The 115,343-nt window shown below is 61.5% G+C and carries 97 protein-coding genes, 1 tRNA gene, 2 pseudogenes and 2 riboswitches (1 of these 102 running past the window's edge); of the genes and pseudogenes, 55 read left to right on the forward strand and 45 right to left on the reverse strand.

The genetic code is table 11. From position 1 onward, the window contains the following. Positions 1–272: 272 nt before the first annotated feature. Together ACFPWW_RS04475 and ACFPWW_RS04480 are read left to right on the forward strand one after the other, a co-directional pair. Positions 273–349, forward strand: a tRNA-Met gene (locus ACFPWW_RS04475). Positions 350–422: 73 nt separating this feature from the next. Further along, complete coding sequence (locus ACFPWW_RS04480) at positions 423–896, forward strand: hypothetical protein (RefSeq protein ID WP_377310648.1); 474 nt, start codon at positions 423–425, stop codon at positions 894–896. 447 nt (positions 897–1,343) lie between these two features. Here the strand turns inward: ACFPWW_RS04480 and ACFPWW_RS04485 are convergent. The 4 genes and pseudogenes from ACFPWW_RS04485 to ACFPWW_RS04500 all read right to left on the reverse strand — a co-directional run. Next, positions 1,344–2,246, reverse strand: a pseudogene (locus ACFPWW_RS04485) (recombinase family protein); the annotation flags it as partial. Between the two features lie 54 nt (positions 2,247–2,300). Next, complete coding sequence (locus ACFPWW_RS04490) at positions 2,301–2,771, reverse strand: recombinase family protein (protein ID WP_377310650.1); 471 nt, start codon at positions 2,769–2,771, stop codon at positions 2,301–2,303. 101 nt (positions 2,772–2,872) lie between these two features. Then, a complete protein-coding gene (locus tag ACFPWW_RS04495; protein ID WP_377310652.1) occupies positions 2,873–3,361 on the reverse strand; it encodes a hypothetical protein in 489 nt (162 codons plus the stop codon). Positions 3,362–3,985: 624 nt separating this feature from the next. Continuing rightward, positions 3,986–4,321: a hypothetical protein gene (locus ACFPWW_RS04500; RefSeq protein ID WP_377310655.1), complete on the reverse strand. Its 336-nt coding sequence runs from the start codon at positions 4,319–4,321 to the stop codon at positions 3,986–3,988. Between the two features lie 851 nt (positions 4,322–5,172). Here ACFPWW_RS04500 and ACFPWW_RS04505 point away from each other — a divergent pair. From ACFPWW_RS04505 to ACFPWW_RS04525, 5 genes are all read left to right on the forward strand, one after another. Next, positions 5,173–6,303 carry a hypothetical protein gene (locus tag ACFPWW_RS04505; RefSeq protein WP_377310657.1) on the forward strand — a complete coding sequence of 377 codons (1,131 nt, stop codon included), beginning with the start codon at positions 5,173–5,175 and terminating at the stop codon, positions 6,301–6,303. A gap of 399 nt (positions 6,304–6,702) precedes the next feature. Next, the gene (locus ACFPWW_RS04510) at positions 6,703–7,704 is read left to right on the forward strand and encodes a hypothetical protein (RefSeq protein WP_377310659.1); all 1,002 of its coding nucleotides are present in this window, start codon (positions 6,703–6,705) and stop codon (positions 7,702–7,704) included. Positions 7,705–7,820: 116 nt separating this feature from the next. Then, positions 7,821–8,348 (forward strand): hypothetical protein, encoded by a 528-nt coding sequence (locus ACFPWW_RS04515; RefSeq protein WP_377310661.1) that lies wholly within the window; start codon positions 7,821–7,823, stop codon positions 8,346–8,348. Beyond that, a complete protein-coding gene (locus ACFPWW_RS04520; RefSeq protein ID WP_377310663.1) occupies positions 8,341–10,305 on the forward strand; it encodes an AAA family ATPase in 1,965 nt (654 codons plus the stop codon). The genes ACFPWW_RS04515 and ACFPWW_RS04520 overlap by 8 nt, the downstream gene beginning before the upstream one ends. After that, positions 10,302–11,075 (forward strand): ATP-dependent Zn protease, encoded by a 774-nt coding sequence (locus ACFPWW_RS04525; protein ID WP_377310665.1) that lies wholly within the window; start codon positions 10,302–10,304, stop codon positions 11,073–11,075. The genes ACFPWW_RS04520 and ACFPWW_RS04525 overlap by 4 nt, the downstream gene beginning before the upstream one ends. Positions 11,076–11,701: 626 nt before the next feature. On the opposite strand, the gene ACFPWW_RS04530 is transcribed toward ACFPWW_RS04525, so the two are convergent. After that, on the reverse strand, positions 11,702–12,346 hold the full coding sequence (locus ACFPWW_RS04530; RefSeq protein WP_377310667.1) for a helix-turn-helix domain-containing protein: 645 nt from the start codon (positions 12,344–12,346) through the stop codon (positions 11,702–11,704). Between the two features lie 157 nt (positions 12,347–12,503). Here ACFPWW_RS04530 and ACFPWW_RS04535 point away from each other — a divergent pair, with 157 nt between their 5' ends. After that, positions 12,504–13,466 carry a hypothetical protein gene (locus ACFPWW_RS04535; protein ID WP_377310669.1) on the forward strand — a complete coding sequence of 321 codons (963 nt, stop codon included), beginning with the start codon at positions 12,504–12,506 and terminating at the stop codon, positions 13,464–13,466. 4 nt (positions 13,467–13,470) lie between these two features. On the opposite strand, the gene ACFPWW_RS04540 is transcribed toward ACFPWW_RS04535, so the two are convergent. The 3 genes from ACFPWW_RS04540 to ACFPWW_RS04550 all read right to left on the reverse strand — a co-directional run bounded on the left by ACFPWW_RS04540 (position 13,471) and on the right by ACFPWW_RS04550 (position 17,206). After that, the gene (locus ACFPWW_RS04540) at positions 13,471–15,234 is read right to left on the reverse strand and encodes a hypothetical protein (RefSeq protein WP_377310671.1); all 1,764 of its coding nucleotides are present in this window, start codon (positions 15,232–15,234) and stop codon (positions 13,471–13,473) included. A 90-nt stretch (positions 15,235–15,324) separates the two neighbouring features. Beyond that, positions 15,325–15,993 carry a response regulator transcription factor gene (locus ACFPWW_RS04545; protein ID WP_377310673.1) on the reverse strand — a complete coding sequence of 223 codons (669 nt, stop codon included), beginning with the start codon at positions 15,991–15,993 and terminating at the stop codon, positions 15,325–15,327. After that, the gene (locus ACFPWW_RS04550) at positions 15,959–17,206 is read right to left on the reverse strand and encodes a sensor histidine kinase (protein WP_377310675.1); all 1,248 of its coding nucleotides are present in this window, start codon (positions 17,204–17,206) and stop codon (positions 15,959–15,961) included. Before ACFPWW_RS04550 ends, ACFPWW_RS04545 begins: the two co-directional genes overlap by 35 nt. 264 nt (positions 17,207–17,470) lie before the next feature. Between ACFPWW_RS04550 and ACFPWW_RS04555 the strand changes: the two genes are divergently transcribed. The 5 genes from ACFPWW_RS04555 (at position 17,471) to arcC (ending at position 21,603) form a co-directional block, all read left to right on the forward strand. Continuing rightward, positions 17,471–17,827, forward strand: a complete 357-nt coding sequence (locus ACFPWW_RS04555; RefSeq protein ID WP_377310677.1) for a hypothetical protein — start codon at positions 17,471–17,473, stop codon at positions 17,825–17,827. Positions 17,828–18,014: 187 nt separating this feature from the next. Next, entirely contained in the window at positions 18,015–18,224 is a 210-nt protein-coding gene (locus ACFPWW_RS04560; protein ID WP_377310679.1) for a hypothetical protein, read from the forward strand. 170 nt (positions 18,225–18,394) lie between these two features. Next, positions 18,395–19,624, forward strand: coding sequence for an arginine deiminase (gene arcA / locus ACFPWW_RS04565; RefSeq protein ID WP_377310681.1), 1,230 nt, complete (start codon positions 18,395–18,397; stop codon positions 19,622–19,624). 37 nt (positions 19,625–19,661) lie between these two features. Then, a complete protein-coding gene (locus ACFPWW_RS04570) occupies positions 19,662–20,666 on the forward strand; it encodes an ornithine carbamoyltransferase (protein WP_377310683.1) in 1,005 nt (334 codons plus the stop codon). A 1-nt stretch (position 20,667) separates the two neighbouring features. After that, positions 20,668–21,603, forward strand: a complete 936-nt coding sequence (arcC, locus tag ACFPWW_RS04575) for a carbamate kinase (protein WP_377310685.1) — start codon at positions 20,668–20,670, stop codon at positions 21,601–21,603. Between the two features lie 15 nt (positions 21,604–21,618). On the opposite strand, the gene ACFPWW_RS04580 is transcribed toward arcC, so the two are convergent. Then, the gene (locus ACFPWW_RS04580) at positions 21,619–22,974 is read right to left on the reverse strand and encodes an amino acid permease (RefSeq protein WP_377311075.1); all 1,356 of its coding nucleotides are present in this window, start codon (positions 22,972–22,974) and stop codon (positions 21,619–21,621) included. 164 nt (positions 22,975–23,138) lie between these two features. On the opposite strand from ACFPWW_RS04580, the gene ACFPWW_RS04585 reads away from it, so the two are divergent. The 6 genes from ACFPWW_RS04585 (at position 23,139) to ACFPWW_RS04610 (ending at position 31,643) form a co-directional block, all read left to right on the forward strand. Next, positions 23,139–24,065, forward strand: a complete 927-nt coding sequence (locus ACFPWW_RS04585) for a cation diffusion facilitator family transporter (protein WP_377311076.1) — start codon at positions 23,139–23,141, stop codon at positions 24,063–24,065. A 162-nt stretch (positions 24,066–24,227) separates the two neighbouring features. Then, positions 24,228–26,489, forward strand: a complete 2,262-nt coding sequence (locus tag ACFPWW_RS04590) for an Orn/Lys/Arg decarboxylase N-terminal domain-containing protein (protein ID WP_377310687.1) — start codon at positions 24,228–24,230, stop codon at positions 26,487–26,489. Further along, entirely contained in the window at positions 26,486–28,849 is a 2,364-nt protein-coding gene (speC, locus tag ACFPWW_RS04595; RefSeq protein WP_377310689.1) for an ornithine decarboxylase, read from the forward strand. The genes ACFPWW_RS04590 and speC overlap by 4 nt, the downstream gene beginning before the upstream one ends. A gap of 18 nt (positions 28,850–28,867) precedes the next feature. Beyond that, entirely contained in the window at positions 28,868–30,226 is a 1,359-nt protein-coding gene (gene potE / locus ACFPWW_RS04600; RefSeq protein ID WP_377310691.1) for a putrescine-ornithine antiporter, read from the forward strand. 119 nt (positions 30,227–30,345) lie between these two features. After that, positions 30,346–31,272: an amino acid ABC transporter substrate-binding protein gene (locus ACFPWW_RS04605; RefSeq protein WP_377310693.1), complete on the forward strand. Its 927-nt coding sequence runs from the start codon at positions 30,346–30,348 to the stop codon at positions 31,270–31,272. A gap of 134 nt (positions 31,273–31,406) precedes the next feature. After that, positions 31,407–31,643 carry a hypothetical protein gene (locus tag ACFPWW_RS04610; RefSeq protein ID WP_377310695.1) on the forward strand — a complete coding sequence of 79 codons (237 nt, stop codon included), beginning with the start codon at positions 31,407–31,409 and terminating at the stop codon, positions 31,641–31,643. 12 nt (positions 31,644–31,655) lie between these two features. Here ACFPWW_RS04610 and ACFPWW_RS04615 read toward each other — a convergent pair whose 3' ends face one another. From ACFPWW_RS04615 to ACFPWW_RS04635, 5 genes are all read right to left on the reverse strand, one after another. After that, positions 31,656–32,774, reverse strand: a complete 1,119-nt coding sequence (locus ACFPWW_RS04615) for an AI-2E family transporter (protein ID WP_377310697.1) — start codon at positions 32,772–32,774, stop codon at positions 31,656–31,658. Between the two features lie 32 nt (positions 32,775–32,806). After that, positions 32,807–33,649, reverse strand: a complete 843-nt coding sequence (ppk2, locus tag ACFPWW_RS04620; RefSeq protein ID WP_377310699.1) for a polyphosphate kinase 2 — start codon at positions 33,647–33,649, stop codon at positions 32,807–32,809. A gap of 20 nt (positions 33,650–33,669) precedes the next feature. Next, positions 33,670–35,388 (reverse strand): SulP family inorganic anion transporter, encoded by a 1,719-nt coding sequence (locus tag ACFPWW_RS04625; RefSeq protein ID WP_377310701.1) that lies wholly within the window; start codon positions 35,386–35,388, stop codon positions 33,670–33,672. Between the two features lie 68 nt (positions 35,389–35,456). Further along, on the reverse strand, positions 35,457–36,614 hold the full coding sequence (locus ACFPWW_RS04630) for an HlyD family secretion protein (RefSeq protein WP_377310703.1): 1,158 nt from the start codon (positions 36,612–36,614) through the stop codon (positions 35,457–35,459). After that, positions 36,614–36,955 carry a DUF3302 domain-containing protein gene (locus ACFPWW_RS04635; protein ID WP_377310705.1) on the reverse strand — a complete coding sequence of 114 codons (342 nt, stop codon included), beginning with the start codon at positions 36,953–36,955 and terminating at the stop codon, positions 36,614–36,616. Before ACFPWW_RS04635 ends, ACFPWW_RS04630 begins: the two co-directional genes overlap by 1 nt. Before the next feature lie 321 nt (positions 36,956–37,276). Here ACFPWW_RS04635 and ACFPWW_RS04640 point away from each other — a divergent pair, with 321 nt between their 5' ends. The 3 genes from ACFPWW_RS04640 to ACFPWW_RS04650 are packed head-to-tail and all read left to right on the forward strand — an operon-like array spanning position 37,277 to position 39,983. Further along, entirely contained in the window at positions 37,277–37,588 is a 312-nt protein-coding gene (locus tag ACFPWW_RS04640) for a hypothetical protein (protein WP_377310707.1), read from the forward strand. A gap of 41 nt (positions 37,589–37,629) precedes the next feature. Continuing rightward, positions 37,630–39,015: a DUF3300 domain-containing protein gene (locus ACFPWW_RS04645; protein ID WP_377310709.1), complete on the forward strand. Its 1,386-nt coding sequence runs from the start codon at positions 37,630–37,632 to the stop codon at positions 39,013–39,015. Positions 39,016–39,044: 29 nt separating this feature from the next. Beyond that, the gene (locus ACFPWW_RS04650) at positions 39,045–39,983 is read left to right on the forward strand and encodes a DUF2950 family protein (RefSeq protein WP_377310711.1); all 939 of its coding nucleotides are present in this window, start codon (positions 39,045–39,047) and stop codon (positions 39,981–39,983) included. 64 nt (positions 39,984–40,047) lie between these two features. Here ACFPWW_RS04650 and ACFPWW_RS04655 read toward each other — a convergent pair whose 3' ends face one another. Further along, positions 40,048–40,515, reverse strand: a complete 468-nt coding sequence (locus tag ACFPWW_RS04655; RefSeq protein ID WP_377310713.1) for a hypothetical protein — start codon at positions 40,513–40,515, stop codon at positions 40,048–40,050. A gap of 254 nt (positions 40,516–40,769) precedes the next feature. On the opposite strand from ACFPWW_RS04655, the gene ACFPWW_RS04660 reads away from it, so the two are divergent. Further along, positions 40,770–42,542, forward strand: coding sequence for a hypothetical protein (locus ACFPWW_RS04660; protein WP_377310715.1), 1,773 nt, complete (start codon positions 40,770–40,772; stop codon positions 42,540–42,542). A gap of 102 nt (positions 42,543–42,644) precedes the next feature. Here ACFPWW_RS04660 and ACFPWW_RS04665 read toward each other — a convergent pair. From ACFPWW_RS04665 to ACFPWW_RS04700, 8 genes and pseudogenes are all read right to left on the reverse strand, one after another. Further along, positions 42,645–43,046, reverse strand: a pseudogene (locus ACFPWW_RS04665) (potassium channel family protein); the annotation flags it as partial. A 617-nt stretch (positions 43,047–43,663) separates the two neighbouring features. Further along, entirely contained in the window at positions 43,664–44,860 is a 1,197-nt protein-coding gene (locus ACFPWW_RS04670) for an MFS transporter (RefSeq protein WP_162758002.1), read from the reverse strand. A 31-nt stretch (positions 44,861–44,891) separates the two neighbouring features. Further along, positions 44,892–45,998: a mandelate racemase/muconate lactonizing enzyme family protein gene (locus ACFPWW_RS04675; RefSeq protein ID WP_112563422.1), complete on the reverse strand. Its 1,107-nt coding sequence runs from the start codon at positions 45,996–45,998 to the stop codon at positions 44,892–44,894. Between the two features lie 25 nt (positions 45,999–46,023). Further along, on the reverse strand, positions 46,024–46,917 hold the full coding sequence (locus ACFPWW_RS04680) for a carbohydrate ABC transporter permease (RefSeq protein ID WP_112563424.1): 894 nt from the start codon (positions 46,915–46,917) through the stop codon (positions 46,024–46,026). Continuing rightward, a complete protein-coding gene (locus tag ACFPWW_RS04685; protein WP_112756259.1) occupies positions 46,914–47,810 on the reverse strand; it encodes a carbohydrate ABC transporter permease in 897 nt (298 codons plus the stop codon). The genes ACFPWW_RS04680 and ACFPWW_RS04685 overlap by 4 nt, the downstream gene beginning before the upstream one ends. Beyond that, entirely contained in the window at positions 47,803–48,858 is a 1,056-nt protein-coding gene (locus ACFPWW_RS04690) for an ABC transporter ATP-binding protein (protein ID WP_377310719.1), read from the reverse strand. The genes ACFPWW_RS04685 and ACFPWW_RS04690 overlap by 8 nt, the downstream gene beginning before the upstream one ends. Further along, a complete protein-coding gene (gene argH / locus ACFPWW_RS04695; RefSeq protein ID WP_377310720.1) occupies positions 48,845–50,422 on the reverse strand; it encodes an argininosuccinate lyase in 1,578 nt (525 codons plus the stop codon). The genes ACFPWW_RS04690 and argH overlap by 14 nt, the downstream gene beginning before the upstream one ends. A gap of 57 nt (positions 50,423–50,479) precedes the next feature. Then, positions 50,480–51,823: an ABC transporter substrate-binding protein gene (locus tag ACFPWW_RS04700; protein ID WP_377310722.1), complete on the reverse strand. Its 1,344-nt coding sequence runs from the start codon at positions 51,821–51,823 to the stop codon at positions 50,480–50,482. A gap of 156 nt (positions 51,824–51,979) precedes the next feature. Here ACFPWW_RS04700 and ACFPWW_RS04705 point away from each other — a divergent pair, with 156 nt between their 5' ends. Continuing rightward, a complete protein-coding gene (locus ACFPWW_RS04705) occupies positions 51,980–52,879 on the forward strand; it encodes a LysR family transcriptional regulator (protein ID WP_162706868.1) in 900 nt (299 codons plus the stop codon). Positions 52,880–53,156: 277 nt separating this feature from the next. Here ACFPWW_RS04705 and ACFPWW_RS04710 read toward each other — a convergent pair whose 3' ends face one another. After that, a complete protein-coding gene (locus ACFPWW_RS04710; RefSeq protein ID WP_377311086.1) occupies positions 53,157–53,393 on the reverse strand; it encodes a hypothetical protein in 237 nt (78 codons plus the stop codon). On the opposite strand from ACFPWW_RS04710, the gene ACFPWW_RS04715 reads away from it, so the two are divergent. The 3 genes from ACFPWW_RS04715 to ACFPWW_RS04725 all read left to right on the forward strand — a co-directional run bounded on the left by ACFPWW_RS04715 (position 53,278) and on the right by ACFPWW_RS04725 (position 55,275). Then, complete coding sequence (locus ACFPWW_RS04715) at positions 53,278–54,015, forward strand: hypothetical protein (protein ID WP_377311077.1); 738 nt, start codon at positions 53,278–53,280, stop codon at positions 54,013–54,015. The two genes, ACFPWW_RS04710 and ACFPWW_RS04715, sit on opposite strands and share 116 nt — an antisense overlap. Positions 54,016–54,160: 145 nt before the next feature. Next, entirely contained in the window at positions 54,161–54,949 is a 789-nt protein-coding gene (locus ACFPWW_RS04720; RefSeq protein WP_377310725.1) for a DUF2092 domain-containing protein, read from the forward strand. Then, on the forward strand, positions 54,946–55,275 hold the full coding sequence (locus ACFPWW_RS04725; RefSeq protein WP_112563439.1) for a hypothetical protein: 330 nt from the start codon (positions 54,946–54,948) through the stop codon (positions 55,273–55,275). Before ACFPWW_RS04720 ends, ACFPWW_RS04725 begins: the two co-directional genes overlap by 4 nt. A gap of 63 nt (positions 55,276–55,338) precedes the next feature. On the opposite strand, the gene ACFPWW_RS04730 is transcribed toward ACFPWW_RS04725, so the two are convergent. From ACFPWW_RS04730 to ACFPWW_RS04765, 8 genes are all read right to left on the reverse strand, one after another. After that, on the reverse strand, positions 55,339–58,506 hold the full coding sequence (locus ACFPWW_RS04730; protein WP_377310727.1) for an efflux RND transporter permease subunit: 3,168 nt from the start codon (positions 58,504–58,506) through the stop codon (positions 55,339–55,341). Positions 58,507–58,548: 42 nt separating this feature from the next. Beyond that, positions 58,549–59,748: an efflux RND transporter periplasmic adaptor subunit gene (locus ACFPWW_RS04735; protein WP_112754863.1), complete on the reverse strand. Its 1,200-nt coding sequence runs from the start codon at positions 59,746–59,748 to the stop codon at positions 58,549–58,551. A 205-nt stretch (positions 59,749–59,953) separates the two neighbouring features. Next, the gene (locus ACFPWW_RS04740; protein ID WP_377310729.1) at positions 59,954–61,087 is read right to left on the reverse strand and encodes a calcium:proton antiporter; all 1,134 of its coding nucleotides are present in this window, start codon (positions 61,085–61,087) and stop codon (positions 59,954–59,956) included. A gap of 183 nt (positions 61,088–61,270) precedes the next feature. Continuing rightward, entirely contained in the window at positions 61,271–61,621 is a 351-nt protein-coding gene (locus ACFPWW_RS04745) for a ribbon-helix-helix domain-containing protein (RefSeq protein WP_112544467.1), read from the reverse strand. A gap of 22 nt (positions 61,622–61,643) precedes the next feature. Further along, entirely contained in the window at positions 61,644–62,240 is a 597-nt protein-coding gene (locus tag ACFPWW_RS04750) for a DJ-1/PfpI family protein (RefSeq protein ID WP_112563447.1), read from the reverse strand. 87 nt (positions 62,241–62,327) lie between these two features. Further along, complete coding sequence (locus ACFPWW_RS04755; protein WP_112563449.1) at positions 62,328–62,723, reverse strand: DUF779 domain-containing protein; 396 nt, start codon at positions 62,721–62,723, stop codon at positions 62,328–62,330. A gap of 73 nt (positions 62,724–62,796) precedes the next feature. Continuing rightward, a complete protein-coding gene (gene adh, locus ACFPWW_RS04760; RefSeq protein ID WP_112563451.1) occupies positions 62,797–64,305 on the reverse strand; it encodes an aldehyde dehydrogenase in 1,509 nt (502 codons plus the stop codon). Between the two features lie 169 nt (positions 64,306–64,474). Beyond that, positions 64,475–65,434, reverse strand: a complete 960-nt coding sequence (locus ACFPWW_RS04765; RefSeq protein WP_112563453.1) for a helix-turn-helix domain-containing protein — start codon at positions 65,432–65,434, stop codon at positions 64,475–64,477. A 434-nt stretch (positions 65,435–65,868) separates the two neighbouring features. Here ACFPWW_RS04765 and msrB point away from each other — a divergent pair, with 434 nt between their 5' ends. Then, positions 65,869–66,357, forward strand: a complete 489-nt coding sequence (msrB, locus tag ACFPWW_RS04770) for a peptide-methionine (R)-S-oxide reductase MsrB (RefSeq protein ID WP_112563455.1) — start codon at positions 65,869–65,871, stop codon at positions 66,355–66,357. 16 nt (positions 66,358–66,373) lie between these two features. After that, the gene (locus ACFPWW_RS04775; protein ID WP_377310733.1) at positions 66,374–68,239 is read left to right on the forward strand and encodes a cytochrome c biogenesis protein DipZ; all 1,866 of its coding nucleotides are present in this window, start codon (positions 66,374–66,376) and stop codon (positions 68,237–68,239) included. On the opposite strand, the gene ACFPWW_RS04780 is transcribed toward ACFPWW_RS04775, so the two are convergent. Further along, complete coding sequence (locus ACFPWW_RS04780; protein WP_377310735.1) at positions 68,226–69,437, reverse strand: TIGR03862 family flavoprotein; 1,212 nt, start codon at positions 69,435–69,437, stop codon at positions 68,226–68,228. The two genes, ACFPWW_RS04775 and ACFPWW_RS04780, sit on opposite strands and share 14 nt — an antisense overlap. A 39-nt stretch (positions 69,438–69,476) precedes the next feature. Then, complete coding sequence (locus ACFPWW_RS04785; RefSeq protein ID WP_112563461.1) at positions 69,477–69,899, reverse strand: MerR family transcriptional regulator; 423 nt, start codon at positions 69,897–69,899, stop codon at positions 69,477–69,479. Positions 69,900–69,970: 71 nt separating this feature from the next. On the opposite strand from ACFPWW_RS04785, the gene ACFPWW_RS04790 reads away from it, so the two are divergent. The 7 genes from ACFPWW_RS04790 (at position 69,971) to ACFPWW_RS04820 (ending at position 80,909) form a co-directional block, all read left to right on the forward strand. Continuing rightward, complete coding sequence (locus tag ACFPWW_RS04790; RefSeq protein ID WP_377310737.1) at positions 69,971–72,286, forward strand: heavy metal translocating P-type ATPase; 2,316 nt, start codon at positions 69,971–69,973, stop codon at positions 72,284–72,286. Between the two features lie 40 nt (positions 72,287–72,326). After that, positions 72,327–72,532, forward strand: a riboswitch (cobalamin riboswitch). Positions 72,533–72,638: 106 nt separating this feature from the next. After that, the gene (metE, locus tag ACFPWW_RS04795) at positions 72,639–74,963 is read left to right on the forward strand and encodes a 5-methyltetrahydropteroyltriglutamate--homocysteine S-methyltransferase (protein WP_377310739.1); all 2,325 of its coding nucleotides are present in this window, start codon (positions 72,639–72,641) and stop codon (positions 74,961–74,963) included. 175 nt (positions 74,964–75,138) lie between these two features. Next, positions 75,139–75,366, forward strand: a riboswitch (cobalamin riboswitch). Between the two features lie 262 nt (positions 75,367–75,628). Beyond that, positions 75,629–75,850 carry a glutaredoxin-like protein NrdH gene (gene nrdH / locus ACFPWW_RS04800; RefSeq protein WP_037103253.1) on the forward strand — a complete coding sequence of 74 codons (222 nt, stop codon included), beginning with the start codon at positions 75,629–75,631 and terminating at the stop codon, positions 75,848–75,850. A 13-nt stretch (positions 75,851–75,863) separates the two neighbouring features. After that, complete coding sequence (gene nrdI, locus ACFPWW_RS04805) at positions 75,864–76,277, forward strand: class Ib ribonucleoside-diphosphate reductase assembly flavoprotein NrdI (RefSeq protein WP_112563465.1); 414 nt, start codon at positions 75,864–75,866, stop codon at positions 76,275–76,277. Next, positions 76,256–78,424 (forward strand): class 1b ribonucleoside-diphosphate reductase subunit alpha, encoded by a 2,169-nt coding sequence (gene nrdE, locus ACFPWW_RS04810; RefSeq protein ID WP_377310741.1) that lies wholly within the window; start codon positions 76,256–76,258, stop codon positions 78,422–78,424. The genes nrdI and nrdE overlap by 22 nt, the downstream gene beginning before the upstream one ends. Positions 78,425–78,606: 182 nt before the next feature. Further along, positions 78,607–79,581 carry a class 1b ribonucleoside-diphosphate reductase subunit beta gene (nrdF, locus tag ACFPWW_RS04815; RefSeq protein ID WP_112756276.1) on the forward strand — a complete coding sequence of 325 codons (975 nt, stop codon included), beginning with the start codon at positions 78,607–78,609 and terminating at the stop codon, positions 79,579–79,581. A gap of 104 nt (positions 79,582–79,685) precedes the next feature. Further along, positions 79,686–80,909 (forward strand): adenylate/guanylate cyclase domain-containing protein, encoded by a 1,224-nt coding sequence (locus ACFPWW_RS04820; RefSeq protein WP_377310744.1) that lies wholly within the window; start codon positions 79,686–79,688, stop codon positions 80,907–80,909. 8 nt (positions 80,910–80,917) lie between these two features. On the opposite strand, the gene ACFPWW_RS04825 is transcribed toward ACFPWW_RS04820, so the two are convergent. Then, positions 80,918–81,970 carry a LacI family transcriptional regulator gene (locus tag ACFPWW_RS04825; RefSeq protein ID WP_112563473.1) on the reverse strand — a complete coding sequence of 351 codons (1,053 nt, stop codon included), beginning with the start codon at positions 81,968–81,970 and terminating at the stop codon, positions 80,918–80,920. Positions 81,971–82,279: 309 nt separating this feature from the next. Here ACFPWW_RS04825 and ACFPWW_RS04830 point away from each other — a divergent pair, with 309 nt between their 5' ends. The 4 genes from ACFPWW_RS04830 (at position 82,280) to ACFPWW_RS04845 (ending at position 86,628) form a co-directional block, all read left to right on the forward strand. Then, the gene (locus ACFPWW_RS04830) at positions 82,280–83,539 is read left to right on the forward strand and encodes an ABC transporter substrate-binding protein (protein ID WP_112563475.1); all 1,260 of its coding nucleotides are present in this window, start codon (positions 82,280–82,282) and stop codon (positions 83,537–83,539) included. Positions 83,540–83,617: 78 nt separating this feature from the next. Then, positions 83,618–84,571 carry a carbohydrate ABC transporter permease gene (locus tag ACFPWW_RS04835; RefSeq protein WP_377310747.1) on the forward strand — a complete coding sequence of 318 codons (954 nt, stop codon included), beginning with the start codon at positions 83,618–83,620 and terminating at the stop codon, positions 84,569–84,571. Beyond that, entirely contained in the window at positions 84,568–85,509 is a 942-nt protein-coding gene (locus tag ACFPWW_RS04840; protein ID WP_112754847.1) for a carbohydrate ABC transporter permease, read from the forward strand. The genes ACFPWW_RS04835 and ACFPWW_RS04840 overlap by 4 nt, the downstream gene beginning before the upstream one ends. Before the next feature lie 3 nt (positions 85,510–85,512). Further along, the gene (locus tag ACFPWW_RS04845) at positions 85,513–86,628 is read left to right on the forward strand and encodes an ABC transporter ATP-binding protein (RefSeq protein WP_112563480.1); all 1,116 of its coding nucleotides are present in this window, start codon (positions 85,513–85,515) and stop codon (positions 86,626–86,628) included. Positions 86,629–86,647: 19 nt separating this feature from the next. Here ACFPWW_RS04845 and ACFPWW_RS04850 read toward each other — a convergent pair whose 3' ends face one another. From ACFPWW_RS04850 to ACFPWW_RS04860, 3 genes are all read right to left on the reverse strand, one after another. Next, positions 86,648–88,891: a glycoside hydrolase family 2 protein gene (locus tag ACFPWW_RS04850; RefSeq protein WP_377310750.1), complete on the reverse strand. Its 2,244-nt coding sequence runs from the start codon at positions 88,889–88,891 to the stop codon at positions 86,648–86,650. 105 nt (positions 88,892–88,996) lie between these two features. Then, positions 88,997–89,995, reverse strand: coding sequence for a LacI family DNA-binding transcriptional regulator (locus ACFPWW_RS04855; protein ID WP_112563484.1), 999 nt, complete (start codon positions 89,993–89,995; stop codon positions 88,997–88,999). Positions 89,996–90,005: 10 nt separating this feature from the next. Next, positions 90,006–91,010 (reverse strand): Gfo/Idh/MocA family protein, encoded by a 1,005-nt coding sequence (locus tag ACFPWW_RS04860; RefSeq protein ID WP_112756284.1) that lies wholly within the window; start codon positions 91,008–91,010, stop codon positions 90,006–90,008. Between the two features lie 202 nt (positions 91,011–91,212). Between ACFPWW_RS04860 and ACFPWW_RS04865 the strand changes: the two genes are divergently transcribed. The 6 genes from ACFPWW_RS04865 to ACFPWW_RS04890 all read left to right on the forward strand — a co-directional run bounded on the left by ACFPWW_RS04865 (position 91,213) and on the right by ACFPWW_RS04890 (position 96,630). Further along, positions 91,213–92,505 carry an ABC transporter substrate-binding protein gene (locus ACFPWW_RS04865; protein WP_377310753.1) on the forward strand — a complete coding sequence of 431 codons (1,293 nt, stop codon included), beginning with the start codon at positions 91,213–91,215 and terminating at the stop codon, positions 92,503–92,505. 106 nt (positions 92,506–92,611) lie between these two features. After that, positions 92,612–93,499 (forward strand): carbohydrate ABC transporter permease, encoded by an 888-nt coding sequence (locus ACFPWW_RS04870; protein ID WP_112703808.1) that lies wholly within the window; start codon positions 92,612–92,614, stop codon positions 93,497–93,499. Between the two features lies 1 nt (position 93,500). After that, positions 93,501–94,412: a carbohydrate ABC transporter permease gene (locus tag ACFPWW_RS04875; protein ID WP_112754838.1), complete on the forward strand. Its 912-nt coding sequence runs from the start codon at positions 93,501–93,503 to the stop codon at positions 94,410–94,412. Between the two features lie 19 nt (positions 94,413–94,431). Next, positions 94,432–95,514, forward strand: a complete 1,083-nt coding sequence (locus ACFPWW_RS04880) for an ABC transporter ATP-binding protein (RefSeq protein ID WP_112563494.1) — start codon at positions 94,432–94,434, stop codon at positions 95,512–95,514. 16 nt (positions 95,515–95,530) lie between these two features. Next, positions 95,531–96,268, forward strand: coding sequence for a ThuA domain-containing protein (locus ACFPWW_RS04885; RefSeq protein ID WP_113497060.1), 738 nt, complete (start codon positions 95,531–95,533; stop codon positions 96,266–96,268). Between the two features lie 83 nt (positions 96,269–96,351). Beyond that, positions 96,352–96,630 (forward strand): MurR/RpiR family transcriptional regulator, encoded by a 279-nt coding sequence (locus ACFPWW_RS04890; protein WP_162763206.1) that lies wholly within the window; start codon positions 96,352–96,354, stop codon positions 96,628–96,630. A gap of 9 nt (positions 96,631–96,639) precedes the next feature. Here the strand turns inward: ACFPWW_RS04890 and ACFPWW_RS04895 are convergent, their stop codons facing one another. From ACFPWW_RS04895 to ACFPWW_RS04905, 3 genes are all read right to left on the reverse strand, one after another. Then, positions 96,640–97,551 carry an SMP-30/gluconolactonase/LRE family protein gene (locus ACFPWW_RS04895; protein ID WP_113497056.1) on the reverse strand — a complete coding sequence of 304 codons (912 nt, stop codon included), beginning with the start codon at positions 97,549–97,551 and terminating at the stop codon, positions 96,640–96,642. 95 nt (positions 97,552–97,646) lie between these two features. Further along, positions 97,647–98,468 (reverse strand): SDR family oxidoreductase, encoded by an 822-nt coding sequence (locus tag ACFPWW_RS04900; protein WP_377310758.1) that lies wholly within the window; start codon positions 98,466–98,468, stop codon positions 97,647–97,649. Between the two features lie 82 nt (positions 98,469–98,550). Further along, entirely contained in the window at positions 98,551–99,738 is a 1,188-nt protein-coding gene (locus ACFPWW_RS04905) for a phytanoyl-CoA dioxygenase family protein (RefSeq protein WP_377310760.1), read from the reverse strand. 94 nt (positions 99,739–99,832) lie between these two features. Between ACFPWW_RS04905 and ACFPWW_RS04910 the strand changes: the two genes are divergently transcribed. After that, a complete protein-coding gene (locus ACFPWW_RS04910) occupies positions 99,833–100,855 on the forward strand; it encodes a LacI family DNA-binding transcriptional regulator (protein WP_377310762.1) in 1,023 nt (340 codons plus the stop codon). A 71-nt stretch (positions 100,856–100,926) separates the two neighbouring features. Further along, on the forward strand, positions 100,927–102,144 hold the full coding sequence (locus tag ACFPWW_RS04915; RefSeq protein WP_377310764.1) for an adenylate/guanylate cyclase domain-containing protein: 1,218 nt from the start codon (positions 100,927–100,929) through the stop codon (positions 102,142–102,144). A gap of 211 nt (positions 102,145–102,355) precedes the next feature. Here ACFPWW_RS04915 and ACFPWW_RS04920 read toward each other — a convergent pair whose 3' ends face one another. The 3 genes from ACFPWW_RS04920 to ACFPWW_RS04930 all read right to left on the reverse strand — a co-directional run bounded on the left by ACFPWW_RS04920 (position 102,356) and on the right by ACFPWW_RS04930 (position 104,845). Next, positions 102,356–102,790, reverse strand: a complete 435-nt coding sequence (locus tag ACFPWW_RS04920) for a DoxX family protein (RefSeq protein ID WP_377310766.1) — start codon at positions 102,788–102,790, stop codon at positions 102,356–102,358. Between the two features lie 95 nt (positions 102,791–102,885). Beyond that, complete coding sequence (gene dgoD, locus ACFPWW_RS04925) at positions 102,886–104,034, reverse strand: galactonate dehydratase (RefSeq protein WP_377310768.1); 1,149 nt, start codon at positions 104,032–104,034, stop codon at positions 102,886–102,888. 70 nt (positions 104,035–104,104) lie between these two features. Further along, a complete protein-coding gene (locus ACFPWW_RS04930) occupies positions 104,105–104,845 on the reverse strand; it encodes a FadR/GntR family transcriptional regulator (protein ID WP_377310770.1) in 741 nt (246 codons plus the stop codon). A gap of 187 nt (positions 104,846–105,032) precedes the next feature. Here ACFPWW_RS04930 and ACFPWW_RS04935 point away from each other — a divergent pair, with 187 nt between their 5' ends. From ACFPWW_RS04935 to ACFPWW_RS04955, 5 genes are all read left to right on the forward strand, one after another. After that, complete coding sequence (locus tag ACFPWW_RS04935; protein WP_112564094.1) at positions 105,033–105,464, forward strand: OsmC family protein; 432 nt, start codon at positions 105,033–105,035, stop codon at positions 105,462–105,464. Positions 105,465–105,613: 149 nt separating this feature from the next. Continuing rightward, complete coding sequence (locus ACFPWW_RS04940) at positions 105,614–106,222, forward strand: TetR family transcriptional regulator (protein ID WP_112563517.1); 609 nt, start codon at positions 105,614–105,616, stop codon at positions 106,220–106,222. A gap of 50 nt (positions 106,223–106,272) precedes the next feature. Beyond that, the gene (locus tag ACFPWW_RS04945) at positions 106,273–107,412 is read left to right on the forward strand and encodes an efflux RND transporter periplasmic adaptor subunit (RefSeq protein WP_112756306.1); all 1,140 of its coding nucleotides are present in this window, start codon (positions 106,273–106,275) and stop codon (positions 107,410–107,412) included. 25 nt (positions 107,413–107,437) lie between these two features. Further along, the gene (locus ACFPWW_RS04950) at positions 107,438–110,584 is read left to right on the forward strand and encodes an efflux RND transporter permease subunit (RefSeq protein WP_377310773.1); all 3,147 of its coding nucleotides are present in this window, start codon (positions 107,438–107,440) and stop codon (positions 110,582–110,584) included. Positions 110,585–110,699: 115 nt separating this feature from the next. Next, complete coding sequence (locus ACFPWW_RS04955) at positions 110,700–112,613, forward strand: beta-N-acetylhexosaminidase (protein WP_377311078.1); 1,914 nt, start codon at positions 110,700–110,702, stop codon at positions 112,611–112,613. Between the two features lie 9 nt (positions 112,614–112,622). On the opposite strand, the gene ACFPWW_RS04960 is transcribed toward ACFPWW_RS04955, so the two are convergent. After that, a complete protein-coding gene (locus ACFPWW_RS04960; RefSeq protein WP_112703794.1) occupies positions 112,623–113,534 on the reverse strand; it encodes an ROK family protein in 912 nt (303 codons plus the stop codon). Between the two features lie 260 nt (positions 113,535–113,794). Between ACFPWW_RS04960 and ACFPWW_RS04965 the strand changes: the two genes are divergently transcribed. Both ACFPWW_RS04965 and ACFPWW_RS04970 read left to right on the forward strand, forming a co-directional pair. Then, on the forward strand, positions 113,795–114,373 hold the full coding sequence (locus ACFPWW_RS04965) for an exopolysaccharide biosynthesis protein (protein WP_377311079.1): 579 nt from the start codon (positions 113,795–113,797) through the stop codon (positions 114,371–114,373). A gap of 98 nt (positions 114,374–114,471) precedes the next feature. Beyond that, on the forward strand, positions 114,472–115,343 hold the 5' portion of the coding sequence (locus tag ACFPWW_RS04970) for a sugar-binding transcriptional regulator (RefSeq protein WP_112703792.1). The gene runs 82 nt beyond the window's last position; only the first 872 of its 954 coding nucleotides appear in the window; the start codon lies at positions 114,472–114,474; the stop codon falls past the right edge of the window.

Here is a 115,343-nt window from a genome sequence, read left to right on the forward strand (position 1 = left end):
GTCGGTCGCTGCCAGGTCTGCTAAACGCAACTCAACGCATGGGCCCGAAGCTGAACGAGCTTCGCAACCCTACATGCGGAAATAAAGATGAAATCTTCTCTTCACAAACTCTACGGCCCAAAGCCGATCAAAGGGCCGCTCGCAAAGCGGCCTTTTGCTTTATAATGCCTCATGAACGCGAGACAAATTGCGTCGCAATTTGCTCGGATGAGATCCGCAAAGCGCACACGCTTTGCGTAGCCGCGACAAATCCCCTTGGGATTTGCGCTGGACGCGGGGTGGAGCAGCCCGGTAGCTCGTCAGGCTCATAACCTGAAGGCCGCAGGTTCAAATCCTGCCCCCGCAACCACTGAGACTTGTAAATTCTCCCACTCGGGATATTTGCACCGAAGCTCCTCCTCATATGAGTCGAGGAGCTTTTTTTGTTTCTGCTCCGTGTCGATCTCGCCGGATGCAATCCGGGCCATCAGATCATTCTGGGCGGCGGTGATGAATTGCTGCTCCATCAGGTCCAGAACCTCCATCGAGGCCATGATGTTGGCGATCGAGCCGTGCACCTGCAAACTGGCAGGCTGATGGCCCGGAGTCTTGCCAATCACGACCGTCTGGATGAGATCACGCACGATCGGCATCAGCCGCTGCTTGGCATGTTCGTCGCCGTTGTTGCGTGCCAGGAAGATGAGCTTGCGGATGCTGATCTCGGTATTGGCGGGATTGAATTGCGCCTTCAGCTTCGCAATCTTCTCCTGGAAATCCTCGGTCGGCTCCTGCGACTGGGCGAGTTCCAGAACCAGCGCCTCGCGCGTGACTTCCAGTTCATCCAGTTGATCATCCAGGATGGCAAGCCGTGGCCGGCCGTCGGCATGGCGGTCCTGAATCTGCTGCATGAGACCTGATTGTTTCGACTTGATCGCCGCGAGCTCTGTGGTCAACTGGTCCTTGCGCGAAGGCAGGCTCTTCAGCTTGCTCACCTCATGGGCGACCATCTTCTCTGAAATCCGGTCGAAGATATCCATCGAGAAGAAGGCCACGGGCAAGCAGTTGAGGACGCGTTCCTCCAGTTCATGGCGTGTGATGGTCTTGCTGTTACCACAGCAGGCGCCGTCGAGGTCGTCGATCGGCAGGCGCTTCTTGCGGTTGGTGCAGCTATAGCGGTCCTTGCCTGAGATCGCGTAGGGACCTCCGCACTCTGCGCATTCGAGCATGCGGCTGAGGAGATACTCCGGGCGCTGCGTCGCATTCAGCCGGTTGTTCCCCCCGAAATCGAACAGCTCACCGATCTCCTTCTGGCGGTCCTTGACGCGCTGCCACAGGTCGTCGCTGACGATGCGCATCTCGGGCACGTCCGTCAGCACCCACTCGCTGGCATCATTGACGCGGGCGGTACGGCGCTCCGTCTCTGGGTTCTTGCGGTAGTTGCGCTTGTTCCAGACCATGCGGCCGATGTAGCTCTCATTGTTGAGGATGCCGGTACCGCGGCTGACGTGGCCGCGGATGGCGGTGTCGCGCCACTTCAGGCCGCGTGAGCCGGGCACGCCTTCCTTGTTGAGGATCTGCGCGATGTCGCGTGGCGACATGCCGTCGGCATAGAGCGTGAAGATGCGGCGAACAACCTCGGCCTTCGCAGCATCGATCTCGCGCAGGCCTTTGATGCGATCACCGTTCACATCGCGCTGCTGCGAGATCATGTAGCCATAGGCCAGGCAAGTGGATGCCTTGCCCTTGCGCACGGCGGTCTTCATGCCCTCCCGGGTCCGATAGCGGATCTGACCGACAAGCTCGTGACTGAGCATGGCGCGAAACGACATCTCCATGTCCGTTACCGGGGTGCCGGCGTGGACCGTCCAGAGGTCGACATCGCGATAGCGCAAATCCTTGAGAATCTTGTGGCTGTGCTCGATGTCGCGCGACAGGCGATCGACGGTGACGCAGAGCACGACATCAATGCGGTCGCGCTTCACATGCGCCATCAAGTTCTGGATGCCGGGGCGGAGCTGGTAGCTGGTCCCGCTGATGGCGGCGTCGGAATAGATCTCCACGAGCGTCCAGCCTTGTTTGACGATGAACGCCTTGCCGAGTTCGATCTGCGTTTCGATCGACACCTCGTCCTGGCGATCTGTGGAGTAGCGCGCGTAGAAGAGTACTGTCTTGGTCATTCTGGTCTCTCGGTTCGAGATGCAATCTTGGGGGACATGGTAGCCGGTGGCGTGGGACTTGGGAGCCCCGCATCGCTGCCAGGCCATCATGGCCCGGCGGCTGAAAAAAGCTCGCGGCAATTATTGCCGCAGGCGCTCTTGCTTTTATTGCGTGGCGGTCGGGAACTGCGCGACCGAGACGGAGTGAATATCGTCCACCGCCAGAAGGCGGGCACGATAGCGGCTCTGTTGTTCAATCTCACGGCCGAGAAGCGCGCGAATAGACAATCCCAGATCCGTCACCGGGGCGTCCCCGGCCATGGTCCAGACCTCGACGCCGCGATTGCGGAACTCGCTGTGGATCTCCAAGCTGTGCGCCATGTCGCATGACAGGTGATCCATCGAGATGCAGAGAACCACGTCGATGTCACCTTCAGCGGTGCGATCGCGCAGCGCCTGGATACCGGGGCGCGTCTTGTCGGTCGCGCCGCTGACCATATGGTCGGTAAAGACCTCCACGAGCTTCCAGCCCTGCTTGCGGATGAATTCCGTGCCGAGTTCGATCTGCGTTTCGGTCGGCAGTTCATGCGGACGGTCGGCCGCGCAATGTGCGTAAAACAGTACGGTCTTGGTCATCTGGGCGCCTCATCTTGAGATGAAATTTGGGGGACATGGTAGCCGGCGGGTAGCCCCGCATCGCTGCCAGGCCATCATGACCCGGCAGGTCGCAGTGCCGCTCAGCGCGTCAGGAAATCCGTCGCCAGCCAATGGGCGGTGGCTTCCATCTGGGCGATATACTCGGGCATGAGAGCTTCCAGTGTATCAGCGGTGTTCTTTCCGGTGCTGTAGATGATGTCGCAGACGCGCAGGGCCATACGGATACGCATCGCTGTAGCAGCGAATGCGGTCACGATGGCCGGCGTGCCGTGCACACCCGGATGACGAGTCGAGAGGACGAGGGTCACGCTATGATTTGTGCCCTCAGCCAGGTTCTGCTTGGGGACCTTGCGCGACAGTGCCACCGTCTTCGCATCGATGGTCATGTAGACCGGCTCTGCGAGGACGTGGCGCCCATCGATCACGAACGCCGGCGCCTTGTCGAAGACGCCGGAAAGGCGATCGAGGAGCATGCTGTGTTCGCGGATGAACTCCAGAATATCCTGGAGCCCCCCTTCAGACTGGAACAGCTTGGAGGTGTCGTTCTTGTGCTGAGCTGTACGCGACATGATGAGTCCTTTCTCTCGCGGTTCGCCTTCGTCTTCGAAGGCGAACCGCGCGAAGAACCTCCGCGCGCATGCGGCCGGTGCAGATCGCGAAACCGCGATCTTTCTTGCACTCACTGTCCCGGGACGGCTGGATCGTGGCGCCGTCGACATGGAATACGTGAACCATGGGCGCCTCCTTTCCGTTGCGGGCTGGCCTGTTGAACACTTGACGGCGCCAATAGCTCACAAAGGCGGGCACTTCTCAAGTGTCGGCATTTGCATGGTATCGATGCCAATTTGCCGACAATTGCCTCGAATCTCGAAATGAGACAGCGGGAACAACTGAGCGACCGGAGGACGCGACCCCGCTTGGGTATGACGGTAAGCCATTGTTAAATATGAAATTTTAAAAAACTGTGGCGTATACGCAACACATTGATTGGCTGGTGCGCTATCCGTCAATCAGGCCTGCTTGTCGGCCCCCGCCTCGCGAAAGTGCTCGAAACATTCGATTCAGGATAAACGGCGTTTAACCGAGTAATGGGGGGAGCTATCGTAGGGTTTGTAAACGCCGTTAGGCGTTCCCATTGTCAGCGTTGGATGGCCAAAGACCGGAACCGCAGGTGGCAGGTCGAACGAAACCGCTCAGCCGCTTTCGTCGGCACCGTCAGGATAGAGCAGGTGGGGCTTGCGGCGGAAGGGCCAGTCGCCATCCCCGTACTTCTCGACGAGCTCATCGAAGACGGTGCGGGACGCCTGTTCGTCGAAACCCTGTCGAACGAGCATCAAGATGACGACAGACCGGAAGGCTGCCAACGCTTCGTGGTTGCCCTTCGGGACCATGCTCGAAATCGACATGAATAGCGCCGTCCGGGCCACGTCATCGCGTCCGGGGCGTCTCGCCTTGCGGTCAGCGTCCCGCAGCATTTGCTGCCGCTCGCGCTGTTTGCGGTTGCGGATCACCTCGGACTTCGCTGGCATGCACTCTTCCCCATCAGGTCTCTAGCTACCGATGTCAGACCGCAGTCCGACCGGCAACGCCGTTTCCAAGGAATCGAAAATCCCGGTTTATGAATCGTTTGTCCGCAGTTCGGAATCAAATGAGCGCAATTTGAGATGCATTGCGGGCACGTTGAAACCGGTCGAGATGAGTTGCGGAGGCGTAAACGGTGGTCGTGAATCAAATGACCAGCGTTCGGAATCAAAGATCTCGGACCTTGAATCAAATGATCGCAATTTGTCTCGACGTGCGGACACGTTGAGATGACGTGCGGGCAAGCTGAGAGAAATCGCCAGAGTCGGCGGCCACCTCCTGCAGATGATGGCGACCGGCATCGCGCAGGATCCACCGGCGGACCATGCTCTTCCGCGTCCGGTTCGTCGATCAAGCCAAGTGTCAATCATTCCTCCCATTTATGCGGAATGGGGCTTCGCCGAGCGGCCATCTGGTATGCCGTCTGGACGGTGAGGCGGTGGCTGCGATTGTACTTGGTAGCCCGTTTCTCTGTGCTTGGAACGTCTTCGTGCGGGCCACAAACCCTCAGTGCCACGCCGTCCCGCCCGGGATCTGAATCTTTCTGCTAAATATAGACGCGTATTTGTTTAGTTTAAAATAATCATGTAATCCGTATAAATTTATATATTTAGGTTAAATTATGGTTGTACATAAAATACAAATGCAGAAATGTGATGAAGAAATAAGAATATAATCCGATTTATACGTACAACCGATTTTACTTCAATTTGTTGTTCCGGAGTATCGGTGCGATCATGTAAGCATTCGATGAGCGAACGCCATCGGATGTTACTGTAGATCATTACCGGAGTATTCCATGCGTACCAAGACCACCAAGACGACCGCGACTGCCTCCTACTCCTACGAAGACAACGGGATCGGCCAGACGCTGCGCGAGCAGCTTGAAGCCAGTGCCGCCTATATCTTCGACCTCGGCCGGCGCACGACCGAGCAGACCTTCGAACCCGGAGATCATCTGGCCCAGGCCGCCGACCTGCTGGCCGATGGCAGGTTCGACCGTTGGGTCAAGAACCGCTGCGGTCTCGCGGCCCGCAGCGCCCGCAATTATATGGCGGTGTTCCGCAATCTCACGCCCTACCGGGACGATCTTGTCGATCTCTCTGTCGGGGCGACGGTGCTGTTCCACCTGAGTTCGGCAACCGAAGATCAGGTAAAGGCGGCGATCAGCTTTGCCGAGGAGCACGGGCGTCTGCAGGTCGCCGATGTCAGGGCCATCCTGGCGGGCGACGATGAAGAGGGCGACAAGCCTGAGACCGACGATCAGCACCGTGTTGGCGGTGTGGCCGGACTGAAAGCGCTGATTGCGATCAAGATCCGCGAGGGGTTGAAGGCGTTCATCGCCCATGTCGTCGCAATCTGCCAGGCAATCGAGGCAGCGCTGGCCAAGGGCCGCGTCATCAAGGAAGCGCTCGCGAAGCAGATCCAGGACATTGCCCGCGTGGCGCGCCAGGAACTCGAGAGTCTCGCCCTGTTCGTCGAGCCGGAACTCGACGGGGGTCGGAACACGCGTCCCACCCGGTTTGCGAAGAAGACCGGCTGGGCCGAGGTCAACGACACGCTCTATCGCCTGGGCGGCCTCGACGGCTGGCCGAAATCGAAAGAGATGCCCGACTGGCTTGCACTGCATGTGCTTCCGGTACTCGGCTGGGCGGTGTCGAAGGAGAGGAAGCCGGAATGGCCGCTCGAGGCAGCGAAGTCTCCGGCTCCTGAAGTAGTGGCACCGGGCGTGTCGGACGATGTCTCGACCGGCGCCGAGGTCACGGACGACGCGATCGCGCGGTTGGGCACGGCATTGGAAGAGGCGACGGGCGGCTTCATGACCGTCAGCCGGGAAACGCCCCGGGCGCGCAAGCGGTTTGCGATCGTGCCGCCACTCGCGGACGACGCTGTCGCCGAGGTGGAACCGGCGCCTGTGGTCACTCCGTAAGGACGGCGTGCTCGAGGGGCCGGTGAACCGGCCTTCCCGCTAAACTCGAGAGGGCCGCATGTCGGCCCTTTTGTTTTTGCCTCGTCATCTCGGCGCGAACGCGCTTTCCGGCGGAGAGGGTGGCCAGACGGCTTCACCGGTCCTGGGCTTTGTGAGCCCGCCGTTAACCTTGTACCGGCTTTGTTCCAAATTTGTGGTCCGGGTCCTTGAGCCAGGCTCCCGGTCCTGCCAGGTTAGGGGCGTTCGGACGACCGGACACAAAACGGCCCAAGCCGATGCTGGTAACATCGACAAGGGCCTGACCCTCAGCCTTCTTGCGAAAGGAATCGGGCTATGACCACGCATACTCTCTCTGCCCCCGCCGGGGAAGTTCTCCGTTCGACCGCCGCCGCGGCCTCGATGTTCACCCACCGCCCGTTCGGCCTTGGTGCCAACAGCATCAGCGAACCGGCGGTACTCCGCCGCCATCCGCATATCGTTCGCTTCGCCGAAGTCGAAGCCGATCTTGACCTGCTGATCGATCGCGCCATTGCCGCCATCGCCGACGGCGAACCGATCGAGGACGAGATCCTCGGCCACTACGTTCACATCGCCTCCCTGGTCCGTGCGGTCTCGTTCCGGGAGGGCAAACTGCTCGAGCAGGCGGTTGAGCGTCTGGCGAAGGCCAACCCGAACATCACCGTGCTGACCCAGTCGCTGAAACTGCCGCTGGTCAAGGCGGCGCTCGAAGCCATCTCCGGCAACGACTGGGCTTGCCTCGACGGCATCAAACTCGACTGCGAAGCGCCCGCCAAGGGCAGCTACACCCCGGACCTGATCGTCGTGAACCGCGCCCGGCACACCGCCTACATTCTCGACGTGAAGCGTTCGCTCGCCTCGTACGGCGACACCAGCCGCCTCGAAGAATTGAAGATGAAGATGATGGCGTCGGCGATGGTGCTGCCGGACTGGCTCTACAAGAACCACAAACGCATGATGGTCGACACGGTCGAGGTCGCCATCGTCGATGGCGCCAGCCGCCCGAGCGACCACGCCACCGGCATCTGGGCCTTGTGCGAGATCGATGACCTGCTGGAGATCGATGGTGTCGCGGCCTGCATGGCCGAACTGCGTCTGCGCTTCGGTCGCCGCGTTCAGCAGCTTCTCGAAGTGGAAGCCCGCAAGGCTCTTGGTGTTCTCCACGCGCTCATGGCGGATCCGACGCATGCTTCGGCTATCTCGGGCAAGCCGCTGATCGCGTTGAACGGCCCGGCGCGCAGTTATGCGGAAGAGCAGGCGATGACCGGGCCGGACGAAGATGATGGTCAATGCGATCTCGGCTGCTTCGACGAGGATCAGGATGAAGAGCCGGAACCGGTCCGTATCCGGGTCGGGTTTGCCCGCCGTCCGCGCCAGCACTGATTGGCTGATAGCCCAACGGCGCTGAACGCAGCCGCGCCGTGAGCGCGCGGCCTGCTTCCCCAGTCTATCCATTCCGACAACGCCGGATGCCCAAGTGCTCCGGTGAGGAGACAGTCATGTCCATCGATACCCACACCCCGCCTGTGACCGGTTTCCGTTGCGAAGCGGTCACGGCCGATACCATCGCGTTGCCCTGCACCCACAGCAGGTTCGCGAACATCGCCCACGCCCGACCCGCTGGCATTGATCGAGCCGCGAGCCATCGCGATGATCCTGCCGTTCTAATCGGCCTGGCGGGCGCCTGCGTGCGGCAAGGTCCACTGGTGCCCGCCCCTCTGACGGCCAAGTTGAGTGTGCTTGCCGATCATGACGACGCCGCCTGTCGCCTCGTGCTCGACTGGCTTAGAAACCGCAATCGGCATCTCGGTCTGCTCTCGGACGAGTTGACCCGGTCGGCTCCGGCTGCCATGTCGGCGAAGACACAGGCGGTTTGTCGCTCTATCGGCGAGCGCGTGCAGGCAGCCTCCGCGAAAGCGGGTCACCTTGATGGACGACCGCGCATCCGGACACGGCCGCGCGATCAGGTGCTGAACCCCGAAACGGCAATTATTGCCGCGGAGAGCGGAGGGCGCGTCGATGGATAAACTCGCTCGTCTGCTCGTCCGCCGCCTCCGGCATTTTGCTCGCCGCGAGGCACGCCGGGTCGCCGTGTGCAACGGCCTGCTCGAGGCCAGGATCGTCGATGTCGATGGTCATCTGCTCTGCCGCTACAGTCCGGCTTTCGACACGACGAGGCTGAACGGTGATCCGGTTCGGGATGGCCTGTGGTTCCAACGGAACTTCGGTGCCTGGCTTGTCGTGCCGAAGGCGAACAGCAATCCGTCTTCAGACAACGGTGGCGAGGCTGGCGTGACAACGGAGGTCGGTGACAAGACGCTGTCCGCTCGGCTGCTTGCTTTCCCCCAGGCATGCCGCAGTGTGATGGCGCAAGACGTGATGCCGGACAACGACATCGACCGGCTCGCTTACGCGGTCCGCCTTGTGGATCGGGCAGCGGCGGCGCCGCCAATCAGCAATATCGTGGCGGCGCTGGTGTTGGCGCGCGCGGTGCAGAGCAGCGGGCGGTCCCTGCGCGAGATCGTTCACACGCTGGTCCATATGACGCCAATCATCACACTCCATGCGCCGCTCGATGGCTTCGAACGGGAGGTGCTTTGGCTGCTCGAAAAATCCCGGCTGGTGCCGGGCGGTCCCTACGTCATCATCAATTCGGACCACATGTTCGATGATGATCACTTCGACTTCGTCGAAGGGGAGCCGCGCAAGCGTCTCGTCGTGTTCCCGGGCGCAGGCGTGCATCGTGTCACCGGCAACGCCCTGCGTCGACGCATGATCAGTGCGTTGTCCCGCGAGGCCCCGATCCTCGCCCTTGTGGAAAAGCGGTCGGACATTCCCGCCCTGGTGCGGATGGCTGTCGATCTTTCGCTGGAAACAGGCAAGCTCGACCGAAGGTTCGTCGCTGATCTGGTCGAGGTCCTCTATCCGGACACTGATATTGGGATTCTTGGCCTGCCGCCGGATCCCGATGCACGCTGGTTGTCGCTTGAGGATCTGGTCCTTGCCTTCCGACCGGGGCGACATGTTCGGGACGTGATGCACGTCCTTGCTGGACTGATTGAACGCAATCGCGGCGACGCCGAGAAAGAGGACGGTGATGGCAAGGGGTCTGGATCGGAGCCCTCCACGACATCCACCGAGAAGGCGTCAGGATCGGACGAGAAACCGAAGGCTTCCGATAGTGACAGCAACAGTCGCTGGAAAAAGGACAAACCGTCTGGTGCCGAAGTCATCCAGCCCGAGGCTCCACTGAAGCCGGGTGAGATCGGCCACAGACCGCCACAGACCGTCGAAACCCTTTCGGGATACGGCAGGGCCAAGGACTGGGCGCTCGATCTCAAGGCCGACCTCGAGGATTACCGTGCCAGCATCCTCACTTGGTCGGAGATGAGCACCAAACTGTTGCTGTCCGGCCCGCCCGGGACCGGCAAGACCACCTTTGCCCGGGCGCTCTGCAACAGTCTGCAGGTCCCGCTGGTCGTCACTTCTGTCTCGACCTGGCTGCAGGGTGGGCATCTGAACGATGTCATCGACAAGATGTCGAAGACCTTCATTGAGGCGCGCGCCATGGCGCCGGCGATCCTGTTCATCGACGAGATCGACGGCATCGGCAAGCGGCAGCCGGCCGAGCGGGACTATTCCGACTATTGGAATGCCTTGGTGAACAAAGCGCTGGAACTGCTCGATGGCGCCGTGAAAAACGAAGGGCTGATCATCGTCGGCGCCACCAACCGGCCAGACCATATCGACGAGGCGATCAAGCGGTCCGGACGGCTGGAGACCCATATCGAAATCCCCAAGCCGGATGTGCCGACGCTTGCGGAGATCCTTGCCCACCATCTCGGTGACGATGTGAACGAGCTCATCCGGGAGCCGGTACCGGGCGTCGAGCCGGAAGCCAAGAACGGATTCTCGCTGAAGAAGATCGTCGCCGACCATCTGAGGGAGGAAGCAGAAAGCGAACGGAACGGAGCAACCCGATGACAGCGACGCAGAACATCAATACGACCGAAACGCCGACCGCCGCGCATCAGGCCAATCCCGCCGACTCGATCCTGCGGCGTCTCGCCACGCGCGCCATGGGACTGACAGGTGCCGATATCGAACGCATCGTCCGGGAGGCGCGACTGAAGGCGCGTCGTGGCAAGCGGGCGATCAGCTACGAGGACATCGAAGAGGGCATTCGCGGCAATCGTCCACCGGTGCCCTACGATCTACGCTGGCGCTTTGCCTTCCACGAGGCCGGGCATGCGGTTGTTCATCACGCCCTCGATCTCGGACCCGTCCGCGGGCTCAACATCGACACCGGGCAGGGTGGCTACAATCTCGTCGGCTTCCACTTGTGGGCGACCGATACCCGTGACTGGTACGAAAATATGCTGACGATGCTCATGGCCGGGCGGGCCGCAGAGGTTCTGGTGCTCAAGCGCGTCTCGAGCGGTTCCGGTGGCACCGACGATAGTGATCTGGCGCGGGCCACGCGGATCGCCTTCGATATGGAACGGGTCCTTGGCTTCGGGGCCGAGCATCCGCTGCTTTATCGACCACATCGCGATCCGGGCGAGGTGTTTGGCCATGATCCCGAGCTGGCGGTTCGTGTGCATGCCAGGCTGGAAGCGGCGCTCGACCGCGCGGCGGCGATCCTCAGGAAGCGCAGGCCAACCTTCCATGCCCTCGCCAAGGCGCTGTTCGATGCCCAGGCCATGGATGAGATGGCGGTCAAACATATCCTGACAGGCGGTCGCTCGGCCTAGCCGACGTTGTTATGGCGCCCGCCTTCTGGTGATCAATCTTCGTCTCGAGACCATCCTTTGGATCGGCGGCCTCGTCGTGATGGCGCGGCGTTGATGCTGACTGTCAATCACCTAAAGTGGTCTTCAAGCGCCCGGAGTATGCTGGAGAAACCCCGGCCCTGAGCATACAACAAGGTCCGGTTACCGCGATGCTCCCGGATAAACTCCGTCGCCGCATGTTTCGCGGAGAGCCAGGTGACAACGAAAATGTCTGCATTCTCAGCGAGAGCCCTTAGACGCGGGTCGCGGCGGGCAGTGCCTGGGCGAGCCTTTGCCTGTTAATTCGCCAGGCGGGAGTGGCGCGGTAATTCCGGTGAAGGACGTCATGGTCGGCCCTGCAAAGGCCTTCAGGACCGGTGCCAGCCGGCACCAGGCCATCATCGTTGGCGTGGCGACGAGGATTTGCAGCCGGCCGGCTGTGTTCGTGATCGGAACGAGAGCGCCCGGAAATGCCGGATCGATAAAGGCTGCTAACGACATCAGGCCTGCGGAAAGTATTTTGCCTGATGAGTCTTATCTTCGGCGAGATGCTTGCGTCATTGTGCAGTCCCTTCTTTGCAGGATTGATTTTCCCAACTGCTCTCTCGTTAGATCGCTAGGCCGATGAGTGCGTTGCGGTCGAGAACGCGAACGATACGCTGCAGCTTGCCGTTCAGGCAAAGGATGCGCTTCTCGCGAAGCTTCGTGAAGCAGCGGGCGACGGTTTCGACTGTCAGTCCGAGATAGTCGGCTATATCGCTACGCGACATCATCATATCGAATTCCGGGTTTCCCGGATGACGATCTGCCATTTCAAAGACAAATGCCGCGACCCGCTTCAGTGCGCTTTGTTCGGTGATGACAAGCTGTTTGTGCTGGGCTTTTGCGAGATTCGTGAGTGCGATATTGAGAAGGTCTATTGGGACGGCGGCGTTCTGTTGGGTTCTAAAGGGCCTGATGGAGGTCTCGCAGACGGCTTCGGCGAAATCAATTCGCACATTGCCCGTTTCGAGACCAAACCATTCGCCCTCGCCGCAAAAGGACAGAATGTAGCGCTGCCCGCTTGCAGTCAGGCGATAGATCCGGACGGTGCCTGCCTCGACCTGATAGAACGCAAGCGCATGTTCGCCTTCGCTATAGATCGGCTGGTCGGCCTTGAACCTGATCGACTGCTCCCTGGTTGTCCCGACAGCCGTACCATTGCGCTGCTCCGGCACTGCCGCATGATTTCCGATCGCGTGGTCTTGAAGCATGAGCGTCGCCTCCTCCGATCGCAGCTTAGGTAATCGCGGTTTTCCCCGATATTCGAGATATCCCTTACGTATTGCTACGGAAGCCCGGCACGATCGACAGGTATATAAAGTTGTCGCTCCTGTTGAGAGCGATATGCAGATATCGCGGGAGGTCTCGATGGCACCGGATGAGGGAGGAGACAGTCGCGCGCCGCAAGATACTGATGGCGTGCGTGCGCAGCTTGACCGTATACTTGCCAGTCCAGAGTTCCACGCCCCCGAGCGTGGCCGCCGCTTCCTGCAATATATCGTCGAGGAAGCGCTGGAAGGGCACGGCGAACAGCTCAAAGCCTATACGATCGCACAGGCGGTTTTCGGGCGCGATGCTTCCTTCGATGCGCAGAATGATCCGGTCGTGCGCATCGAGGCGGGACGCATCCGCCGCGCGCTCGAACGTTATTACCTTGTAAGTGGACGGGATGACCCGATACGAATTTCGGTGCCCAAGGGAGGCTATGCACCGCTTTTTTCAAGTGGTGTCGGTATCTCGGATGCCGGAGAGACAACCAATTCTCGGACAAGCGGGAACAAGCCGGGTAGCGCCGTGCGGATCATGACATGGCGCGATCTTCTCGTACCGATCGGCGTGCCAGCATTGTTTGGCGCAATGGCAATTCTGGCCCTCATCCGGCCGCTTGAAGCCTATCTTTCACCACCGGAAACGGAATATTCGCCCGCTGTATCATCGCTGAGCAGCAAGATCAGGATCGCCGTGGAGCCCTTCGCCGCTCTCGGCAACGATCCATCGGGTATGGATTTTGCCAGAGGACTGGCCGATCAGTTGATTGCGAAGCTCATGAAGGTGAAGAATTTCGTCGTGTTTGCCCCAGACCGGACCAGCGTGGAGACGAGCGGCGGCCCGTCGTTCAACCTGCAGGGAAGTGCGCTCGTCGAGGGCACGGTTCTGCATGTGCATGTCCGGCTGGTAAACGGCGCTAATGGGGCGGTCGTCTGGGCAAATCAATATGACCGTAACCCGCACGGTCAGGCCATGCTTGATATCGAGGACGAGATTGCCGCGCAAATCGCGATGGAAATTTCAAACAGCCCCAGGCTGGCTGATCCAAGCTCCGATCCGTAAATTCCTATCTTGCAGACGAGCGTTCGAAGGCCAGTCCCGCAGCATGCAATCCGCTCAGGAACCGTTCCTGATCTTCGGGCCGCTGCAGGCGCAGGGCCAGTTCCTCGCGAACATTGGCCATCAGCAACGGCGCGTGAATATTCAGCCAAGCCTCCTCCCGGCCGGCTTCATCCAGCTTTCCAGCTACGCCGAGAATGGATAGCAAGACGAGATGATGCATCGGGTTGGAGTCGAGGTCGGACCTTCGTGCCCATTGTTCGGCCGCTTCGATATCCCCATTCATGAACGCACAGAGCGCCATGCCGATTTCGTAATAACCTCTGGGGCCTACGCCCTTCTTGAGGGCAATCGACAAAAGCTCGCAGCCCGATTGCCATTTGCCCGACATTGCCAGCCGGAAGCCATATTCACCGGCGACTTCCACATCATCGGGATTTGCAGCATAGGCTGCGGTTCCTGCCTTCAGGGCCCCATCTATATCGCCCCGATAAAAGCTTACCATCATGAGGGCCTGCAGAACGTGAGGATTGCGGGGTGCAAGCGATGTCGCCCGCCTGATCGCGGCGGTTGCCTGGTCAAGCGACTGCGCGGGAGATGATGTGCCGAGCTTGTAGCGAAAGCGCAGTTCATCAAGGTAGACGAGGGACAACAATGCCCAGGATTCGGCGTTGTCGGGAATATGCTGGGTCGCCTGCTGGAGGCATTGACGTGTCGCACCTTGACTTTGAACAGTCATGTTCTGTCGATAGCTGTAATATGCGAGCGTGCAGATCTCGTCTTGCCGTGTCGGCCAGGCGGTGGTCTGCGTGTCGGGTTGAAAGATGGCACCGTGAGGCTGCGCGATTGAATTGGTGATTTGCCGCGCGATATTGCCTTGTATGGCAAGCTTGTTCTGCGCTTGAAGGTCTGCGTCGAAATTATCGGCCCAGATAACGGCGCTATCTGATTGGCGCACCAATCTGGCAGCTGTGCGCAGTCTGCTCCTGTCGAACTGGACACTACTCTGGAGCGAGTAGTCGGCATTGGCTGCGCGATGGCTTCGCATTGGGTCAGCCACCACGATGATGTTGTCGAATAGGGTAAGCTGACCGATAACGTCATCCCTCAGGCCACGGGCAATGTCCGAACTAGCGCCGGCCGGGCCGTTTTCGGCAAAGAATTCAACGATCACCTTCGGTTTGGAGATTGCCGGCGACGGTGAATCCACTGTCAAGATCCGTGGTGCAGATAGTGCAAACGCCATAACAAAGAGGAGGACAGCGAGAACGGCGGCCATGGCAATCCGAAGGCCTGGAATAGGTTGCCGATTTTTATCGCGCGTTTTACGACGTAAATGCTCGCCGGGGTTTATGGGTTGCGATTTTTGCGAGCCTGTCACGGGTGCGGCCGGAGCTGGCGAACACTGGGCATATTCAAAATGCGGGACGTATCCGCCTTTTGGCACGGTAATGATAACCTCGTCCGCCTGGCCTGCAACGAGATAATAGCGCTCGAGCGCCTTTCTTATTCGGCCGGCTTCGATCCGTACCACCGGATCGTTCTGCGGATCGAACGATGCTTCCCGGCCAAAAACCACATTTGCTATTGTAAATGCCTTCAGGAAATCCGATCGGCCGGCGAGTGTCTCCTTGACGACGAATTCCAGGAAATTCCGTCCGCGTTTTGGCGCCTGAAATTCCACGCTTGTGAGAATACGATCCACCTGCCGGCTGATTTCATCAGCCGTCGGCCCAAGATTATCGAAGGCTTGGATTTTTGCGCTCCGCATGATCGCCCCTACGACAGGTCACGCAATTGCTTAAGCTTTTCCCAATGTATCATATCCCACAATCCTTTGGTTGCAAGACTTGGTTCGGAATCATCGAATATAGGTCGACGGGCTTCCGATCGGCGCCAACTTTGCGGTTTCCCGCGATTGCGTTGCAGCATCGATGGTAATGGCCATCCGCATGAGTTCCGCAAGATTACGCGCACCCATCTTTGCCATCACATTGGCGCGATGAACCTCCACCGTGCGGGCGCTGATGCCGAGATCGAAGGCGATCATCTTGTTCTGTAAGCCATCGAGCACACTGGAAAGCACCTGGTGTTCGCGATCGGTGAGCTGGCGCAGCCGCGCCGCGACGGTTTCGTAGTCGGCGATAACCCTGCCGGGCCGCCCTTGTCGTGTCGCTGCATTGATGGCTGCAACGAGCGCCTCTTCCTTCAGCGGTTTTTCCAGAAAATCGAAGGCTCCCGCTTTCATCGCCCGAACCGCGGTGGCGACATCGCCCTGGCCGGTAATGACAATCGCGGGTACATCCACGCTGAAACGACGCAGACACTGAAGCAATTCGATGCCGTCAATATCGGCCATGCGCAGGTCGGTTACAAGGCAACTTCGCCCTGAAAGTGGCAGCAGTTGGAGAAAGGCTTTCGCCGAGCTATGCGCGCGAACAGCAAAGCCTGCAGATACCAGCAGGAATGTCAGGGATCGCCTGAGCGCCTCCTCGTCATCCACGAGATGGATCGTAAGATCGTTCGCCATTGATTGTGCTCTCCACCAGCGGAAGCGAAAACGAGAGGATCGAACCGTCCCGCATTCCCTTGCGCGCGCTAATGCGGCCCCCATGGGCTTCAATGATACGCTTGGATAAGGCCAGGCCCATGCCGAGGCCGCGTGGTTTGCTGGTCACGAAGGGACGAAACAGCGCCTCCTCGATGTCGATCGCAATACCGCAGCCATTGTCGGACACGTCGATGACGAGATGGGCGAAATCGTCGCTTCCCGTGTGGATCGCGATAGCCGGCTGTTCGATAGCGTCAGTCGCCTCGATGGCATTGCGAAGAAGGTTCGTCAGCACCTGGATGATCTGGACGCGATCAGCGACCACAATGTCCCGCTTCGCTTCAAGCTGGAGATCCACATGATGATCCTTCCTCTGCGATCCGGCGAATGCGAGCGTCGCGGCCTCCTGAATCAAGGCGTGAATCGATTCCGGTCTTTTCTCGGCGGTGCCGCGCTTTGCAAACTCCCGAATGTTCTGGACGATCATGCCCGCCCACGAGGCGTGCTGGGTAATTTCCGACAGAGCTCCGCGAAGCGCCTCGGGGGGCCATTGACGACCATTCGTTATAAGGCGCGCGCACCCCTCCGAGTAAGCGGTGATCGAAGCCAGCGGTTGGGAAAGTTCATGAGCCAGCGTTGCGGTCATTTCGCCGAGTGTCACTATTCTTGCGAGGCGAGCGAGCTCATATTGAAGCTCCTGAACCTGCAGCAACGTCTCACGCTCGCTCCGGAAATCCTCGAAGATCGCTGCAGCGAAGGTCTCGCTCTCGCACTCTTCCCGGACGATGGTCAGCGCAGTTGGAAACTGGGCGCCGCTCTTGGTCATTGCCAGTCCGGCACGAATGGCACCCTGATCTGCCCAGCGTCCATTGAGCTGCGCATCCGGCGTTGCAGACCAGACAAAATCGATCTTGCGACCGAGCAGCTCATCTTCGTGATAACCGAATAAAGCGACCGCAGCCCTGTTGCAGGCAGAAATCCTGTTGTCGTCGGCCATGAAAAACACGGCGTCCGGCATGTGTTCATAGAGTTGCCGGAGCCAATCCGTCCGAGGTCCATGCTTCTCATCGTACGAAGCGGGGGCGGGTTGACGACGCGCTGTCCGTGACGCGGCGAAAGCGTTCCGCCCTGTCAAGCTCAAGACAACCGAACCGTATCCGGTCGCATGCGGAGTCCCTGTATTGATAGACATGATTGTCTCCTCCGCCCCTTGAGAAGCTGTTCAGTGCCTGGACTGCCTTGTCTCTCTCAACAATAACGCGAGTTTAGCATTTTTGCAGGTGTGGTCCGTGTAGTATCGCGTAGACTCTATTGGTCTTTCTGCACAACCAGGTGTGAAGTCCGTTGAATCAGCGCGTTGGCTGTCCCTCGTCTCCATTGATCCGGCTCAATGCCTTTGGCTCTTCGTTCTGCTACTCTCAACCGAAATGGGTGTCGTTGTTGAGGGAGCTGGAAGATGAGAAGGTTTACCCTTGCTATCGTTATTGCGACCGCTGCGTCTATCGTGGCGCCCGCTGTTGTTGGTGCCCAGGAGACCCGCAAGGAATTCCGACGGATGAACTGGGCCGAAAGCCTGCCGGGACACATCAGAACCTATCATGACAAGCGGTTTTCGATCGTCAGTTTTCGGACGGCGGTCGAAGTCGGCTCGATGCCAACGCCAGGCAGCGACGAACATGTGCAGGAAATCCGTAAGGCCATCCGTTCCAACGCGTGGCTTGTTCAGCAATTGAAGGCCAAGAAATTGTCACCCAATCAGATCGAATGGGTGACGCGTGCCCGCAACGGCAACCTAACCTTCTACATTGAATGACTGATCGCTGGATCCGCCGGGTTTACCACAGAGGGGACCCGCCATTGCCGGTTTGGCGTCAAGGCAGGCATGGCGGAATGCAACATCCGCAGAACGCCGGCAGGAAAAACGAGCCGGCCGAGCGACCGGCGTGCCGAAAAAGGGCCTCTTGTCCGGTCGATGTTCGTGCATCGTCGGGGAGGGTTCGGTGGTGTGGCGGTTGGTCGTCGAAGCTCCGTTCGAAGAGGATATCGAACTCGCCGTCATTGATGACGAAGGTATCCATGCCCTGATTTTCCCTTGCCAACGCTTGTCGGGCGGTTGGGCCAATGCGTTGACCGGCGAGATGCTGGACGTTCATCCGACCCATTGGCGCGCATGGCAAGTGCAGCGATGCAATGTGTGCGACCTGCAATGAGCAAACCGTATGTCTGATTTCTGAAAAGACGGAAAACCGCGAATGCTGCGGTGCACCTTGTTTGCAATCAATGACATCAGTGGGCCGGCCCCAATAGTCTGCCAAACAGCTGAACGTGTTCAGAGACCGGCGGCGCGACCGCTGTCCTGAAGTTTGGGAAGGAGGACGGCATGCGTGGTTTCGGCGTTCATTCCGAGGTCGGGAAACTGAGAACTGTCATGGTTTGCCGACCATCCCTGGCTCATCAGCGCCTGACCCCTGCCAACTGCCATGACCTGCTTTTCGACGATGTGCTCTGGGTGCATGAGGCCCAGAAGGATCATTATGATTTCGTGCTGAAAATGCAGGAACGGGGGGTCGAGGTTCTCGAACTCCACGATCTGCTTAGCCAGACGCTTGCCAACAAGCAGGCGCGCGATTTCGTTCTGGACCGGCGCATCACGCCCAATGTGCTCGGCTCGCAGATCGCCGAGGCGATGCGGCCATGGCTTGACGACATGCCCGCGACACAGCTTGCCGCTTTCATGATCGGCGGCATCTCCATCTCCGACCTGCCGGATGTCAGTGCGAAGTTGCTGATGCTGAGCGCCTTGCCGGAAACCGATTTCGTCATCCCGCCGATCCCCAACACGCTGTTCCAGCGCGACCCCTCCTGCTGGATCTATGGCGGCGTGACCTGCAATCCGATGTTCTGGCCGGCCAGACGCGCGGAGACGCTGATCCAGCGGGCGGTCTACAAGTTTCATCCGATCTTTAACGGCGGCGATTTCCGCATCTGGTGGGGCGATTCCGACAGCCAGTTCGCCAATGCCTCGATGGAGGGCGGCGATGTCATGCCGATCGGCAATGGCACGGTCCTGATCGGCATGGGCGAGCGCACCACCTATCAGGCCGTCGGCCAGGTCGCGCAGGCCCTGTTCAAGAACAAGGCCGCCAAGCGGGTGATCGGCTGCCTCATGCCGAAGAGCCGTGCGGCAATGCATCTCGACACCGTGTTCAGCTTCTGCGATCGCGATGTCGTCACGCTGTTTGCCGAAGTCGTCGACCAGATCCGCTGCTACAGCATGTATCCGACGAATGATGACGGCGCATTCGAGATCCATCCGGAAAACCGGTCGATGCTGGATGTCGTCAGCGAGGCGCTCGATCTGCCGGAGCTGCGCGTCGTCGAGACCGGCGGCAATTCCTATCAGGCAGAGCGCGAACAATGGGACGACGGCAACAATGTCGTGGCGCTGGAGCCCGGCGTCGTCGTCGCCTACGACCGCAACACCTACACGAACACGTTGCTGCGCAAGACGGGCGTCGAGGTCATCACCATCCGCGGCTCCGAACTCGGCCGGGGGCGTGGCGGCGGGCACTGCATGACATGCCCCATCTGGCGCGATCCGGCTTACTGACGTTCTCACCCACGAAACAGACCGACGGAGCAAGACAATGAGCTTCAATCTGCGCAATCGCTCGCTTCTGACCGTGCAGGACTACACCCCGCGGGAATTTCGCTATCTCCTCGATCTCGCCCGCGATCTGAAGCGGGCAAAATATGCCCGCACAGAGCAGGAACACCTGAAGGGCAAGGAGATCTGCCTGATCTTCGAGAAAACCTCCACGAGGACCAGATGCGCCTTCGAAGTCGCCTGCTCGGACCAGGGCGCCAACGTGACCTATCTCGATCCGTCCGGTTCGCAGATCGGCCACAAGGAATCCTTCAAGGACACGGCCCGCGTGCTCGGCCGCATGTATGACGCGATCGAATATCGCGGCTCCGCGCAGCATGGCGTCGAAACGCTGGCGCGCTATGCCGGGGTGCCGGTCTATAACGGCCTGACGGATGAATATCACCCGACGCAGATGATTGCCGACGTCATGACCATGCGTGAGCATAGCGACAAGCCGATCGCCCAGATCAAATATGCCTATGTCGGCGACACACGCTCGAACATGGGGCATTCGCTGCTCATCGTCGGCTGCCTGCTCGGCATGGATGTGCGCATCTGCGGTCCGAGGTCGCTGTGGCCATCGGAGGAATACATGAAGATCGCCAGGGATCTTCAGCAGGCCTCCGGCGCCCGCCTTCTGGTGACGGAAGATCCCAAAGAAGCGGTCAAGGACGTCGATTTCATCCATACGGATGTCTGGGTTTCGATGGGCGAGCCGAAGGATGTCTGGCGCGAACGCATCAAGCTGCTCACGCCCTATCAGGTCAATCGGGACCTGATGAAGGCGACCGGCAATCCGCAGACCAGGTTCATGCATTGCCTGCCCGCGTTCCACGATACCGAAACCACGCTCGGCAAGCAGATCGCCGAAGATTACGGCATGGATAATGGTCTCGAAGTTACCGATGAGGTCTTCGAGTCCGAGGCCAATGTCGCCTTCGAGCAGGCGGAAAATCGCCTGCACACGATCAAGGCCCTGCTCGTCGCGACCTTGGGAGACTGACATGCGTATAGTCATTGCGCTGGGCGGGAACGCGCTTCTGCGGCGCGGAGAACCCATGACGGCCGATACGCAGAGGCGCAACGCGCGCGTCGCGGCCCAGGCGATTGCACCGCTCGCGGCCGACCATGAGATCGTCGTGACGCATGGCAACGGGCCGCAGGTGGGGTTGCTTGCCCTTCAGGGGGCGGCCTACAAACCCGAGGAAGCCTATCCGCTGGATGTGCTGGGCGCCGAGACCGAGGGCATGATCGGTTATATGCTGGAGCAGGAACTCGGCAATCTCCTGCCGTTCCAGCAGCCCCTGGCAACGCTCCTGACGATGGTGGAGGTCGATGCGGACGACCCGGGTTTCCAGCACCCGACCAAATTTGTCGGCCCGGTCTACGACAAGGCCGAGGCAGACCGCATACGGACGGAAAAGGGCTGGGTTTTCAAGGCGGATGGCGAAAAGTGGCGCCGCGTCGTCGCTTCGCCGGTACCGAAGCGCATCTTCGAGATCCGTCCGGTCCGCTGGCTTCTGGAACAGCGCACGATCGTCATCTGTGCCGGCGGCGGGGGCATCCCGACCATGTATGAAAAAGGCGCCGATCGGAAGCTGATCGGCGTCGAAGCCGTGATCGACAAGGATCTTTGTTCGGAGCTTCTGGCACGCGAGCTTAACGCCGACCTGCTGATCATGGCGACGGATGCCGAGGCTGTCTACACCGATTGGAGCAAGCCGTCCCAGAAGGCGATCCATCGCGCCCGTCCAGATGATCTCAAGCAGTTTTCCTTCCCGGCCGGCTCGATGGGGCCGAAAGTGGATGCGGCTTGCCATTTCGCCCGCGCCAACGGCAAGGCGGCGGCGATCGGTTCGCTTGCCGATATTGCCGGAATGGTGCGCGGCGAGCGCGGGACCATCATCGATGGCGGCTTTGACGGCCTGAGCTGGCATTGATCGTTCAAACATAGCCTATCCGGAGACGGCCGGACGCGTTGTTGCGTCCGATGCCGTCTCTTCGTCCATCGTTTGAGGCGCGTTTCGCCTTTGCCAGACATAGACGGGTATACCGAGCATCAAGAGTACCAGACCATAGAGAACCGGCTCGGCGCCGGAGCCGTAGAGCGTGAAGATCGCAAAGACAAAGGCGATGAGTTCGATCGCGCTGATCCTCTGCATGCGGCCCTGCATCACGCCTGCAACAAGGGGTCTGGCAAGTGCACAGAAGGCATAGGGAACGACGGCAGCCATCGTGCTCAACCCGACCATCAAACGATAGACCGCAGCAAAACCCTCTGAGCCGAGCGCTTGAACAAGTACCAGGATCGTTGCGAACGAGGCTGAGATGACCATCCCCCATGCCGGAACGCCGCGTGGGGAGAGCCGGGCAAACAGCGGTGGAAACAGTCCGTCGCGGGCCGCCGCCATGGGAATCTGCCCCATCAGCAGCGTCCAGCCGTTCAGCGCGCCGATCGACGAGACCAGGACGGCAATAGAGATCGCCAACTCGCCGGGCCGCCCCCACATGACCCCGGCGGCCTGAGAGAAAGGCGCAAGCGAGTGAATGAGCTGTTCGCGGGGCAGGACACCCATCACCACGACGGTGCCGAGGACGTAGAGAGTGGCGGCGATCGAGATCCCAAGCACAGTCGATCGCGGAATGGTTCGTTTCGCATTCTCGACATCGCCGGCAGGAACGGTCGCCGATTCCAGTCCCAGGTAGGCAAACATCGTTAATGGCGCCAGCGTTGCAAATGACTGCAACAATGGCTGGCCGCTCGGATTGAATTCGGAGAAATGCGACGTGTCGATGTAGAGAAGGCCGATGATCGCAACAGCGCCGAAGGGAAGAAGCTTGGCATATGTCGTCACCTGCGCGAACAGGCCCGCGGCGTGAACACCACGTAGATTGACGAGCACGATCGACCAGATCACGCCAAGCGTCAGCACGGTCGCGGCGAAGCGATTGCCCAGGGCAGGAAAGAGATCAATCATCACGCCGGTGAAGGCAATCGCGATGACCGGCAGCGATGTCCAGATGGAAATCCAGTAGCCCCAGGCGATCAGGAAACCGGCAAAATCGCCATAGGCGAGCCTCGTATAGGCATAGGGCCCACCGACCGCGGGCACAAGGCTTGCCAGCCGCGCGAAGGTGAGGCCGAGGCAGATCGCGCCGGCGCCCATGAGGATCCAGACGATGATCGCCAGTTTTCCGTAGGGCGCGACCGCTGCCGGCGAAAGATAGAAGCCGGATCCCACCATGTTTCCAACCACGATGGCGGTACAGGCGGCAAGTCCGAGGCTTTTGCCCTTTGACGATGATGTCATAGTCCCTCCCGGGAGCCGTCCGTCATGAGCGATGGCTCTTCGGAGTGTGATTGTCGTTGCAAAAACGGACAGCCGCAATCCGGATCAATGCGTAGTCTGCCGGCCTGTTCTAACCTTCACCATTCCGATAAAGCAGCTAGAATGACGGTGCCGGAGGGGAGATGATGCTGAGCGAGCAGGGATTTCTAAGGATCTCGATTGCGGCGACCGTTGTTGTCGCCACCCTCGGGATCGTCTTCGGCATACTCTCAGGTTCGTTCTCCATCGCCTTCGACGGCGTTTATTCTCTTGCCGATGCGGCGATGACCGGGCTGGCGCTCTGGGTATCGAGCCTCATCATCAAATCGACGCGGAGCGATGCCCAATCTGGCAGAATTCGAAACCGCTTTACCATGGGTTTCTGGCATCTGGAGCCGATCGTCCTCATGCTCAATGGCTGCCTTCTGATGATGGTCGGCGCCTACGCTTTGATCGGCGCGATCATCAGCATCCTGAACGGCGGCCATGAACTGCAATTCGGCATGGCGGTGGCCTATTCCGCAGCGACCATGCTCGTCTGTGTCGTCATGGCCGTCACCGGTATCAGGCTGAACCGCCGCATCGGCTCCGATTTCATCTCGCTCGATATCAAGGCCTGGATCATGTCGGGCGGGATTGCGCTCGCTCTGCTTATCGCCTTTCTGATCGGAATGACCGTGCAGGCGACATCGGTCGCCTGGATTGCCAGTTACATGGATCCGGCGGTGCTCGCGCTCGTTTGCGTTGTGATGATCCCGCTTCCGATCGGCACTGTCTGGAAGGCGCTCAGCGAAATTCTGCTGATTGCTCCCGTCGATCTCCAGGACCAGGTCGATCGCATTGCCTCGGACACGGTTCGTCGCCTCGGCTTCCTCTCGCATCGCGCCTATGTCGCCCAGGTCGGCCGCGCAAAACAGATCGAGCTCTATTTCATTGTGCCGGAAGGACTGCCCCCAAAAACCATAGAGGAGTGGGACGCGTTGCGCGATGAGATTGGCAATGCGATCGGTGACGAGAGCGCCAATCGCTGGCTGACGATTGCCTTTACCGCCGATCAGGAATGGGCGGAATAGCAGGGACAAGTATCAGCGCCCACAACCGGTATCGAAATGCTTTGTGCCACGTTGATTGCAATCAACGACGCCGCACGACCCGTCATGTACGATCCTCCGACCTGAGATGCATGCGCCTGCAAAGCGGCCGCAGCCTTCGCCCCTCGGTTTCTGGAGGAACGCATGGAATTCCAGACTGCATTTCCGATCGCTGTCATTGACGAGGATTTCGACGGCAAGAGCGCCGCCGGTCGTGGCATGCGCGATCTGGCCTTGGCCATCGAAAAGGAAGGGTTCCGGATCGTCTCCGGCGTCTCATACGAGGACGCGCGTCGTCTGGTCCATGTCTTCAATACGGAATCCTGCTGGCTGGTCTCTGTTGACGGAACCGAGGATAAGGCGACCCGCTGGCAGGTCCTGGGAGATGTTCTGGCTGCAAAACGGAAAAGAAACGACCGTTTGCCGATCTTCCTCTTCGGCGACGATACGACCGCCGAAGACGTCCCGGCTGAAGTGCTGCGCCACGCCAATGCCTTCTTCCGGCTGTTCGAGGATTCGGCGGAATTCATGGCGCGCGCCATCGCGCAGGCGGCCCGCAACTATCTCGACAGGCTGCCGCCGCCGATGTTCAAGGCGCTGATGGATTATACGCTGGAGGGCGCCTATTCCTGGCATACGCCCGGTCACGGGGGCGGTGTCGCCTTCCGCAAGAGCCCCGTCGGCCAGCTCTTCTATACGTTCTTCGGCGAAAATACGCTGCGTTCCGATATTTCGGTATCGGTCGGCAGCGTAGGCTCGCTTCTTGACCATGTCGGTCCGATCGCTGAGGGCGAGCGCAATGCGGCGCGCATCTTCGGCACGGACGAGACCCTGTTCGTCGTCGGCGGCACATCGACCGCCAACAAGATCGTCTGGCACGGCATGGTCGGCCGCGGCGATCTCGTGCTCTGCGATCGCAATTGCCACAAGTCGATCCTGCATTCCCTCATCATGACGGGTGCGACGCCGATCTATCTGACGCCGTCGCGCAATGGGCTCGGCATTATCGGCCCGATCTCCAAGGATCAGTTCACGCCGGAGGCTATCGCCAGCAAGATTGCTGCCAGTCCCTTTGCCGGGCAGACGAGCGGCAAGGTCCGGTTGATGGTCATCACCAACTCGACCTATGACGGGCTTTGCTACAATGTCGATGCCATCAAGGCGTCGCTGGGTGATGCGGTCGAGGTTCTGCACTTCGACGAGGCCTGGTACGCCTATGCCAATTTCCATGAATTCTACGACGGCTTCCACGGGATCTCGTCGAACCAGCCCGCACGCTCGCAAAACGCCATCACTTTTGCCACGCATTCGACGCACAAGTTGCTCGCCGCCCTGTCTCAGGCATCGATGATCCACATCCAGCATGCCGAGAACAAGCGTCTCGACGTCACGCGCTTCAACGAAGCTTTCATGATGCACACCTCGACCTCGCCGCAATATGGCATCATCGCCTCCTGCGATGTCGCGGCCGCGATGATGGAGCAGCCGGCGGGGCGTGCATTGGTGCAGGAAACGATCGACGAGGCGATCAGCTTTCGCCGGGCGATGAATGCGGTCAGGACACAGACGGAAGGCAGCTGGTGGTTCGATGTCTGGGAGCCGACGGTTGCCGAGCAGACGCCGAGCGACACGCATGCCGACTGGGTGCTGAAGCCCGGCGACGCCTGGCACGGATTTGCCGGACTTGCCGAAAACCACGTCATGGTCGACCCGATCAAGGTCACGATCCTGTCGCCCGGCCTGTCGGCGAGCGGGATGATGGACGAACACGGGATACCGGCGGCCGTCATCACCAAGTTTCTGTCGTCGCGCCGCATCGAGATCGAAAAGACCGGCCTCTATTCCTTCCTCGTTCTCTTCTCGATGGGCATCACCCGCGGCAAATGGAGTACGCTCGTCACCGAACTCCTGAATTTTAAGGATCTCTACGACGCCAATGCGCCGTTGACCCGGTCGTTGCCGGCGCTGGCGGCAGCCCATCCGGAAGCCTATGGCGGAATGGGGCTGAAAGACCTCTGCGAGCAGATCCACGCGACCTACCGCAAGGACGACGTGCCGAAGGCACAGCGCGAAATGTACACCGTGCTGCCCGACATGGCGCTGCGTCCCGCCGATGCCTATGACCGGCTGGTCAAGGGGCGGATCGAAAGCGTCGAGATCGACGATCTCATGAACCGCATCCTTGCCGTGATGATCGTTCCCTATCCGCCGGGAATTCCCTTGATCATGCCCGGCGAGCGGATCACCCAGACGACGAAGTCCATCCAGGACTACCTGCTCTACGCCCGCGACTTCGACCGCAAATTCCCCGGTTTCGAAACCGATATTCACGGTCTTCGCTTTGCACCGGCTGACGGTGGACGGCGTTATCTTGTCGATTGCATTGCAGGGGAGGGGCAGGAATGATCCCGCGCGATGTCAAATCTCCGACGGTCGCCATTCCGTTCCACAGGATGCTGAAGATCGTCGCCGTCATCGACCGCGACAATTCGCAGGCGCAGGCGCTGGTGGCACAGATCGCCGCCCAGGGCTTCCAGGTGGAATTGCGCGACGATTATTCGGCCGATGTCTCCGAGGATGCCGATGTCGGGGCCTATATCGGCTCGGTCGAAGGCGGGCAGCTGCCGGCGGCGCGCAGCTTCCTTCGCTCGGTGCGGGATATCGGCTTTCGCACGCCGATCTGGGCGATGGCCGATACGCTGACGATTGCGGACATGGATGTCGTGGAGATGGCCGGCGAGGTGGACGGTTTCGTCTATCTCGGCCAGCAGACGCCGACCTTCTATGCCAAGCAGATCGTTTCCAGTGCGGTCAGCTACGGCAGATCGCTGCTGCCGCCGTTCTTCGGTGGCATGATGGCCTATGACGGCGAGGCCAATATCGCCTTTGATTGCCCAGGGCATCAGGGCGGCCAGTTCTATCGGAAGTCGCCGGCCGGCCAGCTCTTCTTCAAGTATTTCGGCGAGAGCATTTTCCGCAACGATCTCTGCAATGCCGATGTCGATCTCGGCGATCTGCTGATCCATGAGGGGCCGGCCGTCGAGGCCCAGAAACAGGCGGCGCTCATTTTCGGCGCCGACAGAACCTATTTCATCCTCAATGGTACGAGCACCTCCAACAAGGTGGTCGCCAATGCCGTGCTGCACAGCGGCGATCTCGTGCTCTTCGACCGCAACAACCACAAGTCGCTGCATCAGGGTGCACTGGTCCAGGCCGGCGCGATCCCGATCTTCCTGCCGACCGCGCGCAATTCCTTCGGCATGATCGGCGCTGTCGACTGGGCCGCCTGGGACGAAAGCTGGCTGCGGCGAAAGATCGAGGAACATCCGCTCGTAATGGACAAGAGCCGCGCGCAGGCGCAGCGGCCATTTCGTCTCGCATGCATCCAGCTCGCGACCTATGACGGCACGATCTACAATGTCGCCCAGGTCATGGAGAAGATCGGTCATCTCTGCGATTACGTGCTCTGGGACGAGGCGTGGATCGGCTACAATGCCTTCCACCCGCTCTTCGACGGCCACAGCCCGATGCGCCTCAAGAATCTGGGGGCCGACATGCCGGGCCTGTTTTCCACGCAGTCGGTACACAAGCAGGGCGCCGGCTTCTCACAGGCCTCGCAGATCCACAAGCGGGATGAGCATATCAGCGGCCAGCGCCGGTTCGTCGAGCACAAGCGATTCAATGAATCACTGCTGATGCATGTTTCCACCTCGCCCTTCTATCCGCTCTTCGCCTCGCTCGACGTCAATGCCAAGGTGCATGAGGGCAAGGCCGGTGAAATGCTCTGGGACCGCTGCATCGAACTCGGGATCGAGGTGCGCAAGAAGCTGCGCGGTTTTGTGGAGCACTACGAGACCAAGGCCGCAAGCGCGCAAGAGCAATGGTTCTTCGATCCTTTCGTACCGGACAGGGTTTCGGTCTCGGGCTCGAAACATACCAGCGATCTCGCCGACACCAGATGGGAAGATATCCCGACCGATGTGCTGAAGCGCGAGCAGCAATGCTGGCGGTTCGATCCGCAGGCGAAATGGCACGGCTATTCGGGTTATGCGCCCGGTTATACGATGGTCGATCCCAACAAGCTTGCGATCCTGACACCCGGCATAGACCGGAAGACCGGCGAGTATCGCGAATTCGGCATCCCGGCGACGGTCGTCGCCAACTATCTGCGCGAGCAGCGGGTCGTCGCCGAAAAGTGCGATCTCAACAGCCTGCTTTTCCTGCTGACGCCGGCCGAGGACGAGAGCAAGCTGAACACGCTCGTTGCCAAGCTCGTCAAGTTCAAGAACCTCTGGGATCGCGACGCGCCGCTGCAGGAAGTCCTGCCGACCGTCTTTGCGGCCAATCGCGAACGTTATGCCGGCTATACGGTCCGCCAGGTCTGCCATGAAATGCATGGCTTCTATCGCGACGCAGGCGTCAAGGAATTGCAGCGTCTCTGCTTCCGCTCGGAGAGCTTTCCGGAGCCGGCAATGGCACCCAAGCAGGCCTATGAGGCGCTGGTTGCCAACGAGGTCGACTATGTATCCTTGACGCAAGCCGCCGGCCGCATCTCGGCGACGCTGGCGCTGATCTATCCGCCCGGCATCGGCGTGATCGTGCCGGGAGAGCGCTGGGACGACCGGGCGCGACCCATGCGCGACTATTTCCTCGCCTTCGAGGAATCCTTCAACCGCTTCCCGGGCTTCAATTACGAAGTCCAGGGCGTGTTCCAGGAGCGGATCGATGGGCGCATCAAATTCCACACATATGTCGTGCGCGAGTAGGGCAGGGAGGATTTCATCATGACCGACAACACGATGCATCTCGCGACCGAGACCACGGCCAAGAAGAAGATGAACCTCGTGCAGCTCACCTTCATCGTCGCCGTCAACATGATGGGATCGGGCATCATCATGCTGCCCGCCAACATGGCGCAGGTGGGCGCAATCTCGCTCCTGTCCTGGCTGGTGACGGCCGTCGGCTCGATGGCCATCGCCTATGGCTTTGCCCAGGCGGGGCTCTTCAACCAGCGCCCCGGCGGCATGTCGGCCTATGCGGAGGATGCCTATGGGAAGGACGGCTATTTCCTTGTGTTCTTCCTGTATTTCCTGTCGCTGGCCGTCGGCAATGTGGCAATCGGCATTTCGGCCGTCGGTTATCTTGCCGGCTTCTTTCCGATGCTGACCGCCACACCCATCATGACCTGCCTGGCGCTGATCGTGCTTCTATGGCTGACGACCGCGGCCAATTTCGGCGGTCCGCGCATCACCGGCCGGATCGGCTCGATCACGGTCTGGGGCGTCATCCTTCCCGTCGGGCTGCTGTCGATCATCGGCTGGTTCTGGTTCAGTTCCAGCACCTTTGTCGCGGCCTGGAATCCGAAGGGGCTGACGCTCGTGCAGGGCATGGGATCGAGCGTGTCGCTGACGCTCTGGGCCTTCCTCGGCATGGAGTCCGCGGCACAGAATTCCGATGCCGTCGAAAATCCCAAGCGCGATGTGCCGCTTGCTTGCATGTTCGGCACGCTCGGGGCGGCGGTGATCTACATCCTGTCGACGACGGTCATTCAGGGCATCGTGCCGAATGCCGACCTCGCCACCTCGACCGGACCGTTCGCGCTGGCCTATGCCACCATGTTCAATCCGACGATCGGTTCGATCATCATGGCGCTGGCGGTTCTGGCCTGCCTCGGTTCGCTGCTCGGCTGGCAGTTCACGATCGCCCAGACGGCGAAGACCGCTGCCGACGAGCGGATGTTCCCGTTGATCTTTTCGCGGGTTAACGAAATGGGCGCGCCCGTGCGCGGCATGATCATTCTCGGCATCGTGCAGACAGGTCTTGCCCTGATGACCATATCGCCGACGCTGAGCGAGCAGTTCTCCGCGCTCGTCAATCTTGCTGTCGTTACCAATGTGCTGCCCTACATCATCGCACTGTCTGCCCTGTTCGTCATGATGAAGGCCGCGCGCGTGCCGCCGGCGAAATACCGGCTGAATGCCACGATCGCCCTTGTCGGCATGGCCTACAGCGTCTTCGCCATCTACGCTTCCGGCAAGGATGCAGTGCTTGGCGGCATGATCGTCACAGGGATCGGTTTCATCATCTACGGCCTGATCGCCCCGCGTTTCGCCAACAATGCAAACCGGGTGCCGGCCACCTAGGGCGCCGTGCGTCCGTTCGGGCGCACAAGGGACGCTCGAACATTTGAACCTACGCATCAGGCTTTCTGAAAATCGGAATCGATTTTCAAGCGATGCGGTTGCAGAGGGAGGACCAAGACATGTCCGGAAGAAATGGTCGCTGGACGGTGATTGCCGTCTCTACCCTTGCCGCTGTGGTCGCCGCGGCTGTCGGTGTGCCAGCGCAGGCGCAAACGCTCGATCGTGTCCGCTCGAGCAGCGCGCTGAAGCTCGGTTACGATCCGGATGCCAGGCCGTTCTCCTTCAATGCCGAACAGGGCAGGCCTGACGGTTATGCCGTCGCCCTCTGCAACAGGATCGCCGACAGTCTGAGAGCGCAACTGGATCTATCCAAGCTCGATGTCGAATGGGTTTCCCTGACGGGCGAGGCCAAGGCGCAGGCCGTGCAGAACGGCACGGCGGATCTTGTCTGCGGCGCAGAGCCGGTGACGTTGACACGCCGACAGCAGGTCTCCTTCTCCCTCCCGATCTTTCCGAGCGGAACCGGCGCGCTGGTCAGCGCCAGTTCGTCTCTGGCGCTGCGGGAAGTCCTGCAATATGGCGAGCCGTCGAGCCGTCCTGTCTGGCGCGGTTCGCCGGCCCGCACGATCCTGGAGCACAAGACCTTTTCCTCGATCGCCGGCACGACGAGCGAAGGCTGGCTGTCCGACAGGATCAAGACATTCCAACTCGCCGCGACAGCAACGCCCGTCAGTGGCTATCAGCAGGGGATAGAGCGTATATTGGACGGCAGTTCGGCAGTGCTTTTCGGCGACATGCCACTGCTGATGGATGCGGCCGCACGCAGCGACAATTCCGGAAACCTCATCGTCCTGCCCCGCTATTTCACCTATGAACCACTGGGGCTCGAGCTGGCCCGCGGAGACGAGGACTTTCGTCTCGCCGTCGATCGCGCGCTGAGCCAGGCCTATGCTTCGCCTGATTTTCGCGCCTTCTTCACGACCTGGTTCGGACAGCCGGACGAGGCGACGGTGACGTTCTTCCAGCAGACTGCGCTGCCCGAATAGACTGACAGCACACCGGCGCCTCCGGCAGATGTCGTTCCCAAATCGGCACACAATAATCGTCGGTGCGGGAACAATCCGATCCTCATCTCAATTCGTATCAATTGCAGACGTGCTTTTGAATGCGGAGCTGATCCATGAGCCGTGAACGCGGCCGCAGAAAGTTGATGTTGCGGCTTCCCGATATCCGTCATCTTCTCGCCAATGTCACCAATGAAACACTGGGCGAGATGTTCGAAGCCTATGATCTGGCCGGCGATGCGCTGGACAGGTTCAGGGCCCAAAGCCCCTGGGAAGACAAGCTGATTGCCGAATATGAACAGCTCTGTCGGGAAATAGAGCAGGAAGTCACCTTCTATTGCACCGACCGGTAAACCGGTTGATGCCTATACCGCCTCTTCCGGCGCGGGTCCGCCTGGGGTTGCCGGCGGCCATGCCCAGGCTGTCAGCAGTTCGTAGAAGACGCTGAGCACCACCGGCCCGAGGAAGAGGCCGATGAGCCCGTGAGACAGCGTGCCGCCGATGACGCCGATCAGGATGACGAGCATCGGGGTGGAGAGGCCGCGCGCCATCAGGATCGGCTTCAGGATATTGTCGACGACCATGATCGGCACGACGCAGATGGTGAAGACAAGGGCCGTGCCGGACGGCCAGGAGAACCAGGCCCAGACGATGACCGGCAGGAGCACCAGGCCCGGCCCCAGCTGTATGACGCAAAGCATGAAGACCGCGAAGGTCAACGCACCGCGTGCCGGAATGTCGAAGACGACGAAGCACAATCCGCAGAGCAGGGTCTGCAGGAAGGCGACGCCGATGACGCCCCGCGAGACGTTCCGCACCGTGGTTCCTGCCAGCCGGGCAAAGCCGACGCCTTTTTCGCCGGCGACCCGGCTTGCCAGAACCTGTACGGTTGCGGCCAGGCGTGTCCCCTGGGTGAGAAACAGGCCGCAGAGCATGATCGAGACGACAAAGCTCAACACGCCGCCACCGATCGAGGCGAGCTTGGCGACAACGGCGCCCATGACCTCACGCAACGGCGCCTGAAACTGGATGATCGCAGAGGCAAGGTCGCCTGCAATCCGGTTCCAGGCGTCATGGATGCGTTCGCCGACAACAGGCCATTCCTTGATGGCCTCCGGTGCGCGCGGCAACGTAAAGCTCCCCGACCACAACTTGCCGATCAGCCCCTGCACGGCATCGGCAAAATTGACGGCAACAAGGGCAAGCGGCGCGATGATCAGGGCGAGGCAACCGATGACGATAATGGTCGCAGCGATCACCGGCCTGTTTCCGATCAGCCGCGATAGCGTGTCGAATATCGGAAACAGGGCCACGGCGAGGATGGCTGACCAGATGACGATCAACGCGAAGGGTGCGATGAGAACCACGGTCCAGTAGGTGAACAGCCCGATGATCCCCAGGCGGACCAGATCGCTGACTTTTGCCTCAATCGAGATCTGGGACGCGTCGGGTTTGCGTGCTGCCATGTCGGCTGTCTGTTCCATCGCACTGTCCACGATGTTGCGGGCCCGTCCGCTCAGGGCGTCGTCTCGGGCACGACGTGACGGACGCTGCGATCTTCCATGAAGTCGGCCGGCCGTTTCTGGCGTTTCCCGAGATTGGGCTCGTCGAATTTCAGCCGTTCGTAGGGAATGGATTGCAGGATATGCGAGATGCAGTTGATCCGTGCTCGTTTCTTGTCGTCCGAAGGCACGATCCACCATGGCGCATGATTGGTGTCGGTCATCCGCAGCATCTCGTCATAGGCGCGCGTATAGTCCCACCAGCGCTGATAGGATTCCACATCCATCGGGCTCAGTTTCCACTGCCGCAGCGGGTCGTCGATCCGCCGCCTGAACCGGCGCTCCTGTTCCTGCTCGCTGACCGTCAGGAAATATTTGAGCAGGATGACGCCGCTTTCGACGATGGCTGCCTCGAAGCGGGGCGCAAGTTCCAGAAAACGCTGCGCTTTCTTGTCACTGCAGAACCCCATCACGCGATCGACGCCGGCACGGTTGTACCAGCTTCGATCAAAGATGACGACTTCGCCGGCAGCCGGCAGATGGGCGATATAGCGCTGCATGTAGATCTGCGATTTTTCACGCTCGGTTGGCGCAGGCAGTGCCACGACGCGGAAGACGCGCGGGCTGACCCGTTCCGTTATCCGCTTGATCATACCTCCCTTGCCGGCGGCATCGCGGCCTTCGAAAACGATGACGACCCTTGCGCCGGCTTTCTTCACCCAGGCTTGCAGATGAGCGAGTTCGATCTGCAGGCGTCCGATCTCCTTCTCGTAATCCCATGACTTCTTCTTCTTTTTATCCTTGCCGTTTCGGGTTGCTTCCGCCTCGGCCTGCTTGTGTTCATAATTCTCGTCCATGACTCTCCCTCCTCCTGTCATCAAGGTGCGTTGCCAGCCGGTGCGGCATTGCCGACCCGATCGATATCGCCGACCAGCGCCCGCAGGGCTTCCTCCCTGCCGTTGAAAATATTGTCGGCGCCGACCGTCTTGATGACGCCGGCGCGTTCGAGAATTGCGCGGCTTTCATCACTGAGATCGGCAAAGGCGAAGACGATGTTGCGCTGTGCGAAAATGTCGGCGACGGCTTCGAGCGCAGTCGCGCCGGTGCTGTCGATCTGCGTGATGGCACTCGCATCGAGCCCCAGATATCTGGTGTCGGCCGGCAGTGCTTTCGCGACCGAACTCAGCCGGATGCGCACGTAATCGGCATTGTAGAACAGGATGCTGCCCTGGACCGCGAAGACGGCCGCGCCGGGGACGGGACGCGCTTCCGGGTAGCGCTGAAGATCGAAGAAGCCGTGGCGTCCTTCGATTCGGCCGAGCAGGCCGTCGCGCGGAAACATGGTCTGGCGCAGGAGATAGACGAAGGTGGCGACGACGGCGACGATCACGCCGTTCAGGACGCCGAAGCTGATCGCTCCCCACATGGCGATCAGCGCGAAGACGAATTCCATGCGGCTGATGCGCCAGATCTTCCTGAGTTCGTTGACGTCGATAAGGCTTATCGCCGCCGTCACGAGGATTGCCGCGAGTGCCGGGATCGGAAGGATCCGCAACGCGCCGTGCAGGAAAACCAGCGCCGCGATCAGGGTCGCGGCCGAAATCAGCCCGGCGAGCTGGGAAACGCCGCCGGCGGACAAATTTATGGCGGTACGGGAATCCGATACGCTGATCGGGAAAGAGCCGAAAAGCCCGGGCGCGATATTGGCCGCCCCGAGCCCGATCAGTTCCTGGTTGGCATCGACCTCTTCGCCGGTTCGCGATCCGAAGCTTCGCGCCGCCACGATGCCGGCCCCGAAGCTGACGAGAAAGATCGTGGCCGAGCCGAGCATGATCTTGTCGAGAGGCATCTGATAGAACGCCGGCAGCGAGAAATGCGGCATTCCGCTCGGCAGGTCGCCGACGACAGCGATGCCCCGGCCGCGAAAGTCGAAGACCGCCGACAGAATGACCGAGAGAACGACCACCAGAACCGGCCCTGGAACCTTCAGATGGAGGGCCCTGACCATCCAGAGCAGCGCAAACATGGCGAAGCCGAGGAGGAGGGAAGGCCAGTGGATCAGGCTGCTCTTGGCAAGCAATTCGACCAGTGGGGCAACCAATCCGTCGGCTTCGATCTTCACACCCGTGAAGCGCCCGATCTGTCCCACAAGGATCGAAAGCGACACCCCGGCGAAGAACCCAACCAGGATGGGACGCGAGAGAAAGCTCGCGAGTACGCCGAGCCGCAGCAATTTGGCAGCGATGCAGCAGATGCCGACCCCAAGCGCCAGCGCCGAGGCGATCGCGACCCGGTCGATATCGGTTCCCGCAGGCTCCGAGGCAATGATGGTTCCCATCGCGGCGGCAAGCACGGTCATCGTCGCGGCATCAGGCCCGACGATCAGCAGCCGCGAAGGACCGAAAATCGCATAGGCGATCGGCGCAACGATACTGGCATAGATGCCGGTCTCCGGCGGAAGGCCGGCAATGGCGGGATAGGCTATGGCGCTTGGCAGGCCGACGGCGGCAATCGACAGCCCGGCCGGGATATCGCTGCGGAACCAGGCCTTGCTGAAGCCGGTCAAGCCCCGAAACATCGGAAGAATGCCTATCACTTTCGGCTCCTTGTGACGGTTCCTCTTGCCTCTCCAAGTGCGTCGTCGCTTCGACGCCGACCATTGCTTCAATGTTCGAGGAATACGTAGTTCATCCAGGCGCTCATCCGCAGCAGCACCTTGCGGAGAATGGCGACGTGGTGCCAGTGATGCGTATAAACAGCCACTTCCGCGACAACGCCGCCGGGCAACTGATATTGGTCGGTATTTTCCAGGATCTCGATCCGTGCGAGCGTTTGCCCTGATGCCAGGCGTTCGGGCGCCTGCGGATCGATCAGCGCTCCACCCGGCTGCAACTGGCCCTGAGCCATCACGTCGATGACCTCCTGGACCCGCGCCTTGAATATCTTTCCGGGAACCGCCTTGAAGGAAACCTCGGCATCATCGCCGACATGAACACGCTGCAGCGAATTCTGGATGAAGGCTGCGGCCAGCATGCGATCCTGGCTGTCGATGAAGACCATGACCGGCCGAAGCGGGAGAGGATTGGCCATCATGCCGGGACGCAGGAAGACCTGTGTGACATAGCCGTCCGTCGGCGCGCGCACGACCGTCTGGTCGAGTTCGTATTCGGCATTGTTGAGTTCCGCCTGCAGTCTGGCGACAGTCGGGTTCGTGCCGTTGATCTCGGATTCATAGGCAAGCCTTGCCTGTGCCGCCTGCGCGCGTGCCGTCTCCACGGTGGCTTCCGAGGTCAGGTAGATGCCGCGGCGGTTTTCCACTTCGAGTTCCGAAAAGACGGCACCCTTGCCGCTCGATTTCGCATTCTCGTTCGTCTGCTGGAATTTCTGGAATGCCTGCAGCGATCTGTCGCGCGAGGCTTCCGCACCCGTTACTGCCGAATTGGCGGCGTCGAGCGCGGCTTTCATTTGCAGGACAGATTGCTCTGCTTCGGCAAGTGCCGCCTTCTTCTGGTCAACTGCAAACTGGTAGGGGCGAGGATCGATGCGAAAGAGGATGTCGCCCTTCTTCAACGGTGCGTTTGCCGTGACCGGAACCTCGACGACCTGGCCGCCGACGACGGGGATGACGGGAGCCGAGGTGAAGTAGATCCGCCCGTCGCTCGAATAGGGATGATTGTAGCTCATCAGAAGCAGGAGGGCGGAGATGAGGAATATCCCGCCAAGCACGGCGGTTGCGAGCGTCCATTGATTGACCGGGATCCGGAATATCTTGAAGATCGTCCAGCAGATTGCCGCATAGGTCAGGATGAGGAGCAGATCCATCAGGCGTTCTCCTTCTCCTGCACTTCGGTTTCGAGTTCGCTGATGCGCGCATGAAGACGCGCTATTTCCGCATTGGCTTCCGCCTCCGGCGCCAGTTTTCCATCCTGGCGCACGCCCCAGCCGCGATCCTCGCGGTAGAGCGTCGCCCAGATGAAGAGGAACGGCCAGATTGCATGGAGGGTGAAGAGGCTGACCCATCCGGCAACATGTATCGCGTCCTGGTGCGGATGATTTCGCGCCTTTGCCATGAGATGAGGAATGTCGTGGATCGCGATCACCGCGTAAAACAGGATAATGACCACGAATACGAGCACGCCCAACGCAAAATAATCAAGAAACACGGCCGCTCCCTTCCGGCCGGTGTCGCCGAGCCGTTTGATCGCAATCGACGTGGATATTAGGCACGTTTCGGCACCGAAGCCCGTAGCATCGCGTAACCTCTATCGAGCGCTGGAAGAAGGCGCGTTCGAACGGGCCGTCTTTGCGGGAACGGCAGAAAGCGGGGATCGATGGGGTGCGCCCCGTTGCCGCCGCGGCGAGCGCGATCTGCCCGGAATTTCAAAAGCCGGCTAACGTAAGATCGCGTATTTTACGTCTGCCGACGATCCGCCTGTTATATAGTTTTCTTATCTGCTGGACGCAGTTTCAAGGCGGAGGCGGCCATGTCGGGAGAACACGGTTCGACATATTTGTCCGCCCTCGAGACGGCAGAGAGTTACTTTCCCGACCAGAAGCGTCTGGTACAGCGGCTTTTCTACATGGACGAGCCGTTTCACAGCATGTGCGAGGATCTCACCGCCGCCGCGCAGGCTCTGGCCCATGTCGAACGGTTGCCGGAGGGCGTTCGGGACGCGCGACAGCTGGAATATGCAGGTCTCGTCGATGCCCTGTTGAAAGAGATGGGGGAGGCGATCACCCAATCGAAAATCGTGGTGCTCAGGCGGTCACCGCAGACCGGTCCGAAATTCCCGTGAGTGCAGCCGTCTTTCATCGATAAAGGGGAGGTTCAGGCGTCATGAAGGCAATGTCTCGCAAACTGCTCGCTGGATTGTCGGCGCTGGCGATGGTCGCGTTACAGCCGGATCTCCCGGCGCGGGCGCAGACTTCCGTTCCGGTCGCCGCACCGGCATCCTCTCAGACGAGTGGCGAGCAGCCGGTGGCGGCGCTGCTTTCCGACGATGAGCTTGAAGTTCTGGTGGCGCGCATTGCGCTCTATCCGGACGAACTGGTTGCTGCGATTTCGGCCGCCTCGCTCTTCCCGCTGCAGGTCGTCGAGGCGCAGCGTTTTCTCGAGGCGAAAAAGAAAAAATCCGATTTGAAACCCAAGAGCGATTGGGACGGCAGCGTCGTTTCCCTGCTCAACTATCCTGATATCGTCAAGATGATGAGCGAGGATCTCGATTGGACCCAGTCGCTTGCCGATGCGCTCACCAATCAGCAGAAGGATGTGCTGATTGCCATTCAGCAACTTCGCGACGAAGCCGTGGAAAAGGAGATCATCAAGACGGACGACAAGGTGACGGTGGTCACGGAGAACGACAATATCATCATCCGTCCGACCGATCCGGAGAAGATATACATCCCGCAATATCCGCCTGAAATGCTCTATGAGCCAGGCTACGCGTCAGCGCCGATTTCCTATTATCCCGATTATTACGACAGCTACTATTATCCGGGCGCGGCGTTCTTTGCCGGCGCAGTGACGGGACTGGCCTGGGCCGCCATCGTCAATTGGGACGATTGGGGCGTATGGGACGGTCGTTGGGATGGCGACATCGATATCGACTGCAACAATTGCCTCAATGACCGGAATTTCAACGGAAAACTGAAATGGAACGATGTCGACTGGAGCAAGGTCGATCGCAGCAAGCTGAGCATCGACAAGAATCAACTTGCGAAAATGGACCGGTCGGCGATCAAGTCCGGTCTGCAGGGCGATAATCGCAACCAGCTCCGCAATCGAGCCAACGATATCCAGGCGAGCCAGCGGCCTGCCAATCGCGCCAATTCGGCACGCGCGGACGATATCCGCAAAAGCACGGCGCAGGGCCTGAAGGATCGGCCGCAGGCGAAGCGGCCAGAAGCAGGAAACCGACCGGCTGCAAAGAATCGGCCCGCAGCATCCCGCCCCGAACAACGTCCTCAGAAGGCGGCCAATCGCTCGTCCAAACCTGCGCAGCGATCTGTCAAGAAGCCGAGCAAACCGCAGATGGCCGCCAGACCCGACAATCGCGGGCGCCAGCCGAGCGCGCTCGGCAATGTCCAGTCCGGCCGCCGCGAGGCCGTCGCTTCGAAACGGGGAGCCCAAAGCATGGGCGCCCATCGCCAGTCAGCCCGCCCGCCTCAACAGAGGTCGCGTCCTCCGCAGCGTCGTGGCGGCGGCGGTGGCAGACGCCGGTAGGATTTCTTTTCAGCTCAGGGAGCGCCATCATGAAACACCAATCGACCGTCATTCCGCTCATGCTTGCGGCAGTCGTCTGCACGATGCCGGCAACACCGGCGCGGTCGCAGTCTGCGACGGATCTCGCCGAATACAGGGCGGCAACACCCTCGCCGAAATTCGACAGCCCGCAGCTTGCGCTCAACAGGCTGAAATCGGTGCTGGCCTCCAACCGAATGGAGGATCTCGCCGCACTGCTCGGCCTGAAGCCGGACAAGCTGAGCGCGAGCAACGAGGCGACGATCGCCTACGGACTGATCCGCGAAGGCGCAGAACGGCAGGCGGTCCTGCGGGATTTCGACGGCATGAAGATGGTTGCGCTCGGCGATCGGCTCTGGCCGCTGCCGTTTCCTCTGACCGAGGGCAAGGACGGCAAATGGTCCTTCGACACGCGACGGGGCCTTGACGAGATCGTCAATCGCCGCATTGGCGAAAACGAACTGGCCACGATCGATACGATGCACGAATATGTTGCGGCCCAGTATCAGTATGCGTCCGAAGACCGTGACGGCGATGGCATCTATGAGTTTGCAAAGAAACTGATCAGCAGTCCGGGCAAACTCGACGGACTATACTGGGAGCCGAACGTCTACCCTGAGGAAAGCCCGGCAAGTGCTCTGGTCGAGACAGCTGCCTTCGGGGCAGCCAAACGCGGAGAGGGCTATTTCGGCTATCGATACCGCATTCTGACATCCCAGGGAGACAATGTGCTTGGCGGCAAGCAGAGCTATATCGTCAATGGCTACATGACCGGCGGTTTTGCGTTGATTGCCTGGCCGGTCCAATACCGGGTCACCGGCGTTCAGACATTCTTGGTCAACGGCACCAGCGTCATCTACCAGCGCGACCTGGGGCCGCAAACGGAAGAGCGCGCAGCGGCGATCAGGGAGTTCAACCCAAGCGCCAATTGGACCGTCGTCAGCGAATAGCGGTTGCCCCAATCCTTCAGCCGGCGGCATCCCGGGCCGCCGGCGTTTTGCACGCGGTGGCCGGTCATTCGACCGGCGGCTCCCAGGTGAGGAAGAAACCCACATCTCCGGGCATGCCGTCCGGGAAGTTGATGATCATCGCCTTGAGTCCATAGCCCTGCGGCTTGGCGATCTCATCGAACAGTTCGAGAAGTTCCTTTGCCTTTCCCTGCAGGGTCTTTTGCCAGCCGGGCAGGTTGTTGTTGATGGCCCTGCCGCTGTCCGAGCAGAATGTCGATGGAAAACTGTAGATCAGCGCCTCGTATTTGCCGTCTGCCGCTGCCTTCATCACCAGCCGCTTGATGACGGCGCGTTCGTTCTCGCCGATGTGTTTGCGGAAAAAATCCTCGACGAATTCGGCATGTTTCTTTGCTTCGCGCGCCTTGATCTTCTCGTTGCGCTCCATCTCCAGAAGTTGGAGCTCCAGAGCACGTTTTCGCAGATCCTCTGCGCTTCTCATGGATTGGGATGTGGACGTCTCGGGTGATGTCATCGCCGCCTCCTCCGGATGCGAGAGCGATGATAGAGCGTGAAAGGAAACGAAGGCAGTAAAATACGCGTCCGCCAAGGTAGGATACGGTATCCTACATCGAGTTGGGGAATTGACGCAGCGACAAGGCGATCATTGTATGGAGGTTATCTAAATTAGACCATTCAGGTTGAACGGCGTTGCCGTGGTAACCCCCGGGGTCTATAATTTATTGGGGTGCTGCAGACTGTTTGCAATCGGGATCTTTGGGGGAGCCGATGACACATGCAGGCGTTGAGAGAGCAGCAGGCGGCATACCTTCGCAGGAAGAGGTGCAGCGGCAGCTTGAGGCCATCCTGTCCAGCCCGGAATTTCGGCTTCCCGAGCGCGCGCGACGATTTCTCGAATTTGTCGTGACCGAAACGCTGTCAGGCCGTCGCGATTATCTGAAGGCCTTCACGATTGCGCGGGCGGTCTTCGGAAGAAATGAGAATTTCGATGCCCAGCAGGACCCCTGCGTCCGTATCGAGGCGGGGCGGCTCAGAAGAGAACTGGAGCATTATTACCTCACCGCTGGCACTGCGGATCGGATCGTCATTACAGTGCCCAGAGGCGGCTACGTTCCAGTCTTCGATGTGCGGCAAGACATTGAGCCTGCCGAGGTGCTGCAGGCGGGGCAGTCATCGCCAGTCTCCGCGTATGGTGAGCACCAAGCCAATCCGCCGGAAGCGCCCGTTCACCGGAAATCCCGATACTGGTTCTATACAGGAAGTGCGATTGTCATCGCCTTCTCCGCGGCGGCAGTGTTCCAATATGCGCGGTCGTTCAATGCCGGACATGACATGTCGTCGGCAGCCGGCAATCGTCCGACCATCGTCGTCGAGCGCTTCGAAAGCGCCTCGGACGGTACAATCGCATCCGACATCTCCCAAGGCATTACCGACGAGATCATCGAAAAACTCGTCCCCTTCAACGATATCGTCGTTGTTGCGGCCCTGCCGCGCAACACAGATGGTCAGGCTTCGTCCGATTCGGTCTATGCCCTCCAGGGAAGTGTACGTCTGGAAAACAGCACGCTCCGCTCGACCGCAAGGCTCGTGCGGCGGGCGGATGGCGCCGTCATCTGGGCGAACAACTACGATGCCGACATGAAAGTGCAGGGCATCCTGAAAACGCAGACAAGCCTCGCCGACGAGATCGCGACCGCAGTCGCGCGTCCGTTCGGCGTCATGTTCCAGACCGATACCGTCACTATTGCCGGAAGTAACGATGCCTTCGCCTGCATCCTGTCCTACTACAGCTACCGCAGCGAAATGACCGTCGAGGCGCATGAAGTGGCAAAATCCTGCCTGCAGGGGGCATTGGACAACCGACCCGCCGATTCCAGCGTCGCGGCCTTCCTGTCGCTGACCTATCTGGACGAATTCCGCTTTCCCTATCAGCTCAACACGAAACCGACGGCCGGGACGCTGGGCATCGCCAAGGATCTTGCAGAACGCGCCGTACGGCTTGATCCTAAGAATGCCCGGGCGCAGCAGGCACTCATGCTCGCCGATTTCTTCGGCGATGATCCGATCGGTGCGCTGAGGGCTGGCGAGGCCGCCTATGAGAGCAATCCGAATGACACTGAAGTCGCCGGCGAATATGGCCTGCGTTTGTCGATGTCCGGACATTGGGACAGGGGCTGCGAGCTGATTTCGGAAGCGGTCGGCAAGAATGCCGGGCCGCGCGGATATTACGAGGTGGGAATGGCGCTCTGCGCCTTCATGCGCGGCGATAACCAGGCAGCGGAACTATGGTCTCGCATGTCGGACTTGAACTACAATCCGATGCATCGCCTGGTCCTGGTTTCCATCCTCGGCAGCCTTGGGAAAACGGCTGACGCAAAGGAGCAACTCGACTGGATCGAGGCCCGGTCTCCGGCGCTCATCCCAAATGTCAGGCGAGAGGTTGTCAGGCGGCTGGCGCGAACCGAGGACCAGGAGCGTTTTTTTGCCGGACTGGAAGCTGCCGGCCTGCCGGTGCAGAACAGCGAAGCGTCGAAGAACTGACTGCGCAATCCGGCGATGATCGACCCTCGAAGGCGATATACTCAGTGGCCTGGAGCTGTTTTCGGATTGGTGCCGGCAGATGGTATCTAGCGCTAGGTCCGGACGGAAGTATAGCCGCTGGATCATGGCCATTATCAGTGCCGTGGCCCATCCAAATATGATCCAGCCGTTGATCGCTTCAGACGCCGCCACGTGACGCCAGTCCTTTCCCAGTACGATGTCTCCATAGCCGACCGTTGTAAACGTGACGATCGAGAAATAGGTCGCATCATCGAAGGTCGGCAGCGCGCCGGACAGGTAGTAGAACGCGGCCCAGAGGCAGACGTCGATCACTATGGGGACAAGAAGATAGCAGACCCAGACGACGGTGACTGCCGTGGGATGGCGATTGAGGAATTGCGGGTCCAATCGACCGAAGATCCGAAGCCCACCCGCCATGGCGGCGGCCTGCGTTGCGACCGTGGCTGCTATCAGGGCGGTCACGAGAAGAAGTCTGACGAACACGGGCCCCACAATTCAGCGCCATCCCTGACAAAATGAATAGATGATCGTCGCAAGACATTGCGGATGCGCATGGGGCGGGTTCAGCCAATCGAACATACCAGCTTGTTCGCCTTCCGCATTGAGCGCAATCAATGCACCTGCACTTGATGGGGACATGCTTGGCGATGATCCAACCGACTGGAGGGTGCCTTGAACAACCTTCGGCGAACAAGTTTTGCGGGAACCACGCGCCTGATGGCGGCGAAGAATGCTGTAATCGATGAGGTGCGGGCCGCGCCGCTCCTTGTAACTGCTCGGTCGCCTCTCTTTGGTCAGGGGACTTCAACAACCCGGACCACATATTGAGAAATCGCTAAACACATCACCGAAAGAATAACTTTGCTGTCTCGAAGGTTCATACCTTTCAATAGCGGCGAATTTACAACTCTCTGTGCACTCAGGCCCCCGCAACCAATCTCCCCCTAACCCACTCAAAACCCCGCCACAGCGCCTTTGGGCGTGCCAGGAACCCACATCCCGCGCCACAAACCAGTTCTGCCAGAAATCAACCCGCCTTCAGTTCCCGGGTTCCTCTTGGCCGCGAACCACACACCCGTTCCCACGCAATCACCAAGCCGTCAGCGACCGCCGGCCGTCACAATCGCAAAGCTCGCAAAGTGAAGCAGTGCCATGCTCCCCAGTACAAGGATCGCAAGGCCATAGCCTCCCGTCACGTCGTGCAGGTAGCCAGCCAGGACAGGGCCTGCCGCCATGCCGGCGCCGGAGGCAAATCGGCAGAGGCCGAGCAGGCCGGCGAGCGAGGACAGGCTCACGATCAATCGCGCGCCATTGGCAAGAAGCACCTGTTGCCCGCCGAAGCCGATCCCGAGCATCAGCGGGTAGATCAGGAGCATGGTGTTGCTGTCGGCCGCGACGACGAGGATGAGAGTGGCGAAAGTGACGGCGGCGGCTATGGCTGCCAACAGCATCACCCGGTTCGGACCCCAGAGGTCGCAGAACCAGCCGGAGAGCAGGCGCCAGAGGAAGACGACGAGGCCGGCGACGGCGGCCAGCCACACGGCGGATTCCTCGCCGATATCGCGTTCGTCGAAAAGGGCAATCTGCTGTGTCAGCAGGCCATGGTAGACGGCCGAGCCGCAGAAATAGCTGATGATCAGAGCAGCGAGAACATAGAAGGGCAGGGCCGGCAAACCCGAACGGCCGGCCTGCGGCTTCGGGGCGGCCTTTACGCGGTCGAGGACGAACAGGTGCAGCGGCACGCTGACAAGGACGATGACGACACCGAGAGCAAGATAGGCGCCGCGCCAGCCGAAGGCCTGGATGATCCAGTGGATGACGGGTATGCCGAGGAAGGCGGCGAGGCCCGAGCCGGCATCGGCGAAAGACATTGCGGTTGCGGGGCGTTGCCTGAAACGGCCGGCCAACACGGCGAAGATGGCGTAGGAGCTGGTGCAATGCGTGCCGAGCCCGGCAAGCACGCCGAAGATCAGCCAGAACTGCGCAAGGCTGCCGACGGTCGCAGTCAGCGCGTAGGCGATACCGAGAAGAAGGGCCGCACCCGCCAGGAGGATGCGGCTGTCGTGCCGGCCGAGCAGGCGGCCGAAGAAGGGAGCGGTAACGGCGTTAACCAGGGCGAAGACGCCGTAAGCTCCCGAGATTGCGCCTCGCGACCAGTGGAATTCGGCCTCCAGTGCCACGAGAAAAAGGCCGAAGGAATTCCAGACCAATCCCGAAACGATCATGAGTAGGAATGCGGCGGCGAGGCGTATTCGCTTCGCCAGCCGCACCTGCGTCCTGCGCGCGGAGACCTCCATCCGGCGCGTTGTCCAGGTCGCATCCATCCGTTCAGTTGACCCGGTAGCGGGAGACCATGTCCCAGTTCAGTTCAACGCCGAAACCGGGGCCTTGAGGAACCTGGATGATGCCGTTCTTCGGGTTTGGCCGGTTGGCAATGAGGCCGGCCCAGATCGGATCGCGCGCCGGTTCGAAGCATTCGACGCAGACGCCGTTCGGGATCGCGGCGATCATGTGCATGGCGATCTGCGATTCCTCGTGGTGGCCGACCCGAAGGTCGTAAAGCGCACACATGGCTGCGGCGCGGCGCCATTCGGTGATGCCGCCGGCCTCGGAGGCGTCGAAATTGACGATATCGACAGCATCGGCGGCGATCAGCCGGCGGACGCCGGCCGCGCTCACTTCGCTCTGGCCGGCATCGACCGGAATGGAGGTGGCGCGGCGAACCTGCGCCATCATGCGGGCATCGTCATACCAGTGGCAGGGCTCCTCGAACCAGGCGATATTGTATTTCTCGATGAGGCGGGCGAACTTGACGGCCTCGTCGACCGGCCAGCCTCTGTTGGCGTCGACGGCAATCCAGAAATCGTCGCCTGCACCTTTTCGCGCGGCTTCAACACGCTTTGCGTCCTCCTCGGCGGAGAGGCCGCCGACCTTGACCTTGCAGCCGGCAAGACCGGCCTCGCGCAGGCGCTCCATCTCCTTGCCGAGATCGGAAAGCGTCTTGCCTTCCTCGTAATAGCCGCCGATGCAGATGATCGGGATTTCCTGGCGATAGCCGCCAAGCAGCCGGCAGACATTGACGCCGGTCGCCTTGCCGATCAGATCCCAGATGGCGCTGTCCATACAGGCGATCGCTTCCATAACCAGTTTGCGGTCGCGGTTCCATTCGGCAGCCTTGAACATCTTCTTCCACAGACGTTCGACGGCGAAGATCTCCTCGCCGATCAGCATGGGCACGAGTTCCTTCTCGATGATTTCGACGACGTCGCGCATATGGTCGCGATTGTCGCCGTTGTAGATCTCGCTGATGAGGCCGCTATCGGTCTCCATGCGGGTGATGATGGTGCAACGTTTGGTGACGTTGTATTTGCTGCCGCCGAAATTGCGGGCGAGCGGGATCTCGACGGCGATGACCGTCACGTTCTTGATCTTCATAATGTCCTCCGGGTGTCTGAAGAGGTTATTCGCCCTTGGTGCCGCCTTCCGAGAGGCCGACCACCAGTTTGCGCTGGACGAGAAGGTAGAAAAGGATGACCGGTATGGTGACCAGCACCGCGCCCGCGAGCAGCATGCCCCAGGAATAGATGTTGTCCTGACCGATCCAGGTGGCGAGCCCCAACGGCAGGGTCTTGTTCGTTTCCGAGGAAACGAAGACCAGCGCGAAGAGAAACTCGTTCCAGGCGTGGTTGAAGCTGAAGACGCCGACCGAGACGATGCCCGGCAGGGCAAGCGGCACTGTCACGCGCATCATGGCGCCAAGCCGCGTGCAGCCGTCGATCATGGCGCTTTCTTCCAGGCTCACGGGAATAGCGTTGAAGTAGGAGCGCATGAACCACAGAGCGAGCGGCAGGGTGAAGGCCGTGTTGGCGATGATCAGCGAGATCAGCGTATCGGCCATGCCAAGCTTGACCACGTAGATGTAAAGCGGCAGCACGATCAGCACTTCGGGCAGCATGTAGCAGACGAGCGTCGCGTTCGAAAAAGCCGCAATGCCGAAGAAGCGGAAACGGCTGAGGCTATAGGCGCCCAATCCGCCGACGATGAGCGACAGGAAGGTTGAGCCGAAGGCGACGATGAGGCTGTTGGCGAAATAGGTCAGGAAATTCGTCTGGATGAAGAGGTCCCGATAATTCTGCAGCGTCCATTGGTTCGGCAGGAAGGTCGGCGGGGTCGCGTAGAGTTCGCTGCCCGGCTTGAAGGAGCAGATCAGCATCCAGAAAAGCGGGAAGCCGACCACGCTGACGGCGGCAAAGACCAGCAGGTAGAGCATGATCTTCGACGCCAGATAGTGAACGTCGGCGATCTCGCGGTTGCGCGGCAGGGACGAAGGGACAGTCGGCGCGATGGCGGTCATTGGCGTGCCTCCGCTCTCTTGATGAAGACGAAATAGACGGCAAGCAGGACGCAGAGGATGGCGAGCGTGACGATCGCGATTGCTGCTGCGCGGCCGAATTCGAAATCCGAAAAAGCCTTGAGATAGACGAGGATGGGCAGGGTCGTAGTGGCATCCAGCGGACCGCCGCCGGTCATCAGGTAGATGATCTCGAACTTGTTGAAGGACCAGATGGTGCGCAACAACGCGGTCAGCAGGAAGACCGGCATGACATAGGGCAGGGTGATGCGCCAGAACTGCTGGAAATCCGAGGCGCCATCGATCTTGGCTGCCTCGTATTGTTCCTGCGGGATGGATTGCAGGATGCCGAGAAGGGCAATGACGGCAAAGGGGAAGAACTTCCAGACGCCGACCATGATGACGGAGACCATTGCCAGCCCCTGGCTGTTCAGCCAGAGCAGCGGCTGGCTGATGAGGCCGATATCGATCAGGCCGGCATTGATGATGCCGACGATGTCATGCAGCATGTAGCGCCAGGTCAGAACCGCCACGACCGTCGGCACCAGATAGGGCGCGAGAATGACGGCGCGGGCGGCACCGCGGAACCTGAAGCTCTTGTTGAGCAGCAGCGCCAGGCCAAGGCCGAGCAGCATTTCCAGCGCCACGCTGCCGAACACCCAGACAAACGTGTTCCAGAGCGCCGTGTAGAAGGCGGGTTCGGCAAAGACCCAGACGAAGTTTTCCAGGCCGATGAAAGGGCCGCTGGTATCGCCCATGCCGACATCCTGCGTCGCCGTCACGAACACGGTGATGGTCGGCACCCCGGCGAGCAGCAGGAGAAGGAAGGCGCTCGGAGCGAGCGTTGCATAGGCCAGCAGCCGGTCGCCGGCGAGAGCTGTGTTGCGCTCAGCCATTGGCCGTCCTCCTCGTTCCCATCGGCTCGGCCACGATCGCCTTGCCGCTTGCCGTATCGAAGCGGCGCAGCTCGCTGTTGGCGACGGCGAAAGGCACTTCGGTGTTGAGGATCGGGCTGTAGTGAACGCTGGACGGGATGCGGGCGATGACGGCGGTCTCGGGAAGATTGCCCGAGACCGTGCCGTAAAGCAGCCGGTCGCCGCCGAGATATTCCACCCGGTGGATGTTGAAGGCAATGTTCGTGACCGGGATGTTTTCGGCAAAGCTTGCCTTCGGCAGGAAGTTTTCCGGGCGGAAGCCGAGCGTCACCTCGCCGGTGGCGACGAGGTTCATCGGCGGAGAGCCCATGAAGGTGGCGACGAACGTGTCGGCAGGATTGAGGTAGATTTCCTCCGGCGTGCCGATCTGGCGCACGGAGCCCGCCTGCATGACGACGATACGGTCGCCGAGGCCCATGGCCTCCACCTGGTCATGCGTCACGTAGATGGACGTGACGCCGACGCGATCCTGGAACTGGCGCAATTCCTCACGCGCCGAGTGGCGCAGCTTGGCGTCGAGGTTCGAGAGCGGCTCGTCGAGCAGGAAGACGTCGGGATCGCGTACCAGCGAGCGGGCCAAGGCGGTGCGCTGGCGCTCGCCTCCGGACATTTGCCGCGGCTTGCGCTTCAGCATGCGGGTGAGGCCGACGAGCTCGGCTGCCCATCTGACCTTCTCGTCGGTCGCCTTCTTGTCGGCACCGCGCACGCGCAGCGGGAAGGCGATGTTTTCATAGACCGTCAGATGCGGGTAGAGGGCGTAGTTCTGGAAGACCATGGCAATGTTGCGGTCCTTCGGCTGCAGCCGGGTCGCCTTGCGGTCGCCGATGAAGATGTCTCCATAGGTCGGCAGCTCCAGGCCGGCGATCATCCGCAGCAGCGTGCTTTTGCCACAGCCGGAGGGGCCGAGAAGTACCAGGAATTCGCCGTCGTTCACGGTCAGGCTGACATCGGAAACAGCCGTGTGATCTGTGAAGATCTTGCTGACTTGATTGATTTCAACTCGTGCCATGACTTTCTCTCGCGGTGGGGGAAGGGCTCTGCAAACCGGTGTCGCCGATGATCCGGCGAGCCTGTTCCATAAGGGTTTTATCTGCCGCGGCGATGCGGGATCTGATCGCCGCAATGCCTGCCAGGTCGGCTTCGAGGGTCGTATTCCTTCCGGCGATCATCTCGGCCATGCGCACCGGAGCGGGACCGCCCGTGACTATGCGGCTCTTCAGGTTCTCGGAAGGATTGAGCGCCCGTCTCACGACGTCCTCGGCAATGCCGAGCGGGTGGCCGAAAAGGGCCTGCGACGCTTCGTCGAGATCGGCCGAGGTGATGTCCATCGCGGTATGATGCGCCTCGATGGTCTGGCGGACAACACGGCCGACGATATTGTGAGCCATGCGGAAGGACATTCCGGCTTCGCGAACGATGATATCGGCAAGCTCGGTCGCCGTGCCGAAACCGATTTCGGCAAGATGCAGCATCATCTCCGGCTTGACGGTGAGCGTGCGGATTGCGCCTTCGAAGACGACCACTGCGCGCGTGGCGCGTTCGAGCATGTCCATGGCCGGCGCATTGCCGGCGGAAACGCCGTCGTTGACGTCGGCCAGGGCCGTGTTCTTCGAGGCGGCGAGAACCATGTTCAGGTTGCCGACCGCCATGGCGGCGACGGCCTTGACGTGCTCCATCGCCTGCGGGTTCTTCTTCTGCGGCATGATGCTGGAGACGCTGGAATAGGCATCATCGAGTTCCAGCATGCCGAATTCCATCGTGTTCCAGCTCTGGATATCGGTGGCGAGACGGGAGACGCCGGTCATCAGCACCGCAAGGGCGGCCGAGGCTTCCTGCAGGTCGTCACGGATGGAGACGCCGTCATAGCCGACTTCCACCAGCCGGGCGAAACCAAGCAGACGGGCCGTCATCTCGCGGTCGATCGGGAAGCCGGTGGTGGACAGGGCGCCGGAGCCGAGCGGACTACGGTCGCAGCAGCCAAGAGCATGGATCAGCCGGCCATAGTCGCGTTCCACCAGATCGGCGGCGGCGAGCAGGTAATAACCGAAGGAGATCGGCTGAGCATGCTGGGTATGGGTATAGCCGGGCATGACCGTCTCGACATGTTTTTCCGCGAGATCAAGCAGGGTGCGGCGTAGCCTGCCGACGACATCGAGCAGATTGAGCAATTGAGAGCGCAGGACCAGTCGCCAGGATGTGGTGTGCAGGTCGTTGCGGCTGCGGCCGGTGTGAAGGCGGCCGCCCGTCTCGGGGCCGAGCTTTTCGACGATATAGCGCTCGATATAGGAATAGAGGTCTTCCTGCTGGTAGTCGATGGTAAGCGCCTTGACGCCGCTTTGCTGGAGTTCGGCCAGCACGACCAGGATGCGGGCAATATCCTCCCGGCTGACGATGCCGCATTCGGCAAGCATGACGGCATGGGCGAGATGGATGCGCATTTCCGGCTCGAACTGGAACCGGATCCCGGCTGCAACGGCGGGGCCGAAGTAGGAATCCACCATTGCCTGCGCTGGAGGCGACTTGACGCGTTCGCGTAGCGATACGACCGGTGCCGCCGGTTGTTCCTCTGACATATGACTCTCCTGAAAAAAGGAGTCCGCGTGTCCGGCACGCGGACTTTCTACGCTGGGCTATTTCTTCTTCTTCAGATCGTCGACGATGGCCTGCATACGCTCCTGGCCCCAGGCGGCAGCCTTTGCCGGGTCCTCACCCTGAAGGACGACACGCTGGACGACCTGGGCCGGGATGTCGCGGGCGACGATCGAGCCGATGTAGGGATTGACCACGCCGGAGCGGATGACCTTGCCGTCCTTGAACTGGGCGCCGGCCTCGGATTCGAAATCGAGCGAGTTCGACGTGTCGAAGGCGATGCGGGAAATATCCTCACGGCCGCTCAGGCTTGCGGCCGCGCCCGCCTTGATGACCTCTTCCTGCACGTCCTTGAGCGGCGGGATGAGGTGCGGGTGAACGGTGAGCGAGAAATCCCTGAGCCGGTCGCCGGTGACGATGAACTTCAGGAACTTGCGGGCCGCATCGACATTCTTGGCGCCAACCGCTTCGGAAGACAGAGCGAAGCTGTTGGAGTTGACGAATTTCACCGGAACGCCGCTCGGGCCTAACGGAATATCACCGGCGCTGGTGTTCTTGAAGAGATCGGGCGTGTTCAGGGCCGCATTGACGATGAGGCGCGGCGCATAGATATCGATGCCGATCTTGCCCGTAAGATAGACGTTGATCATGTCACCATAGGAATAGGAACCGACGCCCTGCGGCGAGAATTTGGCGATCTGCTGCAGGAAGGTCAGCGCCTTGACGGTGCCAGGATTGTTGAAGGTGACGTTCAGATCCTTGTCGAAATAGGTGCCGCCGGCACCCCAGATCATCTGCGACAGAAAGATGCCGGTCATGCGGTTCTTGCCGGCGGGGAACATGAAGCCGAAATTGCCGTCGCCGGTCAGCGCCTTGGCGTCGGCAAGCAGGTCGTCCCAGGTCTTGGGGGTGGAAATGCCCTTCGCCTTCAGAAGGTCGTCGCGCTGCCAGAGCACGCCGTAATTGCCGAGCGTGTAGGGAATGTCGAAGATCTTGCCTTCGACCGGTACGAGGGAGCCGGGCACGTAGTCGTCACGGCCGATTTCGCTGACCATGTCGTCAAGCGGTACGAGATACCCCTTGCGCGCAAATTCGAAGCGCTCTTCCGGAAGGATCTTGAAGATTTCCGGCATGGTCTTGGTGTTGATGGAGGCCAGGACTTTCTGCAGCCGCCCGTCGGTGCTGACGGCTTCCATCTCGATCTTGATATCGGGGTTCTGAGCCTCGAATTCCTTGATCGCCTTGTTGAAGAATTCGATGCTCGGCGGATCGGTTTCGTTATGAAGAAAGCGGACGACCTGCGTTTCCGCCCATGCAGCGCTTGATATCAACAGCGCTGCCAACCCGCTTCCGACAGACAAATACATGCGTGTTCTGGCAAGCATTGCCACTCTCCTCCCGTGAAATACTTCCGAATGCACAACCTGCTCTTTGCGCAGGCCTCCTCCGTGCATGAACAGAAGGTTAAACTGCTGCTTTGCCATTCGTCCACTACATGTTACCTATATCGGATATTCATTTTCCGTATGGGAGGACGGGCGATGGAGCTTGCCGATCTCAGGATATTCGTGCGCGCGGCGGAACTCGGCAGCTTCAGCAAGGCGGCCGTCACGACAGGGGTGGCGCAGCCGACCGTCAGCCGGGTGATCAGCGATCTGGAGGCGGAATGGGACGGGCCGCTATTTTATCGGACAGGCCGCGGCGTTACGCTATCCGAGCTTGGCGAGGAGGCGCTGACAAAGGCACGCTTCCTGCTGCGCGAGGCGGATCAGGCTGCCGAAGATCTCAAGGCTTTCAGCCGCTTGCCGAGCGGAATCGTCTCCATCGGGCTGCCGACATCGATCGTGGAGCCGGCCATTCCCCGCCTCGTCAACGAGTTGCGCGCCGAGCTTCCGGGCATCCGCCTGCAGGTCTACGAGGGCTTCAGCGACCAGATCGAGCGCTGGCTGGCGGAAGGCACGATCGACATCGGCGCCTACAGCAAATATCGCGAGGGGCCGTGGAGCCGGAACGCACTGCTACTGGAATCCCAGCTTGTGCTTGCCGGCCCGCGGGAGGGATGGAACCTGCCGCCGGAAATCGATTTCGCGCGGCTTTCAGAATTCGATCTCGTTCTGCCGGCCCGCACCAACGGCTTGCGCATCATGGTGGATTCCGTCGCACGGCGGATGAAAGTGCCGCTGAACATCATCGCCGACGTCGATTCCACCATTGGCCAGAAGGCGATGGCTGCCCATTGCGGCTGCTACATGGTGAAGGCGCCGCATACGATTGCCGACGAGACGCGGCACGGGATGTTTGCAAGCAGCGTCATCCGCAATCCCTTCATCACCCGGCACGTCACGCTCGTCACCGGCCATCAGCGGCCGCTCAGCCGCGCCAGCCGTGAAGTGGTTTTCCGGCTGACCGAAATTCTGCGCAGGCTTTCGGTCCCGACATAGCGCGGGCGTGGCGGCGAGAGCGCCGCGTGGCCATTGTTTCCCGAATGGCACCGGTTGCGGCAGGCAGAACGAGCCGGCGCGAAGCGCAGACGGTTCCGGCTGTGTTGCTAATGCGCAGAAGAACATAGTACTTATGGGTTATTGCTACAGTAACGGCAACTAACACTTCTTCGAATATTCGGGTCTACTATCGAATATTCGAACGTGGTAAAGTAATCTTGCGTGGAATTTTAACGTCTGCACGTTCTGGTTTTTCGACCTCTTGAGACCTGCCGTCTCATTCAGCCGGAACAATTGTTTTCATGCCGTAGATCGATGAACTTTCGAGGGAGGGGACAATGCGAAAATATGCATCTTCTCGATCGGCAACACGCAAGGGGCGCTGGTTTCCGTTCGGCCTGTCACAGCTGGGCGTCTTCTGCGCGGCTGGTCTTTTCTGCGGATTGGCTTTCGCACAGGCGCCGACCGAAGAGCAGAAGAGCGCGGTCAGATCGGCCTGCCGGTCCGATTTCATGGCGCAATGCTCCGGCGTGCAGCCGGGAGGCATGGAGGCGCTGAATTGCCTGCAGCAACACGACGCCACCCTCTCCCCGGCCTGCCGCAAGGCCGTATCGGCGATTACCGCCAAGCCGAAATCGACATCCGCGGAGCCGTCTCAGACAGCGCCCGCTACAACGGAGACGGCGACGCCGGCCCCGTCGGCCGGCGCTCAGGCGGCGGCCCAGCCGACTGAGGCGCAGCGCGATGCCGTCAAGTCGGCCTGCCGCTCCGACTTCATGGCGCAATGTTCCGGCGTGACCCCGGGAGGTGCTGCAGCGCTTTCTTGCCTGCAACAGCATAGCGCCCGCCTGTCGGCGCCTTGCCAGCAGGCCGTCGCAGCCATCGGCACGGCGGGCGCGCCCGCGGCCGGCGCGGGTGCTGCGGCGGCCGCCGCGCCGCCGGCAACCCGGCCGGCTGCCATGCCCGACTTTTCTCCGCGCGAGGAGGTGATGATCGTGCGGGAAAGCTGCGGGCCTGACTTCCGCGCTTTCTGCCGGATGGTGCCGATCGGCGGCGGACGGGTGATCGCATGCCTGCGGGACAATCTGCAGCGCGTTTCGCCGGCCTGCCATAAAGTTCTGACCTCGGGCCTGTAGCGCGCTTCCAATTCTTATCCGGTTTTGCCGGGAATGCCTGAGCCGTCAGGCATTCTCCTGATGGTTCTGCAGAGCCGCGCCGTAGACGACCCCGACTGTCCGCATGCGCTGAATTCAATGACGACACAAATGAAAGGCAGTTGCCATGTCATCGACTTCTCATCTATCGCGATTGAAACGAATACTGCGCTCTTGCGCCGTTGCCGCCGGCCTTGTGCTGCCGACGCATGCATGGGCGGATGACGCAAAAGAGCTTCTCAAGGCGATGTCCGATTTTCTGGTGGAGCAGAAGACGATATCCTTCAGCTACCAATCCTCGCTCGAGGCGGTGACGCCGGACTTCGAGAAGCTGCAATTCGTCAGTTCGGGCACGGCCAATATCACCCGGCCCGACAAGCTGCGCGTCACCAGAACCGGAGGCTTTGCGGATATCGACGTCAGCTTCGACGGTTCGACGCTGACCGTACATGGCAAGAACCTCGATGCCTATGCGAAGATCGCCGGCAAGGGCTCGCTCGACGAGCTGATCGACAGGCTCGCCGACGCCGGCGTGGAAGCGCCGGGCGCCGATCTTCTGTCCGATCATGTCTACGATATCCTGATGACCGACGTGACCGAGGCAAAGCACATTTCCAGCGCCTTTGTGGATGGCGTGGAATGCGCCTACCTGGCTTTCCGCACACCGGAACTCGACTGGCAGATCTGGATTCAGACGGGTCCGCAGCCGATACCGCGACGCTATGTGATCACCAGCAAACACGTCGTCCAGGCACCGCAATACACACTCGAGATCCGCGACTTCAAAAGTGGCGCGGAGGTTGCCGCCACATCCTACGACATCGAGATCCCGGCCAATGCCAAGACCGTGGACCTGAGCGAACTGCAATCGATCGATGAGCTTCCGGCACCGACCGTTACAGGAGGTATGCAATGACCCGCAGCAAGCTCTTTTTCGCCCTCTGCCTTGCCGGTGCGATGGCCTTTGCCGATTTTCGCTTGGAGGCGAACGGCCCGCTGCCGGTGTCGATCGGCTTTGCCACACCGGCGGGCGCCGTGATCGGCCGGCCGTTGACGCCACTCTCCTATGCCGGTGTCGCCCGGCGCACGACGCGCCGGGTCGTCCGGCGAACGGCGACGACGATTGCCGTTCTGCCTCCCGGCTGCATCTACGGCCCCTATTACGGCGGCTATTATTACCGCTGCGGCGGCCTCTACTACGCCAAGAGCGGCGGCGTCTACGTGCAGGTGATCGTAGAGTAGGCCCTGTCGGAGGCTCGGGCATTTCCGCTTCACCCGGATTGCGGAAATGCCGCCGGGACGGCCCTATTGCACGTTCATCTCCGCCACTGCGACAGCCGGGGCCTTGCTGCGGCGCTTTCTGAATTCTTCAAGGCGCTGCAGCACCACGTAGAAGGACGGGACGAACAGCACGGCAAGGCAGGTCGAAGCGATCATGCCGCTGAAGACCGATATGCCGATCGATTTGCGGGCGGAGGCGCCGGCGCCGGTTGCCAGAACGAGCGGCAGGACACCCAGAATGAAGGCGAAGGATGTCATGAGGATCGGACGGAAACGCAGGCGGGCAGCCTCGACCGCTGCAGCCAGGATCTCCATGCCTTCCTCGCGTTTTTCACGCGCATATTCGACGATCAGGATGGCGTTTTTCGATGCCAGCGCGATCAGCAGGATCAAACCGATCTGGGTATAGAGATTGTTGGCGACACCCGCCGCCATCAGCGCGCCGACCGTGCCGAGCAGGGCAAGCGGAACGGCCAGCAGCACGGCAAGCGGCAGGATCCAGCTTTCATATTGACCCGCAAGCACGAAGTAGACGAGCAGCATGCCGAGCGCGAATATATAGTAGATCTGTCCGCCGACCGCCTTTTCCTGATAGGAGAGCGCCGTCCATTCATAGCCGGTCCCGATCGGCAAGGTCTGGTCGGCGATCTGTTCCATGACGTCGAGCGCCTGGCCGGAGCTGAAGCCGGCGGCAGGTCCGCCAACGATGGTTGCGGACGGGTAGAGATTATAGAGGCTGATCAGCGAGGGGCCCTGCATCGGCCTGATATCGACGACGGTTCCGAGCGGCACCATCGTGCCGTCGCCCGCCTTGACCTCCAGATTGCGGATGTCGTCGGGGCTGACGCGGAATTGCGGGGATGCCTGGGCATAGACCTGGAACGTACGGCCAAACTTGTTGAACTGTGTCACGTAGCTCGATCCGACATAGCCCGACAGCGCGGAGAAAACCTGGCCGACGGTAACACCCAGCGTCTCGGCCTTGATGCGGTCGACCACGACCTCTAGCTGCGGCACGTTCGAACGGAACGACGTGCTCAGCCTTTGCAGCGAGGATTGGGCTTCGCCGTTCTTGACGATCGTGTCGGTCAGGGACTGCAACAGCGCATAGTCGGAAACGCCGTTCTTGAGTTCCACCTGCATCGTAAAGCCGCTGGCATTGCCGACGCCCTGGATGGGGGGCGGCACGATGACCAGGGTTTTTGCGACCAGTATGCTTTCCAGCGCGCCGTTCAGATGCTGGTAGATCGACAGCAGATCCTGACCCTTTTCCTTCAGCCTTTCGTCCCAGTCCTTCAGCACGACATAGGCAACACCGGCATTCTGCAGGCTGGCATTGTTATCAAGAACGGATATGCCGCTGATCGTCAGGACCTGATCGACGCCGGGTGTGGCCTGGGCGATCTTGCCGACGTCCGCCATCACGGCATCGGTGCGCTCCTTGGATGCGCCGTCGGGCAATTGTGCGCCGATCAGCACGTAGCCCTGATCCTCGATCGGCAGGAAGGCGGTCGGTACGCGCGTGAGGCCCCAGACGGCAACACCCATCAATGCCAGCGCCAATGCGACCATGATGGTGGCGTGGCGCGTCATCGCGCCGATCAGCCGGACATATCCGCGTTCGCCCCAGTCGTAGATCCTGTTGAAACCGCGGTAGACGAAATTGCGTTTTTCGGGCGGCACCGGCGTGCGCAGCCAGAGCGCGCATTGCGTCGGTTTCAGCGTCACGGCGTTGATGGCGCTGATCAGCGCCGTGGCGGCGATGACGAGCGCGAATTGCCGGTAGAGCTGACCCGTCAGCCCCGGCAGGAAGGCCGCCGGAATGAAGACGGCCATCAGCACCAGCGTAATGCCGATGACCGGGCCGAGCAGTTCGTCCATCGCCTTTTCGGCGGCCTGGCGGCCGGACATGCCCGCCTCGATGTGCCTTGCGACACCTTCGACAATGACGATGGCGTCATCGACGACGATGCCGATGGCAAGCACGATCGCAAACAGGGTGGACAGGTTGACCGTAAAGCCCATGGCGGCCATTGCCGCAAAGGCGCCGATGATGGTGACGGGCACCGTCGTCGCCGGCACGAGCATGGCCCGCCAGTCCTGCAGGAACAGCAGGATGACGATGAGAACGAGAACGCCGGCCTCTATCAGCGTAACATAGACCTCGTTGATGGAAGCCTTGACGAATTTCGTCGTGTCGAAGGGCAGATGATATTCGAGGCCGGGCGGGAAGGCCTTGGCGAGTTCCGCCATCTTCGCATCGACCGCCTGGGCCACCGCAATGGCATTTGCCTCCGGCAGCTGCGAAATACCGATGCCGGCAGCCGGGCGGCCATTCTGCATGAAGGTCTGGCTATAGGTCTGCGCACCCAGTTCGACCCGGCCGATATCGCGTATCCGCGTCACCCGGCCGCCATCGGCGCCATCGACCTTGACGATGATGTTCTCGTAGTCGACGGCGTCGTTCAGCCGGCCGTTGATATTGAGCGTATATTGGAAGGTCTGGCCCGCTGGAACCGGCGGAATGCCGATCTGGCCGGCCGTCACTTCCTGGCTCTGCTGCTGCACGACATTGACGACATCCTGCGGCGTCAGCCCGCGGGCCTGAAGCAGGTTCGGATCCATCCAGATGCGCATCGCATACTGGCCGGCGCCGAAGACGGTGACGTTGCCGACGCCCGGCAGACGGGCCAGTTCGTTCTGCAGGTTGATGACCGCATAGTTGGAGAGGAACAGGCTGTCATAGCGGCTGTCGGGAGACGTCAGGCTGACGAAGCCGAGGATCGCGGTCGATTTCTTCTGGGTGGAAACGCCCTGGACCTGCACCGATTGCGGAAGCGACGACATGGCGATGGCGACACGGTTCTGTACCAGCACCTGCGCCTGATCGGGATCGGTTCCGATGGCAAAGGTCACGGTCAGCGAATAGGTGCCGTCGCTTGCGCTCGTCGACTGCATGTAAAGCATGTCCTGCACGCCGTTGACCTGCTGCTCGATCGGCAAGGCCACCGTATCGACAAGCGTTTTGGCGCTGGCACCGGGGAAGCGGGTCGTCACCTGCACGGTCGGCGGAACGACATTGGGATATTGGGCGACCGGCAGTTGGAAGAGAGCCACCGCGCCGATGAGGACGAAGACCAACGCCAGAACGTTGGCGAGTACCGGCCGTTCGATGAAGAAGCGCGAGATCATGCTGTTGTCCCTGGACCTTCAGATGAAGCGTGGTGGCGGATCTTATTGCGTCGTCGTTGCGGCCTTTGCATCGGCGCCGGCTTCTGCCGGCTGCGTCTTCATATCGATTTTCTCCGGCGCGACCTTGCCGCCGGGTATGGCTTGCTGGATACCCTGAACGATAACCCAGTCGGCCGGGTCGAGGCCGGATTCGATGACGCGCAGAGCGCCTTCGCGCTGACCCGTCTTGACCTGCTTCTGCTCGACCGTGTCGTCCTTTCCGAGAACGAGCACATAGCTCCCGAGCTGGTTCGTGGCGATCGCATCGTCGCGGACGAGCAGTGCCTTCTCGTTCTGGCCGATCGGTACGCGAACGCGCACGAAGAGGCCGGGCAGTAGGGCCTTGTCCTTGTTGTCGAAGAGAGCCCGGACCTGAAGCGTGCCGGTGGAGGCGTCGAGTTGCGGCGAGACGTAATCCAGATGCCCCTTGTGCGGATAGCCTTCCTCGGATTGCAGGCCAAGCTCGGCGGGGATGCTCGGCAGGTCGGTCTGCCTGAACGTGCGTCCCTGTTTTCTGAGCATGTCCTTGATCATCAGCACCTGGGTTTCGCTGACGTTGAAATAGGCATAGATCGGGTCCGTCTGGACGATGCTCGCAAGTTTGGTCGGGCCTGAGACGCCGACGAGCGTGCCGATATCGACGAGATGGTTGGTCACAATGCCGTCGAAGGGGGCGAGCACTTCCGTATAGCCGAGGTTGATCGTCGCGAGTTCCAGATTGGCCTGAGCGTTGAGGATGGAGGCGTTGGCCTCGTCGAGCGTCGCCTTGGCGCTGTCGACGGCCGTCTGCGTCGTAACCTGCTGTTTCATAAGGTTGAGCTGGCGGTCGTATTCCTGTTTGGCGCCGACCTGGGATGCCTGTTGCGAAGCGAGCGTCGCCTTCGCCTGATCCAGCTGCGCCTGATAGGTGTCCCGCTCGATGCCGAAGAGCTTGGTTCCCTTCGTCACCGCCATGCCGTCCTGGTAATCGATCGACTGGAGATAACCCTGAACGCGCGCTTCTATATCGACTGCGTTCAGCGCTGCCGTATTGCCGGTCAGATCGAAATAGAGGGTGACCGGCTCCTGGACCGGCTGCGCGACACGGACGGCGGGCGGCGGCGGCGGGACGTAGGTGTTGCTGCTTCCATCGCAGGCGGCGAGCGCTGCCATGCCGACGATCATTACGGAAATCTGCAGGCCCCGATGCAATCCCTCACGCATTCTTGCTGCCCCGACGATCTATGTGCCCCGGTCTTCATGCGTGCCTTGACGGCAGCCCCCAGAAGCCGCCGGATATTTCAGGCATGCGGTACTATGTCGCGGGATTACCCGAAATTGCAATAGGTTACGATATGTAATTTAGGTGCGCCTAAATGATTGGCGGTTGCCTGGCCCGGGCGGGGGCTCAATCGGGGCATCTTCCTGCTTACTGCTGGGTAATGAGCAGCACGTAAGCCAGGAACAGGACCAGGTGAACCGCGCCCTGCATGAGGTTGGTGCGGCCGCTGGAAAAGGTGATGATGCTGACGGCGAGCGTCAGCACGAACATGACAAGATCCGGACCCTGAAGCCCCAGGGTGACGGGGTGCCCGTAGAGGTGGCTGATCGCCAGCATGGCCGGCACGGTCAGGCCGATCGTCGACAGGACCGAGCCGAGGAAGATGTTGATGGCGCGCTGCAGGTGGTTGGCGACGGAGGCGCGCACGGCGCTGATCGCTTCGGGTGTCGCAACCAGCACCGCCATGATCACGCCCCCGAATGCTGCCGGAGCGTGCAGGGTTTCGATCACGTAGTCGATTGGCCGGGCAAGTTCTTCGACCAGGAAGACGACGGGTCCCATATAGGCAAGCAGCAGCATCGCGTGATGCCATACCGGCCGGTGGTGCCGCATGGTGCCGGCATGCTGTTCGTGATGATTGCCGTCATCGGCGAAGTAACGTTGGTGGCGGCCGGACTGCAGCAGGAGAAATATGCCGTAGAGGCCGATCGAGACGATGCCGAGAAACATCTGCCTCGGGGCCGAGGGGTGCGGGCCATCCGGACCGGCGAGAAATGTCGGCATGACGAGGCTGAGCGTTGCCAGGGGCACGATGACACCGAGATAGGCATTGGCGCCGTGCAGATTATGCTGCTGGTCTTGCCGTCGCCATGCGCCCGAGAGCAGCGAAAGTCCCACCATGCCGTTCAAGATGATCATGACGACGGCAAAGAGCGTGTCGCGGGCGAGCGTCGGATTGTTTGCCCCATGCAGCATGACAGCCGAGATCGCCATCACTTCGATCGAGGTGATGGCAAGGGTCAGGATGAGGGTTCCGTAGGGCTCGTGCAGCTGCTCGGCCAGATGATCGGCATGGCGAACGACCGACAGGGCGGAGCCCAGCACAACGGAAAAAAGCCAGAGAAAAATGACGGCAAACCAGAAAGGGCCGGAAATTTTCGCGAAAATCTGCTCGGAGAAGGCAAGGAAAGCCAGGCTGGTCGCGACGCTGACGCCAAGGAACCATTCCTCGCGGATGGCACCTGCCATGTTCGTCGTGCGCAATGCCGAACCGTCAGTCATTGGGAACACCGCCGGCCGCACAATACCGCCGCATCACGACCACGATCGCTTGCATTTTGCCCTCCGCTGTCCCCATCGCCCCGGCAAACCGGGCGGTGCGGTCTGGCGGCGGCAGGCGTGATTGTCGCATGCAGAGGGGCAATCCGCCTACCCAAAAATCATCGCCGCGGGTTCAGGGCGAGTTCAATGGTACTTCCGCTTCTCCCGCCCCAGAATTTCCGGGGCGTTAAGGCCGGCAATGGGCCTTGAGAGATCGGCGGGAATATCGCCCGCAAGCTGGAGATCCAGATAGCGGGCGCAGCAGACGCGCAGGAACGAGGTGAAGTTGCCGAGATCGTGGCCGGCATCGATCGATTCGTGGTGCAGCCTGGTGATTAGCTGGACCACGTTCATGCCGTCGCGGGCGGCGATTTCCTCCAGTTTCGACCAGAAGAAATTCTCCAGCCGCACGCTGGTGACCATGCCGTCGATGCGCAGCGACCGGGTTGTGCTTTCCCAGAGCCTGGCATCGGCCTTGATGAACAGCTCACACATCACGTTCCTCCCGCCAGTCCGCTCAGGCGGCGTTGGTCTCCAGGGTCGTTGCCGCGTCGAGTACCGTCATGAACTGGCGCAGCCACGAGGGATGGGCCGGCCAGGCCGGCGCGGTGACGAGATTGCCATCGGAGACCGCGTCGCTGATCGCGATATCGGCATAGGTGCCGCCGGCAAGCTCGACTTCCGGGCGGCAGGCAGGATAGGCCGAGCAGGTACGGCCCTTGAGAACGCCGGCGGCTGCCAGAAGCTGTGCGCCATGGCAGATCGCGGCGACCGGCTTGTTGGCATCGAAGAAATGCCTGACGGCCTTGATGACATCGGGGTTGAGGCGAAGATATTCCGGGGCACGTCCGCCGGGAATGACGAGCGCATCGTAATCTTCCGCGCGCACGCTTTCGAAGGTGGCGTTCAGCGCGAAATTATGGCCGCGCTTTTCCGAATAGGTCTGGTCGCCCTCGAAATCGTGGATGGCGGTGGCGACCGTCTGGCCGGCAGTCTTGCCGGGGCAGACGGCGTGGACCGTGTAGCCGCAGGCAAGCAGCGTCTGGAACGGCACCATGGTTTCGTAGTCTTCCGTGAAATCGCCTGTGATCATGAGAATCTTGGATGCTGGCATTTCTTCCTCCCGTAAAAACCAACAGATGGACTTTAACAAAGGATCGCGGGCCGCGGGTACTAAGGGAATACTACAGGCGCTTCTCGATCAGGTCGTTTCCCGCGTCCTGACATCGGGAATGGCGCAGGCCTCGCCGCCGCCGAACATGCGAGAGCGGGTGAGGAACCGTTTTTCACGGCCGTTATCGAGTGAAAACATGCCGCCGCGGCCGGGTACGACATCGATGATGAGCTGGGTATGCTTCCAGGCTTCGAACTGGCTGGCGCTGATATAGACGGGCACGCCGCCGATCTCGCCGAGCTTCACGTCCTGATCGCCGACGATGAAATCGTCGGTCGGATAACACATGGGTGAGGAACCGTCGCAGCAGCCGCCGGACTGATGGAAGAGGATTTTGGGATAATCGCGCTGGATTTCCCTGATGAGGTCGAGCGCTGCATCGGTTGCGAGCACGCGCGGCTCGCCATTGACCATCTGTTCCATGATTGCCTCCTCCAAGACAATGCCTCCTCCCCGCGAAGGGAGGAGGCTCGATAGTAGCACGATCGCCGGCTTCTCAGAAGAAGCCGAGCTTCTTCGGGCTGTAGCTCACCAGCATGTTCTTGGTCTGCTGGTAGTGGTCGAGCATCATTTTGTGCGTTTCGCGGCCGATGCCGGATTGCTTGTAGCCGCCGAAGGCCGCATGGGCCGGATAGGCATGGTAGCAATTGGTCCAGACGCGGCCGGCCTGGATTTCCCGGCCGAAGCGATAGGCGCGGTTGCCGTCGCGGGTCCAGACACCGGCGCCGAGGCCGTAGAGCGTGTCGTTGGCGATTTCGAGCGCTTCCTTCTCATCCTTGAAGGTGGTGACGGAGACGACCGGGCCGAAGATTTCCTCCTGGAACACACGCATCTTGTTGTGGCCCTTGAAGATGGTCGGCTTGATGTAATAACCGTCAGACAGTTCGCCGCCGAGATCGTTGCGCGAGCCGCCGGTCAGCACCTGTGCGCCCTCCTGCTTGCCGATATCGAGATAGGCGAGGATCTTTTCCATCTGCTCGGTGGAGGCCTGTGCGCCGATCATCGTTGCCGGATCGAGAGGGTTGCCCTGCTTGATGGCTTCGACGCGTTTGACGGCCCGCTCCATGAAACGGTCGTAGATCGATTCCTGGACGAGAGCGCGGCTCGGGCAGGTGCAGACTTCGCCCTGGTTCAGTGCGAACATGGCGAACCCTTCGAGCGCCTTGTCGAAGAAATCGTCGTCTTCGGCCGCCACATCGGCAAAGAAGATGTTGGGCGACTTGCCGCCGAGTTCCAGCGTGACCGGAATGAGGTTCTGGCTGGCATATTGCATGATGAGGCGACCCGTCGTCGTCTCGCCGGTAAACGCAATCTTGGCGATGCGCGGGCTGGAGGCGAGCGGCTTGCCGGCTTCGAGACCGAAACCGTTGACGATGTTGAGCACGCCGGGCGGCAGGAGATCTCCGACGAGTTCTGCCCAGAGAAGCAGCGAGGCGGGGGTCTGTTCGGCCGGCTTGATGACGACGCAGTTGCCGGCGGCAAGGGCCGGTGCCAGTTTCCAGGCAGCCATCAGGATCGGGAAGTTCCAGGGTATGATCTGGCCGACGACGCCGAGCGGTTCATGGAAGTGGTAGGCGACGGTGTCGTGATCGATTTCGCCGATCGTGCCTTCCTGGGCACGGATGCAGGAGGCGAAATAGCGGAAGTGGTCGATGGCGAGCGGAATGTCGGCCGCCATGGTTTCACGGATCGGCTTGCCGTTGTCCCAGGTTTCGGCCTGGGCCAGAAGCTCCAGCTTGTCTTCCATGCGCTGGGCGATCTTCATGAGGATGTTGGAGCGCTCGGTGGTGGAGGTGCGGCCCCATTTATCCTTGGCGGCATGGGCGGCATCGAGCGCGGCGTTGATATCCTTTTCATCGGAGCGCGGGATCTCGCAGAGCTTGCCGCCGGTGACGGGCGTGACGTTGTCGAAATATTTGCCGCCGATCGGCTCACGCCACTCGCCGCCGATATAGTTGCCGTATTTCAGCTTGAACGGCGACTCGACGATTTTTTGATGAAGCATGTCATCCTCCCTTGATGAACAGGTTCCGGAACGAACCAGTGGGGGGAATCTGTGTCGCTTTTATCAGAGGGAACAGGGCGTCCGGCCAATACCGCAGTGCACAGTGTCGCAGAGTTGCGACAGGTTCGGGCAGCGCCACGAAATTGTGATCGTACCGCTTGCCCGACCCTCAATGCAGGTCGAGCTTTTTCATCTTCCTGTGCAGCGTGGCGCGGCTGATGCCGAGGGATGCGGCCGCCTGCGAGACATTGCCGTGTGTGCGCGACAGCGCCCTTAAAAGGGCGGCTTTCTCCGCTTCGGCCATCTCCTCTTCTCCCGAGACGCGGCCTTCGTGCAGCGCATCGGAGGCCGGAAGGCCGGCGGCGATATGCCTGTCGTCCAGCTTGAGGGCAAGGCGGGCGGCGCGGGTGGCGCCGAGGACGAGATCATGGCGATCGACGGCCAGCAATGCGTTGGCGGAATTGGCGCCCGCCGGCACCATGACGAAACGGGCACCGGGAAAAGCGGAGCGGAACAGGTTGAGCTCGATGCGCATCGCCGCGTCGCGTACAGCCTGCGAGAGAATGGTGAGCGTCATCTCGTTGACGTCGTCGCGGCAGGTGGAGATGTCGAGGGCGGCGGCGAGCTGGCCGCGGTGATCGCGGATCGGCGCCGTGGTGCAGCTCAGCTTGATGTTGGAGCAATAAAAATGCTGGTCGCGGAAGACGGCGACGGCGCGCTCATCGGCAAGCGCCGTGCCGATGCCGTTGGTGCCGATGCTGGCCTCGGTCCAGACAGAGCCTGTCCAGAGGCCGAGGTCGTGGAATTCCTTGTCGTTGCCGGCCGCACCCCGACGCTCCAGCGCAATGCCGTTGCGATCGGTCAAAAGCAGGCAGCAGCCAGCCTTGCCGACAGTCGCAAAGAGACGGTCGAGTTCGTCGCGGGCCTCGGCGATCAATTGTTCGGATTGCTCTCGCGCAAGGCGGAACTCCTGTTCCGTGAGGCGCAGCGGCGCGCGTTTGTCCTCCGGCGCAAGCCGATACATGGTCATGCATCGGCGCCAGGAAGCCACAATCGGCGAGCTGGCCGCAGCCGAATTTTGCTGCGCGCACGTGTAGACATGCTCCGCATGCGCGGATTGTTCGTGCATGAAGGCTCCTCCCACGGAACTTGCGCATATTCTGATGTAAATGCGGCGGCTTTGCAATCGAGCCGGCCTGACGGCAGATTGTATGGATGGAATTTGCCTGACGGCGGATGTCGCAATTCTGAGACAGTTATACCCGGCGGCTCGTCCCTCGTGATCGCGACAATATGAACGGCTGTCCGCTTGTCCGGTGCGGTTTTGCGCAATAGCGTCGTATCTAAGGAGATATAACGACCAGCAGGCGCCGGGTGCCGGCGTTTCTGACTTCACATTTCGGTGTTTGGGCTGATGGCGGTGAAACAGATCGGATCGCGGCTGCGTAATTCCCTCAGTAGGCAACAGCGAAAGAAAATCGCCGTGCTGGGAATAAATGCCAGCCGGCGTTGTCTACCAGGGAAGGTGAACCTGTCGCAGCTGCTGACCAGGAGAGCAAAGCGATGATGAACAGACGATTGCTGCTGACCACTGCCGGACTTGGCGCCTTTGCCCTGCGCCTCGGTTTCGGCAGTTCCGCGATGGCGGAGGAGACCTTTGCCGTCACTCATACCGACGAAGAGTGGCGCAAGCTGCTGACTGCGGATCAATATTCGGTGCTGCGGCAGGAGGGGACGGAATATCCCTTCACCAGCCCGCTGCTGCACGAAGAGCGCAAGGGCAATTTCGCCTGTGCGGGCTGCGACCAGGACGTCTTTTCTTCGGCCACGAAGTTCGACAGCGGCACGGGCTGGCCGAGCTTCTGGGCGCCGCTTAACGACAAGGTCGTCGGCACGACGCGCGACACGTCCTTCGGCATGGTGCGCGATGCCGTCCATTGCGGGCGCTGCGGCGGGCATCTCGGCCACGTCTTCAACGACGGGCCGAAGCCGACCGGGCTGCGCTACTGCATGAACGGCGTTGCCATGACATTCCACCCGGCTTCTGCCTGATCGACGGACGATTACGATGCTTCTCTTTGTCCTAGCCTATCTCGGCGGGGTGCTGACGATCGTCAGCCCCTGCATCCTGCCGGTGCTGCCCTTCGTCTTTGCGCGCGCCGGCCAGCCCTTCCTGCGCAGCACGTTGCCGATGCTGCTCGGCATGGCGGCGACATTTGCCGCGGTCGCCACGCTGGCAGCCGTCGGCGGCGGCTGGGCCGTGCAGGCCAACGAATATGGCCGTTACGCCGCCATCGTGCTGCTCGCCGTCTTCGGCATCGTCCTGCTGTTTCCGGCGCTGTCGGATTATCTGACGCGGCCGCTCGTTTCGCTTGGCGCGCGCCTGTCGCAATCGGCCGATCAAAGCACGCGCGGCGGCGGTTCGGCCATAGCCGCCTCGCTGCTGCTCGGGGTTGCGACCGGCCTGCTCTGGGCGCCCTGTGCCGGGCCGGTGCTCGGCCTGATCCTGACGGGGGCGGCGCTGCAGGGGGCCAATGTCGGCACGACGCTGCTGCTGCTTGCCTATGCGCTCGGTGCTGCGACCTCGCTGGCCTTGGCGCTTCTCATCGGTGGCAAGGTCTATCAGGCGATGAAACGGTCGCTCGGTCTCGGCGAATGGCTGCGGCGCGGTGTCGGCGTTGCCGTGCTCGTCGCCGTGGTGGCGATCGCGCTTGGCCTGGATACCGGCTTCCTGACGCAGGCTTCGCTCGCCAGCACCAATGTTCTGGAACAAGGGCTGGTCGATCAGTTCCGTCAGCAGAAGACGGCCGACAATGCCGGCGCCATGAAGTCGGTCGTGATGCCCGCGGGCGGCGGCGGCTCGATGGCGATGACGGCCAACAACCAGACGATGATGTCCGGCAATCCGGCCGCAATGAGCGGCAACAGCATGATGATGGCGATGAAGCCGAAGGGCGTGGCCGAGCAGCTGCCGGTCGAAGGCCAGATGCCGCCGCTCGACGGGGCCGTGCAATGGCTGAATTCCGCGCCGCTGACGGCCGAGCAGCTGAAGGGCAAGGTCGTGCTCGTCGATTTCTGGACCTATTCCTGCATCAACTGCCTGCGCGCCATTCCCTATGTCAAAGCCTGGGCGGAGAAATACGAGGATCAGGGCCTCGTCGTCATCGGCGTGCATTCGCCGGAATTCGCCTTCGAGAAGAACGTCGCCAACGTGAAGAAGGCGATTTCCGATCTCGGCATCACCTATCCCGTCGCGGTCGACAACGACTATGCGATCTGGCGGGCCTTCGACAACGAATACTGGCCGGCGCATTATTTCATCGATGCGAAGGGGCAGATCCGCCACCACCATTTCGGCGAGGGCGATTACGACCAGTCCGAACGGGTGATCCAGCAATTGCTTGCCGAAGCCGGCAAGACCAACGTCTCCAGCGATATCGTCGATGTGAAGGCGACGGGTGCAGAAGCCGCTTCGGATGCGGCCAACGTGCAATCGCCGGAAACCTATATCGGTTATCAGCGTTCGGAAAACTTTATCGACGACAAGGGCACGATCAACGATGCGGCGCATGACTACGTCGCGGCAACGCCCAAGCTGAACGAATGGGGCCTGACCGGCAACTGGACCGTCGGCCCGGAACAGGCATCGCTGAATGCCGCCGATGGCAGCATCTATTATCGCTTCCATGCCCGCGACCTGCATCTGGTCCTCGGACCCGGCGCGGACGGCAAGCCGGTGCGCTTCACGGTGACGGTTGACGGCAAGGCGCCGGGCGACGGTCACGGCGTGGATACCGACACCGACGGCAACGGCACGGTGACGGGGCAGCGGCTCTACCAGCTGGTGCGCGAAGCGGGGCCGGTCGGCGACCACACGTTCGAGATCCGCTTCCTCGATCCCGGCGTGCAGGCTTTCGCCTTCACCTTCGGCTGAGCCAGTTCTCGATGCCTCTGGCCGCAGCGCGGCCTGTGGCGAAACAGGCGCTCAGCAGATAGCCGCCTGTCGGCGCCTCCCAGTCCAGCATCTCTCCGGCGGCAAAAATGCCGGGGAGATGTTTCAGCATATAGGTCTCGTCGATTGCGCTGAAGGCGATGCCGCCGGCAGAGGATATGGCCTCGGCGATGGGGCGTGGGCGCAGCAGCGGGATCGGCAGGGACTTGATGGCGGCGGCGAGTCTGTGCGGATCGTGGCGGTCCGACTCCAGCGTCAGCTCCCTGAGAAGCGCGGCCTTGACGCCATCGATCCCGGCGCTCTTGCGCAGGCGGTTGGAAAAGCTCGTCTTGGCATCGTGCCGGGCGAGATCGCGGGACAGACGTTCGAGGCTGCGACCGGGAGCAAGATCGACCGTCAGCATTGCCTCGCCATGCCGCAGCAGGTCATTGCGCAAAGCGGCCGAGTGCGCATAGATCAGGCTGCCTTCGATGCCGTGTCTGCTGATGACGAACTCGCCGGGCAAGGTCCCGGCGCGCGAGGTTACCGTCACCGATTTCAGCGGCTCCCCGGCGAAACGATCGCGGAAGAGCTCGCTCCAGGCGACATCGAAGCCGCAATTGGCCGGCTGAAACGGTGCGACTTCTATCCCGCGTTCAGAGAGCAGCGGCACCCAGCCGGCGTCCGAGCCAAGCCGCGGGTAGCTCGCGCCGCCGAGTGCGAGCAGTGTCGCATCGCAGGCTATGGTCATGCGGCCTTCGGGCGTTTCGAAAAGGTGGCCGCCCTGCGCAAGGCCAACCCAGCGATGGCGGGTGCAGAATTTGACGCCGCGGAATTCCAGCTGGGCGAGCCAGGCGCGCAGTAGCGGCGAGGCCTTCATCACCTTGGGAAAGACGCGGCCGGAGGAGCCGACGAAGGTTTCGGTGCCGAGATCGGCCGCCCAGGCGCGGATATCGGCCGGCGTGAAGGCGTCGAGGGCGGCGCGCAGTTGGGGATTGGCCTTTCCGAAGCGGGTGGCGAAGCGCTCGTAATCTTCGGAATGGGTGATGTTAAGGCCGGATTTGCCGGCAAGCAGGAATTTGCGGGCAAAGGTCGGCATCGCGTCGTAGACGGAAACGGCGTGGCCGCTTGCCGACAGCACTTCGGCCGCCGAAAGGCCGGCGGGGCCGCCGCCGATGATCGCGATCGTCTTCTGTTTCATCGCGCCTTCTTGGCGCGGGCGGTCAGCGAGCGCAAGTCATCAATGGTGCGGATGGGCGCATTTACCGTGGTCGGCAAGCACCTCGATGACCCGGCACTGATCGACGCGGCCATGGCCGCAGCCTTCGACCATCAGCTCCAGTTCCGCTTTCAGGGCGTTCAGGCTGCGGATACGCTGCTCGACTTCGATGAGACGCGCCTTGGCGATGGCGTCGGCGGAGGCGCAGGACTGGTGCGGATCGTCCTGGAGCTGCAGCAGCGTGCGGATCGCCTCGATCTCGAAGCCCAGTTCGCGGGCATGGCGGATGAAGGCGAGGCGGTTGAGGTCCGACGGTTCGTAGGAGCGCTGGTTGCCTTCGCTGCGGCTCGGCGCAGATAATAGGCCGATGCCTTCATAATAGCGGATCGTCGGCACTTTGACGCCGCTTTGGCGGGCGGCTTCACCGATGGTGATCTTTTTCATGATTTTCCTCTTGCACCTCTAGTCGCTAGAGGATGTAGGAAGGATGCTGCCTACAAGCAAGGATTTACATCATGAGCGAAGCAGCACAGGCACGGTACCGGGTTGGCGGCATGGATTGCGCCGCCTGCGCAACGAAAATCGATACGGCCGTCCGGCGTGTGCCCGGCGTCGAAGACGTCTCCGTATCGGTGACGGCGGGCACGATGACGGTGCGCCACGACGGCAGCAGCGATCTCAAGGCGATCGAGAAGAAAGTGACCGGCCTTGGCTATTCGGTTGCGCCGCTTGCGGGCAAGGCTCCTGCGCGCGCGAGCAGGACTGATGATGACCATGCGCATCACGATCATGACCATGGTCACGAGCATAGCCATGATCACCATGGGCATGAGCATGATGATCACTGGCATCACGACCATAATCACGAAGGCCACGGTCACGATCATGCCGGTCACCGTCATTCGGGCCACGGGCATTCGCATGGCGCCGGGGAAGTCGAAGGCCTGCATGGCCGTGACGGGCCGACGACCGGCCCCTGGTGGCAGAGCAGGAAAGGCCGGCTGACGATCCTGTCCGGCCTTGCCCTGGTTGTCGCCTATATCGTGGGCCATCTGGTGCCCCCGATCGCCTCCTATGCGTTCGTCGTCGCCATGCTGGTCGGGCTGGTGCCGATCGCGCGCCGTGCGGTGATGGCGGCGCTTTCCGGTACGCCCTTTTCCATCGAAATGCTGATGACGATTGCCGCCGTCGGCGCGGTCATCATCAATGCCGGCGAGGAGGCGGCCACGGTCGTGTTCCTGTTCCTTGTCGGCGAACTGCTCGAAGGCGTCGCCGCCGGCAAGGCGCGTGCCAGCATCCAGTCGCTGACGACGCTGGTGCCGAAGAATGCGATGCTGGAGACGGGCGGCGAGGTGAAGGAAGTGCCGGCCGAGACGCTGGCGGTCGGTTCCGTCATTCTCGTTCGGCCGGGAGATCGGATTTCCGCTGATGGCACTATTCTCTCCGGCGAAAGCGCGATCGACGAGGCGCCGGTGACGGGCGAAAGCACGCCGGTGCGCAAAGGCGCGGGTGAGACGGTGTTTGCCGGGACGGTGAATGGTGATGCCGCATTGCGCGTGCGCGTCACGGCCGCTGCCGAGGACAATACGATTGCCCGCGTCGTCAAACTAGTGGAGGAAGCCCAGGAATCCAAGGCGCCGACGGAGCGTTTCATCGACCGGTTCTCCCGCTATTACACACCTGGAGTCGTGGTCGTGGCGGCGCTGGTCGCCGTCCTGCCGCCGCTGCTGACGGGCGGGGCCTGGGGCGAGTGGGTTTACAAGGGTCTGGCGATCCTCTTGATCGGCTGCCCCTGCGCGCTGGTTATTTCCACGCCGGCGGCAATTGCCGCCTCGCTCTCGGCGGGAGCGCGCCGCGGTCTGCTGATGAAGGGCGGGGCGGTCCTGGAATCGCTCGGCAAGGTGACAGCGGTCGCCTTCGACAAGACGGGCACGCTGACCGAAGGCAAGCCGCAGGTCACCGATATCATTGCCTATGGACGTTCGGAGGCGGAGGTGCTTTCGCGCGCTGCCGTTCTGGAGCAGGGCTCCAGCCATCCGTTGGCGCTGGCGATCCTCAACCGTGCCAAGGCCGATCGCGTGCCCGTGCCGCCCGCTTTCGAGGTGGAAGCATTGCCCGGCAAAGGCATGACCGGCAAGGTGGGCGGCGAGACGCTCGATCTCCTGTCGCCGCCGGCTGCGCGTGAGCGCGGGGCGTTGAACGCAGAGCAGGATGAGCAGGTCGAGGCGCTGAACGGCGCGGGCAAGAGCGTTTCGGTGCTGCTCGTCAACGGCGCTGCGGCCGGCCTGATTGCCATGCGCGACGAGCCGCGCGAGGATGCAAAGAGCGGGCTTGCGACGCTGAAGGCGGCGGGCGTGCGCGCCATCATGCTGACGGGCGACAACAAGCGCACGGCAGCGGCCGTTGCCGGCGATCTCGGCATCGACTGGCAGGGTGAGCTGCTGCCGCAGGACAAGCAGCGCATCGTCGGAGAACTGAAGCGCGAAGGGCTGTTCGTCGCCAAGGTCGGCGACGGCATCAACGATGCGCCGGCACTTGCATCCGCCGATGTCGGCATCGCCATGGGCGGCGGCACCGACGTGGCGCTGGAAACGGCAGATGCTGCCGTGCTGCACGGGCGTGTCGGCGACGTGGCGCGCATGATCGACCTTTCGAAGCGGACGATGCGCAATATTTTCCAGAACATCAGCATCGCGCTCGGGCTGAAAGTCGTGTTCCTCGTTACCACCATCATCGGTCTGACCGGCCTGTGGCCGGCGATCCTCGCCGATACGGGCGCGACCGTGCTGGTGACAATGAATGCGCTTCGCCTTCTTCAGATAAAGACATAAAGATTTCTTTATGTCATCTTGACGTTCGGATGCGGCGGGTGCATGCTTGCCGCATCGTGGTTCTCGGGATCAGGCGATCCCGAGCTAAGAGGGAATTCGGTGCGGCTATCGCCAAGACCGGAGCTGCCCCCGCAACTGTAAGCGGATAGACACCGTCCTACGACGTCACTGGGAAGACGCCTGGGAAGACTGGACGATGTCGACGACCCGCAAGCCAGGAGACCTGCCGCGATAGATAACGTCCACGGGCGGGGTGTCCCGGTGTGCCGCTTTGCGCGAGACGGCACGCCTGTGGCCGCACCTCGTCGATGCGTTGCGCCTGAGCCTTGCCCATAACCTTCGGGGTAAGGAAATGACCATCAAGACTGCTAATCTCGGCTTTCCGAGGATCGGAAAACATCGCGAACTGAAATTCGCGCTGGAAAGCTATTGGGCCGGCAAATCCGATGCCAGCGCGCTTCTCGACGTGGCGAAGCGGCGGCGGGCCGAAAACTGGGGCCTGCAGAAAGAGAAGGGGATCGATATCATCCCTTCCAACGATTTCTCGCTTTACGATCATGTGCTCGATACGGCCGTGATGGTCGGTGCCGTTCCTGCTGCCTATGGCTGGAAGGGCGGTCCGGTTTCGCTCGACATCTATTTCGCCCTGGCGCGCGGCGCGACCGGCGACGAGGCGCATGCCGATTGCGGCCATCAGCACCATCGGGGGCATGGCGTGCCGGCGCTGGAAATGACGAAATGGTTCGATACGAACTATCATTATATGGTGCCGGAACTCGGTCCCGATCAGTCCTTCTCACTGACAGCCAACAGGCCGCTCGATGCCTTCATCGAGGCGAAGACGCTCGGCATCCATACACGTCCTGTCATTCTCGGTCCGGTCACGTTCCTGAAACTCGCCAAGGGAAGCGCGGAAGATTTTGCGCCGATCAGCCTGCTGGAACGCCTGCTGCCGGTCTATGCAAGGGTGCTTGCGGAACTCAGCGCCGCCGGGGCCGACTGGGTACAGATCGACGAACCGTGCCTCGTGCTGGATCTCTCGGGAGAAGAGCAGGCGGCCCTGAACCATGCCTACCGGGCACTGCACGAACTGGTGCCGAACCTGAAGATCATGCTCACCACCTATTTCGGCGCAATCGGCGACAATCTGCCGACGGCGCTTGCGTTGCCGGTCGCGGGGCTGCATGTCGATCTCGTTCGCGCTCCGCAGCAGATCGACGCGCTTCTCAAGGCGCCCGACGGCCTGGTGTTGTCGCTTGGCGTCATCGACGGGCGCAACATCTGGAGGGCGGACCTCGCTGCGATCCTGCAGAAGATTGAACCGCTGGTCCGGCATTTCGGTGCCGACCGGCTGCAGATCGCGCCCTCCTGCTCGCTGCTGCATGTGCCGATCGATCTGGAACTGGAGACCGGGCTTGATGGTGAGCTGAGATCGTGGCTCGCCTTCGCGACCCAGAAACTGGACGAAATTGCAGCGCTCGGCAATGCCGGCAAGGCTTCCGGAGCGATTGCGGCCGCCTCGCAGGCCGTCGCCTCGCGGGCTCGATCCGCGCGCGTGCATGACCAGAAAGTCAGGCAGCGCGTCGGCGCGATCGATGCGGCGATGAAGACACGCGGCAGTGCCTTTGCCGAGCGGACAGGCCTGCAGGAGCGTAAACTTCGGCTGCCGCTCTTTCCGACGACGACGATCGGCTCCTTCCCGCAGACGTCGGACGTGCGAAAATCCCGCTCGGCCTTCACCAGGGGCACGATCAGCGAGACAGAGTACAATGCCTTCCTGAAAAAGGAGACCGAAGCGGCGATCCGCTGGCAGGAAGAGATCGGCCTCGACGTGCTCGTCCACGGCGAATTCGAGCGTAACGACATGGTGCAGTATTTCGGCGAGCAGCTTTCCGGTTTCGCCTTCACACAGCATGCCTGGGTGCAGAGCTACGGCTCGCGCTATGTCCGCCCGCCCATCATCTTCGGCGACGTCTTCCGCCCCGCACCGATGACGGTGGAATGGTGGCGTTATGCGCAATCGCTGACGCAAAAGCCGGTCAAGGGCATGCTGACCGGGCCGGTGACGATCCTCAACTGGTCCTTCGTGCGCGACGATCTCTCGCGTGCCGATGTCAGTCGGCAGATCGCGCTCGCGATCCGTGACGAGGTGCTCGATCTCGAACGGGCCGGCGCGGCGATGATCCAGATCGACGAGGCCGCCCTTCGCGAAGGCCTGCCGCTGCGCAAGGCCGATTGGAAGACCTATCTCGACTGGGCTGTCGAAAGTTTTCGCCTGTGCTCATCCGGCGTATCGGACGAAACGCAGATCCACACGCATATGTGCTATTCGGAGTTCAACCAGATCATCGATGCGATTGCGGCGATGGATGCCGACGTGATCTCGATCGAGACCTCACGGTCGAAGATGGAACTGCTGGAGGCCTTCCGCAGCTACAAATATCCGAACGAGATCGGCCCTGGCGTCTACGACATCCATTCGCCCCGCGTTCCCGAAGTCGAGGAGATGACCGAACTCCTGACGCTGGCGCGCCGGCGTCTGACGGACGGGCAGCTCTGGATCAATCCGGATTGCGGATTGAAGACGCGCAAGTGGGAAGAGGTTCGCCCGGCGCTCGTCAACATGGTCGCTGCCGCAAGGCTGCTGCGTGGGGCGGCAGCATCGACCCACTCCTGAGCGTCCAACTGATTCCCGGAAGCCGGCGATCTGCCGGCTTCCACCCGCAAGCCCTCCTCCGCAGCCTGCTTTATTTAAGCATCCATTAACCACGTTTTTCACAGGAATGCAGCGATTTCAAACATGCCGTAACGCGATGCGCAAACCATCCGTTGACGCAAACCGGGATTCGCGTACTATATCTAGTGTTCAAGGTTCCTTCGATTCGTGAGGGTCGAGGGCTAAGACGGGAATACGGTGCGTTTCGCCATGACGGCGCGACAAGGCCGGAGCTGCCCCCGCAACTGTAAGCGGCGAGCAACTGTCCGATTTCAGGTCACTGAGGCATGAAGCTTTGGGAAGGCTGGGGGCAGGGTGCTTCGACCCGCGAGCCAGGAGACCTGCCTTGAACGAGATGTCCACGGGCGGGGTGTCCGGAAGGTCGCGTAGATGTCAGGCGGAGAAATCCGCATCCGTTGCGCTGCCCCCGAACGTCCGCATGAACACTTCGGGGTTGAAGTCATGTCGAGAGCATCAAAACCGCCGCCTGCGCAGATCCTGCGGGGAAGAGTGTTCGGCGTGTAATACGCCCATTTGCCAGATCCATATCAAGCGTTGCCTCGGACGCCGCAAGGCGCCCGATCCCAGTATTGCGTCCGGAATCCATTGACATCACGAGGAACATGATGAGCGTTACCGTTTACAGCAAGCCTGCCTGCGTACAGTGCACCGCTACCTACCGCGCCCTCGACCGTCTGGGCGTCGACTATCAGATCATCGATATTTCCGAGGATGCCGACGCGCTCGATCGCGTGCGCGGCATGGGCTACATGCAGGTCCCGGTCGTCGTTGCCGGCGACAGCCACTGGGCGGGTTTCCGTCCCGACATGATCAGCGCGCTCTCCTGAGCGGAGAGGAGCGATGGGCCTGATCGTCTATTTTTCCAGCCGGTCCGAGAATACCCATCGTTTCGTCGAGAAGCTGGGACTGCGCGCGGCGCGCATTCCCCTCGGCGCTGAAGACATCCACGTTCACGAACCCTATGTGCTGATCTCGCCCACCTATTGCGGCGACGGGGCCCCGGGAATCGTGAAGGGAGCCGTGCCCAAGCAGGTGATCCGCTTCCTCAACGACGCGGAAAACCGCTCCAACATCCGCGGCGTGATTGCTGCGGGCAACAGCAATTTCGGCGAGACCTACGGGCTTGCCGGCGACGTGATCTCGCAGAAGTGCCGGGTGCCGTATCTCTACCGGTTCGAGCTTCTGGGAACTGCCGAGGATGTCGCCAATGTCAAAAACGGGATGGGACGATTTTGGACACGGGAACAAGCCTGACGCGGGATGCGGGCGCAAAGCCGCTGAAGGCGGCCGAAGCGCTGGACTACCACGCGCTGAACGCGATGCTGAACCTCTATGACGATGAGGGAAAGATCCAGCTCGACAAGGACCGCATGGCGGCCAAGCAGTATTTCCTGCAGCATGTGAACCAGAACACGGTGTTCTTCCACAATCTTCGGGAGAAGCTCGATTATCTCGTAACCGAAGGCTATTACGAGCAGGACGTGCTCGACCAGTATTCCTTCAATTTCGTGCGTGACCTGTTCGACCAGGCCTATGCCAAGAAGTTCCGTTTTCCGACCTTCCTTGGCGCCTTCAAATATTACACCAGCTATACGCTGAAGACTTTCGACGGCAAGCGCTACCTGGAGCGTTATGAAGACCGTATCTGCATGGTGGCGCTGACGCTGGCCGGGGGCAACGAGCAGCTCGCCCGCGATCTGGTCGAAGAGATCATCAGCGGCCGTTTCCAGCCGGCAACGCCGACCTTCCTCAATGCCGGCAAGAAACAGCGCGGCGAGCTCGTCTCGTGCTTCCTGCTGCGCGTCGAAGACAATATGGAATCGATCGGCCGCTCCATCAATTCCGCACTGCAGCTTTCCAAGCGCGGCGGCGGCGTGGCGCTGTCCTTGACGAACATCCGCGAGGCTGGTGCGCCGATCAAGCAGATCGAGAACCAGTCCTCCGGCATTATTCCCGTCATGAAGCTGCTGGAAGACAGTTTCTCCTATGCCAACCAGCTCGGTGCGCGGCAGGGGGCGGGCGCCGTCTATCTCAACGCGCATCACCCCGATATCATGCGCTTCCTCGATACCAAGCGTGAGAATGCCGACGAGAAGATCCGCATCAAGACGCTGTCGCTCGGCGTCGTTGTGCCCGACATCACCTTCGAGCTCGCCAGGAACAACGAGGATATGTACCTCTTCTCGCCCTATGACGTGGAGCGGGTCTATGGCGTGCCCTTCACCGAAATCTCGGTGACGGAGAAGTATCGCGAGATGGTGGCGGATGCCCGTATCACCAAGAAGAAGATCAAGGCGCGCGAATTCTTCCAGGTGATCGCCGAGATCCAGTTCGAGAGCGGCTATCCCTACATCATGTTCGAAGACACGGTGAACCGGGCAAACCCGATCGACGGCCGCATCACCATGAGCAATCTCTGCTCGGAAATCCTGCAGGTGAGCGAGGCGAGCACGTTTAACGACGACCTGTCCTACAAGCATCTCGGCAAGGATATTTCCTGCAATCTCGGCTCGCTCAACATTGCCATGGCGATGGATTCATCCGATTTCGGCAAGACGATCGAGACCTCGATCCGGGCGCTGACGGCCGTTTCCGACATGAGCCATATTTCCTCGGTTCCGTCGATCGAAAAGGGCAATGACGACAGCCACGCCATCGGCCTGGGACAGATGAACCTGCACGGATATCTCGCCCGCGAGCGCATCCACTACGGTTCGGAAGAGGGCGTCGATTTCACCAATATCTATTTCTACACGGTGACCTATCACGCGCTGCGCGCCTCCAACCGCCTGGCGGTCGAGCGTGGTTCAAGCTTCAAGGGCTTCGAGAAGTCGAAATATGCCTCGGGCGACTATTTCGACAAATATACCGAGCAGGAATGGAAGCCGGCGACCGAGAAGGTGCAGGCGCTGTTTGACGGCGCCGGCATTCATATTCCGACGCGGGAAGACTGGCTGGAGCTGAAGAAGGCCGTCATGGCCTCCGGGCTCTATAACCAGAACCTGCAGGCCGTGCCGCCGACGGGCTCGATCTCCTACATCAACCACTCGACCTCCTCGATCCACCCGATCGTGTCGAAGATCGAGATCCGCAAGGAAGGCAAGATCGGCCGCGTCTATTATCCCGCGCCGTTCATGACCAACGACAATCTCGACTATTACGAGGACGCCTACGAGATCGGACCGGAGAAGATCATCGATACCTACGCGGCGGCCACCCAGCATGTCGACCAGGGCCTGTCGCTGACGTTGTTCTTCCGCGATACGGCAACGACGCGCGACATCAACCGCGCCCAGATCTATGCCTGGAAGAAGGGCATCAAGACGATCTACTACGTCCGCCTTCGCCAGATGGCGCTGTCCGGCACCGAGGTGCAGGGCTGCGTGTCTTGTACGCTTTGATTTGATTTCCGGCTCTGGGCCGAGAGTTTCGAGCCCGTGGCCCCCTCATTCGCCTGCCGGCACCTTCTCCCGATGGGCAGAAGAAACAAGCGGCTTGCACGGCGTCCCCCTCCCCCAGCGGGGAGAGGGCAGGGTGAGGGGGCCACGAACTCCAACAGATTTTGTCGAGGAAAGACAGACTAATGAACATGGCCTTCAAACCCGCCTCCCGCGTGCGCGCCATCAACTGGAACCGTATCGAGGACGACAAGGATCTCGAAGTCTGGAACCGCCTCACCGGCAATTTCTGGCTGCCGGAAAAAGTGCCGCTGTCGAACGACATTCCCTCCTGGGCGACGCTGACGGCGGCTGAGCAGCAGCTGACGATCCGCGTCTTCACCGGGTTGACGCTGCTCGACACGATCCAGAACGGCGTCGGCGCGGTCAAGCTGATGGCCGATGCGGCAACCCCGCATGAGGAGGCGGTGCTCTCCAACATCTCCTTCATGGAGGCGGTGCATGCGCGCTCCTATTCCTCGATCTTCTCGACGCTCTGCCTGACGCCCGATGTCGACGATGCCTATCGCTGGTCGGAGGAGAACGAGTTCCTGCAGCGCAAGGCGGCGCTGATCATGGAGCATTATGCGTCCGGCGATGCGCTCAGGAAGAAGGTTGCGAGCGTCTTCCTCGAAAGCTTCCTTTTCTATTCCGGCTTCTATCTGCCGATGTACTGGTCGAGCCGCGCCAAGCTCACCAATACGGCGGACATGATCCGGCTCATTATCCGCGACGAGGCCGTGCACGGCTATTATATCGGCTACAAGTTCCAGCGCGGCCTGGAAAAACTCTCCGAAGAGCGCCGGCAGGAGATCAAGGATTTTGCCTTCGACCTGCTGCTCGAACTCTACGACAACGAGGCGAAATATACGGAAGCGCTCTATGACGGCGTCGGGCTGAGCGAGGACGTCAAGAAGTTCCTGCACTACAATGCCAACAAGGCGCTGATGAACCTTGGTTACGAGGCGCTGTTTCCGGCCGAGGCCTGCAAGGTCAATCCGGCGATCCTGTCGGCGCTGTCGCCCAATGCGGACGAGAACCACGACTTCTTCTCGGGCTCAGGCTCGTCCTATGTCATCGGCAAGGCTGTCGCCACCGAAGACGAAGACTGGGATTTCTAGGGATTAACCGTACGTAGCCCCTTATCATCCGGCCCGCTATCGCCCACATTCAGCGCGAGCAGAGATTCTGTTTTCGGTTTGATGTGGCGTAGCGGGAGTTTTCGATGAAGTCTTCTTTCAAAAGGGCGGATGCGTCCGGCGAAGCTGCCGAGGGCGTCTGGCCGATCCGCCGGCGCCGGATCCTCGACTGGCTGGTCAACGAGACACGCGGCGAGCGCTTCATCGACAATATCCTGGTGGAAATGTGCGAGAGGCTCCTGGCGGCCGGTGTGCCGGTGACGCGCTCGAGCCTGCATTTTCGTACCAATCACCCGCAATGGATCGGTGCCCGCATCCTGTGGACGAAAGGGATGAAGGAGGCAAAGATCAACACTTTTGCCTATGGCGTGGAAAAGACGCCGCAGTTCCTGAACAGCCCGGTTAACGAGATCCACAACGGCGCGGGCGAGGTGCGGATGAACCTCGAACGCGACGGGGAGCAATATACCTATCCGCTCTATCAGGAGCTGCGGGACGGCGGGTTTACCGAATATATCGCCTGGCCTGTCGAGCATACGTTCGACAAGCGCCACATCGTCACCTTCTCCACCAACAAGCCCGGCGGCTTTGACGACGATCACATCGATTTCCTGCGCGACCTGCTGCCGGCCCTGACGCTCGTCAGCGAAATCAGGCTGAAGAACATCATGGCACGCACGATGTTGCAGACCTATGTGGGGCCGCACGCGAGCGAACAGATTCTTTCCGGCGTTACGACGCGCGGCAGCGGCATGACGGTGGGGGCGGCGATCATGATCTGCGACCTGCGCGACTTTACGAGCATTTCCGATCTTTGGCCGCGCGACGATGTCATTCAACTGCTCAACGATTATTTCGATGCCATATCCGATCCGATCGAGCGCAACGGCGGCGAAATCCTCAAATTCATGGGCGATGGACTGCTGGCTATCTTTCCGCTGACAAAGCCGACGGCCTGCAACGATCTTCTGAGCGCGATCCGCGGCGGCCAGGCGGCGATGGCGCGGCTGAACAAGAGGCTGCGGCGCGCGGGCCGCGATCCGCTGCGTTACGGCGTCGGCGTGCATGTCGGCGATGTCATGTACGGCAATATCGGATCACGCCGGCGGCTGGACTTCACCGTTATCGGCCCGGCGGTCAACATCGCCTCGCGGCTCGAAAGCCTGACGAAGGAGGTCAAGCGGCCTGTACTGCTGTCGCGCGCTTTCGTCGAGATGGCGAGCTGCGACGAAGAGATGGACGATCTCGGCACCTTCCCGTTGCGCGGGCTCGGCGAGCCGGTCGACGTCTTCGCCTTCCGGGACACTTGAAGGCACGCTCAGGCGAGCGGAAAGTTGATTTGCGGCGGCAGCAGCAGGCTGTCGTTTTCGGCTGCCGGATTGCCGATGCGCTGAAGAAGCATCCGGCCGAGATGTTCGCCGGCCTCGACCAGATCCTCGTAGATCGTGTCGATCTTCGGCTGAAGGTGCGTCAGGAGATGGGACGTCTCCTTGGCGACGATATCGTAATCTTCGGCCAGGACGCGGCCGGCATCGCCCATCGCGCTGACGAGCGCCAGCGCGGAAACCTCGCCCGGACAGACAAAACCGTCGGGAACGTCAGGGGCGGCGGCGCGCGCGCGGAAAAAATCCCTCAGCTCGTTGGCCGGCGAATCGAGCGTGACGGCCTCCGATATTTCGTAGGCGACGCCTGCCTCGCGCACGGCGGTCATGAAGCCGTGAAGGATGTGCTGGCTGAAGGTCAGGCGTTTCGGGGGCATGACGACCGTGACCTTCTTCCTGCCCTTGGCGATCAGGCGCCGGGTGGCTTCATAGGCGAAGGCGTAATTGTCGTAATCGACATAAGGGTGCGGCGTCGAAAATTCGGTGCGCCCGTGGGAAACGAAAGGGAAGCCCACCTCCTGCAGCATCCGCACGCGCGCATCGAAGGGCTCCGTGCGCGTGAAGATCAGGCCGTCGGCGAAATTGTTGCGGACGATATATTCCGCCGCTTCGAGATCGGTCGTCGACAGGAAATTCGGGGCAACGACGAGGTGGTAGGACGTTTCTTTCAGCACCTTGGCGATGCCGTACATGATGGCGGTGCCGAAACCGACGACTTCCTGGTGCGGATCGAGAAGGATGCTGATGACATTGGTGCGGCCCGTCTTGAGGCGCTGGGCGGCGCGGTCGGGCAGGTAGCCGATCTCGCGGGCAATGCGGTGGACGCGCTCGCGCGTCTCGACCGATATCTGCGGCGCATCGCTCAAGGCGCGCGAAACCGTCGTCACCGCAAGACCGGTCAAGGTCGCGATCGTGCGCAAAGTCGGCTTGCCGCGTCTTTGCGCGGCGTCCGGATTTTCACCGCGTTGCAGTTGGGACGATTCGGTCACTGAGGACATTCCGTGCTGGATCGCGGCTACAATAACACGATGAAACCGGCGCGCAATCAATCAATGCAAACGATTTAAATTTTTACGATTTCTTAGCTCTTCCGAAAAAATCAAATAAAATCAATAATTATTTGACTAATCATATTTTTCTCGGGAGTCGAGGAAGGACTTGACGCGGCTGCGTTTATAACGTTTTAAATTGTCAACCGCGCTGGGAGGCGCGGTCTGGTGCCTGACCGCCCTTGCGGCGGACAGCATCGGGGCGGCTGAGGCGGATCTCGCTGCCCATTCACGAACGGGAGGATATTCATGCGCAAGTTTTTGAGCTCGGCAGCCCTTGCTGTCGTGATGATGGCGGGCTTCGGCAGCGCTCATGCGGCCGACGTCAAGGAAGTCCAGATGCTGCACTGGTGGACGTCGGGCGGGGAAGCCGCGGCGCTCAACGTGCTGAAGGGCGACCTTGCCAAGGAAGGCTATGCCTGGAAGGACGTTCCGGTCGCCGGCGGCGGCGGCGATGCGGCCATGACCGCGCTGAAGGCGATGGTTGCGGCCGGTACCTATCCGACCGCTTCGCAGATGCTCGGCTACACCGTGCTCGACTATGCCCAGGCCGGCGTCATGGGCGACCTGACCGAGACGGCGAAGAAGGAAGGCTGGGACAAATCCGTTCCGGCCGCGCTGCAGAAGTTCTCCGTCTATGACGGCAAGTGGGTCGCAGCACCGGTCAACGTCCACTCCGTCAACTGGCTGTGGATCAACAAGTCCGTCATGGACAAGATCGGCGGTACGCAGCCGAAGACCTTCGACGACCTGATCGCGCTGCTCGACAAGGCGAAGGCAGCCGGCGTCATCCCGCTCGCCCTCGGCGGTCAGAACTGGCAGGAAGCCACGATGTTCGATTCCATCGTGCTGTCGACCGGCGGTCCGGAATTCTACAAGAAGGCCTTCAACGATCTCGACGAGGAGTCGCTGAAGTCCGACACGATGAAGAAGTCCTTCGATAACCTCGCCAAGATCATTCAGTATGTCGATCCAAACTTCTCGGGCCGCGACTGGAACCTGGCGACCGCCATGGTCATCAAGGGCGATGCGCTCGTGCAGGTCATGGGTGACTGGGCGAAGGGCGAATTCGTCGCCGCCAAGAAGACCCCGAACACCGACTTCCTGTGCTACCGCTTCCCCGGTACCGACGGCAGCGTGATCTACAATTCCGACATGTTCGGCATGTTCAACGTTCCCGACGACCGCAAGGCCGCGCAGGTCGCGCTCGCCACGGCAACGCTGTCGAAGAGCTTCCAGTCCGCCTTCAATGTCGTCAAGGGTTCGGTTCCTGCTCGTACCGACGTTCCGGATACGGATTTCGACGCCTGCGGCAAGAAGGGCATTGCCGACCTGAAGGCCGCCAACGAGGGCGGCACGCTGTTCGGTTCGCTGGCACAGGGTTATGGTGCTCCGCCGGCGATCGCCAACGCCTATAAGGACGTCGTTTCGAAATTCGTCCATGGTCAGATCAAGACCTCCGACGAAGCCGTAACCCAGCTCGTCCAGGCCATCGACGACGCCCGCTAACATTCCCACTGATCACGGCTTTCCCGCCTTTCCTGCGGGAAAGCCACAGCCCCTGCCATGCGGGGAGGAGATGATCCCATGAGCACAGTTGCGACCACGGATCCGGTCCTGACGTCGAAATCTTCCACCCGCACGTCCATTCAAGGCCGGCTGCAGGATGCGCTGCCGAAGATCGTGCTGGCGCCGAGTTTCCTCATCACCGTCATCTTCGTCTACGGTTTCATCGTCTGGACGGCCTATCTCTCCTTCACCAATTCCAAGACCTTTCCGTCCTATGCGCTGACCGGCTCGCGCGCCTATCAGCGGCTCTGGCGCTGGACGTTCGAGAGCGATCCGCCGTCCTCCTGGTACACGTCGATCACCAATATGGGGATTTTCGGCTTCCTCTATATCTTCATCTGCCTGGGGCTCGGCCTGCTGCTCGCCATCCTTCTCGACCAGAAAATCCGCGGCGAAGGTATCCTGCGGCCGATCTTCCTCTATCCGATGGCGCTCTCCTTCATCGTAACAGGCGTTGCCTGGAAATGGTTCCTCGATCCGGGTCTCGGGCTGGAGCAGACGCTGCACCATTTCGGCTGGACGAGCTTCCATTTCGACTGGATCAAGAACAAGGATTTCGTGATCTACACGGTCGTCATCGCCGGTGTCTGGCAGGCCTCCGGCTTCGTCATGGCGATGTTCCTTGCGGGCCTGCGCGGTATCGACGGCGAAATCATGAAGGCGGCGCAGATCGACGGCGCCTCGCCCTTCCAGATGTACCGGCGCATCGTCATTCCGATGCTGCGGCCGATCTTCCTGTCGGCCTTCATCGTGCTCGCCCATATGGCGATCAAGTCCTACGACCTCGTGGTCGCGCTGACATCGGGTGGCCCCGGCGGTTCCGCCTGGCTGCCGTCCAACTTCATGTACGAATATACGTTCAAGCGGAATGAAATGGCTGTCGGTTCCGCGAGCGCCATCATCATGCTGATGACCATCTCGGCGATCATCGTTCCCTATCTCTATTCCGAACTGAGGGAGAAGGCGCGATGAGCAGCATTACCTCCTCCGAGATCGCGCATAGCGGCAATAGCGGCCGCTGGATCGGCCGGGTCATCATTTACGGCCTGCTGCTGATCTTTGCGGTTCTCTATCTGATGCCGCTCTTCGTGATGCTGACGACCTCGTTCAAGACCATGGACGAGATCCAGGGCGGCAACATGCTGGCGCTGCCGCAGTCGCCGACGCTCGACCCCTGGTTCAAGGCCTGGGGCGAAGCCTGTGTCGGCCTCACCTGCACCGGCATCAAGGGCTATTTCTGGAACTCGATCAAGATGGTCGTACCGGCAGTGGCGATCTCGACTATCCTGGGTGCGCTGAACGGCTACGTGCTGACCAAATGGCGTTTTCCGGGCCATACGCTGGTCTTCGGGCTGATGCTCTTTGCCTGCTTCATCCCGTTCCAGTCGGTGCTCCTGCCGATGGCGACCATTCTCGGCGCGCTCGGCCGTTTCGGCATGACGCTGCAGAATGCCACGGGCTTCAGCTTCGGCTTCGGCAACCCGACCGTGAACCTCGTCTTCGTGCACGTCGTTTACGGCCTCGGCTTCACGACGCTATTCTTCCGCAATTTCTACGAGGCTTTCCCGACGGAGCTCGTGAAGGCGGCGCAGGTGGATGGCGCCAGCTTCTTCCAGATCTTCCGCCGCATCATGCTGCCGAACTCGCTGCCGATCATCGTCGTCACGGTCATCTACCAGTTCACCAATATCTGGAACGACTTCCTTTTCGCTTCGGCCTATGCCGGCACGGGCGATTCCATGCCGATGACGGTGGCGCTGAACAACGTCGTCAATACCTCGACCGGCGTGGTCGAATACAATGTCAACATGGCTGCGGCGATGATCGCGGCCGTACCTACGCTCATCGTCTATATCCTCGCCGGCCGCTACTTCGTGCGCGGTCTGATGGCGGGCGCCGTCAAAGGGTGATCCATGGCTTTCCTTGAAATTTCCGGTCTCAAGAAGCGCTTCGGCGCCGTCGATATTCTCAAGGGGATCGACCTGGAACTCGAAAAGGGCGGCTTCCTGGTGCTGGTCGGCCCGTCGGGCTGCGGCAAGTCCACGCTGCTCAACACCATTGCCGGGCTCGAGGCGATCACCGAAGGTGAAATCCGCATCGACGGGCGGGCGATCAACGATCTGCATCCGTCCAAGCGCGATATCGCCATGGTGTTCCAGAGCTACGCGCTCTATCCGAACATGACGGTCGCCGGCAACATCGCCTTCGGCATGGAAATCCGTGGCGTGCCGAAGGAAGAGCGTGAAAAGGCGATCAAGCAGGTCTCCGACATGCTGCAGATCGGTCATCTGCTCGATCGCAAGCCGTCGCAGCTGTCGGGCGGTCAGCGTCAGCGCGTGGCGATGGGCCGCGCACTGGTGCGCAATCCGCAGGTCTTCCTGTTCGACGAACCGCTGTCCAACCTCGACGCGAAGCTGCGCGTGGACATGCGCACGGAAATCAAGCGCCTGCATCAGCGCATGGGCACGACGATCGTCTATGTCACGCACGATCAGATCGAGGCGATGACGCTGGCAACCAAGATCGCCGTTCTGAAAGACGGGGTGCTGCAGCAGTTCGGCACGCCGGCCGAGATCTATAACAGCCCGGCCAATGTCTTCGTGGCCGATTTCATGGGGTCCCCGGCCATGAACCTGCTCAACGCCACCGTCGAAAACGGCGCGGGCGGGTTGCAGGTGTCGCTGGAGCGGCCGAATGGCGAGCCGCTGAAGCTGCCGGTCAATGCCGGCAATAACAGTCTGACCGGCTATGCCGGCAAGCAGGTGATCTTCGGCATTCGCCCGGAAGCCCTGACCGATATCGACGGCGCCGACCGCAAGGCGAAGTCGGTCGTGCACGGCGATTGCGCCATCGAGGTGGTGGAGCCGGCCGGTTCGGATACGTTTGCCGTCACCAAGCTCGGCGGCAAGTCGGTGGTGGCGCGTCTTGGCGCCGATGCCGGCATCCTGCCCGGCCAGAACACCCGCCTTGCCTTCAATCTCGACAAGGCGGTGTTCTTCGATCCGGCCAGCCAGTTGAGGATCGCTTAGCCAGCGAAACTGGCGCTCGTCAGACGGACGCCACGGAGATCGTGACCGGTGCGAAGCGGCCAGATGTTGCTTCGACCGTGATTTCGCCCGTCAAGCCCGTTGCCTCCAGCCAGAAGCCGGCGGTTCCGCCCTGCAGGGGCACGGTCGTCGGGCCAACGATCCTGGCCGGACCGTGGACGGTCAGCGTCACCACATCGTTGAGGAAGGGCAGGCGCTGGCCGCACTGGTCGAGCGCGCGCAGGACGACGCGGGTCGTGTCGCGTTCGCGGGCCTTCAGCGTCGTGCGGTCGGGCGCGACGTCCAGCCTCGTCGGCAGCGGATCGGCGGCGAGCGTCAGCTTCGCCACGGGCTCGCCGTTGATGAAGCCGGTGAATTCGCCGTCGATCCATTCCAGACCCCAGCGGCCGAGTTCGTCCTGGGTGAAGTGGCGGTGGTCGAGCACGACGGGCGGGTGCGGCAGATGCGGATAGTTTTCCCGGTCCGGGCCGATGCGCTTGGTGAGCGTCCCGTAAGTCAGCTCCACCTCGTCGCAATTGGTCAGGATGATCAGCGGCAAGACGCCGCCGATGCTGCGTTCGCCGCGTGCCCAGAACGTGACCGGCTTCATGATGATCTCATCGGAAGGGTCGCACTGGCTGGCATAGACGTAGGCCGCAAATTTCGGCTCGCGGAACATGTCCATGACGCCGTGGTAGCAGATACGGTCGCCGGAGCCGAAATCCTTGTGGGTGTTGTAGTCGAACATGCACCAGCCGATGGCGCCTGAAATGTCCGGGTCGCCATAGGCGGCATTCAGCACTTCCAGATGGCGGCGCACATGTTCGGCCTGGCGCTGCTCGGCATCATACATCTTGGTCGGATGCATGTGGCCGTTGAATTCGGTGATGATGTAGGGGACCTTGTAGGACAGGCCGGTATTTTCCTGCTGGCCGCGAAGCGCGGTGCGCGGGCGGTTGGCGCCCGGCAGCTCCTCGTTGCCGAGGATGAAGTCGTTCATCGTATAAACGTCTTCCAGCAGTTCGCTTTCGGTCAGGTAACGAACGCCGCCGGTCTGGCGGGTTGAATCGAGTTCGTGCGCCAGGCGGTTTGTGGCGGTGTAGAAGTCGTGGCTGTCGAGCGATTCGTTGATGCGCACGCCCCAGATGACGATCGAAGGGTGGTTCCAGTCGCGCTCGATCATGCGGCGCACGTTCTCGATCGATTCCTTCTGCCAGTCGAGATCGCCGATATGCTGCCAGCCGGGGATTTCCTCGAAAACCAGGAGGCCGATGCGGTCGCACTGGTCGAGGAACCATTTCGACTGCGGATAATGCGAGGTGCGCACGATATTGCACTTCAGCACCGTCTTCATGATGTCGGCGTCACGCTCCTGGGCGGAACGGCCGGCCGCATAACCGACATAGGGATAGGCCTGATGGCGGTTGAGGCCGCGCAGCTTTACGGGATGGCCGTTCAGAAGGAAGCCTTCCGACGTGAATTTGGCGGTGCGGAAGCCGAAATGGCCGGTGGTCCTGTCGGCGCCATGTTCGGTCTTCAGTTCGACGGAGACTTCATAGAGCGCCGGGTTCGACAGGTCCCAGAGTTCGATCTCGGTCAGGCCGCCGAAGGACAGGGTTGTGTTTGTGCCGATCGTTTCGCCGGCCGCGCTTGCAAGGATATTGCCATGCGCGTCCCTCAGCGATCCGGTGACGGTCGCCGTATAGGCAAGGCCCCGCGGATTGGCGATATCGACCCGCACCGTTGCCGATTTGGCATCGGACAGGACGTCGTGCGTCTCGATCTTGATGTTGCGGATAAAGATCTTGTCCGTGACCTTCAGCCAGACGTCGCGATAGATGCCGGCATAGGTGAGATAGTCGATGCGGCCGCCGAAGGGCGGGATGGCGGGGTTCTCGCTGCCGTCGATCCTGACGGTGATGAGATTGTCGCCTTTGACCAGCTTGCCGGTGAGCCGGGCTTCGAAAGGCGTGTAGCCGTCCTTGTGGGCGACGATCTCTTCGCCGTTCAGGTAAACGACGCTGTCGGCCATGGCGCCGTCGAAGAGGATGGAGACTTCACGGCCTTCGAATTCCGGCAGCCAGCGCAGCACCTTCTGATAGGTGAAGGCGCGTTGGTAGCGCTTCTCGTCGAAATAGTTGAAGGGCAGCTCGACGGCCGTATGCGGCAGGTGGACCATGCTCGCGCCGTCAAAGGCCTCCGTCAGGTGCTGGCCGAAGCCCTCGTGGAAACTCCAGGATTCGTTCAGGGAAACGACGGAACGCATTTCATTCTCCCCGGCAGGCGAAAGGGGAGAGGCGGCGCCTGGCGGCGGCGCGGGAAAGGGTGGTCATCGGTAGTCCTCCTCGAAACGAATAGCTGGAACCGCCCCTCAGGCGGTCGAACCCCAGCGGGGTGTGCAGGCAAGCGTGATGCTGTGCGGGCCTTCGTCGCCGGCCTCATGGCGTTCGATCACTTCGACGACGGCGTCCATGAAGGCCACGTGGTCGAGGCTCAGCGTCGTCAGGTCGTTGCAATCCCAGGCGGCCATGGCAATGCCGTCCTGGCCGACAATGGCGATATCCTCAGGCGTATTCTTCCCGAGCACGCGGCGGGCAGCATCGCGCGCGCCGATCGCCATCACGTCGTTGCCGCAGATGATGGCATCGACCTTGGAGCGGTGCAGCAGCAGGACGGCCTCCTTGAAGCCGGAATCATAGGAATAGTCGCCAAAGGCTTCCGCTTCGAAAGAGAGGCCGTGGCGGGCGAGCGCATCGGCAAACCATTTGCGCCGCAGCTTGTCGATCCAGCTCGACTTCGTGCCCGAGAGATAGGCGAAGCGCTTCTTGCCGTCGCCGACGATCTTGTCGATGATCTCGCCGGCGCCGAGCGCGCCATCGATGCGGATATTGGAGACGTCCTCGTTCTCCAGCGGTTCGAAGGAGACGATGATCGGCCGCGTCGTATGGAAAATATCGACCGCGTCCTGCATCGAGACCATGTCGGAGAAGATGACGACGTGATCGACCTGATAGGTGGAGGCGAGCCGCATCAGCTGCAGGCGGTCGGAATGATCGGCGCAGCAGAGCAGGATCGGCAGAAGCTGGCGGGCCTGCAGGCGGTGGACGAGGAGCTGCTGTTCCTCGGCCTCGCAGGGGTTGCCGATGGCGTTGACGACAAGGGCCACGAGGCGCGAGCGCTGATTGTTCAGCGAGCGCGCAATCGCATTCGGCTGGTAGCCATATTCGCGGGCGACGGCGAGGATGCGGTCACGCGTGGCGCTGCCGATCCTGGAATCCGGCGAAAAGGCGCGCGAAATCGTCGCCGAGGAGACGCCGGCGAGCTTTGCCAGTTCCTTCGAGGTGATCCGCCGTCTGTTCGTTCCGCTCATTCTCGTGCGCCTATCCGGCAATCCTGACGGGCGTGCCGTCGGCTGCTGCCGATTCCTTGATTGCATCCCAGAGCCTAGCGAATCTGAGACCCATTTCAACGGAGCCGGAGTTTTCCATCGTTCCGGCGCGGATGGCGAGGAAATTCTTCATCGGATTGCCGAGAATCTCGGCCTCTTCGCGCGGCTCGCTGGTGCGCCCGACGCTGATTTCACGCCAGCCGCCCCAGGCGTCGATGCGCACGATCGCCTTGGAATAGAAGAAGGTGATGTAGGAGGCGCAGCCGGGAGGGCCTTCGCCGGCGGCCGTCAGCGTCGCGAGCGCGCCGTTCTTCAGGCGGGCGGAGACGGCGGTGGCGATATCGACCTTCTTGCCGTGGTTGTTCATATAGGCGGAAACGCTGTCGAAATCGGAATTGGCAAGCAGGCAGACCGTGTTCATCATGTGCGCGCCGGTATCGAACATGAAGCCGCCGCCGGAGATTTCCGGCTGCTGCTTCCAATGGCCGTCATAGTTGGAAGACCAGCTTTCCCAGATCATGCCGGAAATGGCGATAAGCTCGCCGAATTCGCCCGACAGCGCGCGTTTGCGGGTATCGAGCACCAGCGGCGAGAGGCCGCCCTGGAAGGCGGTGACGATGGTGACGCCGCTCTTCTTCTGTGCGGCGATCAGCGTCTGCGCCTCGGCGACCGTCGTGACCATCGGCTTTTCGAGGAAGAGATCGAGGCCGGCTTCGGCCACGGCCGTCGCCTGCTCGGCATGGAAAGCATGCGGGGTCGAAACGTAGACGATATCGAGTTCGTCGCGGCATTTTTCGAGCATGACGCGATAGTCCTCGAAGCTTTTCGGCTCGGGCGCGCCGGCTGCGGTGCAGACGTCGATGAGGCGCTTTCGGGAGGTTTCCGTCGTGTCGGCGAGTGCTGCGAATTCAATTTCCGGCATCTTCGCCCAGCTCTGGGCGTATTCGGCCGCTTTCAAGCCGGCGCCGATGACGCCGAGGCGCAATTTCTGAGACATCGAAATCCTCCCTGATCGTGTTGTGCAAACGATTACACAAACGCATCGTCTGGTGCAAGTTATAAATAATCGTTGAAAATCAATATAATAAACTGCCATTATCTTCGGCTTGAAAAATCATCTTGTCAGCATTCAGAATGCGTGTACATTTTCTTCACCGGTGCTGGAGGGCGCCGTGGCTCTAAAAAAGGGAGGACTTCCGTTGAAGAAGACGGTTATCGGTGGCCTGTGGGCCATCCTGCTCAGCGCGGTTTCGACGCTGGCTCATGCGGAAACAATTCGTATCGCCAATCACGGCCAGGCCGGCATCGACGCGATGAAGTCGACCGTCGAGCGGATCGAGAAAAAATATGGCGTGACGGTCGAGGTCGTCGAATATCCGGCGCCGGACAAGGATTATCTCACCAAGCTTTTGACCGAACTCGGCGCCGGCAATGCGCCCGACCTCTTCTCCATTCCAACGACGGCCGCCGTCGCCGACATGGTGGAAGCCGGCTACCTCGCGCCCGTCACTGCCGAATTCAAGGCCTGGGACGGCTACGCCAACCTCTATGACGTCGCCAAGCAGCTTGCCGTCAGCCCGGATGGCGAAACCTATGTGATGCCCTTCATGCTCGGCATCCAGGAAATCTACTATCGCAAGGACGTTCTCGAAAAGGCCGGCATTTCCACCGAGCAGCCGAAGACCTGGCAGGAGTTGCTCGATCGCGCTGCCGAGATCAAGCAGAAGACCGGCTCCTACGGGTTGCTCTTCCCGGCCGGCGTTTCCTGGGGCAGCGGCGCCTTCGACGAGGGCTTCCAGCACCTGATCGTCGGTTCCAAGACGCCGCAGCTCGTCGATGCCGACGGCAAGCTCGATCTCAACGGCGAAGGCGTGAAGGATGTCTTCAACGTCTACAAGACGCTGATCGACAAGGATCTGATGCCGGTGCAGCCGCTGCTCGGACCGGAGCCCTGGGTCGTGCCGAAGTACGAAATGTTCCCGGCCGGTAAGCTTGCCGCCACCACTTGCGGCTCCTGGTGCTACATTTTCGACTGGGGTCGCGAGAGCAAGAACCCGATCCCCGACGTGACCAAGATCGTCGGCACCTGGACGGTTCCGGGCCAGAGCGGCGGCCAGTACGTGCTTGCCAACCTCGCCGCTCCGTGGGCCGTCAATTCCAAGTCCGCCAATGTGGAACTTGCCAAGAAGGCGCTGATGGAAATCGGCTCGGTCGAAACGCAGGTTTCCTATGCTGCTCGCATCGGCAATATCCCGGCCAGCAAGGATGCCGCCAAGGATCCGGAATTCCAGAAGCTGACGGAACTCGTTCCGATCCATGCTGCTGCTGAAAACGGCGTGTTCCTGAAGCAGGCTTCCGGCTTCGGCACGGTTGCCGAAGGCGTGGCGCGGGCCACCGAAGCCCTGCTGCGCAAGGAAACCGATGCAGCCGGCGCCCAGAAGATCCTTGTCGACTACGTCAAGGAAACGCTCGGCGACGACATGGTCAAGTGAGCCGCTGACCTCTTTTTTCCGCCCAGGACGGGGACGCGGCATGATCGCCGCGTCTTCCCGCTTTCATTCGATAAGCCGGATTCATTCGATAAGGTTGTGAGCTTCAATGGCCCGAAACTCTCATGAAAAGCGAACCGAGCGCCAACTCCTGCTGGTTCTGCTGCCGTCGTTGATCCTGCTTCTGGCCTTCGTGATCTATCCCGCCCTCTATTCCGTCTACCTGAGCTTCACCAACGAGGCCTTGACGGGGGCTGCGGCGCTGCGGCCGCGTTTCGTCGGCATCCGCAACTATGTGCGCCTCTTCAACGATGCGAAGTTCTGGAACTCGCTGTTCGTCACCTTCGTCTTCGTCATGGGGTCTGCCGTCATCGGCCAGTTCGTGCTCGGGCTGATCTCGGCGATGGCGCTGCGCCGGCCGATCCGTTTCCGGCAGTTCTTCTCCTCGATCATCCTGCTGCCGAATGCCGCTCCCGAAGTCGTTGCCGGCTTCATGTGGATCTCGATGCTGGCCGGCGGCGAACATGCGACGCTGTCGCGCATCGTCGCCCTCTTCGGCATTGATCCCGTCGACTGGCTGAATTCCTTCCCGCTGTCGATGATTATCATTGTCAATACCTGGCGCGGTATCGCGACCGCGATGATCCTGCTGACGGCGGGCCTGAGCACCATTCCCTCCGAGATCTACGAGGCGGCGCGCATGGATGGCGCCACACCCTCGCAGATGTTCCGCCGCATCACCCTGCCGCTGATGATGCCGACGATCCTGCTCTACATGCTGATCTCGGCCGTCTCCACCATCGCCGTCTTCGGCCTCGTCTATGCGCTGACGCGCGGCGGGCCGGGCGGGGCGACGGAGGTCGTCAGCATCTATATCTACAACCAGTCGTTTACGGCCTTCCAGCTCGGTTACGGTGCTGCGGTCGCGGTCGTCGCGCTCATCATCTCGCTGATCCTCGGCATCGGCTATGTGCGGGCCATGAAGGTGGAGATCTGATATGGCCGTTGTTTCCCCGAGCGAAGGCGCCAACAAGACCCGCTCCGATCTTCTCGCCTATGCGACACTGTCGATCATCTCGATCTTCTGCGCCGTGCCCTTCTTCTGGGTGCTGCTCGCCTCCTTCGACGGCAATGCGCAGCTCTTCCTGCGCTGGCCGGAGCAATGGACGCTCGCAAACTACGTGCGCGTCTTCACCAAGGAGGACGGGGCGAAATGGCTGTTCAACTCGCTCTTCGTGGTCGGCGGCGCTACCCTTCTCGTCATGGTGCTGGCGGGGCTCGGCGGCTATGCGCTGTCACGCACGCGTGCCTGGTGGAAGCTGCCCTTCCTCTATGCGATCCTGCTCATCCGCGTGCTGCCGCCGACGGCGCTTGTCGTGCCGCTCTACAAGTTCCTGCTGACGCTCAATAATGCAGAAGGCGCGATCCTCAGGCCGATCTTCGGCAGTTATGCCCGCGACATCATGCGCTGGACCGGGTTCATCGACGGTTATCTCGGCCTGATGCTGGTGCTTGCCACCATGCAGCTGCCGCTGGCGCTGTGGATCATGAAGACCTTCTTCGACGGCCTGCCGCGCGACTATGAGGAGGCGGCCGTCATGGACGGGGCGACGATGACGCAGCGCATCCGCCGCGTGCTGATCCCGCTCGCCATGCCGGGGCTGGCGGCCGCCGGCCTCTTCGCCTTCATGTCGGCCTGGGGCGATTTCCTGCTGCCGCTGATCTTCCTGTCGTCGCCGGAGCTGCAGACGCTGCCGCTCGGTCTCTTCCGCGCCTTCCTGCGCATCAACGAGATCGATTACGGCCTGCTGACGGCGCTCGCCTTCATTTACCTGCTGCCGGCCGTCGTCGCCTTCGGCTTTGCGCGGCGCTTCCTCGTCCAGACCTTTGCAGGCGGTGTGAAGGGCTGAGATCAAGAAAGAGAAACGAATGATCAATCTCAGAAACGTTCGCAAATTCTACGGCGCGCTGGAAGTCATCAAGGGCGTCGACATCACGGTGGAAGACGGCGAATTCGCCGTCTTCGTCGGCCCGTCCGGCTGCGGCAAGTCCACGCTGCTGCGCATGATTGCCGGCCTCGAAGGCATAGACGAGGGCGATCTGGTGCTGAACGGAGAGCGCATCAACGATGTGCCGCCGGACAAGCGCGGCATCGCCATGGTGTTCCAGTCCTATGCGCTCTATCCGCATATGACGGTCGCGGAGAATATCGGCTTCTCGCTCAGCCTGAAGAAGGTGCCGGAAGCCGAGATCAAGAAGCAGGTGGAGGGCGTCGCCGAGATCCTGCAGTTGACCGATTATCTCAACCGCAAGCCGGCCGCCCTTTCCGGCGGCCAGCGCCAGCGCGTGGCGATCGGCCGCGCGATCATCAAGAAGCCGTCGCTGATCCTGTTCGACGAGCCGCTGTCGAACCTCGATTCAGCACTGCGCGTGCAGATGCGCGCCGAGCTGCAGCGCCTGCATCGCGAGCTGAAGGCGACGGTCGTCTATGTCACGCACGACCAGGTCGAGGCGATGACGATGGCCGACCGTATCGTCGTGCTCAACAGGGGTGTCGTCGCCCAGCAGGGCGCGCCGATGGAACTCTATCACCAGCCGGAAAACGAATTCGTCGCGACCTTCATCGGCTCGCCGAAGATGAACGTGCTGCCGATGACGGCAACGCGCCGGGATGCCGGCAAGGTGCATCTGGAAAGCCCGCTCGGTCTTGCGATCGATCTTTCGGATGCCAATGGCGCCGTGCCGCAGGGCGAGGCGAAGCTCGGCATCCGGCCGGAACATCTGAAGCTTGCGCCGCAGGGGCAGGGCGATTTTTCGGCCGAGGTCGTCATCGTCGAGCGGCTCGGCGTCGAGACCTATCTGACGGTCGGTTCGCAGCAGCAGCCGATCGTCGTGCGTGCAGAAGGCGACATGACCATCCGCCCCGGCGACCGCGTGTCGCTGACGGCCGAGCGCGCCGCCTGCCATCTGTTCGATTCCGCCGGCCGGGTAATCCGTTCGGCTCAAGTTTGAAACATCGAGGAATGACATGACAATCAAGGTCACGATCTGGAACGAAGGACGCCACGAGCAGGTCCACAAGGAAGTGCAGGATATCTATCCCGACCGCATCGACGGCGCGATCGCCGCCGGTATCGCCCATCCCGATTTCGAGATCCGCCGCGGCACGCTCGACGATCCGGATGAAGGCCTGCCGGATTCCGTGCTCAACGATACCGACGTGCTGCTCTGGTGGGGGCACATGGCGCATGAGGAGGTCAGCGACGGGCTGATCGACCGCGTGCAGCAGCGGGTGCTGAAGGGCATGGGCCTGCTGGTCCTGCATTCCGGCCATCATTCCAAGCTTTTCCGCCGGCTGATGGGCACCAATGCCAACCTCTCCTGGCGCGAGACGCCAGAGGGTGATCTGGAGCGCGTCTGGGTGGTCAATCCCTCGCACCCGATCGCAGAGGGCCTGCCGCCCTATTTCGAGGTCAATGCCTCGGAAATGTATGGCGAGCCCTTCGACATTCCGCAGCCCGACGAGCTGGTCTTCATCTCCTGGTACTCCGGCGGCGAAGTGTTCCGCAGCGGCTGCACCTTCCAGCGCGGCCGCGGGCGCATCTTCTTCTTCAGCCCCGGCCACGAGACCTATCCGATCTACCACGACAAGATGGTGCACAAGGTCATTTCCAACGGCATCCGCTGGGCGCAGCAGAAGCATACCGACGGCCGCATTCTCGAAAACTGGCACCGCAAGGAGCCGCTGCACGGCCGGCCGGACTAAGCCAAAGTTTAAGCAGTTCCTCCCGTGGGGGCTGGGGCCATGATGGCCCTGGCCTCCGCGGGCGGTAAAGGATGGGGGAGAGAATGCAGACCGTATCGATGAAGGCTGACGGCGATGCTTTTCTCAGCAAGGCATTCTGGGTTTCCATCCACCGCGACCTGCCGCAGCGGCTGGATACGCTGGCGCGGCTTGCCGCCGAGCGGCCCGATATCTTCGCTTTCGAAAGCAGCCAGAAGATCGCCGAGCGCTGCAATGTCTCGCAGACCAGCGTCATCCGTTTCGCGCATCATCTCGGCTTTGACGGTTTTTCCGAGATGAAGCAGGTTTTCCAGCAGGGGCTCAGGGCCGCGGCAAAGACATAGCCCGCGGGATTACGGGTACTGCGCGCCGTTCGTCGTCGTATAGATCGAATAGAGCGATTGCGTCGCGGTGATGAAGAGGCGGTTCTTCTTCGGGCCGCCGAAAGTGACATTGGAGACGGTCTGCGGCACCTTGATCTTGCCGATCAGCGTCCCGTCAGGGGCAAAGCAATGCACGCCGTCGGCAGCACTGGTCCAGAGATTTCCGGAGACGTCGAAACGGAAACCATCCGGCACGCCGCTGTCGATCGAGCAGAAGTAGCGGCTGTTTGTAAGCCTGCGGCCATCCACGACGTCGAAGACGCGGATATGGCGCGGGACCTCGTGATTGGAGGAACCGGAATCGGCGATGAAGAGTTGCCGTTCATCGGGCGAAAAGGCGAGGCCATTCGGCTGGATGAAATCGGTCACCACGGCTTCGATCTCGCCGGTCGCGGCGTCGATGCGGTAGACGTTGCGGGTTTCCTGCTCTTCCGCAGACTTGTGGCCCTCATAATCCGACATGATGCCGTAGCTCGGATCGGTGAACCAGATCGAGCCGTCGGACTTGACCACGACGTCGTTGGGAGAATTCAGCCGCTTGCCGTTGTAGCTGTCGGCCAGCACGGTGATGCGGCCATCCGGCTCCGTGCGGGTCACGCGGCGGCCGCCATGTTCGCAGGAAACGAGACGGCCCTGCCGGTCGCGGGTATTGCCGTTGACGTAGTTGGAAGGCGAACGGAAGACGGAGACGGTTCCATCGGGAACCCAGCGCATCATGCGCTCGTTGGGAATGTCGCTCCAGATCAGGCAGTTGAGGTCGGAAAACCAGACGGGGCCTTCGGCCCAGCGGCAGCCCGTGTAAAGCTCCTCCAGCACTGCGCTGCCGGCGATCAGCGCCCCGAACCGCTCGTCCCTGATGTCGTAAAGCTCGTGTCCGGCCATGCCCGATTCCTCCCAGATCGATATTGCCTCTTCGTAGCCGCAAACGGCAAAACGTGCCAGAGCCCGGCTGTAAAAAGCGGGGGCTCCGCGGCGCTTCAGAGGGCCGCGACGGGATGCGGGGAGCCGTCATAGGCGCCCCAGACCGACTGGTCGAAACAGATCACAGAGCCGGTCATCAGGCCGGATTCGGCAGACGAGAGGTAGGCGCAGGCGCGGGCCACTTCTTCCGGATCGACCAGCCGGCCGAAGGGCTGGCTTGCGGCCGCTTTGGCGAGCCAGTCGTCCGACGCCTTGTGAAACTCCTTCTGGATGCGGTCTTCGCCTTCGGAGGCCATCCAGCCGATGTTGAGCCCGTTGACGCGGATGCGGTTGCGCAGGAGCGCGTAGGCGGTGTTCTTGGTCAGCGTTTCCAGGGCACCCTTGGAGGCGCAATAGGCTGCTATGAAGGGCTGGCCGGCCTTGGCGGACATGGAGCCGATATTGACGATCGTGCCCTCGATCTTCTCGCGGCGCATGACCTTGACCGTTTCCTGCATGAGGAAGAAGGGCGCGCGCACGTTGACGGCGAACATGGCGTCGAAGAGTTCGGGGCTGGTATCGAGGATCGTGCCGCGGTCGGTGATGGCGGCGGCATTGACCAGCGCATCGACGCGGCCGAAGGTCCGGTCGCAGACATGGACGACGTTCTGCGCATCCTCGACCCTGCCGAGATCGGCCCTGACATAGACGACCTTGGCGCCGGTCTTTGAGGAAATCTCTTCGGCCTTTGCCTTGCCCTTGGCTTCGTTACGGCCGCAGATGACGATCCCCTTTGCGCCGCGCTGCGCAAAGAGGCTGGCGATGGCGGCGCCAAGGCCCTGCGTGCCGCCGGTGACGATGGCGATCTTGCCGTCGAGGCGGGCGTAATCCGTGCTCATATGTCTTTTCCTCCTGATGACATGGCAATGGCCCCTTACCGGCAGTAAGGGGCTCCGGGATGATGGTATTGTGATGGCCGTATCAGCTCAGCTTCCTGGCTGCCTGTTCGGCGAGCGCTCTCGTGAACGCTTCGTCGCTCCAGTTTTCCGCCAGCGCCTCGTGCATCAGCTGCGCCTGGGTTTTCGGTGCCAGGCCGCCAAGCGGCGGGTCGCGGTCGAGATTGGTCGGGAAGGAATAACCTTCCGCGCAGGAAGCGACGGCATTGGCGATATCGCCGGCTGAAAGCTTGCCCTTCAGCGCCTTCAGCGCAGGGAAGAGTGTTGCGCTCATGCGCTCGCGGTCGACGGTTTCCATCGCCCGGCCGAAGGCCGAGGAGACCTGCAGCAGGTTCGCCACGCGCTTGATATCCTTCGAGCGGTTGGTGCCGGCGGCGTGGAAGAGGGCGGGGTTGAAGAAGACGACATCGCCCTTTTCGAGCGGCAGCTGGACGTGGTTCTGTTCGAAATAATCCTTGAATTCCTGACGCTTGAGGGCGAGGTAGCCCGGCTCGTAGGTCTGGCTGTGCGGCAGGAACAGCGTCGGTCCGCTTTCGAGCGGCATGTCGCAATGGGCAACCGCGCCCTGCAGGGTCAGTACCGGCGAGAGGCGGTGGACATGGGCTGGGAACTGCTCGATCACCTTGGAGGACTGGAAGCCGAGGTGATAATCGCGGTGGGCCGATTGCGCGGCGCCGCCGGGGTTCACGCGGTTGACCTGCGCCGTCATCTGGTAATGCGGGCCGAGCCATGCCTCGCTTGCCAGCGCCACGATGGCGTTGCCGTAATAGCGGGCGAAATTCTCAGGATCGGCGAGGCAGTGCTTTTCCAGCGAGTTCCAGATGCGGTCGTTGGCGCCGGGCTTGGCGAAATGGTCGCCGCCACCGGTCAAGCTGCGGTGCTGTTCCTCGATGATTTCGTCGAAGATTGCGCTCGCCCGGTCGATGATGCTGGTATCCTCATAGGCATGCTTGAAGACGGCGACGCCGGGGCCGATGCCGAAGGCTTCGCAGATTTCGGCAAGAACGGTGCGCCGGCCCTCCGGCGTCGAGGCTGCCTGCAGCACCGCGCGGCTGTCGTAGATCAGCACATTCCTCTCGACGGCGGAGGCCGTCGGATAGTCTGCAAGCGCGGTGGTTTTTTCGGCGAGCGCGCGGAAATCGCTGAGGTCGCAGGCGTCTTCGGTAAGCCAGACGCGGGCGGCGCGCAGTTGTTGCTGGTTGTCTGATTTCATCGGGTGCTCCTCCATTCCGATGAAGGGGACTATACGCTGCCCGCGATCTTAATATAGATCAAGAATCCATCAAGAATCCATCAGAACGGTCAGCATGGCCCATCCCTTTCTCGTCAAGGATATCGCTTTCCAGGCCGGCCTCAGCACCGCGACCGTCGACCGGGTGCTGAACGGCAGGCCCGGTGTGCGCCGGCAGACGGAGATGCGGGTCAAGGCGGCTATCGCCGAGCTTGAGAAGCAGGCGGGTGCGGCTGTGACCGGCCGCAAGCTTGCAATCGATGTCGTCATGGAGACCCCGGAGCGCTTCAGCAGTGCCGTAAGAGCCGCATTCGAAGCGGAGGTCGCAACCTTTCTGCCGACGGTCTTTCGCTGCCGTTTCCACTTTGCGGAGGTGATGCGGGCGGCGGAACTGGTGCAGCTTCTCGACCGCATTCGCCTGCGCGGCACGCATGGCGTCGTGCTGAAAGCGCCTGACGTGCCAGAGGTCGTGGCGGCCGTGGCGAGGCTCGATGCCGCCGGTATTCCGGTCGTCACCCTCGTGACCGACCTGCCGGCTTCGGCACGCTGCGCCTATGCCGGCGCCGACAACCGGGCGGCGGGCGAGACGGCGGCCTATCTCATCGGCCGGCTGCTCGGCCCGGCCGGCGGCAAGGCGCTGGTGACGCTGTCGAGCGGCCGGTTCCGGGGCGAGGAGGAACGGGAGATCGGCTTTCGCCGGGTGATCCGCGCGCATTATCCTTCAATCGGCATTGTCGAAGTCAGCGAAGGGCACGGCACCGATGCCGCAACGGGCACGCTGGTTGCGGCAGCGCTTGCCGGCGATCCGGCCGTCAACGCCGTCTATTCGGTCGGCGGGGGCAACCGTGCGGTACTTGCGGCTTTCGAAGCCGCGCGCCGGCCGGTCTCGGTTTTCGTGGCGCATGATCTCGATGCCGACAACCGTGCCCTGCTTGCCGAACGGCGGATCGATTTCGTGCTGCATCACGATCTGAGAACCGATGCACGCTCCGCATTCCGGGCCATCATGGCGCGGACAATGCCGGCAAGCAGGACCGCGCCGGCTGCGTTTTCGGCCGTGGAGATCGTCACGCCCTACAATATGCCGGCCCTGCAATGATGTGTTCGGCTTGATTGTCTTTCCATCCGCGGCAGATTCACGCTACAGCTTGCGGGTGATGAGGAGCGCGCATGGACTATAGCGACGTCAGTTCAATTGCAGCCTGGGTAACGGAACAGGGCCTCAACGGCGTCTCCGAGGCCGAGTTGCTGATCGGCTTCTGCCAGGCCTGCCGCAAGGCGGGCATGCGGCTCGATCGTGCCATGGCGCTGATGGATACGCTTCACCCCGTCCACGAAGGCCGGGCTTTCCGCTGGGACAATACGGAGGACTTCGAGGGCGAATTCGAATATGGCCCTTCGAGCGAAGGGCAGGGGCTGGATACCTGGCGGCGGTCGGCTTTCTATTTTCTCTGGACAACCGGCGCCAGAGAGGTGCGTCGCAGGATCGGCTTCGGCGATCCGACCGATTTCATCATGCTGGAGCAGATCCGTGCGCTCGGCCATACCGATTACGTCGCCATGGCGCACCGTTTCGCGCCGGCCGGGACGATCGGCGAGATGGACTGCTTCTTCTCGCATTTTTCGACCAAACATCCGGAAGGCTTTTCGGAGCAGGACCTCGTCATCCTGCGCAAGCTGGTGCCGGTGCTGGGGCTTGCGATCAAATGCGTGGCGCTCGCCCGCATCGCCCGAACGATCGCCGAGGTCTATCTCGGCGAAGATGCGGCGCATCAGGTGATGGACGGCAAGATTACGCGCGGCAAGACCGAGCGGATTTCGGCGGCGCTCTGGTTTTCCGATCTCCTGAACTACACGAAGATTTCGGACAATTCCGCGCCGGAAGAGATCATCCCGCTGCTCAACGAATATAGCGAGGCGGTGATCACCGCGATCCATGAGGCCGGCGGCAACGTGCTGAAGCTGATCGGCGACGGCGTGCTCGCCATCTTCAAGGGCGACGATCCGGCGAAAAGCTGTGCTGCGGCGCTGCGGGCCGAGCGCCTTCTGCGGCAGAAGCTTGCGGTGCTGAACGCAGCGCGCGAGGTGGACCGGCGGCCGACGACGGATGTCTATATCGGCCTGCATATCGGCGATGTCTTCTACGGCAATATCGGCAGCCAGGACCGGCTGGATTTCACGGTCATCGGCCCGGCGGTCAACGAAGTCAGCCGTATCGCCTCCATCTGCCGCTCGGTCGATCTCAACGTGCTGATGTCGTCGGATTTCGAGGCGGCGATCCCCGAGGCGGAGCGCGACCTTCTCGCCTGTATCGGCCGTTACGCGCTGCGCGGCGTCAAGCGCCCACAGCTGCTCTATACGCTGGAAAGCGCGCGGCTGAACGGCTGAGCGACAGGATTCGTCAGTGCTCGGGCTTGCATAGGTTGCAGAGGCTGCATAGGCATTTTCGCACCCTCTCTAGAAAATGTCAGATAAATGTATCTGTCAGATAAAAATCTGACACTTTCCGCGTCAGGTTTGGAAAAGCCTATGCAACCTATGCACATAGCCGGCACTTCAGTCGGCCGGAGGCGTACCAGACGGCTTGAACTGACCGCGTTTAACGCAACAATCCCTGCCTGCCGCCGGTTCCCCGTGCCCGGGCGATGAAGCTATGGCGCAGCGACCATTTTTCCGGCCCGTGAACGGCGGCAAAAAGCAGGCCGGCCAGAAAGGTAAAGTGATCGACGAAGAAGCCGAATTCGGCCTGGTTCTGCTGCCAGTGGGACGGGCCATGAAAGGCGAAGGCCAGGAAGATCACGTAGATGCCGGCGAGCAGGCCGGCCTCGCTGAAGAAGGCGCCGGTAATGAAGGCAAGCGCCAGCGCGATCTCGAAGAAAGCGGCGATCCAGGCAAGGAAGGTCGCGGCCGGAAAAGCTGCCGACGCGATATAGGCGGCCGTCGCGCCGATATCGGCGAATTTAAAGCCGGCCGCCATGAAGAAGATGAAGCTGAAGATGATGCGGGCGATGAGAATTGCGACTGCTCTGGCCATGTGAAATCTCCCCGTTGAGCTTCCACCATGACGGATGAGCGGCTTGCCATCCGACAGCGGCATGAAAAAAGGGCCGCTTTCGCGACCCTTCTTGCCTACCACTCGGCGAAGCTGCCGTCTTCGTGGCGCCAGATCGGGTTGCGCCAGCGGTGGCCTTCCTTGGCGCGCTCGATGACATAGGCTTCGTCCACCTCGACGCCGAGGCCGGGGCCTTGCGGAATGGAGACGAAACCGTCGGCGTAGCGGAAGACTTCCTTGTTGGCGATGTAGTCGAGAATGTCGTTGCCCTTGTTGTAGTGGATGCCGAGGCTCTGTTCCTGGATGAAGGCATTGTAGGAGACGGCATCGACCTGCAGGCAGGCGGCAAGCGCGATGGGGCCGAGCGGGCAATGGGGCGCGAGCGCCACGTCATAGGCTTCGGCCATGGCGGCGATCTTGCGGCATTCGGTGATGCCGCCGGCGTGGCTGAGGTCCGGCTGGATGATATCGACATAGCCGTCCGACAGGACGGTCTTGAAATCCCAGCGGGAAAAGAGGCGTTCGCCGAGCGCGATCGGCGTCGAGCAATGGTTGGCGATTTCCTTCAGCGTCTCGCGGTGTTCGGAAAGAACCGGCTCCTCGATGAACATCAGCTTGTAGGGCTCGAGTTCCTTGGCGAGAACCTTGGCCATCGGTTTGTGGACACGGCCGTGGAAATCGACGCCGATGCCGATATGCGGGCCGATCGCCTCGCGGATCGTGGCGATGGTCTCGACCGCCTTGTCGATCTTCTCGTTGCTGTCGACGATCTGCATTTCCTCGCAGCCGTTGAGCTTGATCGCTTTGAAGCCGCGGGCGACGACCTCATTGGCGTTGCGGGCGACGTCGGAGGGGCGGTCGCCGCCGATCCAGGAATAGACCTTGATGCGGTCGCGCACTTGGCCACCGAGCAGCGAATGGATCGGTTGGCCGAGCGCCTTGCCCTTGATGTCCCACAGCGCCTGGTCGATGCCCGAGATTGCCGACATGTGGATGGCGCCGCCGCGATAGAAGCCGCCGCGATACATGACGGTCCAGTGGTCTTCGATGAGGAACGGGTCCTTGCCGACGAGGTAGTCGGCCAGTTCGTGCACAGCTGCCTCGACGGTCAGCGCGCGGCCTTCGACGACCGGTTCGCCCCAGCCGACGATGCCCTCGTCGGTTTCGATCTTCAGAAACAGCCAGCGCGGCGGGACGATATAGGTGGTCAGTTTGGTGATCTTCATGGCAGTCGTGCTTTCGTTTCGCTTCGTGTTCCCATCGGCGCTCAAGCCGCCGATATTGTTCTGAGTTCGGTCATTTCGTCCGGCCGGCGGCGGTGAGGTCGCGCTTGGCGAGATCGAGAATCTGGTTGACGCAATCGCGCGCCTCCGCCGCATCCCGCAGGCGCAGCGCCTCCACCACCTTGCCATGCAGGGCGATCGCTTCCCGGTGGTCCGGCATGGCGAGGTTGGAGGCGTGGAGCGCGAATTTCAGCGCCGCATGGATGGCGCCGGAAAGGCGGCGGAAGACCTGATTGTGGCTCGCGCGCAGCAGGACCGTATGGAAAAGCAGGTCCGCCTCGGTGAAGGCTTCCGCGTCGTCGCTTGCCGATCGCATGCGCTGCCAGGCATCTTCCAGATCGGCGATCTCCTGGGCGCTCGCCCGGCTTGCGGCATATTCGGCAGCCGCAGGCTCGATGGTGCGGCGGGCCTCAAGGATGCTCGCCAGCAGGTCGAAATCGCCGAGATGCGGCCCCATCCATTCCAGCACGTCCTGATCGAGGATGTTCCATTCGTCCTTGTCGCAGACGGTGGTGCCGATGCGCGGCCTGCCGCGCACGAGCCCCTTGGATTCCAGGACCTTCAGGGATTCGCGGATGACGGTGCGGCTGACGCCGTGGAGGTCGCAGAGATCGTTTTCGCGCGGCAGCAGCGTGCCGGCGGCATAGCGGTTGGCGCAGATATCTTCGGCAATCGCCGCCGTGACGTTACGGCGGACGCGCGGCCGGCGCTCCGGTGGCGGGCTTTTTTCGTCGCGTCTTGCTGCGGGCTGCATCGAAGGCTCCTCGTGAACGATCCTAGATCAATCATCATACATAAACAATGCTCTTGTATGATGATTTATCTTCAATCTGGTGTCGTCTTCCGCCGATAGAGGACTATATTGCCGGTCGGAAGGGCAGAATGTCCTTCGCGGCGGAGCGTTTCTGCGCTTCGAACATCAATCGAAACAGGAGGACGGCATGCAGATCAATCGCACAGGTTCGGCTCAGTGGTCAGGCGGTCTCAAGGACGGCAAGGGTCAAATTACGACCCAGAGCGGCGCGCTGAACAACTATCCCTACGGCTTTGCAAGCCGCTTCGAAGGCATTCCCGGCACCAACCCGGAAGAGCTTATCGGTGCTGCCCATGCCGGCTGCTTCACCATGGCGCTGTCGCTGATCCTCGGCGAAGCCGGCCTGAAAGCCGACCATATGGAAACGTCGGCCAAGGTGACGCTTGAGAGCGTCGAGGGCGGTTTTGCCATCACCGCCATCCACCTGTCGCTGACCGGCAGCGTTCCCGGCGCCGATCAGGCCAAGTTCGAAGAACTCGCCAACATGGCCAAGGCCGGCTGCCCGGTTTCCAAGGCGCTTTCGGCCGTTCCGATCACGCTCGACGTCAAACTCGCCTGATCCTTCACGCCTGTTTCCGTTCGATGCCGCAGCCTTCCGGGGCTGCGGCATTTTTGTTCGAATCGCAAAATCATTGACAAGTGAAGGATGATATTTTACGACTGACGAAAATCAAAATTCGTCAGTCGTAAAATATCAGGCCTGAAACCATGAACGACATCGCGGAAAACACGCTGGACGTCACGCGGCAGGACAATATCACCCGCATCCTCGATGCGGCCGAGCGGCTGTTTCGCCACTACGGCTATTCCAAGACGACGGTGGCCGACGTTGCGCGCGAGCTCGGCATGTCGCCTGCCAATATCTACCGCTTCTTCGCCTCCAAGGTGGAAATCCACCAGGCGATCTGCGGCCGCATGCTGGCGACCAGCTACCAACTGGCTTCCAATATCTGCCATCAGAAGATCAGCGCTTCGGATCGGCTGCGCCAGTTCGTGCGCAGCCAGTACCAGCTGACGCTCGACACCATGCTCGACCAGCAGAAGGTGCATGAAATGGTGATCGTCGCGATCGAGCGCGACTGGCACGTTATCGAAAAACACATCGACGACATCCACGCGTTGCTTGCCGATGTCATCCGCGAAGGCATCGCCGCCGGTGAATTCGCCGAACAGGATGCCGATGTCGCCTCCCGCTGCTTTGGGGCGGCGACCATCAATCTCTGCCATCCGCAGATGGTGGCCCAATGTCTTGCCAAGACAAACCGGGCGACCGTCGAAGAGCTGATCGAATTTGCGATCAGGGCACTGAAAAAATAAGCGCGGCACACACCGCCCGAGAAAACCCGAAACAATCAGGAGTGCGAAAGATGTTTTCGCTCAAGGCCTTCAGCAACCGCATGCCGTCCGTCGTGAGCCTCGCGCTCCTCAGCGCGGTGGGGCTCGGCGTCGCCGGCTGCACGGAAGAAAAGGCAGAGGTCAAGCCAGTCATCCGTCCGGTCAAGGTGGTCGAGGTCGCCAAGGCCGGCGATACCCGCACGCTCGACTATTCCGGCTCGGTGCGGGCGCGAACGGAAATGAATCTCGGTTTTCGCGTCAACGGCAAGATTACCGAGCGTCTCGTCGATATCGGCGAGCGGGTGAAGCCGGGCGACGTTCTCGCCCGGATGGACTCGACTGACTACGAACTTGCCGTGAAGACCGCCGAAGCCAATCTTGCTTCCGCCGAAAAGGCCGTTGAAACAGCCGATATCGCCAACCGCCGCGCCGAACAGCTCTTCGACAAGAATGTCGCGCCGAAATCGCAGGTCGAGCAGGCGTCTCTCAGCCACGACCAGGCGATCTCGGCCCGCGATGCCGCAGTCTCCGCGCTCGATCAGGCCAGGAACCAGGTCAGCTATACCGAACTGAAGGCCGACCAGAACGGGATCGTCACCACCATCAATGCCGATGTCGGACAGGTCGTGGGCTCCGGCACGCCCGTCGTCACCGTCGCTGTCGACGGCGAAAAGGAAGTGCAGATCGCCGTGCCGGAAAACGATATCGCCCAGTTCAAGCCGGGCAAGACCGTCAAGGCGAGCTTCTGGGCCGACGACCAGCTGGTGCTCGACGGCACGGTTCGCGAGGTTTCCGGCAGCGCCGACCAGCAGTCCCGCACCTTTGCGGTGCGCGTCAGCCTGCCGAACGATCCGCGCGTGCTGCTCGGCATGACGGCAACGATCGAAGCCGCTGTCAGCAACAGCGATACCTATGTCTCCATTCCGCTGAGCGCGCTCGCGCAGAAGGACGGCAAGCAGGTCGTCTGGACCGTCGACCGCGACACCGAGACGGTTCATTCCAAAGGCATCGAGGTCGCCGATTTCACGGGCGACGGCGTTCGTGTCGCCAAGGGTCTCGACAGCGGCGATCTTGTCGTGGCCGCCGGCACGCAATTCATGAGCGAAAACCTGAAGGTCAAGCTTCCCGACCAGCAATCGGCCTCGGCCGAAACGGACGCGGCCGTCCGCTGAAGGATCAGGAAGAGGGGACAGGATCATGGATACGACCACTACTGAAAAGCGCCCCTTCAACCTGTCGCGCTGGGCGATCGGCCATCCGAGCATCGCGCGCTTCCTTTTCGGGCTGATCCTCATCACCGGCGTGCTCGGCCTGACCCGCATGGGCCAGAAGGAAGACCCGGATTTCACGTTCCGCGTCATGGTGGTTCAGGCGCTCTGGCCTGGGGCATCGCTTCAGGACATGGAAGACCAGGTCACCAACAAGATCGAGCGCAAGCTGCAGGAAACCCCGCATCTCGACTGGGTGAAGTCCTATACGCGCGCCGGCAGCACGATCATCACCGTGCAGGTGAAGGGCGATACGGATTCGGCCGAAGTGGCCGACGCCTTCTACCAGGTGCGCAAGAAGGTCGGCGATATCAGCAGCGACCTGCCGCAGGGCCTGCTCGGCCCCTATTTCAACGACGAATTCGGCGATACGTTCATCACGCTGCATTCGATCAGCGGCGACGGCTATTCCTATCCGGAACTGAAGAAATTCGCGATCCAGGCGCGTGACATGCTGCTGACGACGCCGGGCGTCGAAAAGGCCGTCATCATCGGCGACCAGCCGGAAAAGATCTATATCGACGTCTCCTCCAAGGCGCTTGCCGAACGCGGGTTGACGATCCTCGACCTGCAGAACGCCATCAAGGGCCAGAATGCCGTCGATCCGGCCGGCAATGTCGATACCGGCCTGCGCTCGGTGCGCATCTCGGTCGAGGGCAACGTGCACAAGGTCGAGGATATCAGGGAATTGCGCCTGCGCTCCGGCAACCAGGTGACGCGCCTCGGCGATATCGCCACCGTCACCTCCGGCCTCGAAGACCCCTATCAGCGCAAGTACCGCTACAACGGTCACGAAAGCGTGCAGGTCGGCGTCGTCATGGCCAAGGGCTTCAAGGTCACCGATGTCGGCAAGGACGTGGACGCGACCTACAAGCGCTTCGAGGATTCGCTGCCCTACGGCGTCTCCGTCGACCAGATCTCCAACCAGCCCGATGTCGTGACCGATGCGGTCAGCGAGTTCATGCATGCGCTCGGCGAAGCCCTTGCCATCGTGCTCGTCGTCTCCTTCCTGTCGATCGGCTGGCGTTCGGGCCTCGTCATCGCCATTGCCATTCCGCTGGTGCTGGCTGCGACCTTCGCCATCATGTACGAGCTCGGCATCGACCTGCAGCGCATTTCGCTCGGCGCGCTCATCATCGCGCTCGGCCTGCTCGTCGACGATGCGATGATCGTCGTGGAAATGATGGAGCGAAAACTCGAGGAAGGCCTCGTCAAGATCGAGGCGGCGAGCTTTGCCTATTCCTCGACCGCCTTCCCGATGCTGACGGGCACGCTGATCACCACGGCCGGTTTCATTCCCGTCGGTTTCGCGGAATCGACCGCTGGCGAATATGTGCGCTCGCTCTTCTATGTCGTCGGTATCGCGCTGGTCACGTCATGGTTCGTGGCGGTCTATTTCACGCCCTGGCTCGGCTACATGATCCTCAAGCAGCGCCACCATGCGGGCGAACATCATGACGTGTTCGACACGCGCTTCTATCGCGGCCTGCGCCGTACGGTCGGCTGGGCGGTGCGTCATCGCGTCATCGTGCTGGCGCTGACGCTCGGCACTTTCGCCGCCAGCCTCTGGAGCTTCCAGTTCATTCCGCAGAACTTCTTCCCGCAGTCCTCGCGTCCGGAAATCCTCGTCGATCTCTGGCTGCCGGAGGGGACCAGCATCAAGGAAGTGGAAGTCCAGGCGAAGGCCCTGGAAGCCAAGATGATGGACGACAAGGACAAGAAGTTCATCGCCACCTATATCGGCGAGGGCGCGCCGCGCTTCTTCCTGCCGCTCGACCAGCAGCTGCGCAACCCGAACTATGCACAGCTCCTCATCATGGCAAACGACGAGCCGGCGCGCGAACGTCTCATTGCCAAGCTCCGGACCATCCTGGCGGAAGACTTCCCGTCCATCCGCGGCAAGGTCGACCGTCTCTTCCTCGGCCCGCCGACTGGCTGGCCGGTGCAGATGCGCGTGATGGGTCCGGACCGTGCGGAAGTGCGCAGGATTGCCGATCAGGTGAAGGAACGCTTCACGAAGGATCCGATGCTCGGCGCCATTCATGACGACTGGCTGGAGCCGGTGCCGGCCATGAAGCTGGTCATCGACCAGGACCGTGCCCGCGCGCTCGGCGTCACCTCGCAGCGCGTCCGCCAGATGCTGCAGACCGCCGTGTCCGGCGCGCCGCTCGACGACTTCCGCGACGGCGAGGAGACGGTCTCGATCGTCGCCCGCGAACCGGACGCCAACCGCTCGCTGCTCTCGGCCGTCAACTCGGTCTACGTGCCGACGGATTTCGGCGGCTTCGTGCCGGTCTCGCAGATCGCCAAGGTCGTGCCGGTCATGGAGCAGGGCGTCGAATGGCGGCGCGACCGCCTGCCGACGATCTCGGTCAGGGCAACACTGCCTGACGGCGTCCAGTCGAACGACGTCGTGACCAAGCTCTACAACGACATGAAGGACCTGCGCGACAGCCTGCCGGCGGGCTACAATATCGAGATCCAGGGCGGTGCCGAGGATTCGGCCGAAAGCCAGGCCTCGATCGCGGCCAAGGCGCCGATCATGCTCGTCGTCATCATGGTCCTGCTGATGGCGCAGCTGCAGCATTTCGGCAAGGCGATGCTGGTCTTCGCCACCGGCCCGCTCGGCATCATCGGTGCTGCCTCGGCGCTTTTGATCAGCGGAGCCCCCTTCGGCTTCGTGGCGATCCTCGGCGTCATCGCGCTGCTCGGCATCATCATCCGCAACTCGATCATCCTCGTCGACCAGATCGACCAGGATATCAAGGCGGGCATGCACCGGCAGGAGGCGATCGTGGGTGCGGCCGTGCGCCGCTTCCGGCCGATCATGCTGACGGCGCTGACGGCCGTGCTGGCGCTGATCCCGATCTCGCGCGGCGTCTTCTGGGGTCCGCTCGCCTACGCCATGATGGGCGGCATCCTGGTCGCTACGGTGCTGACCATCCTCGTCCTGCCGGCCGGTTATGCCCTGTTCTTCGGCCGTGAGCCGAAGTCCAAGGGCGCGGAACATGCCAATGCCAACCAGGAAGAGGCGGATGGCGATCTCCATCATCCGCCGGCATTGGCAGCCGAATGAGAAACGGGGCGCGGCCGAGGCCGCGCCCTTTCTTTTCAGTCCGTGATCTCGGCAGACAGGCAGCGCTGACCGGGAGTAAAGTCCGCCCTATATGCGTCGAGGGGAGGACATGACTGTGGCCGATTACCATCTGGAAGCGAGCTGGCGCCCGGTCGAGGGAAGTTTCGGGCGCTTCAGCTTCACCCTCTTCAATCTTTCCGCCAAACCGCTCTCCGGCTTTACGCTTGCCTATACGTCTCTCACCCGCGTGGCGGACGAGCATGTGGCGGAAGGGGCCGTGCTCAAGCGGCGCGTTGCGAATTTTCACGAATATTCTCCGCCCGAAGGGCTCGTCGTCAAACCGGGCGGCAGCTGGCGGTTCACCGTGGAGGGACTGACGCATGGTCCGAAGCATGTCACGGCGGGCATCAAGTCCGCCTATCTCACGCTCGCAGACGGCCGGCATGTGCCCGTCGGCTTCGGCGATCTGATGCTTGACGGGGCGCAGCGCCGCGAACCGCCGGAACTGCTGCCGAAGGGCGAGGTGAGCGAGCCGTTTTCGCTGCTGCCCTGGCCGCTGCACCTGTCGTTGCGGCCGGGCGACGTGCCGCCCGTCGCCCTTTATCCGGCAGCGGGCTCGAGCGCCAAGAATATCAGGGCGGTGGCGAAAGTGCTCGCACTCTACCAGCGGCTCTTTCCGGCCGACAACGCGCCCTTCGCCCTGCAGCGGGTCGAGGGAGGCAGGCAGATCCGCTTCAAGGGGGAATCCTCGATCATGGAGGCCGCCTACGAGCTGCGTTTTACGGCGCAGGAGATCATTCTCGGCACCGACGACGCGGCCGGCCTGCTTTACGGCCTGATCAGTCTCGCACAGATGCTGCATGGCGCGCGCCACGATCCGGAAACCTTCCAGTTTCCCGTCTTCGGCACCATCGCCGATCAGCCGCGCTACCAATGGCGCGGCTGTCATCTCGACGTCAGCCGGCAGTTCTATCCTGTCGCAGACGTCAAACGGCTGATCGATATCCTTGCCTGGAACAAGCTCAATATCTTCCACTGGCACCTGACCGACGACGAGGCCTGGCGGCTGGAGATCAAGGCCTATCCCGAGCTGACTGAGATCGGCGCGAAGCGCGGACCTGACGAAGTGCTGTTGCCGCAGCTCGGCGACGGCGCGGAACCCCGCTCAGGATTTTACAGCCAGGACGATGTCCGCGAGATCGTTTCCCATGCGGGCGTGCTGCGTGTCGAAGTCGTGCCGGAGATCGATATACCGGGACACAGCACCGCAGCCCTTCTCTCCCTGCCGCAGCTCGTCGACGGACAGGAGGCGCCGGACGGTTATCGCTCCGTGCAAGGCTATGCCAACAATGCGCTCAACCCGGCGGTCGAATTCACCTACGAATTCCTCGGCAAGGTGTTCGACGAAATGCTCCGGCTCTTTCCGTCCGACTATGTTCATATCGGCGGGGATGAGGTGCCGCATGGCTCCTGGCTTGCCTCGCCGCTCTGCAAAGCGCTGATGGAGCGCGAAAAACTCGCCGGCACGGCCGAGCTGCAATCCTATTTCCTCCGGCGGATCAAGGCGATGCTGAGCGAGCGCGGCAAGAAACTTGTCGGCTGGAACGAGGTCGCGCACGGTGGGGGTGTCGATCGCGACGGTACGCTGCTGATGGCCTGGGAGAGGCCGGAGATCGGCACTGAGCTTGCGGCCGACGGCTATGATATCGTCATGACGCCGGGGCAGGCCTATTATCTCGACATGGCCCAGGCCGAGGGCTGGGCAGAGCCGGGCGCCAGCTGGGCCGGGTTTACGCCGCCCGAAAAGACCTATGCCTACGAGGCCGAAGGCGACCTGCCGGAGGAGCTGCGGGAGCGGATGCGCGGAATCCAGGCCTGCATCTGGGGCGAAAACTTCGTTTCGCGGGCCTATTTCAACCGGCTGGTCTTCCCCAGGCTGCCGGCCGTCGCGGAAGCGGCCTGGACACCCTTGTCGAGGAAGGACTGGCTGCGATTTGCCGCGATCGTGCGGATGTGGCCGAAGCTTTAAGCATCCGGTTCACGCAGCCTCAGCCTTCAGGCCCAGAAGCGCGGCGCCGATCAGGCCCGGCTCGATGCGGCATTCGCTGCGCACGACCAGGGGACGGTCGAATTTCCGCAGGATGCGGGTGCGCACTGCCTGATCGAGTTCGGCCAGAAGCGGTTCCACATTCGAGAGGCCGCCGCCGACCGGCACGATGGTCGCGCCGGTGATGTTGATGGCGAGGGCGAGAGGCGAGGCGACGAGATCGACATAGACGTCGATGGTGCGGGTGGCCTTTTCCTCGCCGCGCTGCCAGTCCGCGATGATCTCCTCGCTGGAGAAGTCGAGATCGTGCAGCGTCTTGTGCAGGCGCTCCAGGCCGCGGGCGCCGCCGACGGTATCGACGCAGCCCTTCTGGCCGCAGCCGCAGGCATAGGCGGGGATGGCGACCGGCGGCGTGCCGGCCTGCGACGCGATGATCGGGCCGTGCCCCCATTCGCCGGCAAAGCCGCCCGAAGCATTGACAAGGCGACCGTCCGAGACGACGCCGCCGCCGACGCCGGTGCCGAGAATGGCGCCGAAGACGATGCGATGGCCGCGGCCGGCACCGAGTTCGGCTTCCGCCATGGCGAAACAGTCGGCATCGTTGGCAATCAGCACGGGCAGGCCGAGTTCGGCCTCCAGGTCGGCGGCGAGATTGCGGTCGTGGATGCAGGGGATATTGGCGACGATGAGGCGCTGCGTGTCCGGATCGACGACGCCGGCAATCGACAGGGCGATGCGCGAGGGTCGTTCGCCGGTTTCGGCAATGAAGCTCTTCAGCGTTTCGACGAAGGCCGGAAAATCGTCCTTCGGGGTCGGGCGGCGGCCGAGCGGAGCGATGTCGGTCTCCGAACGTGCAATTCCGCCCTTGATGGCGGAGCCTCCAATATCGAACGAAATAATCATCTGATGTCTGCCAATTGTCTGTGTCTGGCGTCTGCTCGCACTCTTGGCGGGGAATTACAAGGATTATTCGATAAATGAACTAAGCCTGCACTTTATGAGGTGATAATTTCATCCGCCAAGGTCATGCTATTGGCATATTGCATGGGCAAGCTCTTCGACATCCACCTTCCGACGCCGGATTCATGACAATCGAAAATACCGAGACTCGCAGAACCACCGCTCGCAGGCCGCGCCCGAAGGGCCGGCGCCTGTCCTCCATTCTGCGGCAGATGGCGGCGGACCGAAGCCGCGAACGCGTGTCGATCGGCGACCTGTTCCAGACCATGGGCGACCGGGCGATCGGCGCGCTGATGCTGATCTTCGCGCTGCCGAACGCTTTTCCGACACCGCCCGGCACGTCCTCGCTGCTTGGCGCGCCGCTGATCTTCCTCGCCGCGCAGCTGACCTTCGGCCTGAAGCCGTGGCTGCCGAAGGCGATCGCGGCGCGCTCCATGCGGCGGGAGGATTTCGAGACGATCGTCGGGCGCATCCATCCCTGGCTCGCCTGGGCAGAGCGCATGCTGCAGCCGCGACTGGGCATTTTCGTCGAGCCGCCGGCGGAATACCTGGCGGGTTTGTGCTGTCTGGTGCTGGCGGTCGTTCTCGTGCTGCCGGTGCCGCTCGGCAATATCCTGCCGGCGATTGCGATTTCGCTCTTTGCCTTCGCGATCCTCGGGCGGGACGGGCTGTTTTCGCTTCTCGGTTTCGCCATGACCGCCGTCTCGCTCACGGTTGCGGCCGGGGTGATTTACGGTCTGGTCAAGGCGGGCATTTACATCGTCATGCAGTGGTTTGGATAGGAAAGCGACTGCTCACTTTTTCAACGCCCTCGACATTTGCCCGATTTTTGTTTTGATCTGGCGCCAGATGGACTCAAGAAATCAAGCGGCGGCGACAGATGGTAAAAAGATCGGAGACTTCCGGACGGCTGGACGATGCGGCGCGCGCCGGCTGGCTCTATTATGTCGCCGGCCGCACGCAGGATGAAATCGCCTCCGCCATGGGCATTTCGCGCCAGTCGGCGCAGCGGCTCGTCTCGCTTGCCGTGGCCGAGAGGCTGATCAAGGTCAGGCTCGACCATCCGATCGCTGCCTGCCTGGAACTCGGCAACCAGCTGCGCAGGAAATTCGGCCTCAGGCATGTGGAGATCGTTCCGAGCGATCCGGGCTCGTCCTCGACGACGGTCGGAATTGCGGAAGCCGCGGCTTCCGAAATCGAGCGCTGGCTGAAACGCGCCGATCCGATCGTGCTTGCCGTCGGCACCGGGCGAACGCTGAAGGCGGCCGTCGATCAGCTGCCGGCGATCGAATGTCCGAACCATCGCATCGTCTCGCTGACGGGCAATATCGCGCCCGACGGTTCGGCCGCCTATTACAACGTCATCTTCAGCATGGCGGACGCCGTGAAGGCGCGGCACTATCCGATGCCGCTGCCGGTTCTCGTCACCTCGTCGGAGGAGCGGGAACTCCTGCACGGACAGCAGCTGGTGCGCTCGACGCTGGCAATCAGCGCACAGGCGGACGTAACCTTTGTCGGGATCGGCGAACTCGGCATCGACGGCCCGCTCTGCGTCGACGGTTTCCTCGAAAAAGACGAGATGATGGAACTGATGCGCGCAGGGGCGGCCGGCGAGATCTGCGGCTGGATATTCGATGCCGAGGGAAAGCTGCTCGACAACCCGATCAACGAACGTGTCGCATCCGCTCCGATCCCGCCGCGCGATTCGTCCACCGTCATCGGCATCGCCAAGGGCAAGCGCAAGTTCAGGGC

Origin of the sequence: Rhizobium sp. GCM10022189, assembly GCF_042656325.1 — a bacterium.
GTDB lineage: Bacteria > Pseudomonadota > Alphaproteobacteria > Rhizobiales > Rhizobiaceae > Rhizobium.

What these genes read in the sequence shown, in the direction of transcription:
- ACFPWW_RS04745 (WP_112544467.1), bottom strand. Translation starts at nt 61,621, where the DNA reads ATGTGTGAGCTGTTCATCAAGGCCGATGCCAGGCTCTGGGAAAGCACA.
- ACFPWW_RS04555 (WP_377310677.1), top strand. Translation starts at nt 17,471, where the DNA reads ATGAGAAGGTTTACCCTTGCTATCGTTATTGCGACCGCTGCGTCTATC.
- ACFPWW_RS04690 (WP_377310719.1), bottom strand. Translation starts at nt 48,858, where the DNA reads ATGGCACGAGTTGAAATCAATCAAGTCAGCAAGATCTTCACAGATCAC.
- ACFPWW_RS04735 (WP_112754863.1), bottom strand. Translation starts at nt 59,748, where the DNA reads ATGCGTGAGGGATTGCATCGGGGCCTGCAGATTTCCGTAATGATCGTC.
- ACFPWW_RS04590 (WP_377310687.1), top strand. Translation starts at nt 24,228, where the DNA reads ATGGAATTCCAGACTGCATTTCCGATCGCTGTCATTGACGAGGATTTC.
- ACFPWW_RS04835 (WP_377310747.1), top strand. Translation starts at nt 83,618, where the DNA reads ATGAGCACAGTTGCGACCACGGATCCGGTCCTGACGTCGAAATCTTCC.
- ACFPWW_RS04640 (WP_377310707.1), top strand. Translation starts at nt 37,277, where the DNA reads ATGTCGGGAGAACACGGTTCGACATATTTGTCCGCCCTCGAGACGGCA.
- adh (WP_112563451.1), bottom strand. Translation starts at nt 64,305, where the DNA reads ATGCTTCATCAAAAAATCGTCGAGTCGCCGTTCAAGCTGAAATACGGC.
- ACFPWW_RS04785 (WP_112563461.1), bottom strand. Translation starts at nt 69,899, where the DNA reads ATGAAAAAGATCACCATCGGTGAAGCCGCCCGCCAAAGCGGCGTCAAA.
- ACFPWW_RS04740 (WP_377310729.1), bottom strand. Translation starts at nt 61,087, where the DNA reads ATGACTGACGGTTCGGCATTGCGCACGACGAACATGGCAGGTGCCATC.
- ACFPWW_RS04790 (WP_377310737.1), top strand. Translation starts at nt 69,971, where the DNA reads ATGAGCGAAGCAGCACAGGCACGGTACCGGGTTGGCGGCATGGATTGC.
- msrB (WP_112563455.1), top strand. Translation starts at nt 65,869, where the DNA reads ATGATGAACAGACGATTGCTGCTGACCACTGCCGGACTTGGCGCCTTT.
- ACFPWW_RS04960 (WP_112703794.1), bottom strand. Translation starts at nt 113,534, where the DNA reads ATGATTATTTCGTTCGATATTGGAGGCTCCGCCATCAAGGGCGGAATT.
- ACFPWW_RS04675 (WP_112563422.1), bottom strand. Translation starts at nt 45,998, where the DNA reads ATGAAGATCAAGAACGTGACGGTCATCGCCGTCGAGATCCCGCTCGCC.
- ACFPWW_RS04940 (WP_112563517.1), top strand. Translation starts at nt 105,614, where the DNA reads ATGAACGACATCGCGGAAAACACGCTGGACGTCACGCGGCAGGACAAT.
- ACFPWW_RS04845 (WP_112563480.1), top strand. Translation starts at nt 85,513, where the DNA reads ATGGCTTTCCTTGAAATTTCCGGTCTCAAGAAGCGCTTCGGCGCCGTC.
- ACFPWW_RS04910 (WP_377310762.1), top strand. Translation starts at nt 99,833, where the DNA reads ATGGCCCATCCCTTTCTCGTCAAGGATATCGCTTTCCAGGCCGGCCTC.
- ACFPWW_RS04935 (WP_112564094.1), top strand. Translation starts at nt 105,033, where the DNA reads ATGCAGATCAATCGCACAGGTTCGGCTCAGTGGTCAGGCGGTCTCAAG.
- argH (WP_377310720.1), bottom strand. Translation starts at nt 50,422, where the DNA reads ATGTCAGAGGAACAACCGGCGGCACCGGTCGTATCGCTACGCGAACGC.
- ACFPWW_RS04535 (WP_377310669.1), top strand. Translation starts at nt 12,504, where the DNA reads ATGGCACCGGATGAGGGAGGAGACAGTCGCGCGCCGCAAGATACTGAT.
- ACFPWW_RS04615 (WP_377310697.1), bottom strand. Translation starts at nt 32,774, where the DNA reads ATGGAACAGACAGCCGACATGGCAGCACGCAAACCCGACGCGTCCCAG.
- ACFPWW_RS04895 (WP_113497056.1), bottom strand. Translation starts at nt 97,551, where the DNA reads ATGGCCGGACACGAGCTTTACGACATCAGGGACGAGCGGTTCGGGGCG.
- ACFPWW_RS04670 (WP_162758002.1), bottom strand. Translation starts at nt 44,860, where the DNA reads ATGGAGGTCTCCGCGCGCAGGACGCAGGTGCGGCTGGCGAAGCGAATA.
- ACFPWW_RS04550 (WP_377310675.1), bottom strand. Translation starts at nt 17,206, where the DNA reads ATGTCTATCAATACAGGGACTCCGCATGCGACCGGATACGGTTCGGTT.
- ACFPWW_RS04855 (WP_112563484.1), bottom strand. Translation starts at nt 89,995, where the DNA reads ATGAGCGGAACGAACAGACGGCGGATCACCTCGAAGGAACTGGCAAAG.
- ACFPWW_RS04750 (WP_112563447.1), bottom strand. Translation starts at nt 62,240, where the DNA reads ATGCCAGCATCCAAGATTCTCATGATCACAGGCGATTTCACGGAAGAC.
- ACFPWW_RS04780 (WP_377310735.1), bottom strand. Translation starts at nt 69,437, where the DNA reads ATGAAACAGAAGACGATCGCGATCATCGGCGGCGGCCCCGCCGGCCTT.
- ACFPWW_RS04930 (WP_377310770.1), bottom strand. Translation starts at nt 104,845, where the DNA reads ATGCAGCCCGCAGCAAGACGCGACGAAAAAAGCCCGCCACCGGAGCGC.
- ACFPWW_RS04900 (WP_377310758.1), bottom strand. Translation starts at nt 98,468, where the DNA reads ATGAGCACGGATTACGCCCGCCTCGACGGCAAGATCGCCATCGTCACC.
- ACFPWW_RS04655 (WP_377310713.1), bottom strand. Translation starts at nt 40,515, where the DNA reads ATGACATCACCCGAGACGTCCACATCCCAATCCATGAGAAGCGCAGAG.
- ACFPWW_RS04725 (WP_112563439.1), top strand. Translation starts at nt 54,946, where the DNA reads ATGACCCGCAGCAAGCTCTTTTTCGCCCTCTGCCTTGCCGGTGCGATG.
- ACFPWW_RS04720 (WP_377310725.1), top strand. Translation starts at nt 54,161, where the DNA reads ATGTCATCGACTTCTCATCTATCGCGATTGAAACGAATACTGCGCTCT.
- ACFPWW_RS04880 (WP_112563494.1), top strand. Translation starts at nt 94,432, where the DNA reads ATGATCAATCTCAGAAACGTTCGCAAATTCTACGGCGCGCTGGAAGTC.
- ACFPWW_RS04890 (WP_162763206.1), top strand. Translation starts at nt 96,352, where the DNA reads ATGCAGACCGTATCGATGAAGGCTGACGGCGATGCTTTTCTCAGCAAG.
- nrdI (WP_112563465.1), top strand. Translation starts at nt 75,864, where the DNA reads ATGGGCCTGATCGTCTATTTTTCCAGCCGGTCCGAGAATACCCATCGT.
- arcA (WP_377310681.1), top strand. Translation starts at nt 18,395, where the DNA reads ATGCGTGGTTTCGGCGTTCATTCCGAGGTCGGGAAACTGAGAACTGTC.
- dgoD (WP_377310768.1), bottom strand. Translation starts at nt 104,034, where the DNA reads ATGAAGATCACCAAACTGACCACCTATATCGTCCCGCCGCGCTGGCTG.
- metE (WP_377310739.1), top strand. Translation starts at nt 72,639, where the DNA reads ATGACCATCAAGACTGCTAATCTCGGCTTTCCGAGGATCGGAAAACAT.
- ACFPWW_RS04705 (WP_162706868.1), top strand. Translation starts at nt 51,980, where the DNA reads ATGGAGCTTGCCGATCTCAGGATATTCGTGCGCGCGGCGGAACTCGGC.
- ACFPWW_RS04505 (WP_377310657.1), top strand. Translation starts at nt 5,173, where the DNA reads ATGCGTACCAAGACCACCAAGACGACCGCGACTGCCTCCTACTCCTAC.
- ACFPWW_RS04730 (WP_377310727.1), bottom strand. Translation starts at nt 58,506, where the DNA reads ATGATCTCGCGCTTCTTCATCGAACGGCCGGTACTCGCCAACGTTCTG.
- ACFPWW_RS04765 (WP_112563453.1), bottom strand. Translation starts at nt 65,434, where the DNA reads ATGCACGAACAATCCGCGCATGCGGAGCATGTCTACACGTGCGCGCAG.
- ACFPWW_RS04915 (WP_377310764.1), top strand. Translation starts at nt 100,927, where the DNA reads ATGGACTATAGCGACGTCAGTTCAATTGCAGCCTGGGTAACGGAACAG.
- ACFPWW_RS04710 (WP_377311086.1), bottom strand. Translation starts at nt 53,393, where the DNA reads ATGAAATCGGACCGGCAGGCCGATCTGACCGCGCTCTTCTGCTCTTCG.
- ACFPWW_RS04605 (WP_377310693.1), top strand. Translation starts at nt 30,346, where the DNA reads ATGTCCGGAAGAAATGGTCGCTGGACGGTGATTGCCGTCTCTACCCTT.
- ACFPWW_RS04755 (WP_112563449.1), bottom strand. Translation starts at nt 62,723, where the DNA reads ATGGAACAGATGGTCAATGGCGAGCCGCGCGTGCTCGCAACCGATGCA.
- ACFPWW_RS04685 (WP_112756259.1), bottom strand. Translation starts at nt 47,810, where the DNA reads ATGGCTGAGCGCAACACAGCTCTCGCCGGCGACCGGCTGCTGGCCTAT.
- ACFPWW_RS04525 (WP_377310665.1), top strand. Translation starts at nt 10,302, where the DNA reads ATGACAGCGACGCAGAACATCAATACGACCGAAACGCCGACCGCCGCG.
- ACFPWW_RS04645 (WP_377310709.1), top strand. Translation starts at nt 37,630, where the DNA reads ATGAAGGCAATGTCTCGCAAACTGCTCGCTGGATTGTCGGCGCTGGCG.
- speC (WP_377310689.1), top strand. Translation starts at nt 26,486, where the DNA reads ATGATCCCGCGCGATGTCAAATCTCCGACGGTCGCCATTCCGTTCCAC.
- ACFPWW_RS04630 (WP_377310703.1), bottom strand. Translation starts at nt 36,614, where the DNA reads ATGGATCTGCTCCTCATCCTGACCTATGCGGCAATCTGCTGGACGATC.
- ACFPWW_RS04660 (WP_377310715.1), top strand. Translation starts at nt 40,770, where the DNA reads ATGACACATGCAGGCGTTGAGAGAGCAGCAGGCGGCATACCTTCGCAG.
- ACFPWW_RS04545 (WP_377310673.1), bottom strand. Translation starts at nt 15,993, where the DNA reads ATGGCGAACGATCTTACGATCCATCTCGTGGATGACGAGGAGGCGCTC.
- ACFPWW_RS04700 (WP_377310722.1), bottom strand. Translation starts at nt 51,823, where the DNA reads ATGCTTGCCAGAACACGCATGTATTTGTCTGTCGGAAGCGGGTTGGCA.
- nrdF (WP_112756276.1), top strand. Translation starts at nt 78,607, where the DNA reads ATGAACATGGCCTTCAAACCCGCCTCCCGCGTGCGCGCCATCAACTGG.
- potE (WP_377310691.1), top strand. Translation starts at nt 28,868, where the DNA reads ATGACCGACAACACGATGCATCTCGCGACCGAGACCACGGCCAAGAAG.
- ACFPWW_RS04850 (WP_377310750.1), bottom strand. Translation starts at nt 88,891, where the DNA reads ATGCGTTCCGTCGTTTCCCTGAACGAATCCTGGAGTTTCCACGAGGGC.
- ACFPWW_RS04820 (WP_377310744.1), top strand. Translation starts at nt 79,686, where the DNA reads ATGAAGTCTTCTTTCAAAAGGGCGGATGCGTCCGGCGAAGCTGCCGAG.
- ACFPWW_RS04530 (WP_377310667.1), bottom strand. Translation starts at nt 12,346, where the DNA reads ATGCTTCAAGACCACGCGATCGGAAATCATGCGGCAGTGCCGGAGCAG.
- ACFPWW_RS04500 (WP_377310655.1), bottom strand. Translation starts at nt 4,321, where the DNA reads ATGCCAGCGAAGTCCGAGGTGATCCGCAACCGCAAACAGCGCGAGCGG.
- arcC (WP_377310685.1), top strand. Translation starts at nt 20,668, where the DNA reads ATGCGTATAGTCATTGCGCTGGGCGGGAACGCGCTTCTGCGGCGCGGA.
- ACFPWW_RS04610 (WP_377310695.1), top strand. Translation starts at nt 31,407, where the DNA reads ATGAGCCGTGAACGCGGCCGCAGAAAGTTGATGTTGCGGCTTCCCGAT.
- ACFPWW_RS04885 (WP_113497060.1), top strand. Translation starts at nt 95,531, where the DNA reads ATGACAATCAAGGTCACGATCTGGAACGAAGGACGCCACGAGCAGGTC.
- ACFPWW_RS04945 (WP_112756306.1), top strand. Translation starts at nt 106,273, where the DNA reads ATGTTTTCGCTCAAGGCCTTCAGCAACCGCATGCCGTCCGTCGTGAGC.
- ACFPWW_RS04870 (WP_112703808.1), top strand. Translation starts at nt 92,612, where the DNA reads ATGGCCCGAAACTCTCATGAAAAGCGAACCGAGCGCCAACTCCTGCTG.
- ACFPWW_RS04830 (WP_112563475.1), top strand. Translation starts at nt 82,280, where the DNA reads ATGCGCAAGTTTTTGAGCTCGGCAGCCCTTGCTGTCGTGATGATGGCG.
- ACFPWW_RS04540 (WP_377310671.1), bottom strand. Translation starts at nt 15,234, where the DNA reads ATGCGGAGCGCAAAAATCCAAGCCTTCGATAATCTTGGGCCGACGGCT.
- ACFPWW_RS04515 (WP_377310661.1), top strand. Translation starts at nt 7,821, where the DNA reads ATGTCCATCGATACCCACACCCCGCCTGTGACCGGTTTCCGTTGCGAA.
- ACFPWW_RS04580 (WP_377311075.1), bottom strand. Translation starts at nt 22,974, where the DNA reads ATGACATCATCGTCAAAGGGCAAAAGCCTCGGACTTGCCGCCTGTACC.
- ACFPWW_RS04680 (WP_112563424.1), bottom strand. Translation starts at nt 46,917, where the DNA reads ATGACCGCCATCGCGCCGACTGTCCCTTCGTCCCTGCCGCGCAACCGC.
- ACFPWW_RS04650 (WP_377310711.1), top strand. Translation starts at nt 39,045, where the DNA reads ATGAAACACCAATCGACCGTCATTCCGCTCATGCTTGCGGCAGTCGTC.
- ACFPWW_RS04860 (WP_112756284.1), bottom strand. Translation starts at nt 91,010, where the DNA reads ATGTCTCAGAAATTGCGCCTCGGCGTCATCGGCGCCGGCTTGAAAGCG.
- ACFPWW_RS04585 (WP_377311076.1), top strand. Translation starts at nt 23,139, where the DNA reads ATGCTGAGCGAGCAGGGATTTCTAAGGATCTCGATTGCGGCGACCGTT.
- ACFPWW_RS04490 (WP_377310650.1), bottom strand. Translation starts at nt 2,771, where the DNA reads ATGACCAAGACCGTACTGTTTTACGCACATTGCGCGGCCGACCGTCCG.
- ACFPWW_RS04510 (WP_377310659.1), top strand. Translation starts at nt 6,703, where the DNA reads ATGTTCACCCACCGCCCGTTCGGCCTTGGTGCCAACAGCATCAGCGAA.
- nrdH (WP_037103253.1), top strand. Translation starts at nt 75,629, where the DNA reads ATGAGCGTTACCGTTTACAGCAAGCCTGCCTGCGTACAGTGCACCGCT.
- ACFPWW_RS04920 (WP_377310766.1), bottom strand. Translation starts at nt 102,790, where the DNA reads ATGGCCAGAGCAGTCGCAATTCTCATCGCCCGCATCATCTTCAGCTTC.
- ACFPWW_RS04520 (WP_377310663.1), top strand. Translation starts at nt 8,341, where the DNA reads ATGGATAAACTCGCTCGTCTGCTCGTCCGCCGCCTCCGGCATTTTGCT.
- ACFPWW_RS04775 (WP_377310733.1), top strand. Translation starts at nt 66,374, where the DNA reads ATGCTTCTCTTTGTCCTAGCCTATCTCGGCGGGGTGCTGACGATCGTC.
- ACFPWW_RS04570 (WP_377310683.1), top strand. Translation starts at nt 19,662, where the DNA reads ATGAGCTTCAATCTGCGCAATCGCTCGCTTCTGACCGTGCAGGACTAC.
- ACFPWW_RS04950 (WP_377310773.1), top strand. Translation starts at nt 107,438, where the DNA reads ATGGATACGACCACTACTGAAAAGCGCCCCTTCAACCTGTCGCGCTGG.
- ppk2 (WP_377310699.1), bottom strand. Translation starts at nt 33,649, where the DNA reads ATGGACGAGAATTATGAACACAAGCAGGCCGAGGCGGAAGCAACCCGA.
- ACFPWW_RS04875 (WP_112754838.1), top strand. Translation starts at nt 93,501, where the DNA reads ATGGCCGTTGTTTCCCCGAGCGAAGGCGCCAACAAGACCCGCTCCGAT.
- ACFPWW_RS04905 (WP_377310760.1), bottom strand. Translation starts at nt 99,738, where the DNA reads ATGAAATCAGACAACCAGCAACAACTGCGCGCCGCCCGCGTCTGGCTT.
- ACFPWW_RS04840 (WP_112754847.1), top strand. Translation starts at nt 84,568, where the DNA reads ATGAGCAGCATTACCTCCTCCGAGATCGCGCATAGCGGCAATAGCGGC.
- ACFPWW_RS04495 (WP_377310652.1), bottom strand. Translation starts at nt 3,361, where the DNA reads ATGTCGCGTACAGCTCAGCACAAGAACGACACCTCCAAGCTGTTCCAG.